Genomic DNA, 114,304 nt, shown 5'->3' with positions numbered 1-114,304 from the left:
GGTAGGTCTCGATCGAGCGGGACGCCGAGTCGTCGCGTTCGAGCAGGCTCCGCAGCGCCGCGGTGAACAGCCGTTCGGGCGGGGTCGTCTCGACCTGGGCCAGGCCGCCGCGCGCCATCACGTGCTCGAACAACGCGTCCTTGCTGCCGAAGTACCGGAACAGCAACGCCTGGTTGACGCCCGCGCGGTGCGCGATGTCGCGCACCGTCGTGCGGTCGAAGCCGCGGTCGGCGAACAGTTCGGCCGCGGCGTCCAGCAGCGCGGCCTTGGTCGCCGTCGCGTCGCGTTTGCGCGAAGGCTGGTCCGCGGCCATCGGTTCCCCCTGGTGTGCGCTGGTGTGCGCGACGAGGTTAACCCGAGTGGCCGCGGATCGGCCGGACGAACTACGCGGACCAGGCGACAAGCAGCTCCTCAGGACCGTAGACGAGCGTGTTGTGCTTGTAGGCCAAAGCTTCCTTCGGCACGGCGAGTCGCAGGTCGGGCACGCGGCGGAACAACGCGGTCAATGCTTCCTGCATTTCGACCCGGGCGAGTTGCTGTCCGATGCATTGGTGCGCGCCGAACCCGAAGGCGACATGCGTGCGCGGCGATTCGCGGGTGAAGTCCAGCCGGTCGGCGTTCGGGTACCGGTCCTCGTCGCGGTTGGCCGAGTTCAGCGCGGCGATCAGCCAGTCGCCCGCAGCGATCGTCTGGTCGCCGACCTTGACCTCTTCGGTGGCATACCGCAGCACCCCGAACTGCACGACCGAGAGGTACCGGAGCAGTTCCTCGACCGCGCGCGGCGGGTCGGCGAGGGCTTGCGCGCGCTGCTCCGGGTGTTCCATCAGCACGAGCGCGCTGAGCGCGATCATGTTGGCGGTGGTTTCGTGCCCGGCCACGAGGAGGCTGAGGCCGAGCATGATCAGCTCGTCCAGGTCGAGCGCTTCCCCGGACGCCTCGGCGCGGACGATGAGCTTGCTGAACAGGTCCTCCTGCGGGTCCTGTTGCTTGCCGGCGAACAGCGCGCCCAGGTAACCGGCCAGTTCGTGGAACGCCTGGTCCGTGGTGCCCGCGTCCTGGTCGGTGCTGACCAGCAGGCTGCTCTGGCGCTGGAACAGCTCGCGGTCGGCGTACGGGACGCCGAGCAGTTCGCAGATCGCCAGCGACGGGATCGGCAGCGCGAAGTCCTGGACCAGGTCGGCGCGGCCGGGCTTGGCGAGCATCGCGTCGAGGTGCCGCTCGACCTGCTCGCGGACGTACTCGCGCAGCCGCTCCACCCGCCGCACGGTGAACTCCGCGACGACCATCTTGCGCAGCCGGGAATGCTCCGCGCCGTCGAGCTGGATGATCGAACCCGGGTCGACCTCGTCGTACGGGTCCAGATCGGCTTTGACGTGCGCCGACGAGGCTCCGCGCGAGCTGAGCGCCGGGTCGGCGAGCACGGCGCGGACGTCGTCGTAACGGGTGACCAGCCAGGTCTCGAACCCGGCCGGGCAGCGGATCCGCGACACCGGCGAGGTCTCCCGCAACGCGGCGTACTCGGCGGGCGGGTCGAACGGGCAGCCGGCCGGGCGGTCGGTCGGAAGGGCCGGGGTCTCGGACGGGGTGGGCATGCGGATGGCGCCTTTCCTCCGGCGGTGCGGGCATCTTCCACTCTGGAGACGCCCGCACCGGCATGGGGCCGTTGATCGGGATAGGCGACGGAAGGACCACACCTCTGCCCGATTCACCATTCCTCGGTTAGACCGGTTCGGCGAGCGGCTCGTCGGCGAAACGGCGGGTGACCCGTTCCGCTCCTGCTCGCGCCCAGGCCGTGGTGGCGAGGACGGCGAGCGCGATGATCAGCGTGGTCCCGCCCGCGACCGCCCACCACGCCGTGGCGTACCCGGTGAGCGGGGTGGCCGCGGCGGCGAGGATGGTGCCTGCGACGGCGACGCCGAGGGTCTGCCCGACCTGCCGGGAGGTGGACGCGACCGCGGCGGCGACCCCGGCCTGGGAACGGGGCATGCCGCTGACCGCGGCGTTGGTGATGGGCGGGTTCAGCAGGCCGAAGCCGAGGCCGAACACGCCGTACGCGATCGCGAGGATCCACAGCGGCGTCGTCGCGGACGCGGTGGTGAGCAAGACGGCGACGACGGTCATCGAGATCCCCGCGGTCAGCAGCGGAATCCGCGCGCCGCGCGTGGCGACCAGGCGGCCGGACAGCGGCGCGGCGATCGTCACGGCCACGGCGGTCGGCAGCAGCATCAGACCGGATTGCAATGCCGACAGCCCGCGCACGTCCTGGAGGTACAGCGGCGACAGGAACAGGAACGTGCCGAACGCGGCGAGCCCGCAGACCGCGCTGACCGTGGCCGACGAGAACGGCGCGCTCCGGAAGAACCGCAGCTCGACCAGCGGTTCCGGGCGGCGGAGTTCCCAGCGGATCAGCGCGAGCAAGGCGAGTACCCCGAGCCCGGCCAGTCCCAGGATCGCTGGTGAGCCCCAGCCGAGCCGCTGGCCTTCGATCGCCGCGGTCACCGCCGAGCCGAGCAGGACCACGACCAGCACCTGTCCCACCGGATCCGGGCGGCGCGGGTGCGGGGCCCGCGATTCCGGCACGTAGCGCGCGGTCAGCACGAGCGCCGCGACGACCACCGGCACGTTGACCCAGAAAATCGCCCGCCAGCCGATGCTCTCGGTCAGCACGCCGCCGAGCACCGGGCCGACGCCCAGCGAGATCCCGACGATCGACCCCCACACCCCGATCGCGCGCGCCCGCTCGCCGGGGTCGGCGAAGACGTTCGTGATGATCGACATCGCGACCGGGTTCAGCATCGCGCCGCCGAGCGCCTGCACGACGCGCGCGGCGACCAGCCAGCCGATCGACGGGGCCACGCTGCACAGCAGCGAACCGAGTCCGAAAAGGACCAACCCGGCCTGGAAGGTTCGCTTGCGCCCCAACCGGTCCCCGGTGGCCCCGGCGAGCATGAGAAAGCAGGCGATCACGAGCGTGTAGGAGTCGATCGTCCATTGCAGACCGTTGATCGACGCGCCGAGGTCGGTGCGGATGACCGGGAGCGCGACGTTGACGATGGTGTTGTCCATCGCGACGACCAGGATGCTGGAGCAGAGGATCGCGAGAATGCCGAAGCGGCCGCGTGCGGTGTCGGCTCCCATTCAGTGCTCCGTCCAGTCGGTGGTAATTTCTTCGCCCGTTGCCCACACGTCGGCGGCGTAACCGTCCGGGCGGACGAGGACGGCGGCCAAGTCGTGCCAGTCGCGGGTTGAGCGCACGACATTCTCGCCCTCGGCAACGGTGGAACCGAAAGTCACGAGCGTGAACCGGTCCGGCCGCAGCGCGCGATGGAGGGTGCGGCCGTCGGCGAGCGGAAGGTTGGGTACGCGACGGCCGACGAGGCTGCCGTCCTCGGCGTAGGAAACGTCCAGTCCGGACAGCCAGCCGCGCAGTTCGTCCGCGGTGTCGCCGTCGCGGCCGATGAGGTCGGACATCAAGTCCCGCAACGCTTTCCCGCCCGGGGTGAAGGTGACCATGAGCGCCGCCTGGGCGAGGGTGTTCGCCGCGAGCCGGGCCGCGATGGGGCGGCGTTCGGCGTCGTAGGACTGCGGGCCGTCGATGATCCGCCGCGGCGCGCGCCCCTGTACCTCCGCGGCGAGTTTCCACGCGAGGTTCGCCGCGTCCTGCACGCCGACGTTGAGCCCCTGCCCGCCCGCTGGCAGGTGCACGTGTGCGGCGTCGCCCGCGAGGAACACCCGGCCGACGCGGTACTGCTCGGCGTGGCGCGTGGCGTCTCCGGTTCGCGACGCCCACAGCACCTCAGTGATGCCGAAATCGTCGTCGGCGAGCCGCTTGAGCGTCGCACGCAGTTCGGCCTCGTCGGGGATCTGAGTCTGGCGGCGCGCGGCTTCCTCCGGGGTGAGGCCGGTGTCGCCGGGTTCGTGGCCGAAGATCCGGTAAATGCCGCCGGGCAGCGGAAACGCGCTGTACGAACCGCGTTCGTAGTCCCAGTTGTGCGGGTGGGCCGGCGGGCGTTCCAGCTTGACGTCGGCGAGGAACCCCATGGTGGATGCGGGAGTTCCGGGGAAGGCGAGGCCGAGCGCGTGCCGGGTCGCGCTGTGTGCGCCGTCCGCGCCGATGACGTAACCGGCCCGCCGGGTGTCGCCGGTTTCCGAGACGATGGTGACGCCCTGCTCGTCCTGCGTCAGGCTGGCGAGTTTCCACCCGGGCTCGATGACGACGCCTTGCCCGGCGAGGTGTTCGGCGAGCAGTCGCTCGGTTTCCGGCTGCGGCAGCAGGAGCACGAACGGGAACGAGGTGTCGAGCCCGCGGTAGTCCAGCCGGTTCGGCAGAGTCGCGAAATGCGCGGCGGGCACGGGGTTTCCGGCGGCGACCATGCGCGCGGCCAGCGAACCCGGTTCGTCCGGGATCGCGTCGAAAAGCTCGAGGGTGCGCGGGTGGATCGTCGTCGCCCGCGACTGCCCCGCGCGGGTCGGATCCGCCTCGAAGACCCGGACCGCGACCCCCGCCCGGTGCAGGAACGCAGCCGCCGCCATCCCCACCGGTCCGGCGCCGATCACTGCGACCTCGATGTCCATTATTCCCCCTTTGTCGAAGTTCCTGTGGCGAACTCTCTTGACGTCAAGGTATTCTCCCACTGTCTTGATGTCGAGAGAAAGGTCCGTGCCGGTGAACACAGCGCCGCGGGACGCGGTCGACGATCTGGTGGACGCTGTCCGGCGCGGGGGCGGCGACGAGGGTGTGCTGGCCGCGAAGTCGCTGTCCTACCGGCTGCGCCGCGTCGCGCACCAGCTGGAACTGGCCATGCGCCGCGAACTGTCCGCGCACGGGATCGAGCTGTGGGAGCTGGAGATGCTCGCCGCGCTCAAGCGCGCGCCGGGACACCGGCTGACGCCCGGGCAGGTGATGGCCGCGGTCGAGCTGACCTCGGGTTCGGTCACGCACCGGATCACCCGGCTGGAGGCGCGCGGCTGGGTCCGCCGCGACAAGGACCCAGGCGACCGGCGTTCGGTGCTGGTGTCCCTCACCGAGGAGGGCACCCGGCAGGCGCTCGCGTCGTTCGAGCTCAAGACGGAGATCGAACGCGAAATCGCGAAGGCTCTCGACCCGGAAACCATCGACGTGGTGAACGACGCGCTGCGGCGGGTCTCGCATCACCTCAAAGGAAAGGACGAGCAATGAAGCGGGAAACCCTTGGCGCGGCGGCCGTCGTCGCGGGCCTGGCCGCCGCGGCGCCGTCGGTGTGGCAGACGGTCACGCACATCACCGATCCGAGCTACCGCGCACCGGAGGCCCGCCACGGCGAAGGGCACGTGCAGTACCACATGGCGCGCGAAGCCCTGATCACCGCGGGCGCGTTCGGTGCGGTGGGCACCGGTTTGGCCGCCGGGCGGGATCGTTCGCCCGCGCTGTGGCGGGCAATGGCTTGTGCTGCAGGCGGTTTCGTGGCAGCGATGTGGTCGGGCGGTCCGACGACGGGGGTGTGGGCGCCGAACCGGAAGGCGCTGGCGATTCACGTCGCGTCGACGAGCGCGTTGTCGGTGGGCGTCGCGTTGCTGCGGCCCAAGCGGCGTTAGAGGAACACCCGGGCGTTCTCCAGCCATGCCTTCGCGTCCTTGCCGATCGCGGCCAGACCGGTTTCGTCCAAGCCGCGGCGCTGGGTGATGCGGAGGCAGAAATCCCTTGCGCTGCCCCGGATCCGCTGCGCCGCGTCGTCCGGGCCCCAACCCCAGAGGATCCCTTCGGGACTGGTCAGTTCGACCCGGATCGGCTCGGTCGGCAGCGGCAGCTGAGCGGCGTAGAACGACAGGCCGCGCCCGGCCACGCCCAGTGCGGCGATGTGCTTGAGCCGGTCCGTCGGACGGTGCTCGACGCGCACGGTGTCGAAGATGTCCTGCCCGTGCGCCCACGTTTCCATCAGCCGAAGCGCCACCGCGAGGGTCGCGGTCGACTGCGAGCCGTACCACGGAAATGCCTGGTCCAAGGGGATTTCGCCGAGCGCCGCGGCGACTTCGGCACGTCCGGCGCGCCAGTGGTCCAGCAACTCCGCACGCGGTCGCGCGGCTCCCTCGGCCGCGACCGCGTCGGCGTTTTCGCCCAGCACCGCGGCGAACTTCTCCGGCGTCCGGACGGCGAGGACGACGTTCGCGTCGGCTGCCGCGAGGTGCGCGATCTGGTGCGCGATCGTCCATCCCTCGGCCGGCGTCGGTCTCGACCAGTCGGGTTCGGCGGACACCACCGCGTCGAGGTCGTCGCCTTCCGCGAGCAAATCGGGCAGCGCGGCTTCGCGGGTTATTTCGGACAGATCCAGGCCGTAGTCCAGCATGCGACCACGCTATCGGCAACGCGGCCGCGGCCGGGTCGTTCGGGAACCGGTCATGGCACTAACGGGCAGCCGGTTTCCGCCGCGACGATCAGGAAGTTCGGCATCCGCACGTGACTCTCGATCCCGTCCGCCATCTCAGGATCCAGCCCCGGCTCGGCAACCTCCCGCACCCGGCAGCCGAGCGCGGCCACTTCGTTGAGATACGCGGAAAGCGGCCGATGGAAGTCGGACGCGTCGCGTCCGGCGATCTCGTACTCGGCCAGATACTCCGTCTGGCGGTACTCGCCGTACTTCCGCCAGGTATCGAGCAACTCCTCGAACGCCGGATGCACGATGGCGAACACGAACAGCCCGCCCGGCCGCAGCGCCTCGACGCAGGCGCGCATCGCGGGCTTCCACTCGGGAATCGCCATGAGCACCATGCTGCAGACGACGGCGTCGAACGGCTCCATCTCCGGCAGCCGGGCGAGATCCGCCCGCGCGTAGGAAATCCCCTCGCCCGCCTTCTCCCGCGCGAACGAAATCAGGCTCTCGGCCGGTTCGACCCCGGTCACCTGGGCCCCGCGTCCGGCGAGCATCCGGCTGAAATACCCGTTGCCGCAGCCCGCGTCCAGCACCCGGCGGCCGCGCACATCGCCGAGAAGCCGCAGGAGGACGGGGTTGAGCAGATGCTCTTTGGCGAAGTCCCCGCGCTCGGCGGTCGCTTCCATCGATTCCCGGGTGCTCCCGGAGTTCCACTGCTGGATCGCGGTTTCGTTCGTCCACGCGGAAGTCATTGAACCGAGCCTAGTGCTCCAGCCGCGCCGGAAGGTGTACTTACTGCCACCTTCAAGTCGGATAGGAGCGTTACTGCCTCAGGCACGCCGCGACGACATGCTGATTTCGTGCCCGAGGGGCGGGCACCGAAGGGAGTCAGGTGCCATGGCGTGCGGTGTCCCACGGATTCGTCCGAAAACCGTGGCCACTTCGACGTTCCCCTTGCTGGCCACGGTTCTCACCGTGCTCGGGCTGGCGATGATTCCCTGGCTGGTCTTCCTGCACACTGAATTGCCTGCCACCGCTCAGGCCTCGCACTGGGCCTGGACGTGGACCGGGCTGGACAGCCTTGAGGCGCTGGGCCTGCTCGCCACCGGACTGCTCCTCCGACGCGGCGACTGCCGGGCCGGGCTGACCTCCGCCGCGACCTCGGCCCTGCTGCTGGCCGACGCCTGGTTCGACACGATGACGGCTGCTCCGGGTCCGGACTTCCAGTTGGCGGTGCTGATGGCGGTCTTCGCCGAGGTGCCGCTGGCGGTGGTCTGCGCGGTCCTGGCGACTAGGGCCTTCCCTCGGCCGGGTCGCGGAGCGGAAGAGCTCGTGCCGTGACCGGCGTTGGGCGTCGTGCAAGGCCCTTCCTTCCTCGGCCCAGTACCGGAATCGGGTGTGGGAATACCGCGGCGGCACCTCCGCCCGCTCTGGAACTTTCCCGCGATCCTCAGGCCCGGGACGCGCCGAGGAATCGCAGCACGGCGAGGACGCGACGATGGTCCGCGTCGGCCACGGGCAGGTCGAGCTTGGCGAAGATGTTGTTGATGTGCTTCGCCACCGCACTCTCGCTCACCACCAGCGCCTGCGCGATGCCGGCGTTGGAGCGTCCCTCCGCCATCAGCCCGAGCACGTCCCGTTCGCGAGGGGTCAGCCGCGCGAGCGGGTCGCTGTCGCGCCGCAGCAGCAGCTGGGCGACGACCTGCGGGTCCAGGGCGGTGCCCCCGTCCGCCACCCGCCGGACCGCCGCCACGAAGTCGGCGACATCGGCGACCCGCTGTTTGAGCAGGTAGCCCACCCCGCTGGTGTTCGCGGACAGCAGGTCGGCCGCGTACCGCTCCTCCACGTACTGCGAAAGCAGCACCACCGGCGTCCCCGGCCAGCGGCGGCGGATTTCCATCGCCGCCCGCACGCCCTCGTCGGTGAAGCCGGGCGGCATCCGGACGTCGATCAAGGCGAGTTCGGGCCGATGCTCTTCCATCGCAGCCAGCAGTCCGTCCGCGTCGCCGGCTGCCGCGACGACCTGGAACCCGCCCGCCTCCAGCACCTTGATCAGGCCGACTCGCAACAACACCGAATCCTCGGCGATCACCGCGCGCACGGCAGCTCCGCGGTGACAGTGGTGGGCCCTCCGACGGGGCTGCTGACGTGGAAGGTCCCGTCGAGAGAGCCGACCCGCTTGGCCAGCCCGGTCAGACCCGTCCCGGTGGCGGCGTCGGCACCGCCCAGCCCATTGTCGGTAACGCGCACGCGCAGCACCTCGCCGATCCGGCGCACTGTCACCTCCGCCCGCATCGCGTTGGCGTGCTTCGTCGCATTGGTCAGCGCCTCGGAAATCACGAAGTACGCGACTGACTCCACGTTGGGCGCCACCCTTCCCTTCAGATCGACCCGCAGCCGCACCGGCAGAGGCGTGCGTGCAGCCAGCCCGGACAACGCCGCGTCCAGTCCTCGGTCTTCGAGCACGGCCGGGTGGAGCCCCCGCACCAGGTCGTCGAGTTCGGAGATCGCCTCCTTCGCCTCCAGATGCGCTTTCGCGAGCACCTCGCGGGCATCACTCGGCAGGTCCGGGCGGGTGGCGAGGGCCAGACCCAGATTGACCGCGAGAGACACCAATCGCTGCTGGGTGCCGTCGTGCAGGTCGCGCTCGATCCGGCGGCGCTCCGCGTCGACGGCCTCGATCAAGTCGGTCCGGCTCCCGGCCAGCTGATCGACCCGCTCCTGGAGCCGCTGCGCCCGGCTGGGCCCGAGCAGGCTCAACGCCAGGCGCGTCTCGGCCCGGGCTACTGCCCGCGCGGTCCAGGGCAACGCGCACAAGAGGAGGAGTCCAGCCGCTGTGTAAGCCGGTAATTGGGTCAGGTAGCCGAACCAGTGCTGCCGGATTTCGGTTGGCAGCGCCCAGGACCAGGCGTAGGCGAGGGCACCCGCCAAGCCCGCCGCTGCCAGCGCGAGCACCAACAGTTCCAGCAGTGCGAGCAACGGGCCCAGCAGGAGGTGGTAGCCGATCTTGCGCCAAGGCCGCGTCGCCGCGAGCCACCGGACGATCGAGGACCACGTCCATTGTTCCGGCGCGGGAGCGAGCCGGGGGACGTCCACGCCGATGAGCGCCCGGTAGCGAACTCGCTGAACGGCCGTCAGCACCGGGGTGCCGAGCAGGACCAAGGCGGCTGACACGGGACCGGTGAGGAGCCAGTTCTCCGTCCTGGCGGCAGTCACCGCCGCCCAAGCCCATACGGGCACCAGCGCCAGGTGCGGCAGCACGCCCGCGGCGAGAAAGCCGGTGTCCCGCCGCGCCCGGAGGACCGCGCGGCTCAGCCCGGCTGGAATCTTCATGGCATGACGCTAGGACACCGCCGGAAGACGGTGCCATGAAACCCGCACCCGGTCTCGTGGTGAACCTAGTGCCACCCAGTCCCCGGAAGCTCCTGGCGGATTGACGCGCGGCCGACGTCGGGTGTAGGCATGTAAGCACCTGCTTACAACGGTACCCAGGGAGTCGTTGGCATGACCACCACGCACACCGAACCGCTCGCCTACCCGTTCAACGAGGAGGCGGGCCTCGCGCTCAACGAGGCCTACACCGCCGCTCGCGAGAACGCCGGGATGATCCGCGTCCAGATGCCCCGTGGCGAGGCTGCCTGGCTCGCCACCCGCTACGCCGACGCCCGGCTCGTGCTCGGGGACCGGCGGTTTTCCCGCGCGCTGGCGCAGGAAAGCGACGAACCGCGGATGTCGGAGTACCGGCGTCCGGGCGGCATCCTCTCGATGGACCCGCCCGACCACACCCGGCTGCGCACCCTCGTCGCGAAGGCGTTCACCGCACGGCGGGTCGAGGAACTGCGCCCTCGGGTCGCGCGGCTGGCCGACGACCTGATCAAGGAGCTGCGGGAGCACGGGCAACCGGCTGACCTGGTCGATCTGTACGCGCTGCCGATCCCGGTCGCGGTGATCTGCGAGCTGCTCGGCGTGCCGGTGGGCGACCGGCCGCAGTTCCGCGAGTGGAGCGACGCGGCGTTGTCGACCACGCGGCTCACGCCGGAGGAGTCGGAGCGCAGCCGCGAGGAACTGCGTGCGTACATGGCCGGGTTGATCGCCGAGCACCGCGCGCAGCCGCAGGACGACCTGATGACCGCGCTCATCGAGGCTCGCGACGTGCGGGATCGGCTCACCGAGCTGGAGCTGGTGGACCTGTGCGTCGGGATTCTGGTCGCCGGCCACGAAACGACCGCCAGCCAGATTCCCAACTTCGTCTATGCGCTGCTGGACCAGCACGAGCACTGGGAACGGCTGTGCGCGGACCCGTCGCTCATCCCGATCGCGGTGGAGGAGCTGCTGCGCTTCGTGCCGCTCGGCGCCGGGGCCGGGTTCGCCCGGTACGCGACGGAGGACGTCGAGGTCGGCGATGTCCTGGTGCGCCAAGGGGAACCGGTGCTCGTGGCGATCGGCGCGGCCAACCGCGACCGGCTGCAGTTCGGTACTGCGGACCAGCTCGTGCTGGACCGCGGGGACAACCACCATCTCGGTTTCGGCCACGGGGTGCACCACTGCCTGGGCGCTCCGCTCGCGCGGCTGGAACTGCAGGAGGCGTTGCGGGCGCTGACCCGCGAGTTGCCGGGACTGCGGCTGGCCGGGGATATTGAGTGGAAGACGCAGATGCTGGTCCGCGGACCGCGGTCGATGCCGATTGGGTGGTGACGGATGACCTGGAAGGTCGAGGTCGACGGGGGCACGTGCATCGGCAGCGGGATGTGCGCGTCGCTGATGCCGGAGACGTTCGCGCTGGACGGCGCCACTGCCCGGGCGATCGCCGAGACCGTGGAACCGGACGAAACCGTGCTGGACGCGGCGGATTCCTGTCCCGCCATGGCGATCACTGTGCGAAACGGGGCGGAGATCGTCGGCCCGCGGCCTTAGCCGAACACGCCGTCCTCGGTGACCACCGCGGTGATCAACGCGGTCGGCGTGACATCGAAGGCCGGGTTGAAGGCCGCCGCTCCGTGCGGCGCGACCTGAGCCCCGCCGAACTCCGTTAGTTCGACAGCCGCACGTTCCTCGATGGAGATGTCCGCGCCGGTGGCGATGCTTTTGTCCACTGTGGACGTCGGGGCGACGACCACGAACGGAACACCGTGGTGCGCGGCGGCGATGGCCAGCCCGTAGGTGCCGATCTTGTTGGCCACGTCGCCGTTCGCCGCGATCCGGTCCGCGCCGACGAGCACGCAGTCCACCCATCCGCGCGCCATCGCCGCGGCCGCCGCGCCGTCCGGTTGCACGCGGTAGGGCACTCCGGCCTGCTCGAGTTCCCAAGCGGTGAGCCGGGATCCCTGCAGCAACGGCCGCGTCTCGTCCACCAGCACCGACTCGACCAGGCCGCGCGCGTGCAGGTGCCAGACGACGCCGAGTGCCGTGCCCCACGAGACGGTCGCCAATTGCCCGGTGTTGCAGTGGCTGAGCAGTCGCAACGGCCTGCGCGGGCACGCGTCCAGCACGACTTCCGCCGCGTGCGCCGACGCCGTGCGGTTGCGTTGCTCGTCCTCGTCGAGCATCGCCTGTGCCTCCGCGAGCACCGCATCGGCACCGTCCGGCAGCCGGTCCAGTGCCCGGGAAACGCCCCAGGCCAGGTTGACCGCCGTCGGCCGGGCGTGCGCGATCCGGTCCGCCTCCGCCCGGACGTCCCCGCCCTGGCGAGCCGCCAGCGCGACCCCCAGCGCGCCCGCCGCGCCGAGCGCTGGTGCTCCGCGAACCGCCAGCCGTTGGATCGCTTCGACCAATTCGGTCACCGTGCGCAGCGTGAGCGTGCGGTACTCGCGCGGAAGCGCGACCTGGTCCACGATCACGATCGCCCCGTCGGCCCAGTCGATGGTCCTGCGCATACGCCCTCCGTCCGGAAATCCCGTGGCGGACCGCCGCCGCGGTGAGCGACGATCCGCCTCGTGACCATTGAACGGCAGAACCCGCCCGCCTTGCATCCGACTCCCGGCTACCACCACGTGACCACCGTCGACGCGCGCCGCACCGTGCACCTCGCCGGCCAGTGTCCGCTGACGCCCGGTGGCGAGGTCGTCCCCGGCGACGTCCTCGCGCAGGTGGACCAGGTCGTCGCCAACACCGAGATCGCGTTGACGCATGCCGGCGCGACCCCGGAGGACGTCGTGCGCACGGTGATCTACGTGGCCACCTCCGATCAGCCGACCCTTTCAGCGGTGTGGCAGCGGCTCACGAACTCCTCGATCGCCGCGGCGTTCACCACCGCGAGCACGCTGGTCGGCGTGACGTGCCTGGGCTTCACCGGGCAGCTTGTCGAGCTGGACGTGACCGCGGCGCTCGCCTGAGTCACCGCCCAGCCGCGGCCAGGCTGCAGCGGGACACCGAGTCGGTCAGCTCCGCGCGGTCGAGGTTCCGGCCGATGAGGACGAGCTTGCTGACCGGCGGCGCCGCGCCCCAGTCGCCGGCGTCCGTCAGTTCGTAAATCCGATGCACGCCTTGCAGCACCGTCTTGCGGTCGAAGGCGAGGATTCCCTTGAACCGGTACAGGTCGTCGCCGCGTTCGGTCAGCAGGGCGGTGAGCCACTGTTCGAACGCGGTGCGGTCCAGGGGGTAGTCGAGTTCGATCGAGACCGATTCCAGCGTCGGGTCGTGGTGGTGCGATTCGTCTTCGAGCCAGTCCGGGTCGGCGGCGACGGTGCGGTTCAGGTCGAAGGCGTTGATGCCGAGGATGTCGTCCAGGTCGACGCTGCCGTAGCTGGACGTGAGGATGTCCGCGGTCGCGTTGACCGAGCGGAGCTGCGTGCGCAGTTCCTCGCTCTCCGGCTCGGTGACCAGGTCGATCTTGTTGAGCACGATCCGGTCGGCGAACGCGATCTGGTTGCTCACCTGTCCGCCGACGCCGTCGTGCTCGCCCTCCTCGAGATGGCTGCCGACGTGCCGCGCGTCGACCAGGGTCACGATCGCGTCCAGCGCGAACGCCGACGAAACCTCGTCGTCCACGAAGAACGTTTGCGCGACCGGGTTCGGGTCGGCCATGCCGCTGGTTTCGATGAGAATCCGGTCGAAGCGTTCGCGGCGGCGCAACAGCGACTGCAGGATTTCGATGAGGTCGGTGCGCGCGGTGCAGCACAGGCAGCAGCCGTTGCTCATTTCGATGATCTTCTCGTCGCCGCCGAGCACGAGCGCGTTGTCGATGGGGATCTCGCCGAATTCGTTCTCGATCACCGCGATCCGGTGCCCGTGGTGCGCGGTGAGGATGTGGTTGACGAGCGTGGTCTTGCCGGAGCCGAGAAAGCCGGTCAGTACGGTCACCGGGATTTTGGCCATGGTGTTTCCCTCCTTAAACGTTCCCGCCGAGAATCCGGCGAGCGTGCTGACGTGCTTCTTCCGAGACGACAATGCGGTTGCCGTCGAAGTGCGGGCCGCGGGTCGCGTCCAGGCCCATCCGGGACGTCGTCCCGTCGGAGCCCGAGGACGGGTCGAGTGGCGAGCCGGGCAGACCGTCCACAGTGAACAAGTCCTGGTGCGGCTGGAAATGCGTGGCGAGCGCCCACAGAACGTCGCTGTCGCTGGTGACGTCGACGTCCTCGTCCACCGCGATCACGGTCTTGACATACGGGTCCCAGCCGAGCAGGCCGAGCATCACCTGCCGGGCTTGACCGGGCCGTCGCTGGCGAAGCGCGACGTAGCAATGGAAGTGCGTGCCGGACGTCGGATAGTGCACTGCGGTGACGTCCGGGAAGCGTGCTTTGAGCTTCTCCGCCATTTCCGATTCCCGTGGCACGCGCGCGAGATTCAGGTGCTCATCGGTGTTGCCGCCGACGACGTCGATGAGCATGGCGTCGGAGCGGCGCAGGACGGTGTGCACGCGCAGGAGGTTGTTGGTCGAGCGATTCGAGGAATAGCCGGAGAATTCGCCGAACGGGCCTTCGTCCGCGTGCTCGGACGCGTCGATGGTGCCTTCCAGCACGAAGTCCGACCAGGCCGGGACGCCAATGCCATGCCGTGGAGTACGCACGACTTCCAGCGGTTCGCCGAGAAGCCCTCCAGCTACCGCGCGCTCGTCCACGTCGTAGCCGACCCGCGCGGACGCGGCCAGCATGAACAGCGGATGCCCGCCGAGCACCATCGCGACCGGCATCGGTTCGCCGCGTTCGGCGTACTTCTGCAGCATCCGCCACAGATCCCCGCGCGAATGGAGACTGGTCGCCAGTTCGGTGCGGGAATGCGGCATCGCCCGGTGGTAGCTGAGGTTGCCGACGCCGGTGTCCGGATCCTCCGCGACGATGATTCCGCTGGTGACGTAAGGGGAACGGTCGCTGGCGAAGTGCCGCAGCATCGGGACGGTCGCCAAGTCGACCTCGGTCGTCACCTCGTCCAGCACCGGTCCGCTGTCCACCACCCGCGGCGGGATCGCGCGGAGCGCCCGCTGCTGGTAGGCACTGTGCAAACCGGACGGTCCGGTTTCGAGCATGCGGGCGATGCGCTGCCGCGAAGCGAACATGTTGCTCACCACCGGCACGTCGAGCCCGGTCACCTTCCGGAACAGCACCATCTCGTGCCGTCCGGCCGCGGCGAGTTCGTAAATCACCCCGGTGACGCCCTCGTCGGCCGGGACCGGGTCGTCGAGGACGAGCACGTCGTCGGGAAACTCGTGGCGGTACTGGTCAACGAACGCGTGGGGATCTTGCCGGTGGTTCACCGCGAAACTCCTTGCGAGGCGGGCGGCCCCTGCCAGCGCGCGAACAGGTCGTGCTCGATGCCGAACTGGTCGAGCACCTTGCCGGTCAGGTGGGCGAGGATGTCCTCAATGGACTCGGGCTGGTGGTAGAAGGCGGGCATCGGCGGCAGCACGGTCGCGCCCGCCTCGGTCACCGCCACCAGATTGCGCAGGTGCACGAGGCTCAACGGGGTTTCCCTGGCGACGAGCACGAGCGGGCGGCGTTCTTTCAGGGTGACGTCGGCGGCGCGGACGAGCAGGTCGTCGCTGTAGCCGTGCGCGATCCCGGCGACGGTTTTCATCGAGCACGGCACGACGACCATGCCCATGGTGCGAAAGGAACCGGACGCGATCGACGCGGCGATGTCCCCGCGCGCGTGGCGGACGTCGGCCAGGTCGGCGACCTCGGCGGGCGGCATCCCGGTTTCCAGTTCGACGGTGCGGTGCGCGGCTCGCGACATGACCAGATGCGTTTCCACCGTGCCGAGCTTGCGCAGCGCGGTCAGCAAGTGGACAGCCAGGTGCGGGCCGCTGGCCCCGGTGATGCCGACGATCAGCCGGGGCCGCTGCGGTTCGGTGCCCATGACGTCCTTTCAGGACTGGGAAAGTTTCGCGGCGGGTTCTCGGTGCACGAGCGGCTCTGCTGGCCGCCGTTTCCGAGCAGCGAAGAAAAGCAGATTCAGCAGCACCGCCAGCACGGTTCCGGTGGCCACGCCGCTCTTGAGGAAAACCTGCGCGGCGAAGGGAAACTGCTTGTAGAATTCGGGCGCTCCGGCCGGGATGAGACCCACGCCGAGCGACAGCATGACGATCACCAGGTTGCCGGTCTGGTTGAAGTCCACTCGGGACAACAGCTGGATTCCGGACACAGTGAGCGCGGCGAACGTGGCGACCGCGGCCGCGCCGATCACCGGTTGCGGGATCGCCGCGATCACCCGGCCGACCGGTTGCACCACGCCGAAAACGACGAGGATCATGCCGCCGACCGCGACCGGGTACCGGCTGCGCACCTTGGTCAGCGCGACGAGCCCGATGTTCTGGCCGAAGGTGGTGTAGGCGAAACCGTTGAACACGCCGCTGAGCGCGGTGAGCAGCCCGTCCACCCGCAGCAGGTTCGCGACGTCGCGCGGCCCGACCTTCTTGCCGACCACCTGCCCGACGGCGAGCCCCTGTCCGGACGCCTCGACCATCAGCACGAAAACGATCACCAGGAACAGCAGAATCGACGGGATGTCGAAATGCAACGCTCCGTAGTGCAGTGGTTTCAGCAATCCGAAAACGGGACCGTCGGCGACCCCGGCGAGGCTGCCCAGCCCGGTCAGCCAGCCGACGATCGCGCCGACGGTCAGCGCGATCAGCATCGCCAACTGGCCGAGCAAACCGCGGAACACCCGGTAGAACACCGCGATCAGCGCGAGCGTGAACCCGGCGAGCGCGAGATTCGCGGGCGCACCGTAATTGTGCGCGGACGGATCGGAACCGGCGATGAGTTTCAGCCCGACCGGGATCAGCGTCAGCCCGATCAGCGTGATGACGGTTCCGGTGACGACCTCCGGGAACAGCTTGAGCAGTTTGCTGAACAACGGCGCGATCAGCACCCAGAGCACGCCGACCACGAGCAGCGAGCCATACACAGTGGACAGTCCCTGGGTGCTGCCGATCAGCACCATCGGGACGATGCCGTTGGACGCGGCACCGACGACGAGCGGCATCCGGATGCCGAATTTCCAGACGCCGAACGCCTGCAGCATGGTGCCGATCCCGGCGAGCACCAGGTCGACGCTGACCAGGTCGGCGATCTGCGACTGCGGAAGCCCGAGCCCGGCGCCGACCACGATCGGCACCACGACGACGCCGGCGTACATCACGAGCACGTGCTGCAAACCCAGCAGCACCAGCGGACCGAACCGGGGACGTTCGTCCACCGGGGACGGGGGAGACGGGTGACTGGCCATGATTCCCTCACCTCGTTGGGCCGGCGGGGCCGGGAAGGGGCCGGGCCGGGCGGATCGCGGGGCGTCGCCGGAGCCGGACGGGCTGCCGGCGGCGAGGACCCCCGGCCGCGCGCGAACCTGCCGCCGCACCTACGGGGTTATGGAATGAGCGAAGATTTTTCCTTCCCTGCAAGGAGTTTCGACTATGGTGCATCGGAAGCCGCCGAGGGTCAATACCCGGGCGCGGCTTCCGTTCCGGTGCGCGGAGCCCGCTCGCGGCGGTTGAGCACGAGGTTCAGCAGGAACGCCGCGATGCCGCCGGCGGCGATGCCGCTCGTCAGTACCGTCTGCACCACAACGGGCAGATGTTGGTAAAACTCTGGCGCGCCGACCGGCAGAAGACCGAAGCCGAACGAGATGGCGACGATCAGGATATTGCGGCCGTTGCTGAGATCCGCCTGGCTCATGATGCGCAGCCCGACCGCTCCGACGGTGCCGAACATGACCACGCCGACGCCGCCGAGGACCGGTCCCGGCAGCGACGCGACGGCCGCGCCGAGTTTCGGCACCAGGCTCATGAGCACCAGCACCGCGCCCGCGGTCGCGACCACGAACCGGCTCATCACGCGGGTGATGCTGACCAGCCCGACGTTCTCGCCGAACGTGACGACGGTGAACGAGCCGAACACCCCGGCGAACGCGGTGCCGAGCCCGTCCGCGCGCAGGGCCCGGGAAATCTCGGGCGGACCGACGTCGCGGCCGACGATCTGCCCGATGGCGAGCGTGTCGCCGGTCGATTCCACCATGTTCACCAATTGCACGATGATCATGGGCAGCAAGGCGGACAACGCGAAGGTCGGCATGCCGAATTCGAACGGCTTCACCACGCCGAACCAGTCCGCCTGTCCGACCGAACTGAAGTCCGCCATGCCGAGCGGAACCGCGACGAGGGTGCCGACCGCCAGCGCGATCAGGATCGCGAAGCGGCGCACCGCGGGCGGGGCGAACCGTTCCAAGCAGACAGTCAGCACGATGATGCCCAGGCCGAGAATCAGCCGTCCGGCCGAACCGTGGTCGGCCGCGTTCGGGTTCGACCCGGCGATCAGCGTCGCGGTGGAGGGCAGCAGCGAGAACCCGATGATCGCGATGATCGTCCCGGTCACGATCGGCGGGAAGAACCGGATCAGCTTGCTGAACCACGGCGCGACCAGCCAGGTCAGCAGTCCGGCGACGATCGTCGCGCCGAAGACCGCGGGCAGCCCGGCCTCCTTGCCGACGATGATCGCCGGGGTGATGCCGGTGAAGGTCGAGCCCATCACGATCGGCAGCCGGACGCCGACGTTGCCGATCCCGAGCGTCTGCAGCAGCGTCGCGATGCCGCTGACCAGCACGTTCGCCGTGATGAGCGTGGCGATCTGCGCGGTGGACAGGCCGACGCCGAGCCCGATCAGCAGCGGGACGGTGACCATTCCGGAGTAGGCGACCAGCAGGTGCTGGATGCCGAGGGGGAGCATCTGCCGGAACCGGGGGACGGTGTCGACCGCGTCGCGGGTTTCGGCTCGGGTGGTGCGCGGACGGAATCGCATGGTTTCCTCCACAGCGGGGAAGGGGGAGCGCGGATCACCGCGCCCAGGGAGTGAGCAGTCCGCCCGTGCCGCTGCGTTCCAGCAGCCGGGCCGCGTGCCGTTCCGCCTCGTCGGCGGCGGCCGCTTCGTCGACGCGGACGCACTGTCCGGCGCGGTAGACGATCTCGCCGCCCACGATCGTCAGCTCCACATCGGACCCGCGGGCGGAGTAGACGAGGGCGGCGACGGCCCGGTGCACCGGGCGCACGTGCGGACGGTCGAGCGCGGTCACGATGACGTCGGCGAGTTTGCCCTCGCTCAACACTCCCGCGTCGATTCCGGCGTAACGGGCCCCCTCGCGGGTGGCCATTTCCAGCGCGTCCTCGGCCCGCAGCGCCGTCGGGTCCAAAGTGGCCGTTCGCTGGCCGAAGACGCTGAGTTTCATCGCCTCGAAAAGATCTTGCCGATGGCCGCAGCTGGGACCGTCGGTGCCGAGCGCGACCGGGACGTGCTGTCTCCGCATGCTCGTGATTTGCGCGGTGCCGGAGGCGAGATAACCGTTGGACGCCGGGTTGTGCGAAACTCCCGCGCCCGCCGCCGCGACCTGCTCGATTTCGGCTTCGTCGAGCCAAATCGCGTGCGCGAGCGTGGCCCGTTCGTCGAGCAGGCCTTCCTTCGCGAGCCACTCGACCGGCCGCGCCCCGTGGGTTTCGAGATAGCTGACCGGATCGGTTTTGCTCTCGCAGCAATGGGTGTGCCAGCGAGTGCCGTATTCCCGGGCGAGTTCGACCGTCTGGCGGACGAGTTTTTGCTCCACGTAACAGAGATTGAGCGCGGCGGGCCAGACGGAGACCTTCGAACTCGGCGGCCGGTGCTGCATCGCCTCGCGGGTGATCGCGAATTCGTCCTCGCTCGAGTAGCGGAACAGTTCGATCGGCTGGCCGCGACGGTCGGCGATTTCGGTGCGCTCGCCCAGCATGCCGCGGGCGACCGCACCGCGAAGCCCGGCTTCCTCGATGACGTCCGCGACGGCGAGCGTCGTTTCAAGATCGCTTGGCGCGTAATGGTTGTCGATCACCGTCGTGATGCCGGCGCGCAACGCTTCGACCGCACCGAGCCGTGCCCCGGCCACCGCTTCCGGCCCGGTGATCGCGATCGAGTACGGCCACATGAATTCGCACAGCCACGGCACGATCGACATGCCTTCGCCGAGCCCGCGAGCGAGTGCTTGGTAGAGGTGGTTGTGCCCGTCGACCAGGCCGGGGAGCACGGCTTTGCCGCGGCAGTCGACGACCTCGGCGGCGCGCCAGCGTTCGGTGCCAGGCCCTTCGCCGACGCCGGCGACCCGGTCGCCGATGATCGCGACGTGGCCGGTCTGGTGGACAGTGCGCTGGTCGTCGACGGTCACCACGGTGCCGCCGGTCAGCAGGAGATCGCAGGGTTCCGGTTCCGCAGCCGACATCGGGCCGCCCTTCCCCGGGCGGGGTCGGACCCGGCCCGGCGGTCGTCTCCAGCGCGCGGCTGGAGGCAGTTGGCCGAACGGTTGGCCCGAAACGGGAGGTCACCGGCGCCCGGCAGCGCCGCCGGGTCGTTCAATGCAAAGCCCTCGCGGGAGCGGTGTCAAGAGGGGAGTGCGGAAAAGTCTTGCCGCGCAAGGCATTCGGCGATCATGTGTTGACACCGGGCGGCGGAGGTGCTGCACTCGGTTGCGCCGGAGCGCGGATCGCGCTTCCGGGTCCCGTAGGTGCGGTGAAGCGCGGCCGGGGAGTCCTTTACTCAAGTCTTGCGTAAGGAGACATCCGGTGATTATCGATACCCATGTCCATCCGACGAATCTCGTCGACGAAGCCTGGCGGCACACCGGAACCCCGTTCACCGGCGAGCGCACGCTGGAAATGATGGACGGTCCATTCTGGATCAACGGCAAGCCGCGGCGCGTGGACGTCAGCTGCATCATGCCGCCGCCGGGGAACACGACCTGGCGCGAGGGCAACAAAACCGGCCGCGAGGGCATCCGCGAATACCAGGCGTACGTGACCTCGCTGGTGCAGCAGTACCCGGACCGGTTCGTCGGCAACTTCATGTACAACCCGCGTTTCGGCCCGGAAAACGGCGCCGCGGAGCTGGCCTTCCACGTGAAGGAATACGGCTACAAGATGCTGAAGCTGCACGCCAACATGCATTCCTACCGCCCGGACCGGGCGCTGGACTGGCTGCGGCCGGTGATGCGGGTGTGCGACGAACTCGGCGTGATCGTGCTGATCCACACCGGGGACGGGCCGTACTCGATCCCGACCCAGTTCTACCCGATCATCCGCGAGTTCCCGAACGTCACGTTCATTCTCGGCCATTTCGGCATCCAGACCGGCGGCGTCTACTGTTTCGAGGCGTTCTGGATGATCCAGGACTCCCCGAACGTGATCGGCGAATCGGGCTGGCTGCTGCAGTCGCGGATCGTCGAATTCGCCAAGGAGATGAAGAAGAGCGACCTGGTCTTCGGCACCGATTCGCCGCCGAACGAGCCGGGCATGTGGGCGCGCGAGCTGGAAGTGTTGTGCCACCAGCCGCCGCACGGCCTGAACCTGTCCGAGGACGACCTGGAGGGCTACCTCGGCAACAACATGGCCAAGCTGCTCGGCCTCGCGCCGACGCCGCCGCCGAAGGACAAGGCGGAAGCCGAGGCGTATTTGCGCGGCGACATTCCGCAGGCGTCCGCGGCGAATACACACGCGTCGCATTATCTCGGCTACACGCCTTCGGCGTGGGCAGAGGCCGCTAACTCCTGATTCCGTCGGCGCGCCGGCTGCGGGGTCAGTCGCACCCGCAGCTGGCGCGCGCGGTCAGGCGGACGTCGAGGACGCGGTCGTCCGGCTGGGTGTTCTCGCGGAGCTGGTCCAGAGTGGACACCGCGGCGTCAGCGAAATCGTCGAAGGAATGCCCGGCGGTGGACAGCGCGGGCCAGCTGTGCGCGGCGGCGTCGGTCCCGCCGAAGCCGATCACTGCAAGGTCTTTCGGCACGCTCAAGCCGAGTTCCGCCGCGACCGTGAGCGTGTCGAGCGCCAGCCCGTCCGCTGTCGCCATGATCGCGCGCGGCCGCTCCGGCGACTGCAACCACCGCCGGATATCGGCCCGCGCGGCATGCCGGTCGAGTCCGGTGCGGACGACGTTGCCCGCGCTCCGCTTCGCCGCCCGCATCGCCTCGGTCCAGCCTCGGGCGCGATCGGCCACCGGCCCGGACCGCGCGGTTCCGGTGAGGCAGCCGATCTCGCGGTAACCGTGCCCGAGCAGGTGTTCGGTAGTCAACCGTCCGCCCGCCTTGTTGTCCAGCACGACGGACGGCGCGGCAGTGCCTGCCGGGGCGTGGTGGTGCAGGTAGACGACCGGAACGTCCAAAGTGGAGTGCGTGGCGGCCGCTCCAGCGATCTCGGCGCGGACCAGCAGCAGGCCGTCCACGCGCATGTTCGCCAGCGATTCGGCGTACCGCAGCTCCTGTTCCCGGGAGAACGCCGAATTCCCGAGCAGGACAAGGGATCCGCGAGCGAATGCGGCCCGCTCGACCGCATGGGTGAGCTGGGTGAAGTAGCCCTCGCTGCTGTCCGGCACGACCAGCCCGAGCACATTGCTGCGCGTGGACCGCAACGCCCGCGCGACGAGGTTCGGCCGGTAGCCGAGCTCGGCGATCGCCTGCTCGACCCGCGCTCGCGTGGCGGGCGCGACCGGACGCGGGCCGTTGTTGAGCACGTAACTGACCACGGCCGGCGAGGTGCCCGCCAGCCGTGCGACATCGTCCCGGGTGACCCGCTGCATGCGCCAGACGATACCCGAAGAGCCGTTGACAGTCCCGATCTACACGTGTTGAATCCGTGCAGTCGGCAACGCAGGAAAGCTGGTGGTCATTGTGGACTCGCTGGTACGCGCCGCGGAAACCGGGAGAGCCGCCGGGGTGGGCGAAAGCGCCCTCCGTCCGGACGGCACCGCCAAGGTAACCGGCAGGTTCGCCTATTCGTCGGATTTGTGGATCGAGGGCACGGTCTGGGCGACCACGCTGCGCAGCCCATACGCGGCAGCGCGGATCCGGTCCATCGACACGAGCAAGGCACTCGCCCAGCCGGGCGTGCACGCCGTGCTCACCCACGAGGACGTGCCCGGCGCGAAAACGTACGGAATGAAATCCGCCGACCAGCCGGTCCTCGCCGTCGACGAGGTCCGCTACCACGGCGAACCGGTGGCGCTGGTCGCCGCCGACGACCCGGAAACCGCCCGGCAGGCGGCGAAACTGATCATCGTCGACTACGAACCGCTCGACCCGGTCACCGATCCGATGACGGTCCTGGACGAGGGCGTCCGTCCCATCCATCCGGACGGCAACCTGGTGCGGCATGTGAAAATCCGCCACGGCGATCTGGCCGCGGCGCGCGCCGAAGCGGACGTCGTGGTCACCGGCGAGTACGAAGTCGGTATGCAGGACCAGGCTTTCCTCGGCCCGGAATCCGGCTTGGCGATTCCTTCCGAGGACGGCGGCGTCGAGCTTTACGTTTCCTCGCAATGGCTGCACAAAGACCTGGAACAACTGGCCCCGTGTCTGGGCTTGCCGCCGGAAAAAGTGCGGCTGACCCTGGCCGGCGTCGGCGGTGCTTTCGGCGGACGGGAAGACCTCTCCGTCCACGTGCACGCCTGCATGCTCGCCCTGCGACTCGGCCGTCCGGTCAAGATGTCGTACAACCGCTACGAATCCTTCTTCGGGCACGTGCACCGCCACCCGGCCAAGATGCGCTACGAACACGGAGCCACCAAGGACGGCCGCCTGGTCTACGTCAAAGCCCGCCTGGTCTTGGACGGCGGTGCCTATACCTCAACTTCACCCGTAGTCATCGCCAACGCTTGCTATTTCGTGACCGGCGCCTACGACGTCCCGAATGCCGAAATCGACGGACTCGCAGTGTTCACCAACAACCCGCCCTGCGGCGCAATGCGCGGTTTCGGCGCCGTCCAATCGGCCTACGGCTGCGAGTCCAATATGGACAAACTAGCGCACGAACTAGGCATGGACCCGACGGAATTGCGGCTCCGCAACGCCATGACCACGGGCACCGTCCTGCCCACCGGCCAAGCCGTCGACGGCCCAGCCCCAGTCTCGGAACTGCTGCAAGCCCTCCGCGACCGTCCGCTGCCGCCGGCTGGCGCTGATGATTTGCTTTCCCTGCCCGGCGGAGCCGCCAACACGACGCACGGCGAGGGGGTGCGTCGCGGAGTCGGCTACGCGGTCGGGGTGAAAGCGATCGGCTACTCAGGAGGCGTCGACGACATCTCGACGGCCCGAGTCGCCTTGGCGGTAGTGAACGGCGCCCCGGTCGTCTCGGTGCACACCGCCGCCGCGGAATGCGGACAAGGCGTCACCACGGTGCAGTCACAGGTAGCGAGCACGGAACTGGGTGTCTCGCGGGTAGTCGTCCTCCCCGCCGACACCCAAATCGGCGACGCCGGTTCCGCGTCCGCCTCCCGCATGACGTGGATGTCGACCGGCGCCGTGCAAGGCGCCTGCCGCCACCTCGCCCGGGAACTCCTGCGCCGCGCCGCCGACGCCTACAGCCTGCCCGCTTCGGCCCTGTCGCTGGGCAACGACCACGTCCTGGACAGCGGCGGGCATCCGGTGTGCCCGATCGCCAGCGTCGTCGGTTCGGACACTGTCTCGCACACCTTCGAGTACCACCACCGCCCGACCCAAGGCATCGACCCGGAAACCGGCCAGGGCAACGCACACATCGCGTTCGCCTTCGCCGCGCACCGAGCCGTGGTGGACGTGGATGTCGACCTGGGTTTGGTGAAGGTGGTCGAGCTCGCGACCGCGCAGGACGTCGGCAAGGCGATGAACCCGCTAGCCGTAGAAGGCCAGATCGAAGGCGGCAGCGTACAGGGCCTGGGTCTGGCTTTAATGGAGGAAATCCTGGTCGACCGCGAGGGCCGGGTGCGCAACCCGTCCTTCACGGACTACCTGATCCCGACCGTGCTGGACGTCCCGCCAATGCCGATCAGCCTGTTCGAATTCCCGCATCCCGACTCGCCGTACGGCCTGAACGGCGTAGGGGAGCCGCCGACCCTGTCGTCGACCCCCGCGATCCTGAACGCCCTCCGCTCCGCGACCGGCCTTGCCCTGCCGAACGCTCCCATCCGCCCGGACGACATCGCCCTGGCCGGTCGCCGCGCCGCTTCGTGATGGTGGCCCGTGTGCGCTCGTGTGCAGTGGTCCGGCGTGGCCTATTCACAGCGGTCCGTTTCGTGAGCGCGGTGGCCCGTGTGCAGTGGTCCGGCGTGACCTGTTCGCATCCGGTCCGTCTCATGAACGGTCCGTTTCGTGAACGTGGTGTCCCGTGCGCAGCCGTCCGCCATGACCTGTCCGCAGTGGTCAGTTTCGTGAGTGCGGTGGCCCGTGCGCAGCGTTCCGCCATGACTGTCCGCAGCGGTCCGTTTCGTGAGCGCAGTAGCCCGTGTGCAGCGGTCCGGCGCGACCTGTTCGCAGCGGCCCATTTTTCCTTCGTGCCGCATGCCCCCGGCCTTCCTCCCGCTTCTCGCCCGTGCCCCTTTTGCCCTTCCTGCCCGTCCCTGACCGGCAGCCCGCCTCCCGGAGGTGCCCCGTGGATTTCCTGACCCCCGCGACCTGGGCCGAAGCCCTGGCCGCCAAGTCCGCCCGCCCGGACGCCGTGCCGCTGGCCGGCGGCACCGACGTCCTGGTCGAACTCAACTTCGACCACCGCCGCCCGCCCGCGCTGCTGGACCTCACCCGGATCGGCGACCTGACCGAATGGACCGAGCGAGACGGCCGGATCCGCCTGGGCGCAGGCGTCTCGTACACGCGAATCATCACTGAATTAGGCACCCGCCTGCCCGGCCTGGCGATGGCGAGCCGCACCGTCGGCTCCCCGCAAATCCGCAACCGAGGCACCGTCGGCGGAAACTTAGGTGCGGCCTCTCCGGCTGGAGACGCCCACCCCATGCTCCTGGCCTGCGACGCGACCATCGAAGTCGCGTCCGTCCGCGGCACCCGGATGATCCCGGCGACGGAGTTCTACCAAGGTGTCAAACGCAACGCACTGGCCCCCGACGAGCTGATCGCCGCCATCCACCTCCCCGCCGCGACCGGCCCGCAACAGTTCGCAAAAGTCGGCACCCGCAACGCGATGGTCATCGCAGTGTGCTCGTTCGCCCTGGACCTGGCCCCGGAAACCGGCTGGATCGGCGCCGCGGTCGGTTCGGCCGCCCCGACCCCGCGCCGAGCGACCGCCGCCGAAGACTTCCTCCGCGACGCCCTGTCCGATGCGTGGACCTCCCGCTCCCGGCTGCCGGACGCGGTCGTCCGCCGCTTCGGCGAACTGGCCGCGAGCGCCGCGTCCCCGATCGACGACGTCCGGGGCAGCGCCGACTACCGCATCCACGCGATCGCCGTACTGGCCCGCCGGACGTTGAGCTGGGCCTGGGAAGACTATCGGAAAGGCGGGCAGCCGAAATGCGCCTGAACCTCACTGTCAATGACGAACCGCGCACCGTCGACGAGGTGTGGGAGGGGCAGAGCCTGCTCTCCGTGCTGCGTGATCAACTGGGTTTGCCAGGCTCGAAAAACGCCTGCGAACAAGGCGAATGCGGTTCATGCACAGTTTATTTGGACGGCACCCCAGTGTGCTCGTGCCTGGTCGCCGCGGGCCAAGCCGAGGGCAGGAACGTCCGTACCGTAGAAGGCCTAGCGGACGGCGACCAGCTGGACGCAGTACAACAAGCCTTCCTCGACACCGGCGCCGTGCAGTGCGGCTTTTGCACCCCGGGGTTGATCGTCGCCGCGCACGAGTTGGTGCACCGCGTGGATGCCCCTTCGGATCCAGAGATCCGCGAGGCATTGGCCGGGAACCTCTGCCGCTGCACCGGATATGAAAAAATCCTGGACGCGGTCCGCCTGGCCTCGGCCCGGGTGGCGGAGCCTGGGTGATGTTTGCGGGGCGCTTCGATGCTCGCCAGCTCGCAGGGGTACGAGGCCGAGCTGACTCAGCCCTCGCGGAGCTTGCGTTAGCTCGGCCGTGCTCCGGAAGGCGCAGTTCGACCTCACCCATGGACCGCCGCCCAGACTGGGCGACCGCCGTCCGCCAGCCTGAGTGGCTCGCCGCTTGCCCGCAACGACCACGCCGACCCATCCCGCGCTTTCGGTCCGAGCCGGAAACCCCCACTGCTCGGGTCTCACCCGAGCCTTCCCCAGCCCTGAGGCCAATGAAGATGGCTCGGTTCGAGGGCTCGCCAGTGCCGGTCTAGGGCTGGCGCCAGCACCCCGTGGGCTCGGCCCGGTCTGTCTCGGGCTCGCGGACCGCAGCGGAAACTCGCATCGGACGGTTCGCCCGTCGCGGCCATGGGCTCGCGCCGGTAATCCGCGCCCGCAGGTTCAGCCCGCGCCTGTCCCAGGCGCGCAGTCCCGAGCGGGACTCGCAGCCGATGGCTCGTCCGTCCCGGCCTTGGGCTCGTGCGAGTGATCAGCCCGCGGGTTCGGCTCGCCCCTGTAGCAGGGCCGCCGCGCGCAGCGGCAACCCGCGCCCGGCGGTTTGCCCGAACCGATCTTCGGCTCGCGCCGGTAACCCGCGTCGGCGAGCTCGGCCCTCGGCTGTCTCGGGTCTGCGGTCCGCAGCGGCGATTTTGCGCCCCGGTGGTTCGTCCGATCCGATCTTCGGCTCGGGCCGGTGACCCGCGTCCGCGGGCTCGGCCCTCGGCTGTCTCGGGTCTGCGGTCCGCAGCGCGGCTTTGCGCCCGGTGGTGCGTCCGATCCGGCCTTCGGCTCGCGCCGGTAGCCCGCGCCCGCAGGTTCAGCCCGCGCCTGTCCCAGGCGCGCAGTCCCGAGCGGGACTCGCAGCCGATGGCTCGTCCGTCCCGGCCTTAGGCTCGCGCGAGCGATCAGCCCGCAGGTTCGGCTCGCGCCTGTCGCGGGGCCGCCGCGCGCAGCGGCAACCCGCGCTCCCGGGGTGTGCCCGCACCGATCCCGAACCCCGGAATCCCTCACGGCTCGTCCGGCCCGGTCAGAGGCCCTTCATCAGGTCCGTCTCGGTCACCCCCGGCCCCTGTCCTTCCCGGATGAACCATTCCGTCCCGAAGGCCTCGCCGAACTTGTCGTCCGGGAGCGCCAGGAAGAACGACTCCTCGCTGATCTGGCTCCGATGCGCGCGCATTGCCGCCCGCTTCACCTTCAGGTATGCCGTGACGTCCACTTCGGCCGTCAGCTCGGCTTCCGGTTTCCCGATGATCATGTCCGCGTCCGGGCCGCCCTCCTCACCAGCCGCGCGGGCGGCTTCGGCGGCTCGGCGGATCTGGTCGCGGTTCGTCGAGCCCTGGTAAACCCGCGGCGTTCCCGCGAGTTCGGCCGCGCGCATGCCGACCCGGTGGACCTGGATGTGGTCCGGGTGGCCGTAGACGCCGAAGTCGTCGTACACCGTGAGCACGTCGGCCGACTCCTCGAGCAGGATCGTCGCCAGCCGCTTCGCCGCTTCCTCGACCGGCGCGCTCCAGAACGTTTCCGGGCCGTCGTTGGAAGGGTCGCCCATCATCCCGGAGTCCTGGTATCCCAAGAACTCCACTCGCGAGACGCCCAGCACTTCGGCCGCTGCCTGCGTCTCCTGCACCCGGCGGTCCGCGAGCTGCTCGCCGTCGTCGAGCAGACCCTCGGGGATCTCGCCTTTTTCTCCGCGCGTGGCCACCACGAGCACCACCCGGTGCCCCTCGTCGGCCGCTTTGCGCATCACGCCGCCGGTCATGATCGCCTCGTCGTCCGGGTGGGCGTGGAACGTCACCAATGTTGCCATGCCATCGAACCTACCGGCGCCCACCGACAAAAACCGGCGCCCGCCGGAAACGGCTTCCGGGGAATCAGCCACACCCTCCATTGTGGACAGGTCGCCCACATGGGTGGACCTGCGGCTTTAACGGCGCGAGGGGTCCCCTCGCGCGCTCCGGCGCTTGGCTTCTCCCGCCGCCCGGCTTACGTTGGGGTCCGCCGACCGAGGAGGCGTCATGGCAGAACGGACGAAATACATCCTGGACGAGGCCGATCTCCCGGCGCAGTGGTACAACGTGGTGCCGGACCTGCCCGAGCCGCCGCCCCCGCCGCTGCACCCGGGAACCCGCGAGCCAGTCGGGCCAGCGGACCTGGCCCCGCTGTTCCCGCAGGCGCTCATCGAGCAGGAAGTCACCACCGAGCGCTACATCGACATTCCCGAGGAAGTCCGGGACGTCTACCGGCTCTGGCGTCCGTCCCCGCTCTACCGCGCCCGCCGGCTGGAGAAGGCGCTCGGCACCCCGGCCCGGATCTACTACAAGTACGAAGGCGTCAGCCCGGTCGGCTCGCACAAGCCGAACACCGCTGTGCCGCAGGCGTTCTACAACGCGGCGGAGGGCGTCACGCGGCTCACCACCGAGACCGGCGCCGGGCAGTGGGGGAGCGCGCTGGCATTCGCGTGCGCGACGTTCGGGTTGTCCTGCGAGGTCTGGCAGGTGCGGGCGTCGTACGACCAGAAGCCGTATCGCAAGCTGATGATGGAGACCTTCGGGGCGCAGGTGTACCCGAGTCCATCGGACCGCACCGCTGCGGGCCGGGCGATCCTGGCGGAGAACCCGCAGTCGACGGGCAGCCTCGGGATCGCGATCAGCGAAGCCGTCGAGCAGGCCGCCGCGGATCCGGGCGCGCGGTACGCGCTGGGCAGCGTGCTCAATCACGTGCTGCTGCACCAGACGGTGATCGGCGAGGAAGCGCTCAAGCAGTTTGAACTGGCCGGCGACACCCCGGACGTGCTCGTCGGCTGCACCGGCGGCGGCTCCAACTTCGGCGGGCTCGCTTTCCCGTTCCTGCGAGAAAAACTGGCCGGCCGGATGAACCCGGTGATCCGCGCGGTCGAACCGGCGGCCTGCCCGACCCTCACCCGAGGCCGCTACGCCTACGACTTCGGCGACACCGCCGGTCTCACACCCCTGCTGAAAATGCACACGCTCGGCCACGGCTTCATCCCGGACCCGATCCACGCCGGCGGCCTGCGCTATCACGGGATGTCACCGCTGATCTCGCACATCTACGAACTGGGCCTCATCGAGGCGCTCGCGATCGGGCAGCAGGAATGCTTCGCCGCCGGGGTGCAGTTCGCCCGCACCGAAGGCATCATTCCCGCGCCCGAGCCGACGCATGCTCTGGCCGCGTGCATCCAGGAAGCGTTGCGCTGCAAGGAGACTGGCGAAGAGAAAGTGATCCTGACCGCGCTGTGCGGACACGCGCACCTCGACCTGCCCGCGTACGGCGCGTACCTGGCGGGCGACATGGTGGACAACGAACTTCCGGACGCGGCACTGGAGGAATCGTTGGCGGCGCTGCCGTGAGAGGTGCGGCTGGCGGGGCGCAGGAAGGAAGTGGAGGGGAGCGGCGGGCAGGCGAAGGTGTGCTGGGAGGGCGCGGTTGGTGAAAGTTGGTGGGCTGGCGCAGGTGTGCTCGGAGGGCGCGCTTGGTGAGGGTAGTGGCAGGTGAAGGTGTGGCTGCGTGGGAGCGGTTGGTGAGCTGACGAGGCTGCGGTGCGACGGCCCAGTTGCTCCCGCGTTTCGGCGAAGGGGCCGTCGGTCATCGTGACCGCGCCGTTCGCGGGGCGGACGACGGTGGCGGCGTGCCAGGGGCGCAAACCGCCGACGAACACCCAGGCACCGGCGGTTTTCATGTCGTCGGTGCCTGGGTCGGTGCAAGCCGTCTGGGCGGCCAGCTCCTCGCCGGTCTCCAGCGTGGTTTCGCCTCCCAGGACGGCCAGCAGGTACTGCTTCACGGCGAACTCCCCTAGCGGGGTCTCTTGCCTTGGTTAGCAACGCGCGCGACGCCATGAGACACCTCGGCAAGAAGAATTTCTCACCGTTCCTTGGAGACAGTCGCCAGTAGCTCCGGACCCCGCGTCACCAGTCGTTGCTGGGCGAGCGAACCCCACCACCATGCCAGCGCGATGCCGGTCGCGATTCCGGCCGGGATGCCGAGCCACTGCAGTACCGGCAGGTCGGCCAGTTTTCCGGCCACGCCCAGTGCCACCACCGGTAGCGCGCCGAGCACGATGAGCAGTGTGGTCGCCAGCATCAGGGCGGCTCGGGCGCACCCTGGGCGTCCGCCCGAGGACCATGGGCTGCCGCTTCGGCGTTGATCTGGCAAGGGGAAGGCCAGGAAGACCGATTGCAGCATCAGGACTCCGGCTCCGGCACCCAACGTCGCGGGGACCAGGCCTAGGACCCACGGGTACGCGCCCGGTACGCCGGTGACGCCGGGCAGGACCAGGGCCAGCACCAAAGCCACGGGGGCGACGATCAGGACCCACGCCAGTTGGCGGCCGCGGATGTCGGCGCGTTCGGCGCCGGGGACGACCAGCGTGTGCCACAGGGCGCTGCCGTCCATTCCGTACAGGTTGCCGGACTGCATCGAGGCGAAAAAGACTACTGCGACACCGAAATACGGCAGCATCACGGATTGGCCGCCCCCGCCGGACAGGGCTGGGACGACGGTGATGACGAAGCCGATCAGCAGCGTCGGCAGGAGGGCGACGCGGCGGCGGGCGTCTCGCCACCAGGTGTGCAGTTCCTTGCGGGCCACGGCGCCGACCGGAGTCGCGGGCAGCAGGCTGCGTCGCGTGCGGGTGCTCTTCGCACGGGTGCGGGAGGCTCCGCGGAACGACGGCGTGGTGACCTGGCGGGCTAGCAACGCGCCCCAGAGCACGACCAGAACCGCTACGACGCCGAGCAGTGCGGCGAAGAGACCGCCGACTGTGCCCCAATTCCCGACTCCGGCCGCGTGTACTGCGAGCGTGCCCCAACCGGACGGGAGGGCGTGCATGACGCTGACGAAGCCGGGCATCTGACCGGTGACGATCGCCGGGCCGACGCTTCGCATCACGTAGTTGACCGCGACGCCGGACAACCCGGTGAGCGCCACCAGGATGATGCCGAGTTCCTTGCCCTTGCGTGACGTCAGCAGCGTGCCCAGCGCGGCCATCACCACGCGGTAAAGCAGCACCACGAACGCCAGCTGCAGCACCGTGAACACGAGCCCGACGAGCGCGGCGCCGGCGCCGAACCGCAGGCCGTAGAACACCAAGCCGAGGAACGCCAGCAGGCTCACCACCGCGGTGACGCCCACGAAGCTCGCCGCGAGCAGGCCGACCGCCAGCTTGCGGCGGCCGATCGGCAGCAGTGCGAAGTGTTCTGGCCGCAGGGTGTCGTCGCCGCCGCCGGTCGCGATCGGCGCGAGCACCCAGCCTGCCATCCAGACCGCGTAAATCGAGGTGAGCAGGTCGACGGTGATCCGCGCTTCCGGAGCCGGGAACACCGCGATGCCGATCGTGAACAGGGCCGCCAGCAGACCGAAGAGGCCGCCGACGATCATTCCGGCGATCTGTCGGCCGCGGAGGGAGTTGCGCAGGACTCGGAGCTTTAGTCGGATGAGGATGCCGATCATGCTGGCGCCCCCGTTCCGATGGTCCGCGCGCCGACGATGGTTCCGGCGAGTCGTCCGCGGAGGGAGTTGCGCCGGTGCCGCAGTTTCAGTCGGTCGAGGATGCCGATCATGCGGGCCCCTCCGTTCCGCTGGTCTGCGCGTCGGCGATCTGTCGTCCGCGGAGGGAGTTGCGCAGGACCCGCGGCTTCAGTCGGTCGAGGATGCCGATCATGCTCGCCCCTCCGTTCCGCTGGTCCGCGCGTCGGGGATCTGCCGTCCGCGCAGTGAATCGCGCAGGACCCGCGGCTTCAGTCGGTCGAGGACGCCAACCACGCCAGCCCCTCCGTTCCGCCCGTTCGGCCGCCGACGATGTGCACGAACGCGTCTTCCAGCGTGCCTTCGCCCCGCACGTCAGCCACCGCGCCCGCGGCGACGACGCGTCCGCGCGTGATCACCGCGACGTGGCTGCACAGCTGTTCCACCAACGCCATCACGTGGCTCGACAGCACTACCGCGCCGCCGGAGGCGACGAATCGTTGCAGGATCGTGCGGATCGTCGACGCGGAAACCGGGTCGACCGCCTCGAACGGCTCGTCCAGCACCAGCAGCCGCGGGCCGTGCAGCAGTGCCGTCGCGAGGCCGATCTTCTTGCGCATTCCCGCGGAATAGTCGATGACGAGGGTGCGCTCGGCGTCCGTCAGTTCCAGCACGCCGAGCAGTTCCTGGGCGCGTTCGGCGACCGTGTCCGGCGCTAGCCCGCGCAGCAGGCCCATGTACGTGAGCAGTTCCCGTCCGGTGAGCCGTTCCGGAATGGACAATCCGTCCGGAAGAACGCCGATCAGGCTTTTCGCCCGTTCCGGCTCCCGCCATACGTCCACGCCGAACACGCGCGCTTCTCCGGCGTCTGGCCGAAGCAGGCCGACCGCCATCGACAGCGACGTCGTTTTCCCGGCTCCGTTGGGGCCTACGAGGCCGAAGAACGACCCCCGCGGCACTTCAAGCCGCACATCGTCTACTGCCAGCGTGGTCCCGAACCGTTTGGTGAGTCCGTAAAGCCCCATGGCCGCGTCGTCGGACACCGGTTCCCCCTTCCCGTGGTGTGCGCACGACTGTACGCGGGGTCACCGACAAAAAGCGGGCGGAGTGGTGTCGGAAAGCCGCGGATCCGGGGTCCCGGACATCGCGAGCAGCCCGCGCACCGCGCGCACGAGCTTGGGCCACGAGGTGGGCTTCCGGACGTCGTACGCGCGCAGCAGCTGCCGGAGCATGGTGAGCGTGTCGAAGTAAATGCGTTCGCACACCAGCTGTTCGTCCGCGTCGAAGAGGAAGTACGCGGTCATCCGGACCCGGAACCGCTGCCCTGTGGGCGGGATCTTCCCGAGCGGCCCGCGATGCGTGCCGAGAAGCCAGAATTCGACGATTACCGCATCCGCGCTGTGGCGCAGAGCGATGATTTCGTGGTCTTGATCGGGAAAAGCGCGGCGCGTTTCGTCGTAGTAGCCGCGCACGGCGGAATCGCCGTCGTGCACGGTCATCGTCGGCACGATCTCGTAGTGCGGATGCGGGAACGTCGCCAGCACGTCGTCCCAGTCCTGGCGCACCTCGTCGTGGAAGTGGTCGAGGACGAGCTTTTGCCGGGCACGCAGCACTTCGGGCGCGGGGATGGCCAACGGGTCCACGGGTTCCTCCAAACCAGGGGAGCGACGCCGCAATTTAATCCACACTGTGGGTTTAACGCAAGTGCGCCATGATGGAGCCGTGAACACCACGACGCGCCGGGGACGCCCGCGCAAGGGAGACGCCAGGCTGTCGCGGGAGGCGATCCTGACGGCCGCGCTGGAAGTGGTCGACGCCGACGGGGCGGCAGCGGTCAGCATGCGGACCGTTGCGCAGCGTCTCGGCGTGGACGCGAAGAGCCTCTACCACCACATCGACGGCAAAGAGGCCTTGCTCGACGCCGTCGCCGGACACGTACTGGGCGGGATCGATCTCCCGGAGCTCACCGGGCAGCCCGAAGCGGATCTCCGTGCCATCGCCCAGTCGTTCCGGAAAGCAACCCGAGCACACCCGCAGGCCGCGGCGCTTGTCCTAACCAGACAGTTGCCGTCGATCGCCGCGCTCGCTCCGGTCGAGGCGGTGCTTTCGGTGCTGCGCAAGGCAGGCGCGTCGCCGGAAGAGGCGGTGCACCTGCTGCGCTCGCTTCTGGCCGTCGTCGTCGGCTCGCTCCTGCGCGAGGCGGGCGCGGGACCGGCGTTCGGCGTCACCGACGAAGCCGGGATCGCCCACCGCCGCGCCGAATTGGAGCAGACCGAGCTTCCCGCCGTGGTCGAATCCGCGCCGCATCTGGCGCGGTGCGATCACGAAGCGGAGTTCGCTTTCGCCGTCGACCTCGCGGTAGCCGCCACGATGCAGCGACTCGCTACTCCCCGCAGGTGATCTTCGGCTGCGGGTTGTAGCGGACCGACCGCGTGTGCCGCGAAACTTCCCGGCCCGACGAGGCGTCGCGCAGGATCCGCGTGTCGCTCGCGGTGAAACCGGGCGCGCCGTTGGACGCGTGGCAGTTCTCCGCCGGACCCGGTTTCGTCGGCGGCGGCGTCGGATTCGTGCGCTCGCCGGGGACCGATTCGACCGTGTACCGCTTGGTGCCCCACAGCTTCACGGTGATCGACGACGGCGTCCAGACGGTCTGGATCGCGACGCCGGTGTCCGAGTCGTTGGTGAACTTCAGGTCGATCACGCTGGCGCCGTTGGGGTTCTGGAACACCGTCGCCTCGCGCGCGGCCGGGTAGCGGCTGATGTAGTAGCTGTGTTCCTTGTGCCCGGCGTCCTTCATCCCGGAGAAGTACGCCGCGTTGTACAGCGTGGTGGCGAACTGCGAAATGCCGCCGCCGACCTCGCGGGCGGGCGCGCCGTTCTCGATCACGCCTGCTTCGACGTAGCCCTGCGGACGCCCGCGCGGACCGGTGAATCCGTTGAGGCTGAACGTTTCTCCCGGCTTGACGATCGCGCCGTTCACCTTCTCGGCGACCACCCGGATGTTCGTGCCGGAGTCGGCGGCGAACCCGCCGGTGGTGAACTCGCCGATGACTTCCTTGACGCCCAGCTTGTCCGCCTGCTCGGTGGTCACCTTCGCGGGCGTCTTCTTGTAGATCGCCTTGAGCTCGCGGCTGTCGGTCTGCTTCAGCGTGTTCGGCAGCGGCTTGAGGCTCTGCTCCCAGTCGACCGTGTTGCCGTCCGCGGACGGCTCGACGACCGGTTTCCCGCCGGAGAACGCGATGGCCGCGTCCTTGCCCTCCTGCTCGGTGGACTTCAGCTGCGGCGCGAGCGCGTCGGTGACCTTCTTCGGGTCGATCTGCGGGGCGAGGCCGCCGCCGTCGCCGGGCACGAACGTGAGCGCGCCGGCGATCTGCTCCGGCGTCAGCGTCGCGTCCGCGCCTTCGCCCTTGACGATGATTGGCGCGGACACCGCGGGCTTGGCGAATTCGGTGAGCGCGCGCTGAACGCCCTCGGCGGTGGTGCGCACCGGCGTCGGCGTGACCGGAAGGGTCAGTTCGCTGCCCGAAGCCCAGCCGCTCAGCACCTTCGCCCGCGCCGCCGCGACGTCCAGCTTCTGCCCGACCTGCGGCGGGACCGCGACCGGCGTGGTGCCGTCGAACCGGATCGCGCCCTCGGCGGGCGCCCGGTCGACGCGGCCGCGCAGGTCCTCGAGCGCCGGGTCGAGTTTCGCTGCCTCGACGTGCGACGCGACGCCCAGTTCCCGCGTGCTGAAGAACGACGCCAGCCGGGTGAAGGGGTTGATCGGCTGGTCGCCCGCCTGGTCGAGGGTGCCGCTCCAGTCGAGCCCCAGCCCGGCCTCGGTCGGCGACAGCTTGGTGTGCGCGTTGCCCGCGGTGACCGTGAGCGGCTGGGTGAGCCGCGGCTCGATCTTCCCGCGCAGCTCGCGTTCGGCGACCGGCCGCTCCAGCCCGCCGACGTCCACGCCGGCCACGACGACGCCGCGCGGCACCCGGCCCTGGCTGGTCAGCAGGTCGATGAGGTACGCGACGACCAGGACGCCGAGCACGCCGCCGCTGATCCAGCCGGCTTTGCGCAGGCCGCGCCTTCGCGGCGGGGACGGAGGTTCCTCCGGTGGTACGACCGGCAGGACCTCGGTCTGGTCGCTGTCGGTTTCCGGCCAGCGCGGTTCGTACTGCACCTCACGACCCCTTCGATTCGCTGCGGTCAGGGGCACAGCGTACGGGCCGAGCCGGACATGCCGGACTACTGCCCCCAGGGGAACAAACCGGTCACCCAGCGTCCGGTTCCGGATTGGCGCCGGCGCGGGCTAGGAAGTCGAAGTCGCAGCCCTCGTCGGCCTGCGTGATGTGCTCCGCGTACAGCGCACCGTAACCCCGCTCGAACCGCGGTGCAGGGGCGGCCCATGAGGCGAGACGACGCTCCAGTTCGGCGTCGTCCACCTCCAGCTGCAACGTCCGCGCGGGCACGTCCAGGGTGATCAGGTCGCCGTCGCGGACCAGCGCGAGCGGCCCGCCGACGTGCGATTCCGGTGCCACGTGCAGCACGCACGCGCCGTAACTGGTGCCGCTCATCCGGGCGTCGGAGATCCGCACCATGTCCCGCACGCCTTGTTCCAGCAGGTGCGCCGGGATCGGCAGCATGCCGTATTCGGGCATGCCTGGCCCGCCGAGCGGACCGGACCCGCGCAGCACCAGTACGGAATCGGCGGTGATGCCCAGCGCCAGGTCGTCGATGCGCTTCTTCAGGTCTTGGTAGTTGTCGAAAACCACTGCCGGACCGGTGTGGGTGAGCAGAGCGGGGTCGGCGGCGATGTGCTTGATCACCGCGCCGCCGGGAGCGAGGTTGCCGCGCAGCACGGCCACGCCGCCCTCGCTGGCGACTGGGTTGTCGCGCGGGCGGATCACGTCGTCGTTGTGCACGCGGGCGTCTGCGAGCGAGTCGGCGAGCGGACGTCCGGTGACGGTGACCCGGTCGAGGTGCAGGAGGTCGGTCAGGCGGGACAGCAGCCCGGGCAGGCCGCCCGCGTAGTAGAAGTCCTCCATCAGCCAGTCGCCGCCGGGCCGGATGTTCGCCAGCACCGGCACACGGCGGGCGATCGCGTCGAAATCCTGCAGCGACAAGGAAATCCCGCTGCGGCCGGCCATCGCGATCAGGTGGATCACCGCGTTGGTCGACCCGCCGAGCGCCAGCACGGTCGTGATCGCGTCGGCGTACGCGCGCTCGTCGACGATCTTCGCGATCGTGAGGTCCTCCCACACCATGCCCACGATGCGCGCGCCGCTCGCCGCGGCCATCCGGTGGTGTGCTGAATCGACCGCCGGGATCGAGGCCGCGCCGGGCAGGGTCAGCCCCAGCACCTCGGCGGCGGACGTCATGGTCGACGCGGTCCCCATCGTCATGCAGTGGCCGGGGGAGCGGGCCAGGCCGCGTTCGAGTTCGGCCAGTTCGCGGTCGCCGATCGTGCCCGCGCGCCGTTCGTCCCAGTACTTCCACATGTCGGTGCCGCTGCCGAGCACCTCGCCGCGCCAGTTTCCGCGCAGCATCGGGCCCGCGGGCACGAAAATCGACGGCAGCCCGGCGCTCGCCGCGCCCATCAGCAGCGCCGGGGTGGTCTTGTCGCAGCCGCCCATCAGCACCGCGCCGTCGACGGGATACGACCGCAGCAGTTCCTCGGTCTCCATCGCCAGCAGATTCCGGTACAGCATCGGCGTCGGCTTCTGGTACGTCTCCGACAGCGTCGCCACCGGGAACTCCAGCGGGAATCCGCCCGCCTGCCACACGCCGCGCTTGACCTGCTCCGCGCGTTCGCGCAGGTGCTGGTGGCACGGGTTGATGTCGCTCCAGGTGTTGAGGATGCCGATCACCGGCTTCCCGAGGTGTTCTTCAGGCTCGTAGCCGAGCTGCCGGGCGCGGGTGCGGTGGCTGAAGTTCCGCAGGTCGTCGCCGCCGAACCAGCGGTGGCTGCGCAGGTCCTCGGGTGCCTTCATTGCTGCGCGTCCTCTCGGTCGACGGATGGCATCTGATATATGATCGTACGTGTCGACGCTCGGAGACGCCCGCCTGGTTGAATGTGCGGGGACGAGCGCGAAAGCCAGGAGGGTCGGCATGCCGTCCACGTTCAGCCTCCCCGCCTCCCGCACCGAGGTGGTGCTGGAGGAGATCCGGCGCGGCATTCTCGCCCGCGAGCTGGTGCCCGGTCAGCAGCTGGTGGAGGCGGAGCTGGCCGCGCGGCTCGGGGTCTCGAAGACGCCGGTGCGCGAGGCGCTCAAGGTGCTGTCCAACACCGGGCTGGTCACGTTCAGCCCGTACAAGGGCGCGTCGGTGTGCGTGGTCGACGCGGAGCTGGCGCGGTCGGTCTACGACGTGCGGATGGTGCTGGAACCGGAAGCGCTGCGCCGCGCGGTGCGGGCGGCGGACCGGGCGTCGTTCGACGAGGCTGCCCAGATTCTCAAGGAAGCGTCGGCCGCGGATGCCGACCAGACCACGTTGAGCCTGCTCAACCGGCGGTTCCACCGTGCGTTGTACGCGGGCTGCGGCAACCCGCTGATGGTGTCGATGCTGGACGACCTGCGCGACCGCGCCGCGCTGATCACCGTGGTCGGCTGGGACGCGAATCCCAGCTGGCGCAAGGAATGGAACGAGCACAAGGCGGTGCTCGCCGCCGCGCGGAAGGGCGACGAGGACGGCGCGGCCGAGCTGCTGCGCGCGCACATCGCGGCGTTCCTCGACCACGTGCTCGAGGCGATCGGGGAGGAGTGACGGCGTGCGGTTGCTGCTCGTCGCGGACACCCACCTGCCGAAGCGGGCGAAGGAACTGCCCGCGCAGGTCTGGGACGAGGTCGCGAAGGCCGACGTCGTGGTGCACGCGGGCGACTGGGTCGACGTGGACACCCTCGACGCTCTTGAAGCCCGCAGCGCGCGGCTGATCGGCGTGTACGGCAACAACGACGGTCCTGAACTGCGGAAACGTCTGCCCGAGGTGGAGAGGGAGACGTTGGAGGGCGTCCGGGTGGCGGTCGTCCACGAAACCGGCGACGCGAAGGGTCGCGCGGCTCGCTGCGACGCGTTATATCCGGACGTCGACGTGCTGATCTTCGGACACAGCCACATCCCGTGGGACACGGTGACGCCCGGCGGGTTGCGACTGCTCAACCCCGGCTCGCCCACCGACCGGCGGCGGCAGCCGTTCTGCACCTACCAGACCGCGGAGATCAAGAACGGCCGTCTCGGCGACGTCGAGCTGCACGAGCTGCCTCGCCGCGGCTGAGCGGGTAAAACAGGAGGCATGGACCCGGTCCGCGCGCTGCGCGACATCGCCTTCCAGCTCGAGCGCGCCGGTGAACCGACTTACCGCGTGCGCGCGTTCCGTCAGGCCGCCGCTGTGGTCGACAGGCTCTCCGAAGACGAGCTGGCGTCGCGCGTCGGCGCGAAGACGCTTCAGGCGTTGAAGGGGATCGGCAAAGCCACTGCTGGCGTCATCGAGGACGCGTGGCACGACCGTACGCCCGCGTACGCGACGAAGCTGCCCGAAAGCAAGCTGCCGGACGGCGGTGCACTGCGTACGGCACTTCGCGGCGACTGTCACACGCACTCCGACTGGTCCGACGGCGGCAGCCCGATCCTCGAGATGGCCGAGACGGCACGCGACCTGGGGCACGAGTGGATCGTGCTCACCGACCACTCGCCGCGGCTGACCGTCGCGCGCGGGCTGTCTCCGGAACGGCTGCGGGCGCAGATGGACGAGGTCGCGCGAGTGAACGAGCAGCTGGCGCCGTTTCGCCTGCTGCACGGCATCGAGGTCGACATCCTCGACGACGGCGCGCTCGACCAGACCGAGAAGCTGCTGGACCGGCTCGACTTCGTGGTGGCGAGCGTGCACTCGAAACTGCGGATGCCCGCGCGGGAGATGACACCGCGGATGCTGGCCGCCGTCGAGAACCCGCACGTCCGGGTGCTGGGGCACTGCACCGGACGGCTGGTCGGCGGGCGCAGCAGGCCGGAGTCGCAGTTCAACTCGGAGAAGGTGTTCACCGCGTGCCGGGAGAACGGCGTGGCGGTGGAGATCAACTCGCGGCCGGACCGGCTCGACCCGCCGATGCGGTTGCTGCGCCAGGCCGTCGAGCTGGGCTGCGAGTTCGCGATCGACAGCGACGCGCACGCGCCCGGCCAGCTCGATTGGCAGGCTTACGGCTGCGAGCGCGCGGAGAAGGCGGGCATCGGACCGGACCGGGTCGTCAACACACGGACGGCCGATCAGTTACTGCGATGAATGCGCGCGATCGAGCCAGCGCAGCACCGCGAGCTGGTCGTCTTGTACGAGAGCCACGCAGCCTGCGGTCGGTCCGCCAGTGGACACGTGCAGGAAGAACGCCGAACCGGCCTTCGCGCGCAACGCCGATTCCTTGCGCGCCGACGTCCGCTGGGTACGGGCCGAGCTCCCGTACCCAGCGGTCGCCGTCGCGGTCCCACGCGGAGGCGGAGTGGAGAACCTGCTGCGGGCTCAGTTGATCTCGTACGGGTCGCCGTAGACCTTCCACTTCAGCGGCGTGTGCAGATCGAGGTTGCCGTCGTTGAGGAACACCAGTTGCTCGGTGTCGACGCGGGAGGTGTCCGCATGCGCTTCCTCCTTCTTCATGACCACCTTGCGCGCGTCGAGGAACGCCTTGAGGTAGGCGGTTTCGTCGCCGCCCTGGGACGGCGGCTTCGCCTTCGACAGCGCGGCGTCGCGGATGCCGCCGAAGCTGTCAGTGCTCGTGCCGGGGCCGTGCATCACGATGGCGTCGTAGTAGATGAACTGGCCGAGCGCGCCGAGACCGTCGGACTTGCCTTGGTTCACCGCCGGGTCGAAGTACACGCGGTCGCGCTCGCTGTTCTGCGCGGCCTGGAATTCCTCGGTGCCCGCGGCCTGCTTCCACGCGCTTTCGAAGGCTGTGCCGAGACCTTCGTGCGAATCGGAGCCGTTGACTTTTTCCAGCGCGGGCAGGAACTTCGCCAGCGGGTTGTCCGGCACGGACTTGGTGTAGGCCTGCACGAGTTCGAGCATGTCGCCGGTGCCGGAGCAGAACCCGATGATGCCCGCGGTGTACCCGCGTCCGTCGCCGATGTCCTCGATGTAGGAGTACTGCTTCTTCCAGTCGAGCGACGAGTTTTCCGCGCTCGACACCAGCTGCATCGCGATCTCTTTTTTCTCCGGGGACGCGAGGTCGCCGCCCGAGCCGAGCACCGAGGACGCCGAGGCGGCGAGCGGGGCGGGCACGGCGGCGGCCGAGAGAGCGGGAGTGCTGAGGACGAGAGCGAGGGCCGAGGCAGCCGTGAGACCGGCGGCCAGCGCGGGCCGCATCGTCTTGCGCATGGGGGGAATCCCTTTCCGCGGTACGTGGGCAAGGCGGCCGGACCGGCGAATGAACCGGTTCCGGGTACTGCTGCGGCGTAGCGCCACGATAACCGAGCGTGAAGCGGCGAGGCAAGGGATACGAAAATTTTTCACGGATGTGAACATCCATGGTCCACTATGGACGATGAAGGTTGCCTGAAGCGGACCGGAAAACGACCGGGGCCACGGGATCCGGCAGTCATCTGTCTACTGTGGACTCGCGGTGGAGCTCCCGGCAAACCTTAAAGACATGATAAACTCGTCCCGAGATGACGACTGCTGCCGCCGCTCCCGCGCCGCGGCACCGGTCCATCCTCGTCCTGCTGCTCGCCGCGCTGCTCCTGCTCGGCGTAGCCGTCCCCGGGCCAGGACCGGCGGGCCCGCGCCCGCACGACGCCGAACCCGCCCTGGTCCAGGAACAGGGCCCGCATCTCGTCGCCGCGCATCCGCTGCCGCTCGCCGATGCCCCCGGCGAGATCCGCCTCGCCCGGCCGGATTGGTGCACCGTCCCGTTTTCCGCCGCGCCGCCGGTCGAACTGGACCGCGCGCCCGCGCCCGCCGCGGCACGCGCTCCTCCGGGTTGCTGAGTACTCGTTTCCCGCCTGTACCCGGCTCTCAAGAGGATTTCATGAGCAACGGTCATGCTTTGCTGGCCGTCGGCGGCGCGTTTCTCGCCGCCGGCGCCCTTGCCCGCGTCGGCGCCCGGATCGGGCTGCCCACGATTCCCCTGTTCATGCTGGCCGGTTTCGTCTTCGGCCCGCACACCCCCGGACTGTCCCTTGTGGACGATCCGGCCGAGTTCGGCGTACTGGCCGGGCTCGGTCTCGTATTCCTGCTCTTCTATCTGGGACTGGAGTTCTCGCTCGACGACCTCGCCCGCGGCGGCGCCAGACTCGCCGGCGCGGGGGTGGCCTACCTCGTGCTGAACATCGGCGGCGGGCTCGCGTTCGGCTTCGCGCTCGGCTGGGGCACGCGCGAGGCGCTGGTGATCGCCGGCGCGATCGGCATCTCCTCGTCGGCCATCGTCACCAAACTGCTCCTGGAAACCCGGCGGATGAACAACCGGGAATCCCGCCTCATCATGGGCATCGTCGTGCTCGAAGACCTGTTCCTCGCGCTGTACCTGGCGTTGCTGCAGCCGGTGCTCAGCGGTGCGGACGGCTTCGGCGCGGCGCTCGCCGACTTCGGCAAGGCGTTCGGCTTCCTGCTCGTGCTCGCCGCACTGGCGCGCTGGGGCGGACGGCTCGTGTCGCGGCTCTTCGGTTCGGCGGACGACGAACTGCTCACCGTCTGCTTCGTCGGCGTGGCCGTGCTCGGCGCCGCGGTGGCCGAGGAGGTGGGCGTGTCCGACGCGATCGGTGCGTTCATGGTCGGGATGATGCTCGGCAATTCCCAGGTCGCGCCGCGGGTGCACAAGCTCGTGCTGCCGCTGCGGGACGCGTTCGGAGCGTTGTTCTTCTTCATCTTCGGGCTGTCGATCGACCCGGGCGCGGTCGGCACGGTCGTCCTCCCGGTGCTCGCCGCGGTCGTGTTGACGCTGGTGCTGAACCTCGCCGCCGGCGCGTTCGCCGCCCGGCTGCACGGCTTCGATCGGCAGGAGGGCGTGAACATCGGCCTGACCGTGCTCACCCGGGGCGAGTTCTCGCTCGTCTTGGCGACGATGGCGACCGCGGCCGGGCTGGACTCGCGGGTGGCCCCGTTCGTCGCCGGGTACGTGCTGCTCCTGGCCGTGATCGGCCCGCTCGCCGTGCTCCGCTCGGACCGGCTGACCTGGCTGCTTCCGGCCAAGCTCGTGCGGCCGCGTCCGGCCCCGGTGCCGTGAGCGGGGGACGCCGGGCTGTCGCTCGCGGCATATTCGGAAGCCACGACGGTCACGCACGGCTATCCTTGGCCCAAGTATGTCCACTCCAGCCCCCTTCGCAGAGCTGCGCGCCCAGCTGCCCGAATTGATGCTGCGCGACGAGCACCGGCTGCGCCGTCGTCTCGACGGCGCGCGCCGGTCTCGCGACAAGCAGCAGACGGCCGAGCGCATCGCCGCCGACGTCGAAACGGCGCTGCTGCGCGTGCAGCAGCGCCGCGAAAGCGTGCCGAAGATCGAGTACCCCGCCGAGCTGCCGGTCAGCAGGCTCAAGGACGAGATCGGCGACGCGATCCGCGACCACCAGGTGGTGATCGTCGCGGGGGAGACCGGGTCGGGCAAGACCACGCAGCTGCCGAAGATCTGCCTCGAGCTTGGCCGCGGCGTGCGCGGGCAGATCGGGCACACCCAGCCGCGCCGGCTGGCCGCGCGCACGGTCGCCGACCGGATCGCCAGCGAGCTGAAGACCGAACTGGGCGACACCGTCGGCTACAAGGTCCGGTTCACCGACCAGTCCGGCCAGGACACCCTGGTCAAGCTGATGACCGACGGCATCCTGCTGGCCGAGATCCAGACCGACCGGATGCTGCGCCAGTACGACACGCTGATCATCGACGAGGCGCACGAGCGCAGCCTCAACATCGACTTCATCCTCGGCTACCTCAAGCAGCTCCTGCCGCGCCGTCCCGACCTGAAGGTGATCATCACCTCGGCGACCATCGACCCGGAGCGGTTCTCGCGGCACTTCGACGACGCGCCGATCGTCGAGGTCTCCGGCCGGACCTACCCGGTCGAGGTGCGCTACCGGCCGCTCGTGGACCCGGACGATCCCGAGGGCGACCCGGACCGCGACCAGACGCAGGCGATCGCCGAGGCGGTCCAGGAGCTGTCCGGCGAAGGCCCGGGCGACATCCTCGTGTTCCTCTCCGGGGAACGCGAGATCCGCGACACCGCGGACGTGCTGAACCGGCTGGAGCTGCGGAACACCGAGGTGCTGCCGCTGTACGCGCGGCTGTCCGCGGCTGATCAGCACCGCGTGTTCCAGCGGCACACCGGACGGCGGATCGTGCTGGCCACGAACGTCGCCGAGACGTCGCTGACCGTGCCGGGGATCAAATACGTGATCGACCCGGGCGCCGCGCGCATCTCGCGCTACAGCCACCGCACGAAGGTGCAGCGGCTGCCGATCGAGGCGGTTTCGCAGGCGTCGGCGAACCAGCGCAAGGGCCGGTGCGGGCGTACCTCGGACGGCGTCTGCATCCGGCTGTACTCCGAGGAAGACTTCGAATCGCGGCCGGAGTTCACCGATCCGGAGATCCTGCGGACGAACCTCGCGTCGGTCATCCTGCAGATGACGTCGCTCGGCCTCGGCGACATGAACGCGTTCCCGTTCGTCGAGCCGCCGGACCGCCGCCAGGTCACCGACGGCGTCCAGCTGCTGCAGGAACTCGGCGCGTTCGAGACCGGCGATTCCTCGAAGCTCACCGAGGTCGGCCGCAAGCTCGCGCTGCTGCCGGTGGACCCGCGGATGGGCCGGATGGTGCTGGAGGCCGCGCAGAACGGCTGCGTGCGCGAGGTGATGATCATCGCCGCCGCACTGTCCATTCAGGACCCGCGCGAACGGCCCGCGGAGAAACAGCAGGCCGCCGACGCGCAGCACGCCCGGTTCGCCGATCCGACCTCGGACTTCCTCTCCTACCTCAAGCTGTGGGAGTACGTCAGCGAACAGCAGAAGACGCTGACCGGCAACCAGTTCCGCCGGATGTGCCGCACCGAGTACCTGAACTACCTGCGGATCCGCGAGTGGCAGGACATCTTCGGCCAGCTGCGCCAGCTCGCCAAACCGCTCGGCATCACGCTCAGCACCACGCCCGCCGAACCGCAGCACGTGCACACGGCGCTGATTTCCGGGCTGCTGTCGCACATCGGGCTCAAGGACCCGGCGAAGGGCGACTACCTCGGCGCGCGGGGAGCCCGGTTCTCGGTGTTCCCGGGTTCGGCGCTGTTCAAGAAGCAGCCGCGCTGGGTGATGTCGGCGGAGCTGGTGGAGACGTCGCGGCTGTGGGGCCGGGTCAACGCGCGGATCGAGCCGGACTGGGTCGAACCGCTCGCGCAGCACGTCGTGAAGCGTTCGTATTCGGAGCCGCACTGGGAGCGCAAACAGGGCGCGGTGATGGCGACCGAGAAGGTGACGCTCTACGGCGTGCCGCTCGTCGCCGACCGGCGGGTGAACTACGGCCGGATCGACCCGGAGATCTCGCGCGCGATGTTCATCCGGCACGCGCTGGTCGAGGGCGACTGGCACACGAACCACCGGTTCTTCGCCGAGAACCGGGCGCTGCTGGACGAGGTCGAGGACCTGGAGAACCGCGCCCGGCGGCGCGACATCCTGGTGGACGACCAGACGCTGTACGAGTTCTACGACGCGCGAGTGCCCGAGGACATCGTGTCCGTGCGGCATTTCGACAGCTGGTGGAAGAAGGCGCGGCGGAACGAGCCGGACCTGCTGTCGTTCGAGAAGTCCATGCTCATCAACGAGGTCGCGGGCGCGGTCCGCGAATCGGACTACCCGGACTCGTGGACGCAGGGCACGCACGTTTTCAAGCTGACCTACCAGTTCGAGCCCGGAGCAGACGCCGACGGCGTGACCGTGCACATCCCGCTGCCGGTGCTGAACCAGGTGACGCCGGACGGTTTCGACTGGCAGGTGCCCGGTCTGCGCGGCGAACTGGCGACGCAGCTGATCAAATCGCTGCCGAAAGCGTTGCGGCGCAACTTCGTCCCGGCTCCGGACACGGCTGCCGACGCGTTGACGCGAATGTCCCCTTCGGACGGTCCGCTGCTCGACATCCTCGGCGACGAACTGCACGCGATGCGCGGCATCGACATCCCGCACACGGCGTGGGACCTTTCGACGGTGCCGGACCACCTCCGGATCACCTTCCGCGTGGTGGACGAGCGCGGCAAGCGGGTGGCCGAGGGCAAGGACCTGGACGAGCTGAAGCGCCGTCTCGCGCCGCGCGTGCGGGAGACGATTTCCAAGGCCGCCAACAGCATCGAGAAGGCCGGCCTGGTGCAGCCGTCGTTCGGCGAGCTGCCGAAGGTGTTCGCGTCGACCCGGCGCGGCCACGACGTGAAGGCGTACCCGGCGCTGGTGGACGAGGGCGCGTCGGTGGCTGTGCGGCTGCTGGACACGCCTGCCGAACAGCAACACGCGATGTGGTCCGGCACGCGGCGGATGCTGCGGCTGAACCTGAACTCGCCGATGAAGTTCATTACGCGGTCGCTGTCGAACTCCTCGAAGCTCGTGCTGAACCGCAACCCGCACGGCAGCGTCGCGGGCCTGCTGGAGGACTGCGTCGACTGCGCGGTCGACGCACTGATGGCCGCGGCGGGCGGCCCGGTCTGGGACGAGGCGGGTTTCGCGGCGCTGCTGGAAAAGGTGCGCGCTGGGTTGAACCCGAAGGTGCTGGAAGTGCTGACGGAGGTCGAGCGGATCCTGCGCGCGGCCATCGACGTGGAGACTCGTCTCGCGGACACTCGCGGCCCGGCCGAATCGCTGGCGGACATCCGCCGTCAGCTGGACGGTTTGGTGCACGCGGGCTTCGTGACGGAGACCGGCGCCGCCCGGCTGCCCAACGTGGTCCGGTATCTGCGCGGCATCGAGCGGCGGCTGGAGAAGCTGCCGCTGGAGCAGACACGCGACCTGCAGCGGATGGCGGACGTCGCGTGGATCACGAAGGAGTACGAGGACGCGGTGGCCACGCTGCCGCCGGGAACGTCGTCGCCCGCGCTGGCGGAGGTGCGGTGGATGATCGAGGAGCTTCGGGTGAGCTTCTTCGCGCAGACACTGGGGACGGCGCATCCGGTGTCGTTGAAGCGGATCACGAAGGCGTTGGACGAGGCGCTGGCGTAGCCGTCACTTCACGAGGAGAGTGACGGTGGCAGCGCTGGCGGAAATCGTGCCCGCGACGGCGGACAGCGAGGCCGCCACTCCGCTCAGGTTGCTGAGCATTCTTCGGAGCGCCTTCGCCGGTGCTTGCTCCTTGACCGCCATGGCGAGCTTCTGCCATTTGTGCTGCCGGATGTGACAACCGAGCAGGATGCCGTTGGCGTTGTTGCGGCAGAACTCGTTCTTCCTGGTGTTCGCGACGCCCGGCCCGATCGACGGGATCGCCCACAGGGCGATGACCGCGATAAAGGCAAGAGAGCTCCAGAAGCTGCCAAGTGTGCGTTGTGTTTTTCTCCCCGCCATGGCGCACGACGGTACTGATCATTTCCGATCGGCGGATAGCGCCTTTGCGGTGGAATGTTCCGCAGCGAGTGCGACCGACGGCAACCCCGCGTCCCCCGAACGGATTTCCCGGGTGCCGCCACGTGGTTGCTGGGAAACATGAGTCAGCTGATCACTTCGCCTCCGCGTAATTGTCCACCGATTTCGCTTCCATGGGAAATCGCACCGGGCACGCCTCGCCGAAAACCAGCCGGGCCGCTTCCTGGATCGCTGTCTCCACGATTTCCGCGACCTCATCCGCCAGCTCCGCAGGGGCATGCACGATCACCTCGTCGTGCAGGAAGAACACCAGATGCGCCGGTTCGGGCAGCCGACCGCGCAAAGTCGCCAGCAAGACCGCCGTCAGGTCGGCCGCACTTGCCTGCACCACGAAATTCCGCGTGAACCGGCCCCAACTGCGCGACGCCCGCCGCGCGCGGGTTTCTGTTGCCTCGTCTTCGGTGAGCCCGCCGGTCAAAGCACGCCAAGCAGCAGACGGAGCCGGAGAAGTACGGCCCAGCCGCGACCGGACCCGTTCGCCTCGTTCGCCCGCCGCAGCGGCGTGCTCCACATAGGACACTGCGTCCGGGAAACGCTGGCGCAGCAACGCGAGCAGCGGACCGGCCTCGCCGGAGGTGCCGCCGTACATCGCGGACAGCATGGCGATTTTCGCGCGGGAACGGTCGTCTCGCGTGTCTCCGGGGCGGAGCGGGACGTAGCGGGTGCCGGAGAACAACGCTTCCGCCAGCCGGGCGTACAGATCGGTGGCCGCGGCGACTTCGGCCAAGCGGCGGTCGCCGGACAGCGCGGTGAGGACGCGCGGCTCCAGTTGCGCCCCGTCGGCGACGACGAGTTTCCAGCCGGGATCCGCGGACGCGCACGAGCGCAGCGCGCGCGGGATCTGCAGCGCCCCGCCGCCCCGGGTAGCCCACCGGCCGGACACCACGCCGCCGACCACGTAATGCGGCCGGAAGCGTCCGTCGGCTACCCATTCGTCCAGCCACGCCCAGCCGTTGGCCGAGTGCAGCCGCGACAGCTCCTTGTACTCCAGCAGCGGCGCGACCGCGGGATGGTCGATGTCCTGCAGCAGGTACTTCCGCGCCGCCGGGATTTCGATGCCTTCCCTGGCCAGCGCGCGGACGACGCTGGCCGAGGAATCGGGATTGACCGGCCGACCGCCCAGCGCCGCGGAGATTTTCGCGGCGAGCTCGACCAAGACTTTCGGGCGTTGACCAGCGGGTACGCGCGGGCCGAGGCGTTCTTCCAGCAGCTGCAGGTGCCGGTCGGCGCGCCAGGGCAGCCCGGCGGCCGAGATTTCCGCGGCGGCCAGTGCGCTGGCGGATTCGGCCGCGAGCAGCAGCCGCATCCGCGCGGGGGCCTCGGTGGCGGCGACGCGTTTCTCCTGTTCGGCCAGCACTCGCCGGGCCGCCGCGGCGACGGTGACTCCCGGCGGCAGTCCGGGGCCGCGCGGGGAGAACAGCGTGGGTTGCGCGTCCTCGCCGAAGGCCGGGCCGTCGTCGGGCGGTTCCTCCCCGTTCGCCCGGGCCCACGCTGCCCGCAAACTGCGCGATTCGCCGTCCCTGCCCTCGTAGGCGAGCAGCAGCCCTTCGGCGAGCGACAGGTCGTGGCAGCGCCCCAGCCGCACCCCGGCCTTGATCAGCGTGGGATAGATCTCCTCGGCCGAGGGCAGCACCCAGCGCGGGCTCTCGGCCGCCTCCAGCCGGCGGACCTCGTCGGCCCAGTCGGCGCGCGAAAGCCCGCGGAGGGTCCCCGCGGGGCCCTCGATCGTGTAGCCGGAGTCCTCCTCCCGGCCGGTGATCACCTGCACCGTCCCATTGTGCGGACCAGCACCGACAATTTCTGCGCACCGGCTCTCGAAGCGCTTCCCGGACGGTCCGTGACCGGCGTGGGAGATTTCCTCCCCGGCCGGGCACTGGTGCGCGGACGGGCCTTGCTTTACTGTCGAGTAACTCCCATACCGGCGGTACGGAGACCGTCGGCGTGGGCGCTCCCGCCGCAGCAATGGAGGTGCCCGGATGAGTGTGGCCGAGCTGGCCGGCCAGGTGGCAGGCAAGCTGACCGAGACCGTGCGCAGCGTCGAGGTGATGCGCCGCGCCGGCCTGGTGCCGTTTCCCCGGCTCGACGAGGGCCTGCGTTCCCTCGTCGCGATCCGCAAGTACGGCCCGTTCGCCGGCGCGAACCACATCGCCGCGCGGCGCGATTCGACGGCCGTCGGGATCGTCGACGACCTCGGCCCGCTCACCTTCAAGCAGCTCGACGACCAGTCCAACGCGCTCGCCCGCGCCTGGTCGCAGCGCGGGCTCGGCCCCGGTTCGGTGATCGCCGCGCTGTGCCGCGACCACCGCGGGCTCGTGCTCACGATGGCCGCCTCGGGCAAGCTCGGCGCGCGGCTGCTGCTGATGAACACCGGGTTCGCCAAACCGCAGTTCGCCGACGTCGCCCAGCGCGAGGGCGTCACCGCGCTCGTCTACGACCAGGAGTTCACCGGCCTGCTCGACGCGATCGACGAGAACGTCGACCGGTACCTGGCCTGGGTGGACGAACCGGGCGGGCACGAGATCCCGGTGCTCGCCGAGATCATCGCCAGCACCGACGACCGCCCGCTGCCCGCGCCCGTCAAACCCGGCGGTTTCGTCCTGCTCACCAGCGGCACCACCGGCACCCCCAAGGGCGCGCCGCGACCGCACACGTCCGCGCTGGCGTCGGCGCAGTTCCTGGACCGCATCCCGTTGCGCTCCGGCGAAGCGACCTTCATGGGCGCGCCGCTGTTCCACGGCACCGGGCTGTCGCAGTTCATCCTCAGCTTCGCGCTCGGCTGCACGGTGGTGATGCGCCGGAAGTTCGACCCGGAGGCCACGCTGAAGGGCGTCGCCACGCACCGGTGCACCGCGCTCGTTCTGGTGCCGACGATGCTGCAGCGGATCGTCGACCTGCCGAAGGAGGTCCGCGACCGGTACGACACGTCGTGCCTGCGGATCATCTTCGTCGCCGGGTCCGCGCTGTCGCCGGATCTCGGCAACCGGGCGAACGAGGAATTCGGCGACGTCGTGCACAACCTGTACGGCTCCACGGAGGTCGCGGTGGCGACGGTCGCGACGCCGGAGGACTGGAAACGCGCACCCGGCACGGTCGGCCGCGCGCCGGTCGGCTGTCGCGTGGCGCTGTACGACGAACATGGCACCAAGATCACCGAGCCGCACGTGACCGGGCGGGTGTTCGTCGGCAGCGGGCTCAGCTTCGGCGGCTACACCGACGGCCGCAACAAGGAAATCATCGACGGCCTGCTCTCCAGCGGCGACGTCGGCCACTTCGACGAGGACGGCCTCCTGTTCATCGACGGCCGCGACGACGAGATGATCGTCTCCGGCGGCGAAAACGTGTTCCTGATCGAGGTGGAGAACCTCTTGGTGGAGCGCGAAGACGTCCTCGAGGCGGCAGTGATCGGCGTCGAGGACCCGGACTTCGGCGAGCGGCTCAAGGCGTTCGTGGTGCGCACCGAGGGCTCGACCCTCGACGAGGACGGCGTGCGCGAGTACGTGAAGGCGAACCTGGCGCGCTACAAGGTGCCGCGGGACGTGGAGTTCCTGGACGAATTGCCGCGCAACGCGACCGGGAAGGTGTTGCGGACCAAGCTGAGCTGAGCGCGGTCAGGGGAAGAAACCCTGCACGTAGGGATCGGCGAGAGAGCGGATTTCGGCGGGGGACCCGGCGGCGACGGTTCGCCCGTCGCGCAGGAACACCATCGCGTCGGCGACCCCGGTCTCCAGCAGCAGGGGGCCGTCGTGGGTGATGGTCATGACGGCAGCACCGGTGTCGGCGTACGCGCGCAGGCTGGCCCACACGTCGTACGCGGTGCCGCAGTCGAGCGAGGCGCTGGGTTCGTCCACAACGAGCAGGTCCGGTTCGGACAGCAAGGCCGCCGCGAGCGCAGCGCGCTGAACCTGCCCGCTGGAAAGCTGGTGGGGAAAGAGCTCCAGCGTCTCCATCGGACAGACCGCTGCCTTGCAGGCGTCCTCGACGCTCCGTCCGCGATAGAGCTGCTGACGCACGTCCAGCTGCGCGCCGACGGTTCGCTCCGCAGCGAACGCCGTGACCCCGGACTGCGGCACCAGGCCGACGGTGCCGTTGATCCGCACGTCTCCCGAGCTGCGCGCCACCGAAGGAAGCGAACCCGTCAACGCCGCCGCGACCATCGATTTGCCGCATCCGGATTCGCCGAGCAACGCGGTGATCCGTCCCGCTGGCACCGCGAAACACACCGAGTCCAGAACCGTCTCGCGCCACTGTCCGGTGTCGACCGCGACGGTCAGCTCGCGGACCTCAGCTACCGGAGTCACGAACCCCAGCCGATGCCGAAGATCCCCGGCCCGAAATCCAGCGCGATCGCGTGCACGCCGTTGCCGCTGTCGAGCCGCAACCGGCGCCGGGCCGGTGCTTCGTCAGTGGCGTTCGCGTACTGCCAGCACCGGGCGGGCACCGCGGTCGGGTCGAAGCGGATCTCCAGCAGGTACTCGCGGACCGGGCGGCGGAATTCCCGGTAGTGCGTCGCCCGGCATTGCGGGTACGGCGGCCCGGAGTTGCGCAGGGTGTACTCGATGAGGTGCGTTTCGCCGCGTTCCAGCGCGCGGTCGAAGAGCAGTTCGGCCACCAGGATGCCGTGGTCGTCGTCCACTTCGGCGCGGCCGACGCGGCAGTTGCGCACCGGCTGCAAGTCGGGCACCGCCGTCGCGTCGCCCTGTGCGTACACCAGCAGCCAGCGGTCCTGACCGTCCGCACCGGACTGGAACACCGCGCGCGAGGTGACCGAGAGCTGGCCGCCGTCGGCCGCGATGTCGCAGCGGTCGTGCAGGCCGATCAGCTTCAGCTGGTGCTGCTGGTCCAGCGCGTCGGGCGCGCCGACGCGTTCGAGCAGCGGCTGCAGGATTTCGCGGGTGAAGGTGACCGGTTCCTCGCCCGCCCGGTCGCGTCTGCTCGCGCCGCGCGGACGGGGCGGCGGCAGCAAACCGAGCAGCGCGCCGTCGGGTACGTCGAGGATTTCCTCCAGCACCCGCACCGCCGAAAGCGATCCGGCCCGCTCCGGCTGGCGTTTGCCCGACTGCCAGTAGCTGAGCGCGGTGACGCTGACCGTCGCGCCCCGCGCGCGCAGCCGTGCCTGGATTCGGTCCAGGGAAAGCCCGCTGGCTCCGATCGCGGCGCGCAGCGCGCTCGCGAACGCGGTCCGGGCACCTCCGTCGGTGTCCGGACCGGCGTGGTCCGCCTGCCGCTGCGTCATGTCCCGCCGCCCGCCCCCGCTGGTAACCGACCGTGCCGAGCCCGACACAGGCACGGTAGCAGCCGTCCGACCAGGTTGTACCGCCGTGCCATTCGGACGAACGGGCTAGTACTGGCAACTGGGAACCATTGCCGTGACCTGCGCGGTCGCGCTTCCATGGCCAGGACGGAACGCGCCGCCCCCGGCGCGTCCGGAGCCTCGGCCCCGGCAGCGCGGACCGCGCCCCGCGCCCGGCCGGCGGCCGCGCCCGGAACCGGTGGCCCGGCATGCCCCCAGAGGCCGGGCCACCGGTCATCCGCCGCGGCGAGCGCGAAACTCCTTCGGTTTTCTCCCGGGCCTTCGACGGGATCACACGAACCGCCAGGTGCGGTTACCAGCGGGTAGGCTCCGGGCATGGTCTTGCGGCAGAACATCCTGATCACCGGAGCCAGCTCCGGTCTCGGCGAGGGAATGGCCCGGCAGTTCGCCGCTCGCGGCCGCAATCTCGCGCTGTGCGCCCGGCGTACCGAACGGCTCGACGACTTGGCCGGACAGCTGCGTGCCGCGTACCCGGGGATCACCGTCGCCACGCGCGCGCTCGACGTCACCGACCACGACCGCGTCTTCCAGGTATTCGAGGAATTCCGGGCGGAACTCGGCAGGCTCGACCGCGTGATCGTCAACGCCGGGCTCGGCAAGGGACAGCCGGTCGGCGCGGGACGGTTCGACGCCAACCGGCAGACCCTCGAGACCAATCTCGTCGGCGCGGTGGCTCAGATCGAGGCGGCAGCGGGCATTTTCCGCGAACAGCGCGACGGGCACCTCGCGGTGATCTCGTCGTTCATGGCGCTGCGCGGTTTTCCCCGGAATCTCACCGCGTACTCCGCGTCGAAGGCCGGGATCTCCGCGTTCGCCGACGGTGCGCGGCTGGAGCTGAGCAGCCACGGCATCACGGTCACCGACGTGCGGCCCGGCTATATCAGTTCGGAGATGACTGCCCGCTCGACCAAACGCAATCCGCTGATGGTGTCGGCCGAAGCCGGTGCACACGCGCTGGTCAAGGCGATCGAAGCGGAACCGAAGCGCGCGTACGTGCCTTCGTGGCCCTGGGTGCCGCTGAGTCTCGCGGTACGCTTGGCTCCTGGCCGGTTGCTGCGGATGTTTTCCTGACGGGACGGCATAAATGGGTGCGATTTACCTGATCCGGCACGGCCAGGCGTCGTTCGGCGCGGCGGATTACGACGCGTTGTCGCCGCTGGGGTTCGAACAGTCCACATTGGTCGGCGCGGAGCTGAAACGGCGCGGGGTCGAGTTCGCGCAGGTGCGCTCGGGAACGCTGGCGCGCCAGCGGGACACCGCGGCGACGGCGTTGAAGGCCCTCGGCTGCGACGTTCCGGCGATCGAGGACGAACGCTGGAACGAATACGACCACGTCGACATCGCCGCGCACCACGCGGGCGGCGCGCCGCAAGAGGATCCGCGCGAGTACCAGCGGTTGCTGGACGCCGCGCTGACCGCGTGGGTCGACTCCGGCGACAGCGGCCCGTGCACGGAAAGCTGGCCCGCTTTCCTCGGCCGCTGCACGGCGGCGCTGGCCGAGCTGGCCGGTTCGCTGGGCAAGGGCGAGAACGGGCTCGTGTTCACCTCCGGCGGCGTGCTGGGCGCGGTCGCCGGGGCGTTGCTGGGCACGCCGGGGCCCGGCCTGCTGAAGCTGAACCGCGTCACCGTGAACACCGGTATCACGAAATTGACGTCCGGCCGCGGCGGCGTGAACCTGTTGTCCTTCAACGAGCATCCGCACCTCGAAGGCGAGAACGCGCGGCTGCTCAGCTACCGGTAGGAGGCCGGCGTGCAGTTCGGTGAGGTCACCATCGTGCCGGTGAACGGGCACGGTCCGGAAGACGTGGTCGTGGACGCCGAGGGCCGGGTCTACACCGGCGTCGACGACGGCCGGATCCTGCGCGTATCGCCGGACGGACGGCGGATCGACCTGCTCGGCGACACCGGCGGCCGCCCGCTGGGGCTGGAGCTGTACGGCGACGACGAGCTGCTGATCTGCGACGCCCGCGCCGGTTTGCTGACCATGCCGCTGGCCGGCGGCGAGACCACGACCCTCGCGACGTCCGGGGCCGGGCTGGACTTCGTGTTCTGCAACAACGCCGCGGTCGCCGCCGACGGAACGGTCTACTTCACGGATTCCTCGCGCCGCTTCGGCATCGACAACTGGCGCGACGACCTCATCGAACAGACCGCGGGCGGACGGCTGCTGCGCCGCACGCCGGACGGGCACATCGACCTGTTAGCCGACGGTCTCCAGTTCGCGAACGGCGTCGCGCTGCCGCCGGACGAGTCCTATGTGGCGGTCGCCGAAACCGGCGCGTGCCGGGTCAGCCGGGTCTGGCTGACCGGACCGCGCGCGGGCGACCGCGACGTCCTGATCGACGACCTGCCGGGCTTCCCGGACAACATCGCGACCGGTTCGGACGGGCTGATCTGGATCACCGAGGCCAGCCCGCGCCTCCGCGCCCTCGACGTCGTGCGCCGCCTGCCCACGGCGGTCCGGACCGCGGTGCGCGCGTTGCCGGATTCCCTGCAGCCCGCCCCGAAACGCCAGGTGGGCGCCGTCGCCGTCACCCCGGCGGGCGCGGTGGTGCGGGAATTGCGCGGCGAGATCCCGGGATTCCACCTGCTGGTGGGCATCCGCGAGTATCACGGCCGGTTGTGGTTCGGGTCTCTGGAAGAGAACGCGATCGCCTACACGGATCTCTGAAAGGCTTCTTGACTCTCACACCGTGTCAGGCGGTGAACTCGAAGGCGTCATGTTCAGTATCGGAGACTTCGCCCGCCACGGCCGCGTTTCGGTCCGCATGTTGCGGCACTACGACGCGACCGGGCTGCTGCGCCCGGCTCAGGTCGACCTCGCCACCGGTTACCGCTACTACGCCGCCGCCCAGTTGGCGCGCCTCAACCGCGTCATCGCGCTCAAGGATCTCGGCTTCACTCTCCAGCAGGTGCAGGAGATCCTCGACGAGAAGGTCACCACTGAGCAGCTCGGCACCATGCTGCGGCTGCGCCGGGCCGACCTGGAAGCGGCGATGGCAGCCGCGGCGGCTCGGCTGGTCCGGGTCGAGGCGAGGCTCCGAGCGATCGAAAGCGAGGGGCACATGCCCGAGAACGACGTCGTCGTCAAGAACGTCCCCGCGGTGCGGGTCGCGGAGCTGACCGCGATCGCCGCGAGTTTCGAGCCGGAGGACATCGGTCCCGTCATCGGACCGCTCTACGACGAGCTTTTCCGGCGAATGGAGGCGGCGGGCATCGCCTGCACCGGCCCTGGGGTGGCCTATTACGAGGACGTCCCGGAGGGCGACGGCAAGGTCGTCGTCCACGCCGCCGTCGAGGTTTCCGCCCCGCTGCGGGACGGCGACATCCGGGTCCTCGACCTACCGTCGCTGGAGCACGCGGCGACCATCGTGCACCGCGGTTCCATGGAGACGATCGATCCAGCGGCCCAGGCTCTGGCCCGCTGGATCGACGCGAACGGCTACCAGTCGGCCGGCTACCCGCGCGAGGTCAACCTGGAGTGCCCGGAAAACCGCGACGACTGGGTGACGGAACTCCAGGTCTCGGTGACCCGGGCCTGATCAGCGTCCGGTCCACTGTGGACTGCGGCCCGCGGCCCAGGCGGCGTAGAACTCCTTGTGGTCCTTGGCGGTCATCAGCAACGCCTGCGTGATGGCTTCCAGTTCGATCGAGCTGCCGAGGTCGCTGTCGAGTTCGCGGGTCAGCAGCACCTTCGTGGTCGAGTACGCCAGCGCCGGACCGTCCGCGAGGCGGCGCGCTAGCGCGGCGGCCTCACCGGCCAGTTCGGCGTCTGGCACGACCCGGTTCGCCAGTCCGATCGCCTCGGCGCGCGCGGCGGGGAGTTTGTCGCCCAGCATCAGCAGTTCCGTCGCGCGGCCGAGGCCGACCAAGCGCGGCAGCAGATACGCCGAACCCATGTCCGCGCCCGCCAAGCCGACCTTCGTGAACAGGAACGCGAACTTCGCCGATTCGGCCAGCAGCCGGAAATCGCTCGCCAGCGCGAGAACCGAACCGGCGCCCGCCGCGACGCCGTTGATCGCCGCGATGATCGGGATCGGCGTCTCGCGCATGGCTTTCACCACCGCGCCGGTCATCCGGGTGAATTCGAGCAGTTCCGCGGTGTCCATTTTCTGGAGTTCGCCGATGATTTCCTCGACGTCGCCGCCCGAGCAGAACCCACGGCCCTTCCCGGTGAGCACGAGCACCCGCACGTCGCCGCGGTGCGGCAGTTCGGCGACGAGGTCGCGCAGGTCGGCGTAGACGTCGAAGGTGAGCGCGTTGAGCTTCTCCGGCCGGTCGAAGGTCACCGTCGCGACTCCGTCGTCCACTGTGAACTCGAAGTGCTCCCACGATTTCGTGAGCGGGACACTGGCGCGGAACGGGCTCATTTCTGGATTCCTCCACCGTCGAGTACGAGGGTCTGTCCGTTGATCGCTGCCGCCTCCGGGGCGGCGAAAAACTCCACGGCGTACGCGATTTCGCCGGGTTCGAGCAGCCGTCCGAGCGGGGACGCGGCGGCGAGCGCGGCTTCCGCGTCGGCCTCGTCGCGGCCGGTGCGCTCGCGGATCCGAGCGACCGAGGTCGCGGTCATGTCGGTGCGCACGAACGACGGGCACACCGCGTTCGACGTGACGCCCGTGCCGACCACTTCCGCCGCCACCGCGCGCATCAGGCCGACCGCCGCGTGCTTCGACGCGGTGTAGCCCGAGGTGTAGCGCGCCCCGGCCAGACCTGCGGTCGACGCGACCGTGACGATCCGCCCGAAGTCGCGTTCGCGCATTCCCGGCAGCACTTCGCGCGTGCATAGGAACGCACCGGTCGCGTTCACCTCGAACTGGCCGCGCCAGTCGTCGAGGCCGGTCTTCGCCAGCGGCGCGCTCGAGGACACCCCCGCGTTGTTGACCAGCACGTCGACCGGTCCGAGCTGGGCGAAGTACGCGCGGACGGCGGCCTCGTCGGTGACGTCGCATTCGGCACGGCCGGGGGAGTGCACGGTCGCACCGGCGCCGCGGAAGCGCTCGGCGACGGCCGCGCCGATGCCGCGGGTGCCGCCGGTGACCACGACGACTCGGTCGGAAAAACTGCTCACTCCCGAAAGCTACACCGCAGCGGGCTGAGGTGTATAGAGTTGGCTCGTGCCCGACACCGAACCCGCCCGCACGCCCCAGGAGCTCGTGATGACGCTGCTGGGCAGCTACGTGCGCCCGCGCGAGAGCAGGCGCGTGTGGTCCGGCGGGCTCGTCGCGCTGCTGCACGAGCTGGGGTTCTCCGACGGCGCGGCCCGGATCGCGCTGACCCGGCTGGTGCGCCGCGGCCTGCTGTCGCGGCACCGCGAGGGCAGGCTGGTGCACTACTCGCTGACCGCGCGCACGGTCGCCCTGCTCGACGACGGCGACCGGCGCATCTTCGGCCTCGGCCGCCGCGACGAACCGGCCGGGACCTGGACCGTGCTGTGGCAGAACATCCCGGAAACCCGGCGCAAATCCCGCGAACGGCTGGTGCGGCGGCTGCGCTTCCTCGGTTTCGGCCCGGTCCAGGACGGCACCTGGCTCGCCCCGCACGACCGCGAGGCCGAGGTGCTCGCCCTGCTCACCGAACTCGAGGTCGCCGAACACGCCGGTTTGATGCTCGGCACGCCGTCCGCCGCGCTGGACGTGCGCCGGCTCGCCGGACGGGCCTGGGACCTCGACGGACTGTCCGCCCGCTACGCCGCGTTCGTCGCGGAATTCGGCGACTGCCCGCGCGAGCTCGGCGATCCGGAAGCGTTCGCCGTGCGCACCCGCCTGGTGCACACCTATCGCGAATTCCCTTCACTGGACCCGGAACTGCCTGCCGAGCTGATCCCCGCGCCGGAGACCAGGGCCGCGGCGGTCAAGCTGTTCCACGACCTGTACTCGGCGCTCGCGCCACCCGCCCAGCGCCACTTCGACCGAACCCTGTCCACGAGATGAGGAACCCGATGACCGGAACCGACGACACCCAGGCCGCACTCAGTTACACGTCCTATCTGGCCCTCGACGAGGTGCTCGGCGCCCAGCGCCCGCGCTCGGACGAACACGACGAACTGCTGTTCATCGTGATCCACCAGGTCTACGAACTGTGGTTCAAGCAGATCCTGCACGAGGCCGAGTTCCTGCAGGAAAGCCTCGAAGCGGGCAAGACCGCGCATTCGATCCGCACGCTGCGCCGCATCCTGACCGTGCTGAAGGTGGTGGTCGCGCAGATCGACGTGCTGGAGACGATGACGCCCAGCCAGTTCACCAGCTTCCGCGCCCGCCTCGACGCTTCGAGCGGTTTCCAGTCCGGCCAGTTCCGCGAACTGGAGGCGGTGCTCGGCCGCCGCGACGAGCGCGTCTTCGCGCACTACCCGGACGGCGGCGAGCAGCGCACCCGGATCGCCGACGCGATGCGCCGCCCGTCGGTGTTCGACTCGTTCCTGACGTATCTGTCCGGAAAGGGCTATCCGGTCGCCACCGGCCGCGACGTGACCCGTCCGCTGGAGCCGTCGCCGGAACTGCAGGAAGTGCTGCTGAAGGTCTACCAGGACGACGGCGGCCCGTCGGTGCTCGCCGAGGCGCTGGTCGACCTCGACGAGGGCCTGCAGGAATGGCGCTACCGGCACGTGAAGATGGTCGAACGCACGATCGGCGACAAGACCGGCACCGGCGGTTCGTCCGGCGCGGCCTACCTGCGCACCACGCTGTTCAACCCGATGTTCCCGGACCTGTGGGCTGTCCGGAGCCGGTTGTGACCACAGTGGAGTCCTTGCGCGCCAAGGAAAACGCACTCGCCCCGCACTATTCGCGGTTCCGCGTCGCCGACCGGCTGCTGCTGTCCGCGCATTCGCACCAGGCCTGGCCGGACGTCGCCGAGGAGGGGCTGCGCGAAGCGTTCGCCGACGCCGCGGAGGAGGTGGACGAGAAGTGGGGCCGGGCGTTCGCGAAGGCCGGCGAACTGCGGAACGGGTTCCGGCAGTGGCTGTCCGATCCGCACGGCGACTACGCGCTCGGCCAGAACACGCACGAACTCGTGCTGCGGTTCCTGTCCGCGATCGAGCTGCGGAAGCGGCCGCGATTGGTGACCACGGACGGGGAATTCCACACCCTGCGCCGCCAGCTCACCCGGTTGGCCGAGGAGGGCGTCGAGGTCGTCCGCGTGCCCGCCGCGCCGGTCGCGACGCTGGCCGAACGGCTCGCCGAGCAGGTCGACGACCGCACTGCCGCGGTGCTCACGTCGGCGGTGCTGTTCGAGACGTCGTGGATCGTGCCGGGCCTCGCGCATCTGGCTGACACGTGCCGGAGCCGCTCGGTCGAGCTGGTCGTCGACGCCTACCACGCGGTCGGCGCGGTCCCGTTTTCGTTGCACGACCTCGGCCTCACCAACGCGTGGGTGCTCGGCGGCGGCTACAAGTACCTGCAGCTCGGCGAGGGCAACTGCTTCCTGCGCCTGCCCGCGCACGCACAGGAGCTGCGCCCGGTGATTACCGGCTGGTACGCGGAATTCGGCGCCCTCGCCGACGAACGCCGGCCGGACGAAGTCGCGTACGCACCCGGCGGCGACCGGTTCGCCGGAGCCACTTACGACCCGTCGAGCCACTACCGCGGCGTACGAGTGCAGCAATTCTTCGCCGAGCAAGGACTCACCGCCGAGTTCCTGCGCGAGGTTTCGCAGCACCAGGTCGGCCTGCTGGCCGGCTGCTTCGACAGCCTCGGTCTTCCGGACGACGTCGTCACCCGCGACCGCGAGACCCCGCTCGACGGCATCGGCGGCTTCCTCTCGCTGCGCAGCCCGGTCGCCGGGCAGCTGTGCGAACGCCTGTCCGCGCGCGGCGTGCGGACCGACAGCCGGGGCCATTGCCTCCGGTTCGGACCCGCGCCGTACCTGTCGGATGAACAGCTCGAGACCGCGATTTCCACGCTTCGGGAAGCTGTCGCGGATCTGGGGTGAAGCTCCCGGGATGCGGGTGGTGGCCCGGAGAACGGCGAAGTAGGTTGACGGTGTGCACTGCGGGACGGGCAACCCCCGTTCCCCGGTGCGCACCGTTCACACATTTGCGCGGCCACGAGCCGCGTGGGAGACAAAGGAGTCACCACCGTGACCGAAGGCGTGTTCGGCCGTCACACCGGCCATGAACAAGTCGTGTTCTGCCACGACGAGGCCAGCGGGCTGAAAGCCATCATCGGCATCTACTCCACCGCTCTGGGCCCGGCCCTCGGCGGCACCCGGTTCTACCCCTACGCCACTGAGGACGCCGCTCTCGACGACGTTCTCGCGCTCTCCAAGGGAATGGCGTACAAGAACGCACTCGCCGGCCTCGACCTCGGCGGCGGCAAGGCCGTCATCATCGGCGACCCGAACACGCTGAAGTCCGAAGCGCTCCTGCGCGCGTACGGCCGCTTCGTGGAATCGCTCGGCGGCCGTTACATCACCGCCTGCGACATGGGCACGTACGTCCGCGACATGGACGTGGTCGCCCGCGAAACCCGGCACGTCACCGGACGTTCCCCTGAGGACGGCGGGGCAGGCGACTCCTCGGTGCTCACTGCTTTCGGCGTGTACCAGGGAATGCGCGCGTCCGCGGACCAGGTCTGGGGCGTACCCGAACTGACCGGCCGCCGCGTCGGCGTCGCGGGTGTCGGCAAGGTCGGCCACATCCTCGTCGGCCACCTCGTCGAGGCCGGCGCGCACGTGGTGATCACCGACGTCGCGCCCAGCGCGGTGGAACGCACCCGCGCGGCGTACCCCGGGGTCGAGGTGGTGTCCGATGTGGACGCCATGATCGGGACCGAACTGGACGTCTTCGCCCCCTGCGCGATGGGCGGCGTGCTCACCGACGAGACAGTCGCCGCCCTGCGCACGCAAATCGTGTGCGGCGCGGCGAACAACCAGCTAGCGCACCCCGGCGTCGACAAGCTCCTGGACGACCGCGGCATCCTCTTCGCCCCCGACTACCTGGTGAACGCGGGCGGCGTCATCCAGGTGGACGACGAACGCCACGGCTTCGACTTCGCCCGCGCCCAGCGCAAAACGGCGGCCATCTTCGACACGACGAAAGCGGTGTACGACCTGGCAAAGGACGACGGCGTACCGCCCGCCGCCGCTGCCGACCGCCTGGCCGAACGCCGGATGACCGACGTCGGCCGCCTGCGCTCGATCCTCACGGTGTAGCTCCGCCGAGTACGTGAGGGGAACCCTGCGGGAATCAGGGTGGATTCGAGGGGTTGTTGCAACGCGGGTGGTTCAACTGGTTTCGGCGAGGAGTGTAGCGAGGCGTTCGGCTGGGGTGTCCCAGTTGAGTGTTTTGCGGGGTCGGCGGTTGAGTTGTGCGGCGACGGCGGCGAGGTGTTCGGGGGTGTGGACTGAGAGGTCGGTGCTTTTGGGGAAGTACTGGCGCAGCAGGCCGTTGGTGTTTTCGTTGCTGCCGCGTTGCCAGGGGCTGTGGGGGTCGCAGAAGTAGACGGGGATGCCGGTGGCGACGGTGAATTCGTGGTGGCGGCCCATTTCGCTGCCCTGGTCCCAGGTCAGGGATCGTCGCAGGTGTGCGGGCAGGGTCGCGGCGGTGTCGGCGAGGGCGTCGCGGACGGCGTCGGCGCCGCGGCCGTCGGGCAGCGCGACGAGCAGGGTGTAGCGGGTGGAGCGGTCGACGAGGGTGGCGATGGCGGAAGCGTTGTCCTTGCCGATGATCAGGTCGCCTTCCCAGTGGCCGGGGACGGCGCGGTCGGCGGCTTCGGCGGGCCGGTCGCTGATCATGACCATGGGTTCGGCGAAGCGGGGCCGGCGTTGTTCGCTGCTGGCGCGGGGTTTGCGCATGGTGCGGCCGGTGCGCAGGGCGCGGGCCAGCTCGCGGCGCAGTTCGCCGCGGCCTTGGACGTAGAGGGCCTGGTAGATCGTTTCGTGGGTCACGTGCAGCTCCGGCCGGTCGGGGTGGTCGCGGCGCAGCCGGGCGGCGATCTGCTCCGGGCTGAATTTGTCGGTCAGCATCGCCTGCACCCGGTCCCGCAGTTCGGGGCAGGCCGCGATCTTGCCTGTTTTCGGTCGCGGGCGCCGTGCCCGGGCGAGGTCGTGGGCGGCGTGGGGCCGGTAGTCGCCGCAGGGGCGGGCGTTGCGGGCGATCTCCCGGCTGATCGTGGACGGGCTGCGGCCCAGCTCGGCCGCGATCGCCCGCCGCGAGCGGCCCGCCGCCAGCCCGTCCGCGATCGCGATCCGCTCGCCCGCGCTCAGGAACCGGCCCGAGTCCGGCCCGGGCCGCGCGGCCGGGCGCGCGGTCGCGCCCGCCCGGCTCGGTCGCCCGTGCCGCCAATAGTGCCCGGTCCTGCGGTCGACCCCGACCCTGCGGCACGCCTCGACCGTGCCCACGCCCTCCGCCACAAGATCAAAATAGCGGCGGCGTTCCGCCGCCAGCCTCACCCGGCCCCGCGGAGCCCGACCACGCCCGACCACGACCACTGCAACCCCTGCCCAACTCAGGCGTTGCAACCACCACTAGAACCCAAGCAGATTCCTTCAGGGTTCCCCTCACGACCCACCACCGGTCGTGCCGGTCGTGAGGGGCCCCTTCACGGACTTGGATTCCCTCAAGGAGCCCTTCACGGCCCGCCACCCGCGCTCGCCCGGGATGCGCTCGCCCGCCCGCCCCGCGCTTGCCGGAATGCGCCCGCCCGCGCTCGCTCGCCCGGGATGCGCTCGCCCGCCCGCCCCGCGCTTGCCGGAATGCGCCCGCCCGCGCTCGCTCGCCCGGGATGCGCTCGCCCGCCCGCCCCGCGCTCGCCGGAATGCGCTCGCCCGCCCCGCGCTAGCCCGATCTGAGCTCGCCGGGATGCGCCCCAATGCGGCATTGGGTGCGTCCCACGCACCGAACGCCACATTGGGTGCATCTGACGCACCCAATGCCACATTGGGGGCGCTAGCCCCGCCCACCCACCCGCAGCCAGTGCACCCGACGAGCGAGGCGCCCACACCACCCCCGCACCCCGATACGAAGCCAAAACACGGGCGGAGGGTGCTTGTCAAGGCATCTTTCCCGCCTTGACAAGCACCCTCCGCCCGTAGTCACACTCAAGCTCCGGGGTGCCCCACGCCACCCTCAGGAACGGCGATCAGCCGCTCTTCCGCCGAAACGTCCGCTTGTTCGCCGCGGGTCCGTGCGCGTGCTGGCTCTGCTGCCCCGCGTTCTCGTGCGCGGCCCCGTCCCGCGCCTTGGCCTGCTTCCGTTCCAGCGCCTCGCGGAACTTCCGCTTGACGTCGCCCTCCCCGTCGCTGGGTGCCGGTTGCGCTTCACTCATGGCTGACCTCCGAAGGTGACGACGTGATACCCCGTCAGCCTGGCACCCTTCCCGCACCTTGGCGAGCCATTTCAGAGTGACGCCACCCGGCTGTGGCTCGATTCGGCCGCCTTCCGCGGCACCGGCACGACAGCTTCCGCGACCACCGGAGGATCCCGCCGGACCAGCCGCCATCCAGCACCGGCAGCGAGCCCGAACCCCGCCGCACCAGCCAAGATCACCGCGACCCATCCGGTCGCCGCGGTGAAAACCAGCGCCCCGGCGCGGCCGTAGACGAAGCCGGAAAGCACCGCCCAGCCCACTATCGCCGCCCCGCCCGCGGCGAGGGGAGTCGTGATCACTGCCACTGCACCGACCGCGAGCGCGACGGCCGCCACGGCATAACCGGCATGCGCAGGGGCGAGCTTCGCCGCGATCGCAGCTGCCACCACCGCCACGCAACCGAGCGGGAAACCGAATCCGCCAGTCAGCCGTCCGTCAGTACGCATGCCCCATGGCACCTCGCGCGGGCGCGTACGGGAGTGCGCGCGGACAGGTTCCGTACGCTCCGGCGCGAGGTATTGACGGCTTCTTGACCCCGGTCAGGCGCGGGCGGCCGCGCGGACGATCGCCGCCACGATCTCCGGCCACAGCGGCTCCGGCAGGTCGTGCCCCATGCCCGGGACGATGACCAGTTCCGCGTCCGGGATCGCCGCCGCGGTCGCCTTCCCACCGCTGACGTCGATCATCACGTCGGAGTCGCCGTGCAGCACGACGGTCGGCACCCGGACGTCGTGCAGTCGTTCAGTGCGATCGCCCGACGCGACCACGGCGGCGGCTTGCCGCTGCATCCCGACCGGATGCCGTCCCCGGTCGTAGTTCCGGGTTGCCTTGCGCCGCAGGTATTCCTCGGTGGCCGGATAGCCCGGCGACCCGGTCACGCGGTAGTTCGCGACGCTCAGCTCGATCTGCTCCTCGCGCGTTTCCGGCACCGGCTTGGTGAGCGTTTCCAGCGCGGCGGGCGAGACCTGGCCGACCGATGGGTCGCCGGTCGTCGACATGATCGAGGTCAGGCTCAGCAGCCGGTCCGGGTGGTCGATCGCGAGCTGCTGCGCGACCATTCCGCCCATCGAGGCGCCGACGACGTGCGCCTTCGCGAAACCGAGCGCGTCGAACAGCCCGACGACGTCGTCCGCGAGGTCCGAGAGCAGGTATGGCGCCGGGGCCGTGCCTGCCATGATCCCGGCGAGGTCCGGCGCGCCGAGTTCGTCGAACCAGGTGGACAGGCCCGCGTCGCGGTTGTCGAAGCGCACCACGTGGAAGCCGCGGCTCGCGAGCAGCTCGCAGAAACCCTCCTCCCAGGTGATCATCTGGGCGCCGAGTCCCATCACCAGCACGATCGGCGGCGCGGCCGGGTCGCCGAACGTGTCGTACTCGAGTTCGAGGCCGTTGGCCTGTGCGCGTGGCATGCCCCGATCATGCCGCAGCGCGGAACCGCGTGTGGCCGAGCCGGGCGGTCGCCGGTTACGGTGCACGCCATGCCGACTTCGCGTGCCGGACAGCGCGCCCGGTCCCGTTCCGCCGCCGGGCTGCCCGCGGTCACCGCGAAGAAGGTGATCGACGCGGCGGTGAAGCTCACCGTCGAACGCGGCCTGGAGAACTGGACGCTGCGGCAATTGGCCGCCGCGATCGGGGCGTACCCGGCGGTCGTCTACCACCACGTAGGGGATCGCGACGCGGTCGTGTGCGCGGTGCTCGACCGGGTGGTCGGCCAGCTGCGGCTGCCCGACGAGAAGCTGGACTGGCAGGAGTGGTTCGTCGAACTGCTGACCGGTCTGCGCGAGGTGCTGCGCAAGCACCCGGGCACGGCGCGCCGGATGGCGTCGTTCGGCCCGTCGGTGGCCGCGGCCACGCCCACGGTGGACCGCGGCGTCCGGATGCTGCTGGACGCCGGCTTCGGCGACGAGAGCGCGCTCGCCTACACGATGCTCACCACCACCGCGTGCCAGTACGTCGCGCTGGAGGACGACCGGGACTGCAGCCTCGGCCTGCGCCTGGACAACACCGAGGAGTACGCCTCGTACCACGACCGCGAGGATCTGCCCGGGATGGCCGCGCACGGCCGCGCGATGCGGGAGCTGCTCGCCGACCCCGCGGCCGCCGCCGGTTACCATCCGCAGCTGTTCGACTTCGCGATCCGCAGCTGCCTGGACGGGCTCACGTGCCGATTGGCCCGGTTGCGCGGCTGAAATTCGCGAAATTGCCCGGCCGGGGCGTCCGCGCTGGGCCGTCCGCGTGGTCGTGGTGAAAAGTCGGGCTGTCGCCGCGCCGACCGACACCGATTCGACGCCTTCCCGGCGTAGCGTGGACAGCTACCGGGGGCCTCGCCTCCGGAAGGGGCCCCCGGCACTTTCCTCCCCCCTCGTGGTGCCGGGGGTTCTCCTTCCGGTACGTCAGTGCTGGGGCGGGTGCTGGATCGCGGGGAAGACCTGGCCGACCACGGTCACGAGCGACATGGTCAGCAGCGTGTGCACCTGGCGCCGGTCCAGCGAGCGGTGCACGAGCCATTCGCGGCCCGCCGCCTTCACCATGCCGGCGAACGCGCGCACCGCGGCGTTCAGCTCCTCGCCGTGCGCGCTGTCGCGGGACAGCCCGACCGCTTCCAGGACGCGGTCGGCGGACGCGCGGTCGGCCTCGGCGACGATCCGGTCTACCTCCGGATCGCGGCCGATGCCCTCCGGCGCGATCGCGGCGAGCCACAGCTTCTCCTGCCCGCGCACCATGTCGAGCAGCCAGTCGATGGCGGCGTCCGCGCGTACTTCCAGCGGGCCGTCCGGCAGAATCTGCACCGCAATCCGTGGCACGGTAAGCGCGCGCCGAACGATTTCGAGGTACAACTCCCTTTTCGTTCCGAAATAATGATTGATCAGTCCGCGGGCCACGCCTGCCTCGGCCGCGATGTCCGAAGTGGACACTTCCGAATACGGTCGTTCGCCGAACAGCCGCGCCGCACAGGCGTAGATCTGCTCTTTGCGTTCGTCCGGTTCGAGTCGCCGCCACTTCGGCGCCGGATCGGTGCTCATGACATCAGTTTGGCATGATCGGTTCAGTAAGGCGGAACAGCCGGGCGGAATGTCGCGGCGGAAACACGTTCGGCTGCTACCGCGCGGTATGGGTTGACGGCTTTGCTCAGTCCGGGAGTTCGATCGGCGCGAGGTCCGCGAAACGGTCGCCGGGGCCGGGATTCGCCGGATCGCTCGTGCCGCCGAAGTGCCGCTGCACGCCCCATACCGCGTTGAGCGCGGTCTGCACCGCGCCCTCGGCCCAGCCCGCCGTCCACGAGATGTCGTCGCCCGCAAGGAACAAACCGCGATAGCGCTCGGGCAGTGAATCCTGCACGAAGTGCGTGAAAAGCCGGTGCTGGTACCGGTAATGCCCGGGCAGGTTCGCCTTGAACGCGCCCATGAAATGCGGTTCGGCCTCCCACGACACGGTCACCGGGTCGCCCACGATGTGCCGCCGCACGTCGACGCCGGGGTAGATCTCGCGCAGCGACTGCAGCATCACCTCGACGCGGTCGGACACGCTGAGCGGCAGCCACTTCAGCGAATCGTCGGCCCACGTGTAGGACAGGCAGATCACCGCGGGCCGGTCCGGGTCGTCGCCGAGAAGGTAGGTGCCGCGCGGCATCCGGTCGGTCAGCGTCATGCTCATCGTGTCGCGGCCGGTGACCGGGTCGCGGTCGAGCCAGAACGGCCGGTCGACCGGCACGAACACCTTGGAGGAGGCCATGTAGTGGGTACGCTCGATGGCCGTCCAGTGGTCGATCGGGAACAGCGCCTCGTCGCATTCGATCTTCGACAGCAGCATCCAGCTCTGCGCGGTGAACACCGCCGCGCCGAACGTGCGGATGTGGCCGGAGGCGTCGGTGACGGTGACGTTGTTCGGCGCGGTGCGATGCAGTCGCGTGACCCCCGGGCGGGGCGCGCCGTTTTCGTGCAGGGAAGCCAGATTCGTCCCGGACGGCCAGTGCGCGAGCTTCTCCGGGACGTGCTCCCACAGCCGTTTCGGAAGCTGTCCGCTGCCGCCGACGATGCTGCGGTGCTCGTCGTCCGCGCCGGTATAGACGACCCGGAGGATTTCCAGAATCGAGTTCGGGAAGTCGGTGTCCCAGCCGCCGGTGCCGAATCCGACCTGGCCGAAGATCTCTCGATGTTGGAACGAGGAAAACGCCGGGGAATCGCACAGGAATCCGTAGAAGGTCTGGTTGTCGAGCCGGGGCACCAGCTCGTTCCAGATCTTTTTCACCGTCGCGACGTCGCGATTGCGGATCGCGGTCTGCATCTCGGCGAACGAGGCGTGTTCATCGAGCGTGCGCTGCCACGCGCGCGCCACTTCGCCGTACACGTCGGGCAGATCTTCGGGCGTGCGCGCGTAATGGCTGCGGCCCTTGAGATCGACCACCGTGCTCGGCGTGGCGGGCGAAAGCGGGTTCGGGAACGGCGTGGTTTCCAGCTCGGCCTTGGCGATGTAGTGGAACAGCGACGTCGACGACGGCGGGAACCGCATCGCGCCCATCTCGGCGACCACGTCGTCGGGCAGCCCGGGGAAGCGGTGCGTGCGCAGCCGCCCGCCGATGCCGTCGATCTCGTAGACGACCGGCCGCAGCCCGAGCTTCATCAGCTCGTAGGCGGCCACGATGCCGGAAAGGCCGCCGCCGATCACCGCGACCTCGGTGCCGTGCGCCTGCTCCGGCACGCTGCCGAGCCCGGCCGGATGCGCGAGGTAGTCGTCGTAGGCGAACGGGAAATCGGGGCCGAACATGGTGATCGGCCGGCCAGCGGGTTCCTCGGCGTGGATCGCGGCGGGAACTGCGGAGGTCATGCCCGGGGTCCTTCGGTGAGAGAGCGGTACAGCGACGGCCGTCGGTCGGCCAGGTACGGGGTTTCGGCTCGCGCCTGGGCGAGCACAGCGGGGTCGAGTTCGGCGAACAACAGCTCTTCGTCCGGCCCGGCCTTCGCGACGACTTCGTTCGGCGACGCGACTGTCGAGCGTCCGCAGTAGGTGAGTTCGCCTTCGGTGTCGCAGCGGTTCGCGTACACGACGTACAGCTGACTTTCGTGCGCACGAACCGGAATGAGCAGGTCGGCGATGCGCTCGTACGGCCGCATCAACGCGGTGGGTACCAGCAGCAGTTCGGTACCCGCGAGCGCGTGCGCGCGGACCAGCTCGGGGAACTCGACGTCGTAACAGATCAGCAGACCGACCCGGATGCCGTCGAATTCGGCCTGCACTACCGGCTCGTCGCCAGGCGAGAGCTGGTCGCGGTCGAGATCGCCGAACAGATGCGTCTTGCGGTAGTTCGCGAGCCGTTCCCCTTGCGCGGACAGCAATTGCGCCGAGTTGTACACCGCGTCGCCGTCGCGCTCGGGATAGCCGTAGACCACCGCGATCTGGTGTTTGGCGGCCAACGCGCCCAACTCGGCGGCTCGCGGTCCATCCGCTGGTTCGGCCAGCTCCCCGACGGCTTTCGCGCCGATGTTGTAACCGGTCGTGCCCATCTCGACAGTCACGATCAGCTCGGCACCGCGCTCCGCCGCGGCGGCCATCGCCTCGGGCAGCCGGTCGAACGGTCCTTGGTGGACAGCGATGATCATCGGACGCCTTCCGCGAGCCGCGAGCGACGGATGCTGTAGCCGAAGTAGATGACGAGCCCGACCAGCATCCACGCGCCGAACACGACCCAGGTCGCCCCGTCGAGGCTGAACATCATGTACGCGCAGCAGGCCATCCCGATGATCGGCGTGACCGGCGAGAACGGCACCCGGAACGTGCGCTGCGCCTCGGGACGGCGTTTGCGCAGGATCAGCACGGCGACGTTGACCAGCCCGAACGCGAACAGCGTCCCGATGCTGGTGGCGTCGGCGAGCTTGCCGAGCGGGATGAACGCGGCGAGCAGCGCGACGAACCCGGACACCACGAAGGTGTTGGTGCGCGGCACGCCGGTTTTCTTGTGCACGGTGGACAGCGACTTCGGCACGAGCCCGTCGCGGGACATGGCGAAGAGGATCCGCGTCTGTCCGTACAGGACGGTCAGCACGACGCTGGAGGTCGCCACGATCGCGCCGATCGCGAGCAGGATCGCCCAGAGCGGGTTGGCCGAGATCGTGGCGAGCACGTGCGACAGCGCGGCCTGCTTGTCGCCGAACTGCTGCCAGGGCATCGCACCGATCGCCGCGACCGCGACGAGGCAGTAGAGAACGGTCACGATGCCGAGCGACAGAAGAATCGCGCGCGGCAGGTCGCGCTGCGGATTGCGCGCCTCCTCGCCGGCGGTGGACGCGGCATCGAACCCGATGTAGGAGAAGAACAATTTCGCTCCGCCCGCGCTCACCCCGGCCATCCCGAGCGGCACGAACGGCGTGAAGTTCTGCGCCCGGACCGCGGTGAACGCGATGGCGCAGAACAGGATCAGCGTGCCGATCTTGACTACGACCATGATCGCGTTGGCCCGCGCGCTTTCCTTCGCGCCGGCCAGCAGCAGCACCATCGCCAGCAGCACCACGACGATCGCCGGAATGTTGACCAGCCCGCCGTCGCCCGGAGGCCCGCTGAGCGCTTCCGGCAACGTGACGCCGAAGGCCAGGTGCAGCAGTTCGTTGACGTACTGCCCCCACCCGACCGCGACTGACGCGACGGAGACGCCGTACTCCAGCACCAGACACCAGCCGCACACCCAGGCGACCAGCTCGCCGAGCGTCGCGTACGCGTAGGAGTAAGAGGAGCCGGAGAGCGGGATCATGCCCGCGAGCTCGGCGTAGGAAAGCGCGGAGAACAACGCGGTGATCCCGGCCAGCACGAACGAAACCACGACTGCGGGCCCGGCCACCGGAACCGCCTCGCCGAGCACGACGAAGATCCCGCTGCCCAGGGTGGCTCCGATGCTGAGCATGGTGAGCTGACTGAGCCCGAGCGTCCGCTTGAGCGGCCCGTGATCCGCCTCGGCCACCAAATCGGTGACCGGCTTGCGGCGCAGCATGGCCGTGCCGAGCCTCCCGCGCGCAGAAGTGGGACTGGTGCTCACCGGGCGGCTCCTAGCGATTGATTGTGACGCCACTGTCGACTTCGAGCCACGGTATCGATCGAAAATTGCCCCGAGAACCGAGATGTGTTGTGGATTGCTGGCGGTGACAGGTGATTCATTGCGCTCTCGGGGTCGGTTTCTGCGGGGTTGCTGCTGGGGATGGGTGGGGTTGCGGGCCGTCGATGACTGTAAGTGATCGGGGTGCGGAGGCTGGGGTGGCGGGTTTGTTTGCGCAGTTCAGGGCTGGGTTAGCGGGAGTTGCTCGGGATGAGGCTGAGGAGGATGCAGGGCCGGGCGGTTGCTCGAGGCCCCTGCTGGGGTGGCCGTGGGCGGCGGGCGGGGGTGGGCATCGCTGGGGCGGCTGTGGGTGGTGGGCCGGGGTGGGCATGGCTGGGGCGGCTGTGGGTGGTGGGCCGGGGTGGGCATCGCTGGGGTGGCTGTGAGCGGCGGGCCGGGGGTCGGCATCGCTGGGATGTGGGCAGGGCCGTCGTCGTGGCTGCGGCCCCTCGCACGGGGCCGGGGAAGTGAATGGAGCTGGGCCGCGGGTGCCGTGGCGCGTGCCCGCGTGCTGCTTGGCGGAGGTGTCCGGAGTGATGGGCGGGGCTGGGTTGCGGTTCCGGCGGATCGGGGCGGCTCCGTGATCGGGGCTGGTCGCGGGGACGGGCGAGGAATTCTGCGGTCAGTGGCGGCGGGTGAGGCGCGCGGTGTTGCCTGGCGGTGAGCCGGGAGAGCGGCACCCAGTCGTCTGCGGCGTGGGGATCTTGGCGGCGTGGTGCGCAGTTGCTCCGGCCGCGTGCAGCGGAGTCTGCGAGAGAGCAAGCACCGCCCGGCAAGGGCTGGTCAGGAGGCGGGAGCTTCCGGAAGCAGCAAGGTGAACGTCGGCGGATCGGGGCGCGACAGGCGCAACCGGCCGCCTTCGGCTTCGGCCAGGCTTCTCGCCAGGCGGAGGCCGATGCCGTGCCCGCCGGGGGTGTGGTCGGAGAACGGGTCTCGTTCGCCCAGGTCCGGGCCTTCGTCGACGACGTCCACGGCCAGGGCGCCGCCGGCGTCTCGGGCTCGGACGGTGATGGTTCCTTCGCCGTGGTTCACCGCGTTGTCCAGCAGGACGGCCAGCACCTGCCGCACCGCGGGGGCCGACGCGCGGACTGGGGGCGGGTCGGTGATCTCCAGGCGCAGTTCGCGGTGGTCGGGCAGCGCGACGTCGGTCAATTCCGTCAAGAGGGCGGAAAGGTCCAGCTCGTCGCGAGGGGTGCGGCGTTCCCGGGACAGCGCGAGCAGGTCTTCGACGGTCCTTTCCAAGCGGTCGGCGGCGGTGATTCCGGCGCGCACGGCCGCGTACGGGTCTCGGCCGGGGGTTTCCAGCGCGGATTCCAGTTGCAGGCGCAGTCCGGCCAGCGGGGTGCGGAGCTGGTGCGAGGCTTCGGCGGAGAAAGCGCGTTCCCGCTCCAGGGTTTCTCCGATGCGGGTCGCGGTGACGTCCAGGGCAGCGCCGACGCGGTCGATCTCCGGGATCGCCGAACGCCGGGACCGGGCGGAGAAGTCGCCTTCGCCGAGGCGAGCCGCGGTGCAGGCCAGGTCTTCCAGCGGACGGGTCAGCCGGGCGGCGATCCGGCGGGCCACCAGCCAGCTCGCGAGCACCGCGCCGATCGCGCAGCCGGCCATCACCAGCCAGGTGATGCCGACGTCGCGGGTCAGCGCCGAGCGGGGGAGCGCCGCGCGCACGATGCCGGTGAGACGGGCGCCGGTCAGCACCGGGACGGCCAGCACGTCCTCGTCGCCGACCTTCTGGTTCAGCATGTCGCTGCGGGTCACGGCGACCCCGCGCACGACGTCGTCCGCGGTGGGCGGGCCCTCTCCGGCCAGGAGGTGGCCCTTCGGGTCGTAGACGCCGACCTCCGCGCCGTCCTCGTTGTCCGGGACCTGGAAGCGTTCGCCGGCGGCGAGCGCGTCGGACACCACGACGGCCGTCCCGTCGGCGGCCCGCTCCAGCGCGGCCGTGGTGTGCGTGCGGAAGTACCACAGCGCCCCGACGGCGAGCGGCAGCCCGAACAGGCTCGTGGCCAGGACCGCCGCGAGGACGGTGAGCGTCACGATCCGGCGGCGCACCCCGTTCAGTCCCCCTCTAACCGGTATCCGTGCCCGCGCAGGGTGGCGATCCTCGGCACCTCGTACGGCGACTCGGCGGCCGAGGCGAGCTTGCGGCGCAGCGCGGCGATGTGCACGTCGAGCGTCTTGGTGGAGCCGTGCCAGTGCGAATCCCACACGTCCGACATCAGCGTGTCCCGGCTCACCGCCTGCCCCGGCTGGACGGCCAGCCGCGCGAGCAGGTCGAACTCGCGCGCCCGCAGCACGACCTCGCGGCCGTTCAGGCTGACCCGCCTGCTCGCGATGTCGACCTCCAGCGCGCCGATCCGGACGACCGGCGTCGACGGCGCGGCGGGCGCTCCCCGGCGGAGGTGCGCGCGCACCCTGGCGAGCAGTTCGGCCAGCCGGATGGGCTTGGTGAGGTAGTCGTCGGCGCCAGCTTCGAGCCCGACCACGACGTCCATTTCGTCCGCCCGCGCGGTAAGGATCACCAGCACCGCGCCCGGCAGGGCCGAACGCAGCCGCCGGCACACCTCGACGCCGTCGACGTCCGGGAGGCCCAGGTCCAGCAGCACGAGATCGGCCGCCGTCTCGCGCAGTGCGCTCCGGCCGTCCCGGCACCATTGCACTGTGTGGCCGTGCCCGCGCAGCGCGGAGTCGAGGACGCTGCCGATCGCCGCGTCGTCCTCCACCACCAGTACCTTCGCCATGCGGGAAGCCTAACCGGAGCATCCCCGCCGCGTCCGCACGTCCACAGTGGACCCCCAGCGGGACGCGGCCGAGGTCGGGCATAGTGGCTGCATGCTCGGTCTGTACCCGGAACTCGATCCGTACGACCACGGGATGCTGCCGGTCGGCGACGGCAACACGCTGTATTGGGAGGAATGCGGCAATCCCGAAGGCAAACCGGTCGCGTTCCTGCACGGCGGGCCCGGGGGCGGCGCGTCCGCGCGGCACCGGCGGCTGTTCGACCCGGAGCGCTACCGGATCGTGCTGTTCGACCAGCGCGGCTGCGGCCGGAGCACGCCGCACTGCAGCGAACCGGACGTCGACCTCTCGGTGAACACGACCTGGCACCTGGTGTCCGACATGGAGCAGCTGCGCGAGGACCGCGGCATCGACCGCTGGCAGCTGTTCGGCGGCTCGTGGGGCAGCGTGCTCGCGCTCGCCTACGCCGAGACCCATCCGGAGCGGGTGACCGAGCTGATCCTGCGCGGCGTCGCGACGCTCCGGCTCAAGGAAGTGCAGTGGCTCTTCGGCGGAGGCGCGGCGTGCGTGTTCCCGGAGGCGTGGTCGCGGTTCCTCGCGCCGGTGCCGTACGCGCGCCGCGGCGGCGACCTGCTCGAGGTGTACCACGAACTGCTGAATCACCCGGACCCCAAGGTGCACGGGCCCGCCGCGCTCGCGTGGAGCCGGTGGGAGGGCGAGACGGTGAAGTTCACCCCACGGGAAGAGGTGGTGGCGGCGTTCGCCGAGCCGGAGTTCGCGCTCGCGATCGCGCGGATCGAGAACCACTACTTCCGCCACGGCGGCTGGCTCGCCCCGGACCAGCTGATCCGCGGGGCCGGGAAGCTGTCGGGCATCCCGTGCGTTCTGGTGCAGGGCAGGTACGACGTGGTCACTCCCGCCACCACCGCCTGGGAACTCGCGCAGGTGCTGCCGGGCGCCGAGCTGAAGATGATCGGCGACGCCGGGCACGCCTTCGACGAACCGGGCACGCTGCACGAGCTGATCAGCGCGACCGACCGGTTCGCGGCAGGGTGGGAGGGCAGGTCCGGGCTGTCGAGCGCGGAAGTCGAACGAAAGGAAATCCGCATGCTGTTCGGTGACGAGCACGTTCGCCGTTACGAGGAGACCGACGGGGAGGTCGGGCACGACTGGCAGGAGGGCGTGCCGACGCTGGTGCTCACCACGAAGGGGCGCAAGACCGGGCAGGACCGCAAGTTCGCCCTGATCTACCAGGAGGACGACGGCAACCCGGTGATCGTCGCCTCGAAGGGCGGCGCGCCGAACCACCCCGGCTGGTACCTGAACCTGCAGGAGAACCCCGAGGTCCGCGTGCAGGTGCGGGCGGACAAGTTCACCGCGCGCGCCCGGACCGCGACCGGCGAGGAACGCGCCCGGCTGTGGGACAAGCTCGCCGCGGTGTGGCCCGCCTACAACGACTACCAGAAGAAGACCGACCGCGAGATCCCCGTGGTGGTGCTCGAGCGGGTGTGATTCCCGCCGCGTCCTGAGGTCGCGCGGCACCGAACCGGAGCGTCTTCCGCTACGAATGACGCTCATGGCGCTGCGCACCCGGACCCGGGACCACTGGACCCCGCTCGAAGGGGAGCTGCTCGGCTTCCGCGGCATGCAGAGGTACGGCAGGCGCTTCGCCCGCTCCGGACGGGGCGCCTGGTACCACTTCGCGATCGAGGTCGTGTGGCAGCTGCTCGCCCTCACGAGCCGCTTCCGCGTGCGCGGCGCGCGGAACATCCCGCAATCGGGCGGGGTCGTGGTGGCTTCCAACCACCTGTCGAACGCCGACCCGACGACGCTCACCGCCTTCTGCCTCGGCTCCGGCCGGGTGCCGCGGTACCTGGCGAAGGCGAGCCTGTGGAACGCGCCGGTGATCAAGTCGGTGATGCGTTCGGGCAAGCACATCCCGGTCCACCGCGGCGCGCCGACCGCCGCGGGCGCGTACCGCGACGCCGTCGCCGCGGTGCGGGCGGGCGAATGCGTCGCGATCTTCCCGGAGGCCGGGCTCTCCGCGCACCCGGACGGCTGGCCGGCGAAGGGCAAGACCGGCGCGGCGCGCATCGCGCTGGAGACCGGCGTGCCGGTGATCCCGGTCGCGAACTGGGGCACGCACGAACTGCTGCCCGCCGGTTCCTGGTTCCCGCGCGTGCTGCCGCGGCGGAAGATCGAATTCGTCGCCGGCGAGCCGGTGGACCTCGCCGACCTGCGCGGGCGGGAGCTGACCAGGGACGTGCTGGAGGAGGCGACCGCGCGGATCATGACCGCGGTGACCGAGCTGCTGGCCGGGATCCGGGGCGTGCGCCCGCCTGCCTGACCGGCGGACTCCGCGGTACCCGCGGGCGCCACTGTGGACGATCCGGTTGCACTGGAAAAGGTTTCGCCGCGGATCAGACGGCGGAGGACGCGCCGCAGCAGCGGGCGGGCCGCCCAGGACGAGCGGCGGCCGGGCGGAAAGCGGGCGCCGTCACGCCGCCCCGAGCGGGCGCGGGAGGTAGTTTCAACGGTATGAGCGCAGACTATGACGTGGTGGTCCTCGGGGCCGGAGTCGGTGGGTACGTCGCGGCGATCCGGGCTTCGCAGCTGGGCCTGAGCGTGGCGGTCGTGGAAGAGAAGTACTGGGGCGGGGTGTGCCTCAACGTCGGCTGCATCCCTTCGAAGGCGCTGCTGCGCAACGCCGAGCTCGCGCACACGGTGAAGGAGGAGGCCAAGACCTACGGCATCTCCTCCGACGGGGAGATCCGGTTCGACTACACCGCGGCGTACGAGCGCAGCCGCAAGGTCGCGGACGGGCGCGTCAAGGGCGTGCACTTCCTGATGAAGAAGAACAAGATCACCGAGTACAACGGGCGCGGCACCTTCGTGGACGCCAACACCATCGAGGTGAACGGCGAGCGCATCACCTTCACCTACGGCATCATCGCCACCGGCGCGACGGCCCGGCTGCTGCCGGGCACGCAGCGCAGCGAGCGCGTGGTCACCTACGAAAAGCAGATCCTCGAAAGCGAGCTGCCGGGCAGCATCGTGATCGCCGGGGCAGGCGCGATCGGCGTCGAGTTCGCCTACGTGCTGCGCAACTACGGCGTGGACGTGACGATCGTCGAGTTCCTCGACCGGATGGTGCCGCTCGAGGACGCCGAGGTGTCGGCCGAGCTGGCCAAGCGCTACCGCAAGCTGGGGATCAAGGTGCTGCTGGGCACCAAGGTGGAGTCGATCGACGACTCGGGAGCCAAGGTGGCTGTGACCGTGTCGAAGGACGGCGAGCAGCAGGTGCTCGAGGCCGACAAGGTGTTGCAGGCCATCGGGTTCCGGCCGAACGTGGAGGGCTACGGCCTGGAGAACACCGGCGTCGAGCTGACCGAGCGCGGCGCGATCGCGATCGACGGCCGCGGCCGGACGAACGTGCCGCACCTGTTCGCGATCGGCGACGTGACGGCGAAGCTGATGCTGGCGCACGCGTCGGAGTCGATGGGCATCGTGGCGGCGGAGACGATCGCCGGCGCGGAGACCATGGAACTGGACTTCGTGATGATCCCGCGCGCGACCTACTGCCAGCCGCAGATCGCGAGCTTCGGCTGGACCGAGGAGCAGGCGCGCGAGAAGGGCTTCGACGTGCAGGTGTCGAAGTTCCCGTTCACGGCCAACGGCAAGGCGCACGGCCTCGGCGACGCGGCGGGCTTCGTGAAGGTGCTGAGCGACGCGAAGTACGGCGAACTGCTCGGCGCGCACCTCATCGGCCCGGACGTCACGGAGCTGCTGCCGGAGCTGACGCTGGCGCAGCAGTGGGACCTTACGGTGCACGAGGTTTCGCGCAACGTGCACGCGCACCCGACACTGGGCGAGGCAGTGAAGGAAGCGGTGCACGGACTGGCTGGTCATATGATCAACTTCTGATTCCTCGACGGTCGCCCTGGCCCGCGGTGGTTTCGCGGTCCGGGGCGCTGTCGTTTCCGGACAGGGAGAACACCAGTTCCGGCCGGGACCGCGAGATCTTCGGCGGTTTCGGCGGGACGGTCCCGATCTGCCGGGCACCCATGCGTTCGTAGAACTTCACCGCGGGCGGATGCGACACCACGCGCACCTCGGTCAGCCCGTTTTCCGCTGCCAGCTCGAGGATTCGCTGCACGAGCCGGGCGCCGAGCCCGGTTCCCTGTGCTTCGTCGGCGACGAACAGCAGGTCCAGTTCCGCATCGGCGAGCGCGGCGAAACCCACTGGCCCGGACGGGCCCCGGGCGACCAGAACCTGGTGCTGGCGCAGGTAATCCGGCGTGACGGCGTAGCCCTCCAGGATCGAGGCGTACTGGCCTTGGTAGGCCGACGAGGCGTGCATGAGGTCGGTGAGCGCGGCGGCGTCGGCAGCGGCCGCGCGGTCGATCTTGAACATGGCAGCCACGGTAACCGGCGCCACCGACAAAAACTGATCACCGACTCCGGCGGGCGGGCAACGCGGCGGCGCTGAGCAGACAGAGCACGGCGCCGATCCCCAGCGAGAAGCGCACGCCGACCACTCCGGCGGCGATCCCGCCGATTGTGATGAAAATAGGTTTGGCGGTACGGGTTCCGGTGGACCAGGCGGTGAGCGTGCGGGTCAGGACGGTGTCGTCGATCAGCGACAGCCGGTACGCCGAATAGGTCGGGTTGAAGATGCCCGCCACCAGCAACAGCCCGAAGTCCGCGGCGATCAGCAGGACGACTCCGGCCGGTCCGGGAAAGGCGAACGGAGCGGCGAGCAGCCACGGGGTACGCGCGAAACTCGTCCAGAGCAACACTTTCCGCGCGCCGTACCGAGAACTGAGCGTGGGCGCGAGACGCGCGCCGAGTAGCCCGCCAAGGCAGGGAACGCCGAGCACCAGCCCGTATTCCCAAGGCGCGAAGCCGAGATCCCGCAGCATCAGCACGGTTTGCAGTGGCGTGACCCAAAGAACCGCGCCGCTGAACAACACGGAGTTGAAGAACAGCGGGCGAAGTTCAGGGCTGCGCAGCAGAAAACGCCATCCGTCGGTGAATCCGCGGCGAGCAGGCCCGGAAGCAACCGCAGGCGGTGGTTCCGGCGTACGCAGACGACGGATTCCGAGTGCGGACAGCAGGAACGAGAACGCGTCGACGAGCATCGTCGCGGTCGCGCCCAGTCCGCCGATCAACACGCCGCCCAAGGGTGGTCCGGCCGACCAGCAGATCCAGTCGGTGCTTTCGAAGCGGCTCAAGGCGACAGCCCGTTCGTCCGGCGCGACAAGGGCTTTGAGGTGTGCGCCGCTGGCCGCGGAAAAGATGACGGCCGCGGTGGCGACGACGATGTCGACCGCATAGAGCTGCGGCATGGTCAGCACGTGCAGCGCAGCCGCCAGCGGCACGCTCGCCAGCGCGGCACAGCGGACCAGGTCTCCCGTGATCATCGCGGGACGCTTCCGGGCGAATTCGACGCGGGGCCCGAGCGGGAAAGCGAGGACCGCGCTGGCGGCGGCCGAGATGGCGGTGATCAGGGAAACCTGCCACGCGGGGGCGTCGAGCACGAGCACCGCGACGAGTCCGAGGGCACCCGCGCCGACCGTGCTGCCTGCCGTGCTGATCGCGTACGCAGCCCACAGCCGCGCGAAATCCCTCCCCAGGTTCGCCACGAGAGCAGAGTGCCAGCTCCGCTTCGGGCCGGGAAGCGCCCGTCGATGTCTCACCAGGTGGGCCATCCGGGCAGATACCACTTTGGTCGGTGGTATTGGCCGCGGTCGCTATTTAGATTCACGTGACCACAGTGGGTGGCCGGGGGCGAGGACAGGAGTTGTCATGAGAAGAACGAGCCGGGTAGCCGCGTATTCGGTGCCCCTCGCGGTCGGGGTGGTGCTCGCCGGGAGCGGGGTCGCCGTCGCGCAGCCGTCGGCGGCGGACGCGGCGAACGCGCGCGCTGGGACGGGGATCAGCGCGTTGCAGGGGATCAAGAAGACCCTCACCCCGGCCGAGCGGAAGCAGTCCAGCCAGCTGGTCGTGGAGAAGCGCCTGCGCGCGGACCGCGGTCTCGCCGCGCTGCTGCCGGATTACCGCACCGGTCTGCCGGTCACCCAGGCCGGCACGATTTCGGTCGACATCGCCGGTACTGCCGGAGCCGCGATCGCGAAGGCCGTGCGTGCCGCGGGCGGCACCGTGCAGTCCACCTCGTCCAATGGCTCGGTTCGCGCCCAGTTGCCGCTCAACGCGGTGGACCGGATCGCGGCGCGCGCCGACGTCCGCCAGGTCCAGCCCGCGACGCAGGCGATGACCTGGAACGAGCCCGACGCGCAGCGCCAGCAGCTGGCCAAGAAGGCCGTCGCCGCCGTGCAGGTGTCCGAAGGGGACAAGACCCACGGTGCCGACACCGCGCGCACGCAATACGGCGTGAACGGCACCGGCGTGAAGGTCTGCGTGCTTTCCGACGGCGTCAACTCGCTGAAGAAGTCGCAGGACGCGGGCGAACTGCCCGCCGTCGACGTGCTGCCCGGTCAAGCCGGCAGCGGCGACGAGGGCACCGCGATGCTGGAGATCGTCCACGACCTCGCCCCGGGCGCGACGCTCGGTTTCGCGACCGCGTTCACCAGCGAGTCGAGCTTCGCGGACAACATCCGCGCGCTGCGCAGCACCGGCAAGTGCACGGTGATCGTCGACGACGTCGCCTACTTCGACGAGTCGCCGTTCCAGGACACGCAGGTCGCGCAGGCGGTCAACGACGTGACCGCGGCCGGCGCGCTCTACTTCTCCTCCGCGGGCAACTCCGGCAACCTGACCGACGGCACCAGCGGTTACTACGAGGGCGACTTCCGTTCGTCCGGCACCGCGCTGCCGGGCGTCACCGGCACCCCGCACGACTTCGACCCGGGCAGCGGCGTGCAGACGACCGACCCGCTCTCGCCGGGTTCGCTCGGCAGGCCGGTGACGCTGTTCTGGTCGGACCCGTGGGGCCATTCGGCCAATGACTACGACCTGTTCCTGCTCAACGCTTCCGGCGGCGTCGTCGCCTCCAGCGCCAACTCGCAGGACGGTTCGCAGAACCCGTACGAGAGCCTGACCGTGCCGACGTCCGGCTCCGGCTACCGCGTCGCGGTGGTCAAGTACAGCGGCGCGGACCGGTTCTTCGCGCTCAACGTGATCCGCGGCCGGTTCGTCGACTCCGGTTCGCTCAAGGGCTTCAGCACCGCGGGCGTGACCTCGGGCCACTCGGCGGCGGCAGCGGCGTTCTCGGTGGCCGCGGCCCCGGCGGCGACCGCGTTCGGCCGTCCGCTGGAGACCGGCGACCCGGCGAACCCGGCCGGCCCGTACCCGGGCCTGTTCACCTCGGCCAGCAAGTGGGAACGCTTCACGTCCGACGGCCAGCGGCACCTCTTCTACAACGCCGACGGCACCGAGCTGACCCCGGGCAACGTGTCCTCGACCGGCGGCGCGACCCGCGCGAAGCCGGACATCACCGCGGCCGACGGCGTGGCCACCTCGGTCGCCGGCTTCCAGCCGTTCTACGGGACCTCGGCGGCCGCCCCGCACGCGGCGGCGATCGCGGCGCTGCTGCTGTCCGGCAAGCCGGCCGCGACCCCGGCGGACGTCCGCACCGCGCTGGTGTCGAGCGCGATCGACCTCGGCGCACCGGGATTCGACGCGGTGACCGGGAACGGCGTGATCATGGCGGGTCCGGCGCTGGCCGCGCTGGGCGTGCCGAAGAAGTAGCGGTTGCGGAAAGGGCGGGCTCCTCGACCGGGGAGCCCGCCCTTTTCAGCGTCCGGCGACCAGCAGGTGGAACGCCCTCGGCCCGTCGCCGAGCCGGTCGTGGCGGCGCAGTTCCAGCCCCGCGTCCGCGAGCGCCTTCTCGATCTCTTCCGGCGGCCGCAGCCGGAAACCGTGGCTGGTGAAGGGCATTTCGCGCATCATCGCGGGATCTCCGATGCCGACGACGAACCGGCCGCCGTTCGCGAGCACCCGCGCGACCTCGGCGAACGCGGGCACCAGGTCGGGGATGAAGTAGACGGTGTTGACGGTCAGCGCCGCGTCGATCGTCCCGTCGCCCAGCGGAAGCTCGGCCATTCCGGCCTGGTGCAGCACCAGCCGTCCGGCGGCGAGGTTCTTCGGGAACGTCCGCCGCGCCCGGGCCAGCGCTGTTTCGGAGATCTCCGCGCCGTGCACGGTGCCGCCTTCGGTCGCGCGCAGCAGGAGGTCCAGGCCGAGACCGCCGCCGAAACCCAGGTCCAGCGCGGTTTCGCCGCGGCGGATCTCCAGCGCTTCGACCGCTCCGGTGACCGGCCCGCGGTTGACGTTGTTGAGCAGCCGGACGACAGCCTGTCCGGCCCGGCCCCGCGGATGGCCCAGCTGTTTGGCGAACCCGGCGAGCAGCGTGTCACGTGGTCCCATGAACCCAGTGTGCCGCGATATGGCAACGTTCGGGCGAACGGACTTTGAGGAGGCCGACATGTCGGAGAAGACCGCCGTGGTCACCGGGGCCGGTTCCGGACTGGGCCGCCGGATCGCCGGTGCGCTGCTCGACGCGGGTTACCGGGTCGCGCTCGCCGGACGTCGCGAGGAGGCCCTGCGCGAGACGGCCGGTTCCGCCGCGAACGCGCTGGTCGTGCCCGCGGATGTCGCCGATCCGGCTTCGGTGGAGGCGCTTTTCTCGGCCGTGCGCAGCGAATGGGGCCGGTTGGATCTGCTGGTGAACAACGCCGGGGTGTCGCTCGGCGGCACCGTCGCGGATCTGTCCGTCGAGGACTGGCGGCGCACCGTCGACACGAACCTCACCGGCATGTTCCTGTGCGCGCAGCAGGCCGTGCGGCTGATGCGCGACCAAGACCCCCAGGGCGGCCGGATCATCAACAACGGCTCGATCTCCGCGCACGCGCCCCGTCCGGCGAGCGTCGCCTACACCGCCACCAAACACGCCGTCACCGGTCTCACCCGGTCGATTTCGCTCGACGGCCGCGCCTGGAACGTCGCGTGCGGACAGATCGACATCGGCAACGCGGCCACCGAGATGACCGAGCGGATGGCCGCGGGCATCCCGCAGGCCGACGGGCGGCTGCTGGCCGAGCCGACCTTCGACGCGGGCCACGTCGCCGACGCGGTGCTCTACATGGCGGGATTGCCGCTGGACGCCAACGTCCAGTTCCTCACCATCACCGCCACCACGATGCCGTTCATCGGCCGGGGATGACGTGGTCGCGGCGCAACTCGTCGAACAGCCGGTAGAACATCTGCTCAGTGTCCACATAGGAGTGGAAACCGGCGCGGCGTGACTTCGACGTGTCCGCGAACATGTCGTAGTCCCACGAGAACACGAAGTCGCCGAAGGCCCACGAAGAGACGTCGGCGTACGAAGCAGTGAGGCCGTGCTTCGCCGCCATCTCGGTCCACAGCGGTTCCTTATCGGCCATCACGGTCGTCAGCGGCAGCTGCAACGGCGAAGCGACTTCGAGGTCGAAGTACGCGGCCAGCTTCGGCCACAGCTCTCGCCAGCGAAAGAGGTCACCGTTGGCGATGTTGAACGCTTCGTTCTGACTGGACGTCGCCGCCCACACTGTGCCCTCGGCGAGCAACTGCGCGTCCGTCATCTCCAGCAGGCTGTCGTACGCGCCGGGCTTGCCGGGAAAGCGCAGCGGCAGGCCGAGTTCCTTCGAGATCGACGCGTAGACCGCGATCACGAGCGCGAGGTTCATCGGGTTCCCGAGCGTCGTCCCGCCGACCACGGACGGCCGGATCGCCGACCACGACCAGCCTCCTGCCGCGGCTCGGCGTTCGAGGAACTTCTGCTGGTCCACGTTGAATTCCGGCGGCATGTGCTGTCCGGCGTCGGCCTCGCGGGCGGGAGTCTTGAACGGGCCGAGGTGCGCGCCGTAGATCTTGTAGCCCTGCATCAGGCTGACGTGTTCCAGTGGGCCTTCGTCGAGGCCGTTCACCAGGTTCTCCAGCATCGCCACGTTCGGTGGCACGAGTTCCGCCCACGTAGGCCGGTCCTGGTAGGCGGCGTAGAACAGGTGCGTCGCGCCGACGCCGGCCAGCGCCGTCCGGGTGCCCGCCGGGTCGAGCAAGTCGACGGCGAGGCTGCCCTGTCCGCCGCGACGGGAGAGCCCGAGCACCTCCCAGCCGTCGAGAGTCCGCAGGTGGGAGATGAGTTTCCGGCCGATGATCCCGTTGGCCCCGGCCACGAGGGCCACGCGTGTGCTGCTCATGTCTTCGATCCTGACCTTGCTCGCGTGATGAGTCCAAGGCTTACTTCTCACCGCTTCGATAAACTGTGCTTATGACAAGCTTGCGGCAGCTCGAGTACCTGGTCACGGTGGTCGACACCGGTTCGTTCACCCGGGCCGCCGAGCAGTTGCACGTGACGCAGCCCGCGCTGTCGCATCAGATGCGGGCGCTGGAGCACAGCGTCGGCGGGCCGTTGCTGGAACGGTTGCCGCGTTCGGTCCGGCTCACGCCGATGGGGCGCGCGATGCTGCCGCATGCCCGCGCCGCGCTCGCCGACGCCGAACGTGCCCGGTGCGCCGCGCGACAGGCGTCTGGCCAGGTCGCCGGAGAACTGCTGGTCGCCACGGTCTACTCGGTGAGCCTCGGGGTGCTGCCGCCTGCGCTGCGCGTGTGGCGGCGCGAACGGCCGGACGTCGACGTGCGGCTTTTCGAGTACCGCCACGCCGACGAACTGCGCGACGCGATGCTGGCCGGAGAAGCGGATCTCGCGATCGGCCCGCGTCCGGCCGGGTGGACGGGCCCGGTGCGGACGCTGGGCACCGAAGAGTTCGTCGTCGTGCTACCGGCCGACGGTGCCACGGAGTCCACTTCGGACGGTACGGTCGACCTGGCTGACCTTGCCGACTGCGCGTGGGTGCACTACGCGCCTGGCCACGGCTTAGCCGAACTTCTCGACGCCGCTTGCGCAGAAGCCGGGTTCCGGCCGCGACCCGCGGTGCGCACGGAACAGACCGCCGCCGCACCGTTGCTCGCGGCGGCCGGATTGGGGCCCGCGCTGGTTCCGGCGAACGTGCTCCCCGCCGAGTTCAGCGGCCGGGTTTTGCGCCCTGGCAAACCGATTCGGCGAGAGCTGGTCGCTTACGGCCGCAGCGAACCGGATCCGTTGACGGCGGCGTTCGGCGAAGTGCTGGCGCAACACGCGCGGGTTTAGTCGCGCAGCCGCGTCAGGTCGATTCCGGCGAACGGCGTCGTCACCGCGTCGTGGACCCGGGCGGACCAGACGGCGTGGCCGTGCGCGGTCCACAGTGGAATCGCCGGAAGATCGCGCAGCGCTTGGTTTTCGGCGACCCGGAACAGCTGCGCGGCTTCTTCCGGCGACGCGGTGGTTTCGGCGGAATTGAGATCGGCGGCGAATCCGGCGTCGGTGTAACCGGCGGCGTCCGCGAGGGTGTGGAGGAGGTCGGCCGGGCTCGGCGAGACCGCCTTGACCTCCAGCGCGGACGGACCGGTCGGCTTGCCGCCGGTGGCTTTTCGCTGTGCGGTAACCGAAATTCCCAGACTCTTCGACAGGCCCGCGGCCAACGCCTGCGGCCAGGTGCCGTCGAAGCTGTCGTAGTACACGGCCGCGTCGCCGGTGAATCCGGCTTGGTCCAGCAGGGATTTGGCGGCCGGACCGTCGAAAGTGCACGGACGGCAGCTCCCGGACCGTTCGCCGGGCGCGACCGCCAGCGGCAGCAATCCCTTGGCCGCGTCCGCCTGGTGCGCGAGCGGACCGGACTCCAGTGCGGCGCGGTTGGTGCCGAGCGCGAAAGCATGCCGCACCGCGGGATCGGCGAAGCGCGTTGCCTCGGCGGAAAACACCAGGTAGCCGGCGCGGGGGAGCGCCCACATCGCGTGGCGGTCGGCGAAATCGGCGTGCATCGCCTCGTGCCGATCGCCCGGGACGGACGTGGCGACGTCGAGTTTGCCTTCCTTGACCTCGTCGTACTGCTCCGCCGGATTGCCGACGCGCAGCTCGATTTCCTTCGCCCGGCCCGGATCCGCGGCGACCCGGACGAGCTTGCCGCCGGAGCCGGACTGCCAGTCGCCCTCTAGACGCAGGGGGCCGTTGCCGATCGGATGGCGGGCGAACCCGTTCCAGTCGCGCGATTTCAGCACCGACGCGGGCAAGGGCACGAGCCCGGGCGCGGACAACCAGGCGGGCACCTGATTCGACGGCCGGTCGAGCACGATCCGCAGCTGCTTCGCGTCGACTGCGGTGATTTCCTTGGCTCGCAAGGACTTCGTGAGCACCGGTGTGCTGGCCCAGTGGTGGCCTGCGATCGCCTTCCAGGTGTCCACATAGGACTGCGCGGTGACCGTCGTGCCGTCGTGGAATTTCCCGGGCCGCAGCCGGACGGTCCAGGTCACCCGGTCGGTGCTGGTGATCGACTCGGCCGCGCGCGGGGTGACTTTTCCGCTGGCCGGATCGTAATCGGCGAGCGGAGTCCACAGCGCGCCGGTGACGAGCCGCCCGGACGGATCGGTGACGTCGGCGGGCAGCAGCGTGCCGGGTTCGCCGAGGCCGACCGACAGGACGCCGGGCCGGGCGGGTTCGGCCGACGACGAACAGCCGGAGAGACCGGCCGCGACGACGGCGGCGAGCGTGAGCGGGACCAGCAGACGCGATCGCATGCTGTCTTATTACCAGGTGGAAAGCAACGAAAGGCGGTTGTGTCCGGTTAGGGACCGTCTTAAAGTACTTCAGTCACACTGGGGTCTCTTGGAGGTTTCGCGTGCGCCGTTGGTGGATTCGCTCCGGACTGGCGATCGCGACCGCGGCGGCGACGCTCGTCGCCACCGGATTGCCTGCCGCGGCGTGCGAGGACGACAAGCCGGTCACCGAAGCGAAGCACAGCGTCGGCGATCCGGGCGCGGTCAAGGGCGTGCGGCCGGTCGGCAGCGTGCCCGACGCGCAAGGGGCCATTTCGGCGAACTTCCTCAGCTACGGCAAACGCGACGTGATGGTCGTGTCCGGCCAGTTCGGCCTGAAGGTGTACGACCTCACGGACAATCCGGCGAAGCCGCGCGCGATCGGCGAGCTGAGCCTGCCCGGGCTGTGGGAAACCGAGGACACCGAGGTCGACGCGAAACGCAAGCTCGTGTTCCTGTCCCGGGACCCGCGCGCGTTCAAGGGCAACACGCACACCGGCGAGTCCGGCATCTACGTGGTCGACGTGGCGCATCCGGAGAAACCCGAAATCCTCAGCTACGTCAAGGTCCCGGCAGGCCACACCACCAGCTGCGTCGACGACTGCCGCTACCTCTGGACCGGCGGCCCGGCGAAGGCCGACGACCAGCCCGCGGACTGGGGCGGCAGGCCGATCTGGGTCACCGACGTGCGCAACCCGCGCGCCCCGAAGGTGCACCCGGACCCGATCGAACTCGCCCGCAACGACGGCAAAACCGACTACGTGCACGACGTGCAGGTCGACAAAATGGGCGTCGCGTGGGTGTCCGGCGCGGGTGGCGTGCGCGGCTACTGGACGTCCGGCCTCCATCGCGACCCGGTGCAGAACCGCTACCGCCTGGCGAGCGCGCTCAAGCCGGTGCCGTACGCGGGCGGCGGAGTGTCGGAAACCGCGGCGCCGTCGAAGTTCCTGCACAACAGCTTCCACCCGGTCGGCTCCCGGGACGACGGCGCGTGGCGCGGGCACGACCTCGTGTACGCCACCGAGGAAAGCTTCCTCCCCGGCTGCGCGGGCGACGGCGTCCTGACCATTTCTTCGCTGGACGGCTCGTACCAGGGCGAAGGCTGGCGGTCGACGCCGGAGAAGCCGTTCCGGATGCGCAGCATCGGCACCTGGAGCGTCGCCGGGCAGGAAGGCAGCGACCCGGTGTCCGACGACTGCTCGGCGCACTACTTCGACCTGCGCGGGCACGTGCTGGTGCAGTCGTTTTACGCGCAGGGCACGCGATTCCTCGACGTGAGCGACCCGTCGAACCCGACGCAGATCGCGTACTTCCGCCCGGCGGACGCGGCTTCGTGGGCGCCGTACTGGCACGACGGATACGTGTACGTGGCGGACAACAAGCGGGGGATCGACATCCTCAAGCTCGGCGTGTAGCGGCGGGTCAGCCGCGCACCGCGGTCCAACCGGGCTTCGATGAGCGGCAGCAGGGGCTCCTGGAACCGCCTCGGTCGTGGGTCTACGGCAAGTTGGGGGTCTCGCGGGACATGCTCGGTGCCTGGGCGTGGGACGTACCGCTCGGCCGCATCGGCGTTCATGCCCACGCTTGACCGCTCAGCGGCCCGCCAGTTCGCGGAGGAACTCGCGCGCGGAGAAGGTGACCGCGCGCTCGGCGTACTCGTTGTCCGCCTCGTCTTCCTCCGGTACGCCGAAGTCTCGCCAGGTGACGATGTCGCCTCGCCGCGACACTTTGGCGGCGATGGCGCCGCACTCGATGTCTTCGCATTCGGGGCAGACGTACAGCAACGTCCGGCCATCCGGTGCGTCACCCGGCGCTTCGCCGAGCACGCGCGCCAAGCGCTGTGGGTCGTGTGGATGATCGGTTGCCAGCACCGAGATCAGATCCAGCTCGGCGTCGACCAAACTGCGCACGCTGACGCCGTCGATCTCGAAGTCGAGATACCTGCGCTCGGGCTGATACTTCCGGCGCTCGCGGACGGTCGGGACTAGGCGGATCACGCTCACTGATTCTGCCGTCCGGCACCCGCCCCGCCAACTGGATATCGGACAGCCAGCCCGTCCAGCAGCGCCTGCAGTCCGATCTCGAACAGGTGGTCCAGATCGAGGTCGTACCCCTCGGCAAGGTCCGCCACCATCCGCGCCAGGACCGGATACCGTCCGGAACCGGTCAGCGCCGCGTATCCCCGCGCCTGCGTCTCCATCCACTGGTCCTCGGTGATCCCGGTCGCCCCCATCGCGTGCCGCTCGCGTTCCAGATGGATCGCCGTGCCCTGAATGTGGTTGTAGAACAACACATTCAGATCGCACAGGTCAGCCGCGTTCAGGCCGAAGACCGACAACGCGGCCAGCGCGCGTTCGTTGTGCGCCGCCAGGTTCGGCAGCGGCCAGGGGCGGGTGAGCGGGACGAGATGCGCCAGCCACGGATGTCGCCGGTGCACGGACCACAGCGTGCGCGCCGACAGCTCCAACTGCGCCCGCCACCCCTCCGGTTCCCGTGCCGGGTAACCGGTTTCGCCGTAGACCGTGTCCGCCATCAGGAAGACCAGTTCGTCCTTCCCGGACAGATACCGGTACGGCGCCATCGCCGGAACACCCAGCCGCGCGGCGAGTCCGCGCATCGACAGAGCCGCGACACCTTCCGCGTCGGCGATGGCGATTGCCGCGCGCACCAACCGATCCCGGGTCAACACTGGCCGCTTCGCCTCAGTCTCAGCCTGCTGACCAGCGACGACATAACCCGACCGCGGTTCAGCGCGGAGCACGCCCTCGCGGCGCAACACATCGAGCGCCTTGGCGGCGGTGGCGTTCGCGACGCTGTGCGTCGAAGCCAGCTGACGCGTCGAAGGCACCTTCGCGCCCGGCGGCAGCTGCGAGATCTCGTCCCGCACCGCGGCGGCGATACGGAGGTACGGCGGGTCGGTCGGCATCGGGGTCCTGTCTGTACTAGATCAGCGGGTCATCTGTACTAGGTCAGTTTTGGCGGCGGAAGCCAGGTCACGGCAGGTTCATCAGGGTAATGATGCACCGTACCGAGGGGTGAGCAAATGCCTGAAGCACTGGTTTGCGGCGCGGGAGTCGCTGGTTGCGCGTCGGCCTACTGGCTGCGCCGCAGCGGCTACGACGTGACTGTCGTGGAGCGCGCCGAGGGGTTGCGCAGCGGAGGTCAGGCGATCGACATCCGCGGCGTCGCGCTGGAGGTCATCGACCGGATGGGCATCGGCGAGCAGGTCCGCGCCAAGCGCACGCGGATGCGCGGGATGTCGATGCTGGACGCGTCCGGCAACGAAGTGTTCCGTTCCGAGGAACGCACGTTCAGCAGCGGCCGGCTCGACAGCGCGGACATCGAGATCCTCCGCGACGACCTGGTCGAGCTGCTGCACGAGGCCGCCGGCGTCGAGTTCCGCTTCGGCGACGAGATCACCGCGCTCGACGCCGAGTCCGGCCGGGTCGAGTTCGCCAAGGCGCAGCCGCGCACGTTCGACCTGATCGTGGGTGCGGACGGCGCGCATTCGGCGGTCCGGCGGCTCGCGTTCGGGCCGGAGGACCAGTTCCGCCGCTACCTCGGCCAGTACCTGGCTGTTTTCCCGGCGGCCAACACCGTCGGCCTCGAGGACTGGCAGATCTGGTTCCAGGGCGAGGGCGTCGGCGGCGCGGTCTACCCGGTGCCGGGCAACGAGGAGATCCGGGTGACGCTCGGCTTCGCCGAACCGGAGTACCGCGAGATCCGGGACGTCGCGGAGCAGAAGAAGCTCATCGCGGACCGGCTGAGCGAGGTCGGCGGTCCGGTGCCCGAGCTGGTCAAAGCCATGGAAGATTCCGAGACCTTCTTCTTCGACGCCATGCTCCAGATCCACCTCGACCGCTGGACGACCGGCCGGGTCGCGCTGGTCGGCGATGCCGGGTACTGCGCGTCCGTGCTGTCCGGGCAGGGCACGAGCCTCGCCTTGGTCGGCGCGTACGTCCTGGCGGACTCCGCCGCCGACTACGAGACCCGGATGCGCCCGTTCGTCGAGCTGAACCAGGCGCTGGCTACGGAAAACGCGGCCGGACCCGCGTCGGAGGAATCGGTCGAGCGGGCGAAGAACGCGATCAGCCTGGACCGCTGACCCGCCAGCTGGCGGGAGATTCCCGCCGCCCGGCTGGCCCGGTCCGGCTCCCGGACGGCAAGGATGGGTCCCGCACCCCGATTCCTTGGAGGCTCCCGCGATGACCGCCTATCCGCCGCTCCCGTTCGACCCCGAGCTCGCCGCGGCGCTCGAAGTGCTGGCGGCCGAGCGGCCGCCGATCAAGACGCTCGAGTCGATCCCGGAGGTGCGCGCGGCCGCGGCGAAGCGGCAGATCTCGCTGGAGGAGATCACCGCCGACGGCGCCCTCGAAGTGTCCGAAGTGGACGCCGAGGGTCCGCGCGGACCGATCCCGCTGATCGTCGCGCGGCCGGCCGGGGCGGTCGACGTCCCGGTGCTGTACTGGCTGCACGGCGGTGGCATGATCATCGGCGGACACAAGGGCGGCGACCTGTACTTCCTCAAGGAGTACGCGACCGAACTGGGCCTCGGCTTCGTCTGCGTCGACTACCGGGTCGCGCCCGAGCACCCGCATCCGGCGCCGGTCGAGGACTGCTACGCGGGCCTGGAATGGACGGTCAAGCACGCCGCCGAGTACGGCTTCGACTCCTCCCGCGTCGTGATCGGCGGCGCGAGTGCGGGCGGCGGCCTCGCGGCGGGAACGGCGCTGCTCGCCCGCGACCGCGGCGGACCGGACCTTATCGGCCAGCTGCTCGTGTACCCGATGCTCGACGACCGCAACGACTCGCCGTCGGCGATCCAGATGGCCGAGATGGGCAGCTGGGACCGCGCCGCGAACCACGTCGGCTGGACCGCGCTGCTCGGCGACGCCCGCGGCGGCCCGGACGTGTCGCCTTACGCCGCGCCCGCGCGCGCCGAAGATCTGTCCCGCCTCCCGCCCGCGTTCCTCGACGTCGGGAGCACCGAGACCTTCCGCGACGAGGTCATCGCCTACGCGAACCGGCTGTGGCTGTCCGGGGTGCAGGCGGAACTGCACGTCTGGCCCGGCGCGTTCCACGGCTTCGACGGCTCGGCTCCGCAGGCGGCGCTGTCGCAGCAGGCCCGCGCCGAGCGGACGCCGTGGCTGCGGCGGCTGCTCGGCTGAACCGGACGAGCGATGATGGACCGATGAGGGAGCTGGTCACGCATCTGAGCGCGCTCGATCCCGGCGCGGCCGAGACGGTCAAGGTCATCGCCTATTTCGACCGGCTGGTCGAGGGCCGCGCCGGGCTCGAGCCGATCGTGCGCGGGGCGGCGGTGCTGTCCGGCTGCCCCGCGCGGCTGGCCGACGACGAACGCCGGGTGCGCGTCCGCGTCGAACCGGACGGGCGCGTCGTGCCGTCGGACGGACCGCCCGATCCGGAATGGCCCGCCGCTCCGGTGCGCCCGGACGGGCCGGTCGCGCTGTGGCTGGAACGGCCCGGTCCGGCGAGCCCGGTGGACGCGATGGTGCTGGAGCGCGCGTCGGCCGCGGCTCGGGCGGTCCTGGACCGCACCCGCGGCCGGGTCGTCGATCCGGCGTCCGTGGAAGTGGTGCTCGACGCGTCGGCGGACGAACGAACCCGGCTTCGCGCCGCACATCGCCTTGGGCTCGGCGCTACCGCGCGAGCTGTCGTGACCGACGCGGTCCCGCTGGTCGTCCCTCCACAGTGGACTCCGCCGGAACGGGCCCGGGTCGGCCTCGGCACCGTCGTGAACCTGGCCGACCTGCCGGTGTCCGGCGAACAAGCCCGGACGGCTTTCCGGTTTACCGCTGCCGAAGACGACCCTGGACCGTCCGTTGTGGACTACGCCGAACTCGGCGGACTGGCCGTGCTCGCCGACGCGGTCGGGCCTCGCACCAAACCGGTCGCGGACGTCGCCAGCCTGGAGAACGCCCGCACGGCGGCCCCGTGGGTGTTGCCCACGCTGGTCGCCGTCGCGGGCGCTCCGAGTCTGCGCGGCGCCGCGAACACGCTGGTAGTGCACCATTCGACCCTGCAGGAGCGCCTGGCCCACGCCGAGCACCTGCTCGGCTGGCCAGTGCGCGATCCCGCCGGCCGGTTGCGGTTGCAGCTGGCTATCGCGCTGTGGCGGCTGCACCGCACCGGCTGATCACGGCGTGAGCAGCGGCAGCAACGGCTTCCGCACCGCCGTCGCGACCCCGTCCGACTCGGCAGCCGCGGCGATCCGCTCGTCCGTCGGCGTTCCGTACGACGTGGTCCGCTGCCGCAGCGGGCGTCCGAGCGGCTCGACCATCGCGCGCATGTCGCTGATCGTCTTGTACGACCCGTTCGCCGCGCCCGCCATCCGGCTGATCGTCTCCTCCATCAGCGTGCCGCCGATGTCGTTGACCCCGCCCTGCAGCACCGCCCGGCTGCCTTCCTCGCCGAGCTTCACCCAGGAACTCTGGATGTTGTCGAACGTGCCGTGCAGCAGCAGCCGCGACAGCGCGTGCACCGCCCGGTTCTCGCGCAGCGTCGTGCCCGCGCGGGCGAGCCCGGCCAGGTAGATCGGCGAGCTCTGGTGGATGAACGGCAGCAGCACGAACTCGCTGAACCCGCGCCGCCCGTTGCGTTCGACGCCCTCGCGCTGCAGTTTGGCCAGCAGTTTCAGGTGCCCGACCCAGTGGCTCGGGTTGTCCACGTGGCCGTACATCATCGTCGCCGTGGTCGGCAGCCCGACGTCGTGCGCGGTGGTGACCACCTCGATCCACGCGTCCGTCGGCAGCTTGCCCTTGGTGAGCACCCAGCGGACGTCGTCGTCGAGGATTTCCGCCGCGGTGCCCGGCAGCGAGTCCACTCCGGATTCCTTCGCCCGGATCAGGAAGTCGCGAATGGACAGATTCGTCCGCGACGCGCCGTTCACGACCTCCATCGGGCTGAACGAGTGCAGGTGGATGTCCGGCTGCCGCCGCTTCACCTCGGCCGCGAGGTCGAAGTACGCGGTGCCCGGCAGATCCGGGTGGATACCGCCCTGCATGCAGATCTCGGTCGCACCCGCGGCCCACGCCTCGTCCACCCGGTCGCCGACCTGCTCCAGCGACAGCGTGTACGCGTCCGCATCGGTCTTCCGCTGCGCGAAGGCACAGAACCGGCAGCCGGTGTAGCAGACGTTGGTGAAGTTGATGTTCCGCGTGACGACGAACGTGATGTCGTCGCCGACCACCTCGCGCCGCAGGTCGTCGGCCAGTTTCGTGAGCGCGTCCAGCTCCGGCCCGTCGGCGTGCAGCAAGGCTAGCGCGGCGTCGTCGGACAGCCCGGCAGGGTCCTTTTCCGCGCTGCGCAACGCATCCCGGATGTCGGTGTCGAATCGCTGCGGTCCGGTCTTGATCTTCCGGCCGATCTCTTTCCAGTCGCCGTAGACCGAATCGAAGTCGCCTCGCCGGTCCTTGGTGCGGCCGGTGGTGTCGATCTCGGTGTGCAGATCGGTGCGGCCGGACTCCTGCCAGCCGCCGTCCGGCTCCTGCCACGGGATCCCGACCGGCATCGCGCCGTCGCGGGCCAGCCCGGTCTCCCCATCGACCAGCGCCGCGACGTGCCGCGTGACGCGCGGGTCCAGCCACGGCTGGCCGCGCTTCACGTACTCCGGGTAGATGGTCAGCCGCTCGCGCAGCTCGAAGCCGGCCTTCTCGGTCTGCCGCGCCAGCAGGTCGATCTGCGGCCACGCGCGTTCCGGGTTCACGTGGTCCGGGGTGAGCGGCGAAACGCCGCCCCAGTCGTCGATGCCCGCGCGGATCATCAGGTCGTACTGGTCGCCGATGAGGTTCGGCGGCGCCTGGATGCGCATCCGGGGGCCCAGCACCAGCCGGGCGACGGCGATGTTCGCGGCCAGTTCTTCGAGGTCGGCGTCCGGGGTCGCGCGCATCTTCGTGTCCGGCTTGGCCCGGAAGTTCTGCACGATGACTTCCTGGATGCCGCCGTACTCGCGGGCGGTCTTGCGGATCTCGAACAGCGCGTCGGCGCGTTCCTCGTGCGTCTCGCCGATCCCGATCAGCACGCCGGTGGTGAACGGCACCGAGCTGCGGCCCGCGTCCTCGAGCACGCGCAGCCGGACCTCGGGATCCTTGTCCGGCGAACCGTAGTGCGGCCCGCCCTTCTCGCTCCACAGCCGGCGCGCGGTGGTCTCCAGCATCATGCCCATCGACGGCGCGACCGGCTTGAGCCGCTGGAAGTCCTGCCAGGACAGGACACCCGGGTTGAGGTGGGGCAGCAGGCCGGTCTCTTCGAGCACGCGGATCGCCATCGCGCGGACGTAGGACAGCGTGTCGTCGTAGCCGTGCGCGTCCAGCCACTCGCGCGCGGCCTTCCAGCGGTCCTCCGGCCGGTCGCCGAGGGTGAACAGGGCTTCCTTGCAGCCCATCTCGGCACCCTTGCGGGCGATGTCGAGGACCTCGTCCGGCGACAGGAACGGCGATTCGAGCCTGCCGGGGACGGTGACGAAGGTGCAGTAGCCGCACCGGTCCCGGCACAGCCGGGTCAGCGGGATGAACACCTTGCGGCTGTAGGTGATGATTCCCGCGCGACCGGCTTCTTCGAGGCCCGCGTCGCGGATGCGGGAGGCGTGGTCGGACAAAGTCTTGAGGTCGTCGCCGCGGGCGTGCAGCAGCACGGCCGCCTCGGCGACGTCGAGCGTCTTCCCGTCTCGCGCCCGCGCGAGCGCACGGCGCATGGCCGACGGGGTGGGCGTGGTCACGCCAGCTTCGGGCTCCATTCCCGCCACGCTAGGACCCGGCCGCCGCGACCAGCCAGCTCTTAGCTCGCCACCCGGCTCGCGACCGGCCCGAGGTGATCATTAGCGCAGGTTGCGGGCTTGTCGGCGACGGATGACGGCGGTATTACCTAAAGGGTGGCGTCAGTGATCGGGAAGCGCATCGGCGGGCGGACGTACTACTACCTCGCCGAGTCCGCGCGCGTCGACGGCAAGCCGCGCGTGGTCGGCCAGCGGTACCTCGGGACAGCCGAGGACATCGCGGCGGCGGTCGCGGGCGGCGGTCCCGAGGCGGCTGGCGCGCGCCATCGGTCTTTCGGGGACGTTTCCGCCGTGTGGGGGACGCTGAAGCGGCTGGACCTCGTCCGGCGCGTTGATTCCGTGGCTGGGCCGCAGCGGGCTCGGCCGACACTCGGTCTCCATGTCGCGCTTGCCGTGCTGCACCGGGCGACCGCGCCGGAGACGGAGTTCGAGGAGTGGTGGACCGGCTGTCTCGCGCAGGATCTGGTTCGGCCCCGGCCGCCTAAGGGTTCGATCACGACGGCTGGGCATTGGCGGGCGTTGCAGCGGCTTACCCCGGAACGGATCGCTGCGGTGGAAAGTGTGGTGGCGGAAGCGGTTCTGGATCTTCTCGGCGATGACGGGACGGAGGCGCTGGCGGTTGATGTGGCGCAGTTCGCCGCGTTTACCGCTGCGGATTGCACGTTGCCGTCGGCTTGCCAGGACGTGCTGGCCGGGCTCGGGTTGGTCGTCACGCGGGATGGGGCGATTCCGTTGGCGTCCCGGGTGTATCGGAGGGAGAACGCGCCGACCTTCGGTGCGCTGGCCGCTGAATTAGGGGAGCGGCATACGTTGGTTTTCCACTCCGGGCAGGCGGCGCAGCTCGATCTTGGCGCGCGGACCGGGTTTGTCGGGTCGCTTCCGTTGGCGGATCATCCGGAGTTGCTTGCGCGGCCCGCGTCCGTGCGGCGGCGGGTGGATCCGGAGCGGTTTGCCGGGCTGACTGCGTTTGACACCGTGGCGACTGTGGACGGTGCCCGGCGACGGGTGATCCTTCTTCATTCCGCGACGCTGCACGCGGCGCAGTATCGGGCGTTCACCAGTGAATTGAGCACTACGGTGCGGGAGCTTGACGGGCTGGCTGCGGCGTTGGCGGCCGGGACGCATCGGGGGGACCGGACGCAGGTGCACGCGGAGATGTCGCGGATTATCCGTGGTCGGCGGGTGGAGCGGGTGCTGAATACTGCTCTTACTGGCAACCGTGCTGGGGAACTGCGGTTGGAGCGGCGGGTTGACGAGGCTGCGGTCGCTCGGTTGGCGGAGGAGTTTTTCGGGAAGCAGATTTTGGTGACGGACCGGGATTGGCCGGTTGCTGAGGTTGTGACTGCTTATCGGGCTCGGACTTATCTCGACTCGACGTTTCGGTGGTTGACTGGGTCTGCGGTGGCTGGGCCTTCGCCGCGGTGGGAGTGGACTTCGCATCGGATCGCGGTGCATGCGTTGGTGTCTGTGCTCGCTGCGACGGTCACGCATCTGATGCGGCGAGAGGCGGACCGGGCTGGGATGAATCTTTCGGTGGCCGAGTTGCTGGATCAGTTGCGGGGGATCGGGGAGACCGTGTTGCGGCATCGGTCTACTGGGGGGAGGCCGCGGACTCGGCGGATTTTGTCTGATCGGACTGGGAGGCAGCAGGCGTTGTTTGAGTTGTTCGGGTTGGAGAGGTTTGCGCCTGCTTGAGGTTCGGTGGGGCCTCGTCGCCTGGCGGCGACATTGGCCTGGTGGTTGCGTGGGGCACCCCGAAGCTTGATTGTGCTGACGGTTCGGGGGTGCTTGTCAAGGCGGGAAAGATGCCTTGACAAGCACCCCCGAACCGCAGGGGAGCTTCGTATCGGGGTGCGGGGGTGGTGTGGGTGCCTCGCTCGTTGGGTGCGTCGGTGCCTGTTTAGGGCCGTGAGGGGAACCCTGAGGGAATCAGAGTCAATGAGGGTGGCCCTCACGTGCGTTGGCTCAGTTTTCGCGGTCGATGTTCAGGGCGGAGAAGGTTTGCACGACCGGCATCAGTTCGATGACGTTGATGTTCACGTGTGCTGGCTGGGAGCTTGCCCAGAAAACCGACTCGGCGACGTCGTCTGCGGTCAGGGGTGTGGTGCCTGCGTAGACGTTGTTCGCCTTGGCCTGGTCGCCGCCGAAGCGGACGGTGGAGAATTCGGTGCCGCCTACCAGGCCCGGTTCCACGTTCGTCACGCGGACGCCGGTGCCGCGCAGGTCGGAGCGCAGGTTGAGGCTGAACTGGTGCACGAACGCCTTCGTCGCGCCGTAGACGTTCGCGCCGGGGTAGGCGTAGCTGCCTGCGACCGAGCCGATGTTGATCACGTGTCCGGCGCCGCGTTCGACCATGCCGGGCAGTACTGCGCGGGTGAGGTGGACGAGACCGGTCACGTTGGTCTCGATCATCTGGTCCCAGTCTTCCAGCTTCGCCTCGTGCGCGGGCTCGAGACCCTTCGCGAGGCCGGCGTTGTTGACCAGGATGTCGATCTTCGCCCACTCCTCGGGCAGCTGCGCGACGACATCCGCGACGGCGGCCGGGTCGCGTACGTCCAGGACCAGCGGGTACACCGCGTCGCCCAGTTCGTCCGCCAGCGTCTTGAGCCGGTCGCCGCTGCGGGCCGCGGCGACGACCCGCGCGCCTTCCGCTGCGAACCGGCGCGTGATCGCTGCACCGAAGCCGGCGCTGGCGCCGGTCACCAATACGGTCTTCATGGAGTGCGTCACCGTTCTTCCGCGTGGTCCTGGTCCAGGAAGCGGCCGAACACGTCGTTGAACTCGGCCGCGCGCTCCAGGTTAGGCAGGTGCCCCGCGCCGTCGAGCACCACCAGCTCCGAGCCGGCCACGAGCCGGTGCAGCAGCTGCGCGTCGGCGACCGGAGTGAACTCGTCCTCGCTGCCCACCGCGACCAGCGTCGGCACGCTGACCTGCTTGAGCGAATCGCGGTAGTCGGGGCGCTTCGCCCGAGCCCGCAACGCGGCCGCCGCGCCTGTCGCTGGTGCGTGGCGCATCATCTTCCGGACGTGCACGGTCACCTCGGGGTTCTCGCGGAAGGTGCCCGGCGACACCATCTTCGGCAACAGCTCGTCGGCGTACGCGGTCATGCCTTCCGCGAGCACCCGGTCCGCGGCCTGGTTGCGGGTCACCTTTCCTTCGTCGGTCTCGGGCTCGGCGAACGTGTCGGCGAGCAGCAGCGCGGCAATGCGCTCCGGGTAGTCCCGGACGGTCTGCATCACGATCTGCCCGCCCATCGACAGCCCGCCCAGCGCGAAGCGTTCGATGCCGAGGTGATCGGCCAGCGCGACGAGGTCCTCGGCGAAGTCTTCGAGCCCGCGGACCGCCGGACCGGTGCTTTCCCCGTATCCCCGCAGGTCAGGGACCACGACTCGGCGGCCGTTGCGGGCGAGGTGCTCGGCCTGCGGGCCCCACATGGACCGGTCGAACGGGTGCCCGTGCACGAGAAGCACCGGGACCTCCGACCGCGGTCCGAGGTCGTCGTAGGCGATCCGGGCGCCGGAGGGGAGAAGGACTGTCTGCATGGTCCCGACGCTAATCGGGGCGATTTCTCAGTGCAATAAGGTGCAATGTAGTCGGAGCAATGTTTTTCTAGTGCAGCTTCGCGAAGAACTGCCGGACGTCGCCCGCCCACAGCTCCGGCACCTCCTGTGCGGCGTAATGCCCGCCGCGGCCGTACTCGTTCCACGACACGAGGTTCCGGCGATGTTCGGTGAACACGCGGATCGACGGCAGGTCGCCGGGAAACTGTGCGACCCCCAGCGGCACCGGATTGCGGCCTTCGGCGGGCGTCTCCCGGGTTTCCTCGGCGTAGATCCGGATGGCCGAACCCGCCGTGCCGGTCAGCCAGTGGATGGTGACGTGGGTGAGGATCCCGTCGGCGTCGAGGCCGTGGTCGTGCATCGCCTGCGCGTTCCAGCCGAGCAGGCCGACGGGGGAGTCGGACAACGCGTGCGCGAGCGTCTGCGGCTGCTGCGCCTGGACGACGCCGTAGGACGCTTCGTTCGCGAAGTAGTGGTGGAACGCGTCCCACGCGGCTTTGTCCTTGTCGGACAGGTCGGCAATCCACTGTGGATCGTCGTCCGGCGGCGGATCCCAGGTCTGCGTCACGTGCGCGCCGATCACGTGTTCCGGCGCTACGCGACCGACCTCCGGCGCGATCCCCGAACCCCAGTCGTTGCCCGCGGTCCCGTAGCGCTGGTACCCGAGCCGGCGCATCAACTCCGCCCACGCCCGCGCGATCCGCCGCGGACCCCAGCCGGTGTCGGTCGTCGGTCCGGAAAACCCGAATCCCGGCAACGACGGCAGCACGACGTCGAACGCGATCGACGGATCGAGCCCGTGCGCGCGAGGGTTGCTCAACGGCCCGACCGCGGCCAGATACTCCGCCGCCGAGCCCGGCCACCCGTGACTGAGGATCAACGGGATCGCGTCCGGCTCCGGCGAACGAGCGTGCAGGAAATGCACGTTGCTGCCGTCGATCGTGGTCGTGAACTGCGGATACTCGTTGAACCGCCGCTCACAGGCCCGCCAGTCGTAGCGGTGTCGCCAGTGCTCGGCCAGCTCGCGCACCCGGCCGACGCTGACGCCGTACCCCTGATCACCGCCGACCGGCTCCGGTGCCCACCTTGTCCGGTCGAGCCGTTCTCGCAGGTCGACCAGGTCCGCCTCGGGGATCTCCAGCCGGTACGGCCGGATCTCGTCAGTCATGCTCAGCTCCTTCGGAGAGCCGCCGGGCGCAGGCGTTGAGATACCGCACCTGGCGGATGTTGGTGGCGAGTTCGGCCGCGCGCAGGTACGCACTCCGGGCCGCTTCGCGGTCGCCCGCCTTTTCCAGAAGATGTGCGCGCGCCGCATGGAACCGCCGGTCCCGGTGGTCCAGCGCGTCGAGCAGTCCAAGCCCGGCGGTGGGTCCGTCCGCCATCCCGACCGCGACGGCGTGGCTCACCTTCGCGACCGGACTCGCCGAAACCTTGAGCAGCAGCCGGTAAAGCCCGACGATCTGCCGCCAGTCCGTCTCCTCGGCGGTGGCTGCCTCGTCATGGACCGCCGCGATCGCCGCCTGCAGCTGATACGGCCCGACCGGCCCGCGCGGCAACGCCGCCGTCACCAGGTCCACCCCGCGCCGAATCGACTCGGTCTTCCATCGTGTCCGGTCCTGCTCGTGCAGCGGAACCAGCTCGCCCTGCTCGGTCACCCGCGCCGGCGACCGTGCGTCCGTCAGCAACATCAACGCGAGCAGACCGGTGGCCTCGCTGTCGTCCGGCAGCAGCGCAGCCGTCATCTCGGCAAGCCGGATCGCCTCTCTTACGAGGTCGCTGCGGCGCAGATCTGGCCCCGACGTCGCCGAATACCCCTCGGTGAAAATCAGGTACAGGACATGAAGGACGGCATCGAGCCGCTCGCGGCGCGTTTCTTCCGGCGGCATCCGGAACGGCACGCCACTGTCCTGGACGGTCCGCTTGGCCCGGGAGATCCGGCGGGTCATCGAGTCCTCGGACGTGAGGAACGCCCGCGCGATCTCCGCCGTCGTGAGCCCGCCGACGGCCCGCAAGGTGAGCGCGACCTGCGACGCCACCGAGAGCGACGGATGGCAGCAGAGCAGGAGCAGGATCAAGGTGTCGTCCCCGGCCTGCTCGCCGACCTCCTCGCGCGCGGCGCGGCTCTCCCGCTCGCGTCTTGCCTGGTCAGCGCGGAGCAGATCGATCAGCTTCCGGCTCGCGACCTGCAGCAGCCAGCCGAAGGGCCGCTCGGGAATCCCCGTCTCCGGCCACCGCTGGGCGGCTGTGAGCAGGGCTTCCTGGACCGCGTCCTCGGCCGGGTCGAACCGTCCGTAGCGGCGGACCAGCGCGCCCAGCACCTGCGGCGCGAGGGTGCGCAGGGTGCCGTCGAGCGTGGCCGGGAGGGAGGGGTCGGTCATCTCTGCCGCCTCGGTCGCTTGGTTCCTCTGGGTTCAGAGTTCGCTGTCGTTCCCCATCACCGGCCGGACCACGACCCCGGCGTCGGCCAGCCGTCCCGGGGCTTTGAGCAGTCCCGCCGCGATGTCGGTCGCCCGGTCGATACTGGCGCAGTCGACCATCCAGTACCCGGCGATGACCTCCTCGGTCTCGCCGAACGGCCCGTCGGTGACGACCGGAGCCCCGTCCCTTAACTGGAGGCGGCGCGCCAGTACGGGAGCGGCGAGCCCCTGGGTCTCGACCAACTCTCCCGAATCGGCCAGCGCCCCGGTGAACCCGGCGAGGAACTCGTCGACCGCCGCCATTTCCGCCGGGGTCGCTCCGCCCTCCTTGCCGCTGAGGTGGTCGTAGTCCTGCTGGTTGCCGTACGCCAGGATCAGGTACTTCATCGGATGCTCCCTCTGTCTTCGGTCTCGCATGGCCGTCAGTCGGGGAAAGAACGAAGCCGCCTGCCCCGCACCGGACATCGTCTCGACGTCCTTCTGGGTGACCCGGGTCACTCGCTGGTTCGGCGCTCATGATGCCTCCGAATCGCCCGCCCCCGGTGTCGTCCGGCGCGGGCACGCCGATGTCCAGCGGCAATCCGCTCTCGCCGGCGCCTCGCGTGGCAAGCGGGGCTCGGCATTCACCGATAACGCGAGCCGCCCGTTCTTCCGCATTACGGCATCCGCGAGCCGATAAGCCACCGGATTCGCCGCGCTCCGGTCCGCTGAGTCGTGGCCGCGGTGCCCGCCGGATCGGCCGCAGCGGGCCTATTCGGCCGGTTGACCTGCGAAGATCGCATTAAGGGACCCCCCTGTTTAGGGCCGTTTTGAGCCGTGTAATCTTCTCTTCGTCGCCAGGGAAACCGGGCGGCCGCCGGGACACGAACCAAGCTCTCGCCTCTAGGGTGATTGAGTGGGTGTCCCACCAAAAACTGCTAGGAATGACCGCTTCGGTCAGGCTCGCCCTCACGGGGTAGGGTTTGGTTCGGGGTGTGTTGCTTGAGAACTCAACAGTGTGCTAGTGAACTAAGCCAGTAGAGCTTATATGAAACCCCCTCGTCGGGGTTTCCTTTGAGAAATGATTGAGAAGTAGTCTCGATCGAACTTGAAGACATTGTTGGAGAGTTTGATCCTGGCTCAGGACGAACGCTGGCGGCGTGCTTAACACATGCAAGTCGAACGCTGAACCGGTTTCGGCCGGGGATGAGTGGCGAACGGGTGAGTAACACGTGGGTAATCTGCCCTGTACTCTGGGATAAGCCTGGGAAACTGGGTCTAATACCGGATATGACCTTTCACCGCATGGTGGGGGGTGGAAAGTTCCGGCGGTATGGGATGAACCCGCGGCCTATCAGCTTGTTGGTGGGGTAATGGCCTACCAAGGCGACGACGGGTAGCCGGCCTGAGAGGGTGACCGGCCACACTGGGACTGAGACACGGCCCAGACTCCTACGGGAGGCAGCAGTGGGGAATATTGCACAATGGGCGCAAGCCTGATGCAGCGACGCCGCGTGAGGGATGACGGCCTTCGGGTTGTAAACCTCTTTCGCCAGGGACGAAGCGCAAGTGACGGTACCTGGATAAGAAGCACCGGCTAACTACGTGCCAGCAGCCGCGGTAATACGTAGGGTGCGAGCGTTGTCCGGAATTATTGGGCGTAAAGAGCTCGTAGGCGGTTTGTCGCGTCGGCTGTGAAATCTGGAGGCTTAACCTTCAGCGTGCAGTCGATACGGGCAGACTTGAGTTCGGCAGGGGAGATTGGAATTCCTGGTGTAGCGGTGAAATGCGCAGATATCAGGAGGAACACCGGTGGCGAAGGCGGGTCTCTGGGCCGATACTGACGCTGAGGAGCGAAAGCGTGGGGAGCGAACAGGATTAGATACCCTGGTAGTCCACGCTGTAAACGTTGGGCGCTAGGTGTGGGCGACATTCCACGTTGTCCGTGCCGTAGCTAACGCATTAAGCGCCCCGCCTGGGGAGTACGGCCGCAAGGCTAAAACTCAAAGGAATTGACGGGGGCCCGCACAAGCGGCGGAGCATGTGGATTAATTCGATGCAACGCGAAGAACCTTACCTGGGCTTGACATGCGCCAGACATCCCCAGAGATGGGGCTTCCCTTGTGGTTGGTGTACAGGTGGTGCATGGCTGTCGTCAGCTCGTGTCGTGAGATGTTGGGTTAAGTCCCGCAACGAGCGCAACCCTTATCCTACGTTGCCAGCGCGTCATGGCGGGGACTCGTGGGAGACTGCCGGGGTCAACTCGGAGGAAGGTGGGGATGACGTCAAGTCATCATGCCCCTTATGTCCAGGGCTTCACACATGCTACAATGGCTGGTACAGAGGGCTGCGATACCGCGAGGTGGAGCGAATCCCTTAAAGCCGGTCTCAGTTCGGATCGCAGTCTGCAACTCGACTGCGTGAAGTCGGAGTCGCTAGTAATCGCAGATCAGCAACGCTGCGGTGAATACGTTCCCGGGCCTTGTACACACCGCCCGTCACGTCATGAAAGTCGGTAACACCCGAAGCCCATGGCCCAACCCGCAAGGGAGGGAGTGGTCGAAGGTGGGACTGGCGATTGGGACGAAGTCGTAACAAGGTAGCCGTACCGGAAGGTGCGGCTGGATCACCTCCTTTCTAAGGAGCACAACACATCCCGGCCACGGTCGGGAGTGGGCACGGTCTAACACCCGCGTGTGGTGTTGCCGGGCTTGCTCAAGGAATTGTGGAACTACTGGTTATCGCCGGCGACGGTGGATGATGTTCCTGCTCAGTACTGCGGCTTGCCGTGTGGAACGGGGGAGCGGAGTCCGGGTGGTCGGGTGTTCACTGCACGCTGTTGGGTCCTGAGGCAACACACGTTGTTTCTGGTGTGGTGTTTGAGAACTGTAGAGTGGATGCGAGCATCTTTGTGGTCAAGTTGTTAAGGGCACATGGTGGATGTCTTGGCTTCAGGAGCCGATGAAGGACGTGGGAGGCTGCGATATGCCTCGGGGAGCTGTCAACCGAGCTGTGATCCGAGGATTTCCGAATGGGGAAACCCAGCACCAGTGATGTGGTGTTACCCGCCGGTGAATATATAGCCGGTGCGGAGGGAACGCGGGGAAGTGAAACATCTCAGTACCCGCAGGAAGAGAAAACAAAAGTGATTCCGTGAGTAGTGGCGAGCGAAAGCGGAAGAGGCTAAACCGTTTGCATGTCAAGCTGTCAGGCGTTGTGCAGGCGGTGTTGTGGGACCCAGCGTCGAGGATCTGACAGTCCTCGGAATGTGCGCGCGTGTTAGTGGAACCGCTTGGGATGGCGGACCGGAGTGGGTGAGAGTCCCGTACGCGAAAACATGTTGCGTGTGTTTGTTTGGTGTTCCCGAGTAGCAGCGAGCTCGTGGAATTTGCTGTGAATCTGCCGGGACCACCCGGTAAGCCTAAATACTTCCTGAAGACCGATAGCGGACGAGTACCGTGAGGGAAAGATGAAAAGTACCCCGGGAGGGGAGTGAAAGAGTACCTGAAACCGTGTGCCTACAAGCCGTCAGAGCGTTTCGACGTGATGGCGTGCCTTTTGAAGAATGAGCCTGCGAGTTAGTGCTGCGTGGCGAGGTTAACCCGGGTGGGGTAGCCGTAGCGAAAGCGAGTCTGAATAGGGCGAAATAGTCGCGTGGTCTAGACCCGAAGCGGAGTGATCTACCCATGGCCAGGGTGAAGCGACGGTAAGACGTCGTGGAGGCCCGAACCCACTTAGGTTGAAAACTGAGGGGATGAGCTGTGGGTAGGGGTGAAAGGCCAATCAAACTCCGTGATAGCTGGTTCTCCCCGAAATGCATTTAGGTGCAGCGTCGCGTGTTTCTTGCCGGGGGTAGAGCTACTGGATGGTCTAGGGGCCTTACCGGGTTACCGAAATCAACCAAACTCCGAATACCGGTTAGTGAGAGCGCGGCAGTGAGACGGCGGGGGATAAGCTTCGTCGTCGAGAGGGAAACAGCCCAGAACACCAGCTAAGGCCCCTAAGTGTGTGCTCAGTGGGAAAGGATGTGGGATTGCCCAGACAACCAGGAGGTTGGCTTAGAAGCAGCCACCCTTGAAAGAGTGCGTAATAGCTCACTGGTCAAGTGGTCCTGCGCCGACAATGTAGCGGGGCTTAAGCACACCGCCGAAGCTGTGTCATTCACACAATACATCCGCAAGAGCTTTCGGGTTCTTGTGCAGTGGTGTGGATGGGTAGGGGAGCGTCCTGCATCCAGGGAAGCGGCCGCGGAAGCGAGTCGTGGAGGGTGCGGGAGTGAGAATGCAGGCATGAGTAGCGAATGCAGAGTGAGAAACTCTGCCGCCGGATGACCAAGGGTTCCTGGGCCAGGCTAATCCGCCCAGGGTAAGTCGGGACCTAAGGCGAGGCCGACAGGCGTAGTCGATGGACAACGGGTTGATATTCCCGTACCCGAGCATGTGCGCCCATGGCGAGGCGGTTGACACTAACCACCCGAAGCCGCGGTTGAAGTCTTCGGACGGAGGCCGTGTGTGGAGCGTGGGACCTGATTCCGTAGTAGTCAAGCGATGGGGTGACGCAGGAAGGTAGCTCCGCCAGGCGATGGTTGTCCTGGTGTAAGCGTGTAGGCCGTCATGTAGGCAAATCCGCATGGCATATAGGCTGAGACGTGATGCGTAGCCGTTTGAGGCGAAGTGGGTGATCCTATGCTGTCGAGAAAAGCCTCTAGTGAGTGCATGCACGGCCCGTACCCCAAACCAACACAGGTGGTCAGGTAGAGAATACCAAGGCGATCGGGTGAACTGTGGTTAAGGAACTCGGCAAAATGCCCCCGTAACTTCGGGAGAAGGGGGGCCAAGCACTGTGATACCCCTTGCGGGTGGAGCGGTGGTTGGCCGCAGAGACCAGCGGAAAGCGACTGTTTACTAAAAACACAGGTCCATGCGAAGTCGCAAGACGATGTATATGGACTGACGCCTGCCCGGTGCTGGAACGTTAAGAGGACCGGTTAACTCCTTTCGGGGGGTGAAGCTGAGAATTTAAGCGCCAGTAAACGGCGGTGGTAACTATAACCATCCTAAGGTAGCGAAATTCCTTGTCGGGTAAGTTCCGACCTGCACGAATGGCGTAACGACTTTCCGGCTGTCTCGACCACAGGCCCGGCGAAATTGCATTACGAGTAAAGATGCTCGTTACGCGCGGCAGGACGGAAAGACCCCGGGACCTTTACTATAGTTTGGTATTGGTTTTCGGTTCGGCTTGTGTAGGATAGGTGGGAGACTGTGAAGCGCTCACGCTAGTGGGTGTGGAGTCGTTGTTGAAATACCACTCTGGTCGGATTGGGAATCTGAACCTCGGACCATGATCTGGTTCAGGGACAGTGCCTGATGGGTAGTTTAACTGGGGCGGTTGCCTCCTAAAGGGTAACGGAGGCGCCCAAAGGTTCCCTCAGCCTGGTTGGCAATCAGGTGTCGAGTGCAAGTGCACAAGGGAGCTTGACTGTGAGACAGACATGTCGAGCAGGGACGAAAGTCGGGACTAGTGATCCGGCACCTCCTGGTGGAAGGGGTGTCGCTCAACGGATAAAAGGTACCCCGGGGATAACAGGCTGATCTTGCCCAAGAGTCCATATCGACGGCATGGTTTGGCACCTCGATGTCGGCTCGTCGCATCCTGGGGCCGGAGTAGGTCCCAAGGGTTGGGCTGTTCGCCCATTAAAGCGGCACGCGAGCTGGGTTTAGAACGTCGTGAGACAGTTCGGTCCCTATCCGCCGCGCGCGCAGGATACTTGAGGAAGGCTGTCCCTAGTACGAGAGGACCGGGACGGACGGACCTCTGGTGTGCCAGTTGTCACGCCAGTGGCATGGCTGGTTGGCTATGTTCGGAAGGGATAACCGCTGAAGGCATCTAAGCGGGAAGCCTGTTCCAAGATGAGGTATCCCACCCCATGTGGGTTAAGGCCCCCAAGAGACGATTGGGTTGATAGGCCAGAAATGGAAGCACAGTAATGTGTTGTCGAGTTGACTGGTACTAATAGGCCGAGGACTTGCCCACGAAGATGTTACGCATCCACTCTACGGTTCTGAAACACCACACCGGTCGCCCCTCGAGGGGTGGGTGTGTGTTGTTTCGGAGTGTTTCGGTGGTTTTAGCGTCAGGGAAACGCCCGGTCCCATTCCGAACCCGGAAGCTAAGCCTGACTGCGCCGATGGTACTGCAACCGAAGGGTTGTGGGAGAGTAGGACACCGCCGAACTTAACTTGATAGGTCTGGGCCCCGGTCCGAGAACCCGAAATGGGTTTTCCCGGGGCCCAGACTCATTTTCACGGACAAGTACGAGGCCCGGAACCCCACACGGGGAACCGGGCCTTCGTCATGCCCAAGCTATTTCTTCGGAATCTCCCGAAGGCTGCCGCTGGATCGCGCCGCGGCGCGCGCAGGACTGGGCTTCAAGACACCAGGGAGCGTGCGAGGGGAACGCATCCCGCGGAAGCGAGCAACCAGTTGGCCCCATTCAGCAGCGCAGGCAGTGGCGGCACAAGGCAACGAGATCCAGCCAGCAAGGCAGACAACGGAGCAACTAGTCCTGGGCGAGCTTCGCCCGCCTTGTGCGCTCACCACGGAGGTGGCGGCTCCCAGCACCGGCGGCGGGAAGCGATGCGACACGCAGAGAAACGTCCAGCACCGCCGGCAACGCGGCGCTGCGAGGGAAGGCGTCCGCGTCAGGGAGCAATGGGCGGCACTAGGCGATGAGATCGAGGCAGCAAGACCGGCAACGGAAGGCCCGTCCTGGGCCGGGCTTCGTCTCCGCAGCCGATCCGACGGCATTGCGGCCCGGTGCCGATAGCCACTCCGCAGCGGCATGGCCCGGTGTCGGTCACTGCTCGGCAGCGACACAGCCCGGTGCCGCTAACTGCTCCGCGGCAACGCGACTCGGTGCCGCTCACTACTCTGCGGCGACGCGGTTCGGTGCAGCTAACTGTTCTGCGGGGACACGGTTCGGTGCGGCTAACTGTTCTGCGGCGACGCGGTTCGGTGCGGCTAACTGTTCTGCGGCGACACGGCCCGGAGCTGCTCACTACTCCGCGGCAACGCGGGCCGGTCCCGATCACTACTTCGCAGCAACGCAGCCCAGCTCCGGTAACCCCTCCAACCCCAGGGCAGCAAAAAGGGTGCCGGAGCAAGAAGCTCCGGCACCCTTCTCTGTCGAACCGTTCAGCCGAACCAGCCCTCAACCTTGCCCAACCCAAGCAGGCCGTGAGGGGCTACTTCAGGGCCGAGCCCTTCTGCCAGTCGGTCCAGGACTTGGACCAGTCGCCGTACAGGTCCCACACCGGGAGTTGCGGGCCGCCTGAGTTGGTGACTTCTACGACGTCTCCCAGGCCGAAGTTGTTGAAGAACCACTCCGCGTTGGCGGCGTTCAGGTTGATGCAGCCGTGCGAGACGTTGGAGCTGCCCTGTTGCCCGACGCTGTTCGGGTTCTCGTGGACGAACTCTCCGTCGTTCGAGATGCGTTCGGAGAACTTCTCGTTCGAGCGGTACGCCTTCGGGTCCGGCGGGCACACGCCGTACGTGCAGGAGTCCATCGTGTAGTTCGCCTGCTTGTCCGAGATGACGTGCGGGCCGAGATGAGTGGGGGTCGCGTCCTTGCCCATCGAGATCGGCATCGACTTCACCATCGAACCGTTGTGGAAGATCTGCATCTGTTCGCTGTTGCCGTCGGCTTTCGCGATCCACGAATCGTGCACCTTGTACGATTCGGTGCGATCGTCCGCTCCGTACACGCCATTTCCGAAATCGACGCCGTAAATCTTCGCGGTCACCGTCAGCGTGGTGCCCGGCTTCCAGTATTCCTTCGGCCGGTAGTGGACGTTCTTGTCGTCCATCCAATACCAGCTGCCGTCCTGCTTCGGCGACGACTCGACCGTGAGCGCCTTCTCCACGGCGGCCTTGTTCTTCACCGGGACGCCGAAGCTGAACACGATCGGCTGGCCCACGCCGACGCCCGAGCTCTTCACCGCGTTCGGGGCCGGGATCAGGTTCGCGTTCGCCTGCTTCTTCGGCGACAGCGTGGTCACCTGGCCCTGCTGTTCGACGGATTTCCCGTCCGCACCTTGGGCATGCGCCTTCACCTGGTACGTGCCGCCGTAGCCGAGGACCTCGGTGGTCGTCCAGCTGAGCTTGTCCGGAGAGAACTCGCCCGCGACGGTTTTGCCCTTGGAGCTCGTGACCGTGACGTCCGTGAGCTTCCCGTTCGCCGCCTTCACGACGATCGGCGTGCTCGGGCTGATCCCGGACGTGTTGGCCGGTTCGATCGACACCGAAGCCGGTGTCGCGGTCTGGCTCGGCCCGCCCGGCGCACCGGGCGTGCCAGCGTTGCTGCCGCCGTCCCCGGAGGAACAGGCGGAAAGCAGCACGGTCGCCGCGAGAATTCCGGCGAGCGGAAAAAATGTCTTCTTCGGGAACATTATGTCTCTTTTGTGAGGGTCCAGGACCGGCAGGTTCAACTGCAAAACTACGCGATCGGAAAGACGCCCCGACCGGCGGATCGGTGCATTAGGGTGACGCGGATCACGTTCGCGAATTCCGCGTCGGATCAGGGACGCAGCAATCCGGGCGCCCCGTACAAGCCGGGGCCGTCGACGGTCAGCTCCTTCAGGTGGTCCCGCGCGGCGTGGTAGGCCTGCGACGCCAGGTCGTCGGTGCGCGAGAAGTCCAGCGGGCTCACCTGGACCGGCGCCGGGCCCGGCAGGTAGACGACCGGCACCGTCCGGGCGGCGACCGGCGCTTCCAGCACGGCCTGGTTGCGCATGCTGATCATCGCGGTGAACATCATCACCTCGGCGAACGTCCGGGGCGCGCCGGGCATTTTGCCGGGAAACGCGCAGTCGAGAACGACCAGCGACTTCGCGCCCATGCGCAACGCCTGCCGCATCGGGACGTTGGCGACCAGGCCGCCGTCGTAGAGGAGACGGTCCTCGTACGGCACCGGCGGGTAGATGCCGGGGATCGCGCAGCTCGCCAGGAGCGGTGCTTGCAGCAGACCGGACGTGAGCAGGACCGGTTCGGCGGTGTCGACGTCGGTGGTGACGACGCCCAGCGGCATCGCCAGATCCTCGAACCGGCGGCCGGCGCCGAGGTGGTCGTCGATGATCCTGGCGAGACCGGTGTTCGGGAACAGGTGGGTTTTGCTGTGCCGGAGCGTCCGGACCTGGCTGAGCACGCCGCCGGGGAAAGCCTCGGCCTTCGTCATGTGCGCCCAGATGTCGCGGAGCCGCCGGAGCCGGTCGTCGCCGGCCAACGCGAGCACCGCGGCGTTCAGCGAGCCGACGGACGTTCCGACCGCCAGATCCGGCGTAATGCCAGCTTCGTCGAGGGCTTGCAGCATGCCCACCTGCAGCGCGCCGAGGCTGCCGCCCCCGCCGAGGACGAACGCGACCGGCTTCGGGAGGTCAAGTGCCTGCATACGGTCGAATCTAATCAGCCGGACGGCTCCCGGGCGGGTGACTTCGAGTGACCTCGGTCAATTGCCGGTGCGGGCGGGCTCTTCCGGCTGCTCGTCCGGCGAAGCGGCGGGACCGGTGATGCCCAGCGCCTTGCGTTTCTTCATGCGCAGCAAGAAGAACACCAGCACCCCGATCACCAGCGCGGCCACCACGAGGAACCCGGTGTTCATCGCGCTCTCGACCTGCTTCGCCGCCTCGCCCAGCGCCGCGCCGAGGCTGATGTGCACGAGCGACCAGCAGAAGGCGCCGGCGGCGGTCGCCGGGAGGAACTTGCGGAACGGCAGGTTCGACGCTCCCGCGGCGGCCGGCGTCAGGGTGCGCAGCACCGGCAGGAACCGCGCGAAGAACACCGCCCACGCACCCCGGCGCTCGAGGACGCCGGTGGCCTTGTCCCAGGCGTCCAGCCCGTATTTGCGGATGAGCTTCGTCTCCCGCAGCCGCGGCCCGAACTTCCGGCCGAGCGCGTACCCGATCGAATCGCCCAGCGCCGCGCAGACGGTGACGACCGCCCACAGCGTCAGGAAACGGGGCACGGACGTCGCCGTGGTCGCCGCGATCAGCAGGCCCGATTCGCCCGGGGCGATGAAGCCGAGGCCGATCGTGCACTCGGCCAGCACGAGCCCGCCTGCCGCCGCGACGAGACCCGGTTGGGGGAGTGCTTGCAACCAGTCGAGGATGTCCGTTACTAAAGCCACACCATCACTTTACTGATTCTTGGGAATAGCGTGCCACGTTCAGGGGACGCGGAGACGAATAAGGGGCCCCGGTGCGTAACCGGGGCCCCTCGTCGGCACGGGTTCAGCGGGACAGCAGGCTGCTGGCTTCCTGCGCAGCGGGTCCTTCGGCGGTCAGGTGGGCGAGGTTCTCCGGGAGTTCCTCGCCGCGGTGGGCCTTGGTCTGGGCGTAGAGCCGTCCGGCGCGGTAGGACGAGCGGACCAGCGGACCGGCCATGACGCCGGGGAAGCCGATCGCCTCGGCGGTCTTGGCGTGTTCCACGAATTCTTCCGGCTTGACCCAGCGGTCGACCGGGTGGTGGCGCGGGGAAGGCCGCAGGTACTGGGTGATCGTGATGATCTCGCAGCCCGCGTCGAACAGCTCCTGCAACGCGACGCTGACCTCTTCGGGGGTTTCGCCCATGCCGAGGATCAGGTTCGACTTCGTCACCAAACCGGCCGCGCGGGCCTGGGTGATGACGTCCAGGGAGCGCGCGTAGCGGAAGCCGGGGCGGATCCGCTTGAAGATCCGCGGCACCGTCTCCACGTTGTGCGCCAAAACCTCGGGCCGTGACCCGAACACCTCGGCCAGCTGGTCGGGTTCGGCGTTGAAGTCCGGGATCAGCAGCTCGACGCCGGTGCCGGGGTTCAGCGCGTGGATCTGGCGGACGGTTTCGGCGTAGAGCCAGGCGCCGCCGTCCTCGAGGTCGTCACGGGCGACACCGGTGATGGTCGAGTACCGCAAGCCCATGGCCTGCACCGACTCGGCGACCTTCCGCGGCTCCGTCCGGTCCAGCGCAGCGGGCTTGCCCGTGTCGATCTGGCAGAAGTCACAGCGCCGGGTGCACTGGTCCCCGCCGATCAGGAACGTGGCCTCGCGGTCTTCCCAGCATTCGTAGATGTTGGGACACCCGGCCTCTTCACACACCGTGTGCAGACCCTCGCGCTTGACCAGGCCCTTGAGTTCGGTGAACTCCGGACCCATCCGCACCCGCGTCTTGATCCACGACGGCTTCTTCTCGATCGGCGTCTCGCTGTTGCGCACCTCAAGCCGCAACAACTTCCGCCCCTCCGGTGCAGCAGTCACGATCCCCACCCTACGCCGAGGTTTTCCTGTGAACGGGACCCAATCCAGCCCGTGGACGACCGCGAACGCACAGGGTTCTCCCAGAAGCTCTGCGGATTCCCCCGGACCGGCCGGGCGGTCACCGGATTCGCCGCCCCGACGCGCGGACCGTTCGCGAGCGCTGGAGTTCAGTGCGGATCGGGAGTGACGCCGGTCAGCTCGGCAGTCAGCTCCCACAGCCTGGTCCCGGCTTCCGGATTCCGGGCCGGGGCAAGGGTGCGCACCTTCGTCGGGCGGCCGCGGACGGCGAAAACCGGTCCGATGTAGTCGCCGCCTTCGACGTCGGGGGCGGTCGCGGCGTACAGCTGCGGCAGTGCGCCGCGCTCGACGCGTTGGGCCAGCAGCATTCCGCCGAGCTTGCCGATTTCCCGGAGTGCGGTGCGCAGCACGGGATTCCGGTACGAGCTCGCCATGTTCGTGGTCAGGCCGGTCGCGCTGTAGCCGGGATGCGCGAGCACGCTGCGCACGGTGGAATCCGTCGCGCGGAGGCGTCGGTCCAGTTCGATGCCGAAGGTTTGGTTCGACAGCTTCGCCTGGCCGTACGCAGCGGCAGCGCGATACGGACGGCGTTCGGCGTTCGGGTCGTCCAGGCGCAGGTGCGCGCCGAGGGCGGCGACGCTGGACAGCGTGACGACGCGGCCTGCCGGTGCGCCGCGCAGGGCGGGCATCAGCAGCCACGTCAGCGCGGCGTGCCCGAGGTGGTTCGTGCCGAATTGGAGTTCGAAACCGTCCGCGGTGCGGCCTTGTGCGGTGGCCATGACCCCGGCGTTGTTCATCAGCACGTCCAGTGCGTCGCCGGTGAGTTCGCGCACGGCCGCGGCGGCTTTCCGGACGGACGCCAGGTCGGCGAGGTCCAGGCGCACGAGTTCGGGTTTGGCTCCGGAAGCCGCGCCGCGAACTCGCTCGAGTGCGGTTTCGCCGCGTTCCGGCGAGCGGCAGCCGAGCAGCACGCGGGCGCCGTGCGCGGCGAGGACTTCCGCCGAACGCAGGCCGAGGCCGGAATTCGCTCCGGTGATCAGGACGGTCCGGCCGCTCTGGTCGGGGATCCGGGCCTCGGTCCAGCGTTCGTTCATCGGGCCAGCTAACTACACGTCACGCACTCGGCGCGAGCAGCCGCATCAGATGCCCGACCGGGCCGCGCCTGCGGACCGGGCCGGTGTCGCCGGCGCGGATCAGCGCGTCGAGCGTCCGCCCGACCTTGACGATCTCTTCGGCGGGCTCGTCCGGTTCGGCGAGGCCCGCGGTGAGCGCCAGCATGTGCAGTTCGGTGCGGTGCAGCGGTTCCAGCGCGGGGCAGCGCTCCAGCGCGCCGTCCAGTGCCGCACGAAGGTCTTCGTGGTCGTGCTGCGCCTGCCGCCACGCGCGGGTGACGGCGTCGACCTGGTCGCCGGGAAGATCCGCCTCGTCGGGATCGGCGAACTCGGCGCGCAGGTAGCCGCTGAGCAGCTGCGTCCACTTGTACTGCAGTGCCAGCAACAGGTTCTCTTCGGTGCCGAACTCGTCGGCGGCACCCGGGATTTCGGCCAGCGACAGCGGTGCCTGCGGCGCGCGCCTCGCCTGGCGGACAGCGGC

General features: G+C 69.2%; 98 protein-coding genes, 3 rRNA genes and 1 pseudogene (2 of these 102 only partly in view). 43 read left to right on the top strand and 59 right to left on the bottom strand.

What is annotated here, in order from left to right; all coding sequences use genetic code 11:
• The 4 genes from DMP23_RS06905 to DMP23_RS06890 form a co-directional block, all read right to left on the bottom strand.
• On the bottom strand, positions 1–313 hold the 5' portion of the coding sequence (locus tag DMP23_RS06905; RefSeq protein WP_037817562.1) for a TetR family transcriptional regulator. The gene continues 254 nt to the left of window position 1, outside the view; only the first 313 of its 567 coding nucleotides appear in the window; its start codon is at positions 311–313; its stop codon lies beyond the left edge, outside the window.
• A gap of 70 nt (positions 314–383) precedes the next feature.
• The gene (locus tag DMP23_RS06900; RefSeq protein WP_037817558.1) at positions 384–1,592 is read right to left on the bottom strand and encodes a cytochrome P450; all 1,209 of its coding nucleotides are present in this window, start codon (positions 1,590–1,592) and stop codon (positions 384–386) included.
• A gap of 127 nt (positions 1,593–1,719) precedes the next feature.
• A complete protein-coding gene (locus tag DMP23_RS06895; RefSeq protein ID WP_037817557.1) occupies positions 1,720–3,138 on the bottom strand; it encodes a DHA2 family efflux MFS transporter permease subunit in 1,419 nt (472 codons plus the stop codon).
• Positions 3,139–4,575 (bottom strand): FAD-dependent monooxygenase, encoded by a 1,437-nt coding sequence (locus DMP23_RS06890; RefSeq protein ID WP_037817555.1) that lies wholly within the window; start codon positions 4,573–4,575, stop codon positions 3,139–3,141.
• 91 nt (positions 4,576–4,666) lie between these two features.
• Here DMP23_RS06890 and DMP23_RS06885 point away from each other — a divergent pair, with 91 nt between their 5' ends.
• A complete protein-coding gene (locus DMP23_RS06885; RefSeq protein ID WP_336161062.1) occupies positions 4,667–5,179 on the top strand; it encodes a MarR family winged helix-turn-helix transcriptional regulator in 513 nt (170 codons plus the stop codon).
• Positions 5,176–5,574 (top strand): hypothetical protein, encoded by a 399-nt coding sequence (locus DMP23_RS06880; RefSeq protein WP_037817553.1) that lies wholly within the window; start codon positions 5,176–5,178, stop codon positions 5,572–5,574. Before DMP23_RS06885 ends, DMP23_RS06880 begins: the two co-directional genes overlap by 4 nt.
• Here the strand turns inward: DMP23_RS06880 and DMP23_RS06875 are convergent.
• On the bottom strand, positions 5,571–6,323 hold the full coding sequence (locus tag DMP23_RS06875) for a maleylpyruvate isomerase family mycothiol-dependent enzyme (protein WP_037817552.1): 753 nt from the start codon (positions 6,321–6,323) through the stop codon (positions 5,571–5,573). The two genes, DMP23_RS06880 and DMP23_RS06875, sit on opposite strands and share 4 nt — an antisense overlap.
• Before the next feature lie 50 nt (positions 6,324–6,373).
• Positions 6,374–7,099 carry a class I SAM-dependent methyltransferase gene (locus DMP23_RS06870; protein ID WP_337820492.1) on the bottom strand — a complete coding sequence of 242 codons (726 nt, stop codon included), beginning with the start codon at positions 7,097–7,099 and terminating at the stop codon, positions 6,374–6,376.
• Between the two features lie 181 nt (positions 7,100–7,280).
• Here DMP23_RS06870 and DMP23_RS06865 point away from each other — a divergent pair, with 181 nt between their 5' ends.
• On the top strand, positions 7,281–7,688 hold the full coding sequence (locus tag DMP23_RS06865) for a hypothetical protein (protein ID WP_336161059.1): 408 nt from the start codon (positions 7,281–7,283) through the stop codon (positions 7,686–7,688).
• A 109-nt stretch (positions 7,689–7,797) separates the two neighbouring features.
• Here DMP23_RS06865 and DMP23_RS06860 read toward each other — a convergent pair whose 3' ends face one another.
• Both DMP23_RS06860 and DMP23_RS06855 read right to left on the bottom strand, forming a co-directional pair.
• Positions 7,798–8,448, bottom strand: coding sequence for a response regulator transcription factor (locus tag DMP23_RS06860; protein WP_336161058.1), 651 nt, complete (start codon positions 8,446–8,448; stop codon positions 7,798–7,800).
• Entirely contained in the window at positions 8,436–9,680 is a 1,245-nt protein-coding gene (locus DMP23_RS06855) for a sensor histidine kinase (protein WP_337820491.1), read from the bottom strand. The genes DMP23_RS06860 and DMP23_RS06855 overlap by 13 nt, the downstream gene beginning before the upstream one ends.
• Positions 9,681–9,851: 171 nt before the next feature.
• On the opposite strand from DMP23_RS06855, the gene DMP23_RS06850 reads away from it, so the two are divergent.
• Together DMP23_RS06850 and DMP23_RS06845 are read left to right on the top strand one after the other, a co-directional pair.
• Positions 9,852–11,042, top strand: a complete 1,191-nt coding sequence (locus DMP23_RS06850) for a cytochrome P450 (RefSeq protein WP_337820490.1) — start codon at positions 9,852–9,854, stop codon at positions 11,040–11,042.
• 3 nt (positions 11,043–11,045) lie between these two features.
• Positions 11,046–11,261: a ferredoxin gene (locus DMP23_RS06845; RefSeq protein WP_037817535.1), complete on the top strand. Its 216-nt coding sequence runs from the start codon at positions 11,046–11,048 to the stop codon at positions 11,259–11,261.
• Here DMP23_RS06845 and mtnA read toward each other — a convergent pair.
• Positions 11,258–12,220, bottom strand: a complete 963-nt coding sequence (gene mtnA, locus DMP23_RS06840) for an S-methyl-5-thioribose-1-phosphate isomerase (protein ID WP_337820489.1) — start codon at positions 12,218–12,220, stop codon at positions 11,258–11,260. The genes DMP23_RS06845 and mtnA overlap by 4 nt on opposite strands.
• A gap of 60 nt (positions 12,221–12,280) precedes the next feature.
• Between mtnA and DMP23_RS06835 the strand changes: the two genes are divergently transcribed.
• Positions 12,281–12,679: a RidA family protein gene (locus DMP23_RS06835; protein WP_134730482.1), complete on the top strand. Its 399-nt coding sequence runs from the start codon at positions 12,281–12,283 to the stop codon at positions 12,677–12,679.
• Between the two features lies 1 nt (position 12,680).
• Here DMP23_RS06835 and DMP23_RS06830 read toward each other — a convergent pair whose 3' ends face one another.
• From DMP23_RS06830 to DMP23_RS06805, 6 genes are all read right to left on the bottom strand, one after another.
• Positions 12,681–13,661, bottom strand: a complete 981-nt coding sequence (locus DMP23_RS06830) for a CobW family GTP-binding protein (protein WP_337820488.1) — start codon at positions 13,659–13,661, stop codon at positions 12,681–12,683.
• A gap of 13 nt (positions 13,662–13,674) precedes the next feature.
• Positions 13,675–15,036: a UbiD family decarboxylase gene (locus DMP23_RS06825; RefSeq protein ID WP_337820487.1), complete on the bottom strand. Its 1,362-nt coding sequence runs from the start codon at positions 15,034–15,036 to the stop codon at positions 13,675–13,677.
• Positions 15,033–15,638 carry a UbiX family flavin prenyltransferase gene (locus tag DMP23_RS06820; protein WP_037817523.1) on the bottom strand — a complete coding sequence of 202 codons (606 nt, stop codon included), beginning with the start codon at positions 15,636–15,638 and terminating at the stop codon, positions 15,033–15,035. Before DMP23_RS06820 ends, DMP23_RS06825 begins: the two co-directional genes overlap by 4 nt.
• Before the next feature lie 9 nt (positions 15,639–15,647).
• A complete protein-coding gene (locus DMP23_RS06815) occupies positions 15,648–17,009 on the bottom strand; it encodes a nucleobase:cation symporter-2 family protein (protein WP_337820486.1) in 1,362 nt (453 codons plus the stop codon).
• A 209-nt stretch (positions 17,010–17,218) separates the two neighbouring features.
• Positions 17,219–18,574: a nucleobase:cation symporter-2 family protein gene (locus tag DMP23_RS06810; RefSeq protein ID WP_205673240.1), complete on the bottom strand. Its 1,356-nt coding sequence runs from the start codon at positions 18,572–18,574 to the stop codon at positions 17,219–17,221.
• Between the two features lie 34 nt (positions 18,575–18,608).
• Positions 18,609–20,015 (bottom strand): amidohydrolase family protein, encoded by a 1,407-nt coding sequence (locus DMP23_RS06805; protein WP_337820485.1) that lies wholly within the window; start codon positions 20,013–20,015, stop codon positions 18,609–18,611.
• Between the two features lie 340 nt (positions 20,016–20,355).
• Here DMP23_RS06805 and DMP23_RS06800 point away from each other — a divergent pair, with 340 nt between their 5' ends.
• Positions 20,356–21,339, top strand: a complete 984-nt coding sequence (locus DMP23_RS06800; RefSeq protein ID WP_337820484.1) for an amidohydrolase family protein — start codon at positions 20,356–20,358, stop codon at positions 21,337–21,339.
• A 25-nt stretch (positions 21,340–21,364) separates the two neighbouring features.
• Here the strand turns inward: DMP23_RS06800 and DMP23_RS06795 are convergent, their stop codons facing one another.
• The gene (locus DMP23_RS06795; RefSeq protein WP_337820483.1) at positions 21,365–22,360 is read right to left on the bottom strand and encodes a LacI family DNA-binding transcriptional regulator; all 996 of its coding nucleotides are present in this window, start codon (positions 22,358–22,360) and stop codon (positions 21,365–21,367) included.
• Positions 22,361–22,451: 91 nt separating this feature from the next.
• Between DMP23_RS06795 and pucD the strand changes: the two genes are divergently transcribed.
• The 3 genes from pucD to DMP23_RS06780 all read left to right on the top strand — a co-directional run bounded on the left by pucD (position 22,452) and on the right by DMP23_RS06780 (position 26,528).
• Entirely contained in the window at positions 22,452–24,767 is a 2,316-nt protein-coding gene (gene pucD, locus DMP23_RS06790) for a xanthine dehydrogenase subunit D (protein WP_443111333.1), read from the top strand.
• A 418-nt stretch (positions 24,768–25,185) separates the two neighbouring features.
• Positions 25,186–26,064, top strand: a complete 879-nt coding sequence (locus DMP23_RS06785) for an FAD binding domain-containing protein (RefSeq protein ID WP_037817512.1) — start codon at positions 25,186–25,188, stop codon at positions 26,062–26,064.
• Positions 26,055–26,528, top strand: a complete 474-nt coding sequence (locus tag DMP23_RS06780) for a (2Fe-2S)-binding protein (RefSeq protein WP_037817511.1) — start codon at positions 26,055–26,057, stop codon at positions 26,526–26,528. Before DMP23_RS06785 ends, DMP23_RS06780 begins: the two co-directional genes overlap by 10 nt.
• 1,069 nt (positions 26,529–27,597) lie before the next feature.
• Here DMP23_RS06780 and DMP23_RS06775 read toward each other — a convergent pair.
• Positions 27,598–28,377: a PIG-L family deacetylase gene (locus tag DMP23_RS06775; protein WP_337820481.1), complete on the bottom strand. Its 780-nt coding sequence runs from the start codon at positions 28,375–28,377 to the stop codon at positions 27,598–27,600.
• Between the two features lie 208 nt (positions 28,378–28,585).
• Here DMP23_RS06775 and DMP23_RS06770 point away from each other — a divergent pair, with 208 nt between their 5' ends.
• Positions 28,586–29,938, top strand: a complete 1,353-nt coding sequence (locus tag DMP23_RS06770; protein ID WP_337820480.1) for a TrpB-like pyridoxal phosphate-dependent enzyme — start codon at positions 28,586–28,588, stop codon at positions 29,936–29,938.
• Positions 29,939–30,449: 511 nt separating this feature from the next.
• Here DMP23_RS06770 and DMP23_RS06765 read toward each other — a convergent pair.
• The 3 genes from DMP23_RS06765 to DMP23_RS06755 form a co-directional block, all read right to left on the bottom strand.
• The gene (locus DMP23_RS06765) at positions 30,450–32,036 is read right to left on the bottom strand and encodes a hypothetical protein (protein ID WP_337820479.1); all 1,587 of its coding nucleotides are present in this window, start codon (positions 32,034–32,036) and stop codon (positions 30,450–30,452) included.
• A 287-nt stretch (positions 32,037–32,323) separates the two neighbouring features.
• Positions 32,324–33,094, bottom strand: coding sequence for an ABC transporter ATP-binding protein (locus tag DMP23_RS06760; RefSeq protein ID WP_134662523.1), 771 nt, complete (start codon positions 33,092–33,094; stop codon positions 32,324–32,326).
• Positions 33,095–33,136: 42 nt separating this feature from the next.
• Positions 33,137–33,694: an ester cyclase gene (locus DMP23_RS06755; protein ID WP_037817504.1), complete on the bottom strand. Its 558-nt coding sequence runs from the start codon at positions 33,692–33,694 to the stop codon at positions 33,137–33,139.
• Positions 33,695–33,773: 79 nt separating this feature from the next.
• On the opposite strand from DMP23_RS06755, the gene DMP23_RS06750 reads away from it, so the two are divergent.
• A complete protein-coding gene (locus DMP23_RS06750) occupies positions 33,774–34,451 on the top strand; it encodes a TetR/AcrR family transcriptional regulator C-terminal domain-containing protein (protein ID WP_134730505.1) in 678 nt (225 codons plus the stop codon).
• Here DMP23_RS06750 and DMP23_RS06745 read toward each other — a convergent pair.
• Both DMP23_RS06745 and araD read right to left on the bottom strand, forming a co-directional pair.
• Positions 34,435–36,210 (bottom strand): VanW family protein, encoded by a 1,776-nt coding sequence (locus DMP23_RS06745; RefSeq protein WP_337820478.1) that lies wholly within the window; start codon positions 36,208–36,210, stop codon positions 34,435–34,437. The genes DMP23_RS06750 and DMP23_RS06745 overlap by 17 nt on opposite strands.
• A 91-nt stretch (positions 36,211–36,301) precedes the next feature.
• Complete coding sequence (gene araD / locus DMP23_RS06740) at positions 36,302–38,020, bottom strand: L-arabinonate dehydratase (RefSeq protein WP_337820477.1); 1,719 nt, start codon at positions 38,018–38,020, stop codon at positions 36,302–36,304.
• Positions 38,021–38,138: 118 nt separating this feature from the next.
• On the opposite strand from araD, the gene DMP23_RS06735 reads away from it, so the two are divergent.
• From DMP23_RS06735 to DMP23_RS06725, 3 genes are read left to right on the top strand one after another with little or no spacing between them, the layout of a single operon-like run.
• Positions 38,139–38,792, top strand: a complete 654-nt coding sequence (locus DMP23_RS06735; RefSeq protein ID WP_337820476.1) for a GntR family transcriptional regulator — start codon at positions 38,139–38,141, stop codon at positions 38,790–38,792.
• A gap of 4 nt (positions 38,793–38,796) precedes the next feature.
• Positions 38,797–39,300, top strand: a complete 504-nt coding sequence (locus DMP23_RS06730; protein ID WP_337820475.1) for a metallophosphoesterase family protein — start codon at positions 38,797–38,799, stop codon at positions 39,298–39,300.
• Between the two features lie 18 nt (positions 39,301–39,318).
• The gene (locus DMP23_RS06725; protein ID WP_337820474.1) at positions 39,319–40,302 is read left to right on the top strand and encodes a PHP domain-containing protein; all 984 of its coding nucleotides are present in this window, start codon (positions 39,319–39,321) and stop codon (positions 40,300–40,302) included.
• Here the strand turns inward: DMP23_RS06725 and DMP23_RS06720 are convergent.
• Positions 40,291–40,425, bottom strand: a complete 135-nt coding sequence (locus tag DMP23_RS06720) for a hypothetical protein (RefSeq protein WP_337820473.1) — start codon at positions 40,423–40,425, stop codon at positions 40,291–40,293. The genes DMP23_RS06725 and DMP23_RS06720 overlap by 12 nt on opposite strands.
• A 108-nt stretch (positions 40,426–40,533) precedes the next feature.
• Entirely contained in the window at positions 40,534–41,385 is an 852-nt protein-coding gene (locus DMP23_RS06715) for a chitosanase (RefSeq protein ID WP_337820472.1), read from the bottom strand.
• A gap of 290 nt (positions 41,386–41,675) precedes the next feature.
• Between DMP23_RS06715 and DMP23_RS06710 the strand changes: the two genes are divergently transcribed.
• From DMP23_RS06710 to hrpA, 3 genes are all read left to right on the top strand, one after another.
• On the top strand, positions 41,676–41,993 hold the full coding sequence (locus tag DMP23_RS06710; RefSeq protein WP_238604937.1) for a hypothetical protein: 318 nt from the start codon (positions 41,676–41,678) through the stop codon (positions 41,991–41,993).
• Positions 41,994–42,034: 41 nt separating this feature from the next.
• Positions 42,035–43,228 carry a cation:proton antiporter gene (locus DMP23_RS06705; RefSeq protein ID WP_037817486.1) on the top strand — a complete coding sequence of 398 codons (1,194 nt, stop codon included), beginning with the start codon at positions 42,035–42,037 and terminating at the stop codon, positions 43,226–43,228.
• 76 nt (positions 43,229–43,304) lie between these two features.
• Positions 43,305–47,180, top strand: coding sequence for an ATP-dependent RNA helicase HrpA (gene hrpA / locus DMP23_RS06700; RefSeq protein WP_337820471.1), 3,876 nt, complete (start codon positions 43,305–43,307; stop codon positions 47,178–47,180).
• A 3-nt stretch (positions 47,181–47,183) separates the two neighbouring features.
• Here the strand turns inward: hrpA and DMP23_RS06695 are convergent, their stop codons facing one another.
• Both DMP23_RS06695 and DMP23_RS06690 read right to left on the bottom strand, forming a co-directional pair.
• Entirely contained in the window at positions 47,184–47,519 is a 336-nt protein-coding gene (locus DMP23_RS06695; RefSeq protein ID WP_337820470.1) for a hypothetical protein, read from the bottom strand.
• A 151-nt stretch (positions 47,520–47,670) separates the two neighbouring features.
• Positions 47,671–49,365, bottom strand: coding sequence for a bifunctional 3'-5' exonuclease/DNA polymerase (locus tag DMP23_RS06690; protein WP_337820469.1), 1,695 nt, complete (start codon positions 49,363–49,365; stop codon positions 47,671–47,673).
• Positions 49,366–49,573: 208 nt separating this feature from the next.
• On the opposite strand from DMP23_RS06690, the gene DMP23_RS06685 reads away from it, so the two are divergent.
• Positions 49,574–51,199: an acyl-CoA synthetase gene (locus tag DMP23_RS06685; RefSeq protein ID WP_337820468.1), complete on the top strand. Its 1,626-nt coding sequence runs from the start codon at positions 49,574–49,576 to the stop codon at positions 51,197–51,199.
• A gap of 6 nt (positions 51,200–51,205) precedes the next feature.
• Here DMP23_RS06685 and DMP23_RS06680 read toward each other — a convergent pair whose 3' ends face one another.
• Together DMP23_RS06680 and DMP23_RS06675 are read right to left on the bottom strand one after the other, a co-directional pair.
• Positions 51,206–51,895, bottom strand: a complete 690-nt coding sequence (locus DMP23_RS06680) for an ATP-binding cassette domain-containing protein (RefSeq protein ID WP_337820467.1) — start codon at positions 51,893–51,895, stop codon at positions 51,206–51,208.
• On the bottom strand, positions 51,892–52,830 hold the full coding sequence (locus DMP23_RS06675; RefSeq protein WP_337820466.1) for a hypothetical protein: 939 nt from the start codon (positions 52,828–52,830) through the stop codon (positions 51,892–51,894). Before DMP23_RS06675 ends, DMP23_RS06680 begins: the two co-directional genes overlap by 4 nt.
• A gap of 393 nt (positions 52,831–53,223) precedes the next feature.
• On the opposite strand from DMP23_RS06675, the gene DMP23_RS06670 reads away from it, so the two are divergent.
• From DMP23_RS06670 to DMP23_RS06655, 4 genes are read left to right on the top strand one after another with little or no spacing between them, the layout of a single operon-like run.
• A complete protein-coding gene (locus DMP23_RS06670) occupies positions 53,224–53,979 on the top strand; it encodes an SDR family oxidoreductase (RefSeq protein ID WP_043838937.1) in 756 nt (251 codons plus the stop codon).
• Between the two features lie 13 nt (positions 53,980–53,992).
• Positions 53,993–54,649, top strand: coding sequence for a histidine phosphatase family protein (locus tag DMP23_RS06665; protein ID WP_337820465.1), 657 nt, complete (start codon positions 53,993–53,995; stop codon positions 54,647–54,649).
• A 9-nt stretch (positions 54,650–54,658) separates the two neighbouring features.
• Positions 54,659–55,579, top strand: coding sequence for an SMP-30/gluconolactonase/LRE family protein (locus DMP23_RS06660; RefSeq protein WP_134662505.1), 921 nt, complete (start codon positions 54,659–54,661; stop codon positions 55,577–55,579).
• A 49-nt stretch (positions 55,580–55,628) separates the two neighbouring features.
• Positions 55,629–56,450, top strand: coding sequence for a MerR family transcriptional regulator (locus DMP23_RS06655; protein ID WP_134730529.1), 822 nt, complete (start codon positions 55,629–55,631; stop codon positions 56,448–56,450).
• On the opposite strand, the gene DMP23_RS06650 is transcribed toward DMP23_RS06655, so the two are convergent.
• Both DMP23_RS06650 and DMP23_RS06645 read right to left on the bottom strand, forming a co-directional pair.
• Positions 56,451–57,278 carry an enoyl-CoA hydratase family protein gene (locus DMP23_RS06650; protein WP_134730530.1) on the bottom strand — a complete coding sequence of 276 codons (828 nt, stop codon included), beginning with the start codon at positions 57,276–57,278 and terminating at the stop codon, positions 56,451–56,453.
• A complete protein-coding gene (locus tag DMP23_RS06645) occupies positions 57,275–57,979 on the bottom strand; it encodes an SDR family NAD(P)-dependent oxidoreductase (RefSeq protein WP_337820464.1) in 705 nt (234 codons plus the stop codon). The genes DMP23_RS06650 and DMP23_RS06645 overlap by 4 nt, the downstream gene beginning before the upstream one ends.
• An 88-nt stretch (positions 57,980–58,067) precedes the next feature.
• On the opposite strand from DMP23_RS06645, the gene DMP23_RS06640 reads away from it, so the two are divergent.
• The 4 genes from DMP23_RS06640 to DMP23_RS06625 all read left to right on the top strand — a co-directional run bounded on the left by DMP23_RS06640 (position 58,068) and on the right by DMP23_RS06625 (position 62,058).
• Positions 58,068–58,841, top strand: coding sequence for a PaaX family transcriptional regulator (locus DMP23_RS06640; RefSeq protein WP_051173119.1), 774 nt, complete (start codon positions 58,068–58,070; stop codon positions 58,839–58,841).
• Positions 58,842–58,849: 8 nt separating this feature from the next.
• Positions 58,850–59,641: a tryptophan 2,3-dioxygenase gene (locus DMP23_RS06635; RefSeq protein ID WP_337820463.1), complete on the top strand. Its 792-nt coding sequence runs from the start codon at positions 58,850–58,852 to the stop codon at positions 59,639–59,641.
• Entirely contained in the window at positions 59,638–60,837 is a 1,200-nt protein-coding gene (locus DMP23_RS06630; protein WP_337820462.1) for a kynureninase, read from the top strand. The genes DMP23_RS06635 and DMP23_RS06630 overlap by 4 nt, the downstream gene beginning before the upstream one ends.
• A gap of 147 nt (positions 60,838–60,984) precedes the next feature.
• Positions 60,985–62,058 carry a Glu/Leu/Phe/Val dehydrogenase dimerization domain-containing protein gene (locus DMP23_RS06625; protein WP_037817468.1) on the top strand — a complete coding sequence of 358 codons (1,074 nt, stop codon included), beginning with the start codon at positions 60,985–60,987 and terminating at the stop codon, positions 62,056–62,058.
• A gap of 72 nt (positions 62,059–62,130) precedes the next feature.
• On the opposite strand, the gene DMP23_RS06620 is transcribed toward DMP23_RS06625, so the two are convergent.
• The 4 genes from DMP23_RS06620 to DMP23_RS06605 form a co-directional block, all read right to left on the bottom strand.
• Entirely contained in the window at positions 62,131–63,291 is a 1,161-nt protein-coding gene (locus DMP23_RS06620) for an IS30 family transposase (protein ID WP_443111332.1), read from the bottom strand.
• Positions 63,292–63,986: 695 nt separating this feature from the next.
• A complete protein-coding gene (locus DMP23_RS06615; protein ID WP_037820589.1) occupies positions 63,987–64,172 on the bottom strand; it encodes a DUF5302 domain-containing protein in 186 nt (61 codons plus the stop codon).
• Between the two features lie 71 nt (positions 64,173–64,243).
• Positions 64,244–64,660 carry a hypothetical protein gene (locus DMP23_RS06610; RefSeq protein WP_337820461.1) on the bottom strand — a complete coding sequence of 139 codons (417 nt, stop codon included), beginning with the start codon at positions 64,658–64,660 and terminating at the stop codon, positions 64,244–64,246.
• 93 nt (positions 64,661–64,753) lie between these two features.
• Entirely contained in the window at positions 64,754–65,620 is an 867-nt protein-coding gene (locus DMP23_RS06605) for an alpha/beta fold hydrolase (RefSeq protein WP_337820460.1), read from the bottom strand.
• Positions 65,621–65,689: 69 nt separating this feature from the next.
• On the opposite strand from DMP23_RS06605, the gene DMP23_RS06600 reads away from it, so the two are divergent.
• On the top strand, positions 65,690–66,400 hold the full coding sequence (locus DMP23_RS06600) for a TetR/AcrR family transcriptional regulator (protein ID WP_037820595.1): 711 nt from the start codon (positions 65,690–65,692) through the stop codon (positions 66,398–66,400).
• Positions 66,401–66,604: 204 nt separating this feature from the next.
• Here DMP23_RS06600 and DMP23_RS06595 read toward each other — a convergent pair whose 3' ends face one another.
• From DMP23_RS06595 to DMP23_RS06570, 6 genes are all read right to left on the bottom strand, one after another.
• A complete protein-coding gene (locus tag DMP23_RS06595; protein WP_037715077.1) occupies positions 66,605–67,234 on the bottom strand; it encodes a TetR/AcrR family transcriptional regulator in 630 nt (209 codons plus the stop codon).
• 106 nt (positions 67,235–67,340) lie between these two features.
• Complete coding sequence (locus DMP23_RS06590) at positions 67,341–69,035, bottom strand: flavin monoamine oxidase family protein (protein ID WP_337820459.1); 1,695 nt, start codon at positions 69,033–69,035, stop codon at positions 67,341–67,343.
• Positions 69,032–69,808, bottom strand: a complete 777-nt coding sequence (locus tag DMP23_RS06585; RefSeq protein ID WP_337820458.1) for a carbon-nitrogen hydrolase family protein — start codon at positions 69,806–69,808, stop codon at positions 69,032–69,034. Before DMP23_RS06585 ends, DMP23_RS06590 begins: the two co-directional genes overlap by 4 nt.
• Entirely contained in the window at positions 69,805–71,190 is a 1,386-nt protein-coding gene (locus DMP23_RS06580; protein ID WP_337824369.1) for an amino acid permease, read from the bottom strand. Before DMP23_RS06580 ends, DMP23_RS06585 begins: the two co-directional genes overlap by 4 nt.
• A gap of 885 nt (positions 71,191–72,075) precedes the next feature.
• Complete coding sequence (locus DMP23_RS06575; RefSeq protein ID WP_337820457.1) at positions 72,076–73,341, bottom strand: sensor histidine kinase; 1,266 nt, start codon at positions 73,339–73,341, stop codon at positions 72,076–72,078.
• A gap of 5 nt (positions 73,342–73,346) precedes the next feature.
• Positions 73,347–74,030, bottom strand: coding sequence for a response regulator transcription factor (locus DMP23_RS06570; protein ID WP_037820604.1), 684 nt, complete (start codon positions 74,028–74,030; stop codon positions 73,347–73,349).
• 91 nt (positions 74,031–74,121) lie between these two features.
• Between DMP23_RS06570 and pip the strand changes: the two are divergent.
• The 4 genes and pseudogenes from pip to lpdA form a co-directional block, all read left to right on the top strand.
• Positions 74,122–75,060 (top strand): annotated as a pseudogene (gene pip / locus DMP23_RS06565) (prolyl aminopeptidase); the annotation flags it as partial.
• A gap of 75 nt (positions 75,061–75,135) precedes the next feature.
• Positions 75,136–75,540, top strand: coding sequence for a nitroreductase family deazaflavin-dependent oxidoreductase (locus DMP23_RS47995; RefSeq protein WP_439098613.1), 405 nt, complete (start codon positions 75,136–75,138; stop codon positions 75,538–75,540).
• Positions 75,541–75,595: 55 nt separating this feature from the next.
• Positions 75,596–76,375, top strand: coding sequence for a lysophospholipid acyltransferase family protein (locus DMP23_RS06560; RefSeq protein ID WP_443111251.1), 780 nt, complete (start codon positions 75,596–75,598; stop codon positions 76,373–76,375).
• A gap of 191 nt (positions 76,376–76,566) precedes the next feature.
• On the top strand, positions 76,567–77,952 hold the full coding sequence (lpdA, locus tag DMP23_RS06555) for a dihydrolipoyl dehydrogenase (protein WP_337820455.1): 1,386 nt from the start codon (positions 76,567–76,569) through the stop codon (positions 77,950–77,952).
• Here the strand turns inward: lpdA and DMP23_RS06550 are convergent.
• Positions 77,942–78,442 (bottom strand): GNAT family N-acetyltransferase, encoded by a 501-nt coding sequence (locus DMP23_RS06550; protein WP_337820454.1) that lies wholly within the window; start codon positions 78,440–78,442, stop codon positions 77,942–77,944. The two genes, lpdA and DMP23_RS06550, sit on opposite strands and share 11 nt — an antisense overlap.
• Positions 78,443–78,479: 37 nt before the next feature.
• Entirely contained in the window at positions 78,480–79,673 is a 1,194-nt protein-coding gene (locus DMP23_RS06545; RefSeq protein ID WP_337820453.1) for an MFS transporter, read from the bottom strand.
• A 163-nt stretch (positions 79,674–79,836) separates the two neighbouring features.
• On the opposite strand from DMP23_RS06545, the gene DMP23_RS06540 reads away from it, so the two are divergent.
• Positions 79,837–81,738 (top strand): S8 family peptidase, encoded by a 1,902-nt coding sequence (locus DMP23_RS06540; protein ID WP_337820452.1) that lies wholly within the window; start codon positions 79,837–79,839, stop codon positions 81,736–81,738.
• Positions 81,739–81,783: 45 nt separating this feature from the next.
• Here DMP23_RS06540 and DMP23_RS06535 read toward each other — a convergent pair whose 3' ends face one another.
• On the bottom strand, positions 81,784–82,416 hold the full coding sequence (locus DMP23_RS06535; protein WP_134730547.1) for a class I SAM-dependent methyltransferase: 633 nt from the start codon (positions 82,414–82,416) through the stop codon (positions 81,784–81,786).
• A gap of 58 nt (positions 82,417–82,474) precedes the next feature.
• On the opposite strand from DMP23_RS06535, the gene DMP23_RS06530 reads away from it, so the two are divergent.
• The gene (locus DMP23_RS06530) at positions 82,475–83,212 is read left to right on the top strand and encodes an SDR family oxidoreductase (RefSeq protein ID WP_037820615.1); all 738 of its coding nucleotides are present in this window, start codon (positions 82,475–82,477) and stop codon (positions 83,210–83,212) included.
• Here the strand turns inward: DMP23_RS06530 and DMP23_RS06525 are convergent.
• Positions 83,196–84,227: an SDR family oxidoreductase gene (locus DMP23_RS06525; RefSeq protein ID WP_337820451.1), complete on the bottom strand. Its 1,032-nt coding sequence runs from the start codon at positions 84,225–84,227 to the stop codon at positions 83,196–83,198. The genes DMP23_RS06530 and DMP23_RS06525 overlap by 17 nt on opposite strands.
• Before the next feature lie 71 nt (positions 84,228–84,298).
• Here DMP23_RS06525 and DMP23_RS06520 point away from each other — a divergent pair, with 71 nt between their 5' ends.
• Positions 84,299–85,177 (top strand): LysR family transcriptional regulator, encoded by an 879-nt coding sequence (locus tag DMP23_RS06520; protein WP_037820620.1) that lies wholly within the window; start codon positions 84,299–84,301, stop codon positions 85,175–85,177.
• Here DMP23_RS06520 and DMP23_RS06515 read toward each other — a convergent pair.
• Complete coding sequence (locus DMP23_RS06515; RefSeq protein WP_337820450.1) at positions 85,174–86,640, bottom strand: ABC transporter substrate-binding protein; 1,467 nt, start codon at positions 86,638–86,640, stop codon at positions 85,174–85,176. The genes DMP23_RS06520 and DMP23_RS06515 overlap by 4 nt on opposite strands.
• A 101-nt stretch (positions 86,641–86,741) precedes the next feature.
• Between DMP23_RS06515 and DMP23_RS06510 the strand changes: the two genes are divergently transcribed.
• A complete protein-coding gene (locus DMP23_RS06510) occupies positions 86,742–88,073 on the top strand; it encodes an LVIVD repeat-containing protein (protein ID WP_337820449.1) in 1,332 nt (443 codons plus the stop codon).
• Positions 88,074–88,250: 177 nt separating this feature from the next.
• Here DMP23_RS06510 and DMP23_RS06505 read toward each other — a convergent pair whose 3' ends face one another.
• Together DMP23_RS06505 and DMP23_RS06500 are read right to left on the bottom strand one after the other, a co-directional pair.
• On the bottom strand, positions 88,251–88,655 hold the full coding sequence (locus DMP23_RS06505; RefSeq protein WP_337820448.1) for a hypothetical protein: 405 nt from the start codon (positions 88,653–88,655) through the stop codon (positions 88,251–88,253).
• Between the two features lie 2 nt (positions 88,656–88,657).
• Positions 88,658–89,584: a TetR/AcrR family transcriptional regulator C-terminal domain-containing protein gene (locus DMP23_RS06500; protein ID WP_337820447.1), complete on the bottom strand. Its 927-nt coding sequence runs from the start codon at positions 89,582–89,584 to the stop codon at positions 88,658–88,660.
• A gap of 117 nt (positions 89,585–89,701) precedes the next feature.
• Here DMP23_RS06500 and DMP23_RS06495 point away from each other — a divergent pair, with 117 nt between their 5' ends.
• The 3 genes from DMP23_RS06495 (at position 89,702) to DMP23_RS06485 (ending at position 92,815) form a co-directional block, all read left to right on the top strand.
• Positions 89,702–90,763 carry an FAD-dependent oxidoreductase gene (locus DMP23_RS06495; RefSeq protein WP_337820446.1) on the top strand — a complete coding sequence of 354 codons (1,062 nt, stop codon included), beginning with the start codon at positions 89,702–89,704 and terminating at the stop codon, positions 90,761–90,763.
• Positions 90,764–90,863: 100 nt separating this feature from the next.
• Complete coding sequence (locus DMP23_RS06490; RefSeq protein ID WP_337820445.1) at positions 90,864–91,826, top strand: alpha/beta hydrolase fold domain-containing protein; 963 nt, start codon at positions 90,864–90,866, stop codon at positions 91,824–91,826.
• 23 nt (positions 91,827–91,849) lie between these two features.
• Positions 91,850–92,815 carry a helix-turn-helix domain-containing protein gene (locus tag DMP23_RS06485; RefSeq protein WP_337820444.1) on the top strand — a complete coding sequence of 322 codons (966 nt, stop codon included), beginning with the start codon at positions 91,850–91,852 and terminating at the stop codon, positions 92,813–92,815.
• Here the strand turns inward: DMP23_RS06485 and DMP23_RS06480 are convergent, their stop codons facing one another.
• Positions 92,816–95,413 carry a bifunctional FO biosynthesis protein CofGH gene (locus tag DMP23_RS06480; protein ID WP_337820443.1) on the bottom strand — a complete coding sequence of 866 codons (2,598 nt, stop codon included), beginning with the start codon at positions 95,411–95,413 and terminating at the stop codon, positions 92,816–92,818.
• 135 nt (positions 95,414–95,548) lie between these two features.
• On the opposite strand from DMP23_RS06480, the gene DMP23_RS06475 reads away from it, so the two are divergent.
• Positions 95,549–97,147 carry an IS1634 family transposase gene (locus DMP23_RS06475; protein ID WP_443111250.1) on the top strand — a complete coding sequence of 533 codons (1,599 nt, stop codon included), beginning with the start codon at positions 95,549–95,551 and terminating at the stop codon, positions 97,145–97,147.
• Between the two features lie 270 nt (positions 97,148–97,417).
• On the opposite strand, the gene DMP23_RS06470 is transcribed toward DMP23_RS06475, so the two are convergent.
• From DMP23_RS06470 to DMP23_RS06450, 5 genes are all read right to left on the bottom strand, one after another.
• Positions 97,418–98,170, bottom strand: a complete 753-nt coding sequence (locus DMP23_RS06470; RefSeq protein WP_134662476.1) for an SDR family oxidoreductase — start codon at positions 98,168–98,170, stop codon at positions 97,418–97,420.
• An 8-nt stretch (positions 98,171–98,178) separates the two neighbouring features.
• The gene (locus DMP23_RS06465; RefSeq protein WP_337820441.1) at positions 98,179–98,994 is read right to left on the bottom strand and encodes an alpha/beta fold hydrolase; all 816 of its coding nucleotides are present in this window, start codon (positions 98,992–98,994) and stop codon (positions 98,179–98,181) included.
• A gap of 67 nt (positions 98,995–99,061) precedes the next feature.
• A complete protein-coding gene (locus tag DMP23_RS06460; RefSeq protein ID WP_337820440.1) occupies positions 99,062–100,180 on the bottom strand; it encodes an epoxide hydrolase family protein in 1,119 nt (372 codons plus the stop codon).
• The gene (locus DMP23_RS06455; protein ID WP_337820439.1) at positions 100,173–101,390 is read right to left on the bottom strand and encodes an RNA polymerase sigma factor; all 1,218 of its coding nucleotides are present in this window, start codon (positions 101,388–101,390) and stop codon (positions 100,173–100,175) included. Before DMP23_RS06455 ends, DMP23_RS06460 begins: the two co-directional genes overlap by 8 nt.
• Positions 101,391–101,423: 33 nt before the next feature.
• Positions 101,424–101,816 carry a YciI family protein gene (locus DMP23_RS06450; RefSeq protein WP_238604964.1) on the bottom strand — a complete coding sequence of 131 codons (393 nt, stop codon included), beginning with the start codon at positions 101,814–101,816 and terminating at the stop codon, positions 101,424–101,426.
• Positions 101,817–102,525: 709 nt separating this feature from the next.
• Between DMP23_RS06450 and DMP23_RS06445 the strand changes: the two genes are divergently transcribed.
• The 3 genes from DMP23_RS06445 (at position 102,526) to rrf (ending at position 107,642) form a co-directional block, all read left to right on the top strand.
• Positions 102,526–104,045 (top strand): 16S ribosomal RNA (locus DMP23_RS06445).
• Positions 104,046–104,321: 276 nt separating this feature from the next.
• Positions 104,322–107,441 (top strand): 23S ribosomal RNA (locus DMP23_RS06440).
• An 84-nt stretch (positions 107,442–107,525) separates the two neighbouring features.
• A 5S ribosomal RNA gene (rrf, locus tag DMP23_RS06435) occupies positions 107,526–107,642 on the top strand.
• Together the 16S, 23S and 5S rRNA genes form the textbook arrangement of a ribosomal RNA operon.
• Positions 107,643–108,652: 1,010 nt before the next feature.
• Here the strand turns inward: rrf and DMP23_RS06430 are convergent.
• The 6 genes from DMP23_RS06430 to DMP23_RS06405 all read right to left on the bottom strand — a co-directional run.
• Positions 108,653–109,855 (bottom strand): L,D-transpeptidase, encoded by a 1,203-nt coding sequence (locus DMP23_RS06430; protein WP_337820438.1) that lies wholly within the window; start codon positions 109,853–109,855, stop codon positions 108,653–108,655.
• 128 nt (positions 109,856–109,983) lie between these two features.
• Positions 109,984–110,853 (bottom strand): patatin-like phospholipase family protein, encoded by an 870-nt coding sequence (locus DMP23_RS06425; RefSeq protein WP_337820437.1) that lies wholly within the window; start codon positions 110,851–110,853, stop codon positions 109,984–109,986.
• A gap of 57 nt (positions 110,854–110,910) precedes the next feature.
• Positions 110,911–111,588 (bottom strand): VTT domain-containing protein, encoded by a 678-nt coding sequence (locus DMP23_RS06420; RefSeq protein WP_037820774.1) that lies wholly within the window; start codon positions 111,586–111,588, stop codon positions 110,911–110,913.
• 103 nt (positions 111,589–111,691) lie between these two features.
• The gene (lipA, locus tag DMP23_RS06415; RefSeq protein WP_337820436.1) at positions 111,692–112,693 is read right to left on the bottom strand and encodes a lipoyl synthase; all 1,002 of its coding nucleotides are present in this window, start codon (positions 112,691–112,693) and stop codon (positions 111,692–111,694) included.
• A gap of 167 nt (positions 112,694–112,860) precedes the next feature.
• A complete protein-coding gene (locus DMP23_RS06410; protein ID WP_337820435.1) occupies positions 112,861–113,805 on the bottom strand; it encodes an oxidoreductase in 945 nt (314 codons plus the stop codon).
• A gap of 19 nt (positions 113,806–113,824) precedes the next feature.
• Positions 113,825–114,304, bottom strand: the 3' portion of a protein-coding gene (locus DMP23_RS06405) for a hypothetical protein (RefSeq protein WP_037809496.1). It continues 42 nt past the right edge of the window; only the last 480 of its 522 coding nucleotides appear in the window; its start codon lies beyond the right edge, outside the window — the gene reads right to left on this strand; it ends in the stop codon at positions 113,825–113,827.

Source organism: Amycolatopsis sp. A1MSW2902 (assembly GCF_017312175.1).
GTDB classification, from domain to species: Bacteria; Actinomycetota; Actinomycetes; order Mycobacteriales; family Pseudonocardiaceae; genus Amycolatopsis; species Amycolatopsis nivea.
The sequence above is the reverse complement of the archived record's forward strand: the minus strand, read 5'-3'. Positions and strand labels throughout refer to the sequence as shown.

Coding starts and splice junctions, on each gene's coding strand:
- DMP23_RS06900 (WP_037817558.1), bottom strand. CDS start 1,592: ATGCCCACCCCGTCCGAGACCCCGGCCCTTCCGACCGACCGCCCGGCC.
- DMP23_RS06895 (WP_037817557.1), bottom strand. CDS start 3,138: ATGGGAGCCGACACCGCACGCGGCCGCTTCGGCATTCTCGCGATCCTC.
- DMP23_RS06890 (WP_037817555.1), bottom strand. CDS start 4,575: ATGGACATCGAGGTCGCAGTGATCGGCGCCGGACCGGTGGGGATGGCG.
- DMP23_RS06880 (WP_037817553.1), top strand. CDS start 5,176: ATGAAGCGGGAAACCCTTGGCGCGGCGGCCGTCGTCGCGGGCCTGGCC.
- DMP23_RS06875 (WP_037817552.1), bottom strand. CDS start 6,323: ATGCTGGACTACGGCCTGGATCTGTCCGAAATAACCCGCGAAGCCGCG.
- DMP23_RS06870 (WP_337820492.1), bottom strand. CDS start 7,099: ATGACTTCCGCGTGGACGAACGAAACCGCGATCCAGCAGTGGAACTCC.
- DMP23_RS06855 (WP_337820491.1), bottom strand. CDS start 9,680: ATGAAGATTCCAGCCGGGCTGAGCCGCGCGGTCCTCCGGGCGCGGCGG.
- DMP23_RS06850 (WP_337820490.1), top strand. CDS start 9,852: ATGACCACCACGCACACCGAACCGCTCGCCTACCCGTTCAACGAGGAG.
- DMP23_RS06845 (WP_037817535.1), top strand. CDS start 11,046: ATGACCTGGAAGGTCGAGGTCGACGGGGGCACGTGCATCGGCAGCGGG.
- mtnA (WP_337820489.1), bottom strand. CDS start 12,220: ATGCGCAGGACCATCGACTGGGCCGACGGGGCGATCGTGATCGTGGAC.
- DMP23_RS06830 (WP_337820488.1), bottom strand. CDS start 13,661: ATGGCCAAAATCCCGGTGACCGTACTGACCGGCTTTCTCGGCTCCGGC.
- DMP23_RS06820 (WP_037817523.1), bottom strand. CDS start 15,638: ATGGGCACCGAACCGCAGCGGCCCCGGCTGATCGTCGGCATCACCGGG.
- DMP23_RS06815 (WP_337820486.1), bottom strand. CDS start 17,009: ATGGCCAGTCACCCGTCTCCCCCGTCCCCGGTGGACGAACGTCCCCGG.
- DMP23_RS06810 (WP_205673240.1), bottom strand. CDS start 18,574: ATGCGATTCCGTCCGCGCACCACCCGAGCCGAAACCCGCGACGCGGTC.
- DMP23_RS06805 (WP_337820485.1), bottom strand. CDS start 20,015: ATGTCGGCTGCGGAACCGGAACCCTGCGATCTCCTGCTGACCGGCGGC.
- DMP23_RS06795 (WP_337820483.1), bottom strand. CDS start 22,360: ATGCAGCGGGTCACCCGGGACGATGTCGCACGGCTGGCGGGCACCTCG.
- DMP23_RS06780 (WP_037817511.1), top strand. CDS start 26,055: ATGCGCCTGAACCTCACTGTCAATGACGAACCGCGCACCGTCGACGAG.
- DMP23_RS06775 (WP_337820481.1), bottom strand. CDS start 28,377: ATGGCAACATTGGTGACGTTCCACGCCCACCCGGACGACGAGGCGATC.
- DMP23_RS06770 (WP_337820480.1), top strand. CDS start 28,586: ATGGCAGAACGGACGAAATACATCCTGGACGAGGCCGATCTCCCGGCG.
- DMP23_RS06765 (WP_337820479.1), bottom strand. CDS start 32,036: ATGATCGGCATCCTCATCCGACTAAAGCTCCGAGTCCTGCGCAACTCC.
- araD (WP_337820477.1), bottom strand. CDS start 38,020: ATGAAGGCACCCGAGGACCTGCGCAGCCACCGCTGGTTCGGCGGCGAC.
- DMP23_RS06735 (WP_337820476.1), top strand. CDS start 38,139: ATGCCGTCCACGTTCAGCCTCCCCGCCTCCCGCACCGAGGTGGTGCTG.
- DMP23_RS06725 (WP_337820474.1), top strand. CDS start 39,319: ATGGACCCGGTCCGCGCGCTGCGCGACATCGCCTTCCAGCTCGAGCGC.
- DMP23_RS06715 (WP_337820472.1), bottom strand. CDS start 41,385: ATGCGCAAGACGATGCGGCCCGCGCTGGCCGCCGGTCTCACGGCTGCC.
- DMP23_RS06710 (WP_238604937.1), top strand. CDS start 41,676: ATGACGACTGCTGCCGCCGCTCCCGCGCCGCGGCACCGGTCCATCCTC.
- DMP23_RS06705 (WP_037817486.1), top strand. CDS start 42,035: ATGAGCAACGGTCATGCTTTGCTGGCCGTCGGCGGCGCGTTTCTCGCC.
- hrpA (WP_337820471.1), top strand. CDS start 43,305: ATGTCCACTCCAGCCCCCTTCGCAGAGCTGCGCGCCCAGCTGCCCGAA.
- DMP23_RS06695 (WP_337820470.1), bottom strand. CDS start 47,519: ATGGCGGGGAGAAAAACACAACGCACACTTGGCAGCTTCTGGAGCTCT.
- DMP23_RS06685 (WP_337820468.1), top strand. CDS start 49,574: ATGAGTGTGGCCGAGCTGGCCGGCCAGGTGGCAGGCAAGCTGACCGAG.
- DMP23_RS06675 (WP_337820466.1), bottom strand. CDS start 52,830: ATGACGCAGCGGCAGGCGGACCACGCCGGTCCGGACACCGACGGAGGT.
- DMP23_RS06670 (WP_043838937.1), top strand. CDS start 53,224: ATGGTCTTGCGGCAGAACATCCTGATCACCGGAGCCAGCTCCGGTCTC.
- DMP23_RS06665 (WP_337820465.1), top strand. CDS start 53,993: ATGGGTGCGATTTACCTGATCCGGCACGGCCAGGCGTCGTTCGGCGCG.
- DMP23_RS06655 (WP_134730529.1), top strand. CDS start 55,629: ATGTTCAGTATCGGAGACTTCGCCCGCCACGGCCGCGTTTCGGTCCGC.
- DMP23_RS06650 (WP_134730530.1), bottom strand. CDS start 57,278: ATGAGCCCGTTCCGCGCCAGTGTCCCGCTCACGAAATCGTGGGAGCAC.
- DMP23_RS06640 (WP_051173119.1), top strand. CDS start 58,068: ATGACGCTGCTGGGCAGCTACGTGCGCCCGCGCGAGAGCAGGCGCGTG.
- DMP23_RS06635 (WP_337820463.1), top strand. CDS start 58,850: ATGACCGGAACCGACGACACCCAGGCCGCACTCAGTTACACGTCCTAT.
- DMP23_RS06615 (WP_037820589.1), bottom strand. CDS start 64,172: ATGAGTGAAGCGCAACCGGCACCCAGCGACGGGGAGGGCGACGTCAAG.
- DMP23_RS06610 (WP_337820461.1), bottom strand. CDS start 64,660: ATGCGTACTGACGGACGGCTGACTGGCGGATTCGGTTTCCCGCTCGGT.
- DMP23_RS06605 (WP_337820460.1), bottom strand. CDS start 65,620: ATGCCACGCGCACAGGCCAACGGCCTCGAACTCGAGTACGACACGTTC.
- DMP23_RS06600 (WP_037820595.1), top strand. CDS start 65,690: ATGCCGACTTCGCGTGCCGGACAGCGCGCCCGGTCCCGTTCCGCCGCC.
- DMP23_RS06595 (WP_037715077.1), bottom strand. CDS start 67,234: ATGAGCACCGATCCGGCGCCGAAGTGGCGGCGACTCGAACCGGACGAA.
- DMP23_RS06590 (WP_337820459.1), bottom strand. CDS start 69,035: ATGACCTCCGCAGTTCCCGCCGCGATCCACGCCGAGGAACCCGCTGGC.
- DMP23_RS06585 (WP_337820458.1), bottom strand. CDS start 69,808: ATGATCATCGCTGTCCACCAAGGACCGTTCGACCGGCTGCCCGAGGCG.
- DMP23_RS06580 (WP_337824369.1), bottom strand. CDS start 71,190: ATGCTGCGCCGCAAGCCGGTCACCGATTTGGTGGCCGAGGCGGATCAC.
- DMP23_RS06570 (WP_037820604.1), bottom strand. CDS start 74,030: ATGGCGAAGGTACTGGTGGTGGAGGACGACGCGGCGATCGGCAGCGTC.
- DMP23_RS47995 (WP_439098613.1), top strand. CDS start 75,136: ATGCTGTTCGGTGACGAGCACGTTCGCCGTTACGAGGAGACCGACGGG.
- DMP23_RS06560 (WP_443111251.1), top strand. CDS start 75,596: ATGACGCTCATGGCGCTGCGCACCCGGACCCGGGACCACTGGACCCCG.
- lpdA (WP_337820455.1), top strand. CDS start 76,567: ATGAGCGCAGACTATGACGTGGTGGTCCTCGGGGCCGGAGTCGGTGGG.
- DMP23_RS06550 (WP_337820454.1), bottom strand. CDS start 78,442: ATGTTCAAGATCGACCGCGCGGCCGCTGCCGACGCCGCCGCGCTCACC.
- DMP23_RS06540 (WP_337820452.1), top strand. CDS start 79,837: ATGAGAAGAACGAGCCGGGTAGCCGCGTATTCGGTGCCCCTCGCGGTC.
- DMP23_RS06535 (WP_134730547.1), bottom strand. CDS start 82,416: ATGGGACCACGTGACACGCTGCTCGCCGGGTTCGCCAAACAGCTGGGC.
- DMP23_RS06530 (WP_037820615.1), top strand. CDS start 82,475: ATGTCGGAGAAGACCGCCGTGGTCACCGGGGCCGGTTCCGGACTGGGC.
- DMP23_RS06525 (WP_337820451.1), bottom strand. CDS start 84,227: ATGAGCAGCACACGCGTGGCCCTCGTGGCCGGGGCCAACGGGATCATC.
- DMP23_RS06520 (WP_037820620.1), top strand. CDS start 84,299: ATGACAAGCTTGCGGCAGCTCGAGTACCTGGTCACGGTGGTCGACACC.
- DMP23_RS06515 (WP_337820450.1), bottom strand. CDS start 86,640: ATGCGATCGCGTCTGCTGGTCCCGCTCACGCTCGCCGCCGTCGTCGCG.
- DMP23_RS06500 (WP_337820447.1), bottom strand. CDS start 89,584: ATGCCGACCGACCCGCCGTACCTCCGTATCGCCGCCGCGGTGCGGGAC.
- DMP23_RS06495 (WP_337820446.1), top strand. CDS start 89,702: ATGCCTGAAGCACTGGTTTGCGGCGCGGGAGTCGCTGGTTGCGCGTCG.
- DMP23_RS06490 (WP_337820445.1), top strand. CDS start 90,864: ATGACCGCCTATCCGCCGCTCCCGTTCGACCCCGAGCTCGCCGCGGCG.
- DMP23_RS06485 (WP_337820444.1), top strand. CDS start 91,850: ATGAGGGAGCTGGTCACGCATCTGAGCGCGCTCGATCCCGGCGCGGCC.
- DMP23_RS06480 (WP_337820443.1), bottom strand. CDS start 95,413: ATGGAGCCCGAAGCTGGCGTGACCACGCCCACCCCGTCGGCCATGCGC.
- DMP23_RS06470 (WP_134662476.1), bottom strand. CDS start 98,170: ATGAAGACCGTATTGGTGACCGGCGCCAGCGCCGGCTTCGGTGCAGCG.
- DMP23_RS06465 (WP_337820441.1), bottom strand. CDS start 98,994: ATGCAGACAGTCCTTCTCCCCTCCGGCGCCCGGATCGCCTACGACGAC.
- DMP23_RS06460 (WP_337820440.1), bottom strand. CDS start 100,180: ATGACTGACGAGATCCGGCCGTACCGGCTGGAGATCCCCGAGGCGGAC.
- DMP23_RS06455 (WP_337820439.1), bottom strand. CDS start 101,390: ATGACCGACCCCTCCCTCCCGGCCACGCTCGACGGCACCCTGCGCACC.
- DMP23_RS06450 (WP_238604964.1), bottom strand. CDS start 101,816: ATGAAGTACCTGATCCTGGCGTACGGCAACCAGCAGGACTACGACCAC.
- DMP23_RS06430 (WP_337820438.1), bottom strand. CDS start 109,855: ATGTTCCCGAAGAAGACATTTTTTCCGCTCGCCGGAATTCTCGCGGCG.
- DMP23_RS06425 (WP_337820437.1), bottom strand. CDS start 110,853: ATGCAGGCACTTGACCTCCCGAAGCCGGTCGCGTTCGTCCTCGGCGGG.
- DMP23_RS06410 (WP_337820435.1), bottom strand. CDS start 113,805: ATGAACGAACGCTGGACCGAGGCCCGGATCCCCGACCAGAGCGGCCGG.